The organism is Ruegeria sp. AH12 (assembly GCF_056541465.1).
In genome coordinates, this window is record NZ_JBQFYL010000005.1 from 113,856 (window position 1) to 229,198 (window position 115,343).

At 56.4% G+C, this 115,343-nt stretch carries 92 protein-coding genes, 1 tRNA gene and 1 pseudogene (2 of these 94 cut by a window edge); 44 read left to right on the forward strand and 50 right to left on the reverse strand.

Annotation, left to right across the window (positions count from 1 at the left end; translation table 11 throughout):
- From ACR0EL_RS10755 to ACR0EL_RS10765, 3 genes and pseudogenes are all read right to left on the reverse strand, one after another.
- Positions 1 to 350 carry the start of a glucokinase gene (locus ACR0EL_RS10755; RefSeq protein ID WP_480499969.1) on the reverse strand. It extends 610 nt beyond the left edge of the window, so the window shows 350 of its 960 coding nt (coding positions 1–350); the start codon lies at positions 348 to 350; its stop codon lies beyond the left edge, outside the window.
- Positions 351 to 413: 63 nt separating this feature from the next.
- A pseudogene (locus ACR0EL_RS10760) lies at positions 414 to 1,718 on the reverse strand (GH1 family beta-glucosidase); the annotation flags it as partial.
- 2 nt (positions 1,719 to 1,720) lie between these two features.
- Entirely contained in the window at positions 1,721 to 2,752 is a 1,032-nt protein-coding gene (locus ACR0EL_RS10765; protein ID WP_480499856.1) for a LacI family DNA-binding transcriptional regulator, read from the reverse strand.
- Between the two features lie 290 nt (positions 2,753 to 3,042).
- Here ACR0EL_RS10765 and ACR0EL_RS10770 point away from each other — a divergent pair, with 290 nt between their 5' ends.
- From ACR0EL_RS10770 to ACR0EL_RS10790, 5 genes are all read left to right on the forward strand, one after another.
- A complete protein-coding gene (locus ACR0EL_RS10770; RefSeq protein ID WP_480499857.1) occupies positions 3,043 to 4,401 on the forward strand; it encodes an ABC transporter substrate-binding protein in 1,359 nt (452 codons plus the stop codon).
- Positions 4,402 to 4,467: 66 nt separating this feature from the next.
- Positions 4,468 to 5,475 (forward strand): carbohydrate ABC transporter permease, encoded by a 1,008-nt coding sequence (locus ACR0EL_RS10775; protein WP_480499858.1) that lies wholly within the window; start codon positions 4,468 to 4,470, stop codon positions 5,473 to 5,475.
- Positions 5,476 to 5,487: 12 nt separating this feature from the next.
- Positions 5,488 to 6,636: a carbohydrate ABC transporter permease gene (locus ACR0EL_RS10780; protein ID WP_480499860.1), complete on the forward strand. Its 1,149-nt coding sequence runs from the start codon at positions 5,488 to 5,490 to the stop codon at positions 6,634 to 6,636.
- 9 nt (positions 6,637 to 6,645) lie between these two features.
- The gene (locus ACR0EL_RS10785) at positions 6,646 to 8,301 is read left to right on the forward strand and encodes an alpha-glucosidase (protein ID WP_480499861.1); all 1,656 of its coding nucleotides are present in this window, start codon (positions 6,646 to 6,648) and stop codon (positions 8,299 to 8,301) included.
- Between the two features lie 3 nt (positions 8,302 to 8,304).
- On the forward strand, positions 8,305 to 9,396 hold the full coding sequence (locus ACR0EL_RS10790) for an ABC transporter ATP-binding protein (protein ID WP_480499862.1): 1,092 nt from the start codon (positions 8,305 to 8,307) through the stop codon (positions 9,394 to 9,396).
- Here ACR0EL_RS10790 and ACR0EL_RS10795 read toward each other — a convergent pair.
- Positions 9,388 to 9,732 (reverse strand): hypothetical protein, encoded by a 345-nt coding sequence (locus tag ACR0EL_RS10795; RefSeq protein WP_480499863.1) that lies wholly within the window; start codon positions 9,730 to 9,732, stop codon positions 9,388 to 9,390. The genes ACR0EL_RS10790 and ACR0EL_RS10795 overlap by 9 nt on opposite strands.
- A 221-nt stretch (positions 9,733 to 9,953) precedes the next feature.
- Here ACR0EL_RS10795 and ACR0EL_RS10800 point away from each other — a divergent pair, with 221 nt between their 5' ends.
- From ACR0EL_RS10800 to ACR0EL_RS10815, 4 genes are all read left to right on the forward strand, one after another.
- Positions 9,954 to 11,078 (forward strand): extracellular solute-binding protein, encoded by a 1,125-nt coding sequence (locus ACR0EL_RS10800; RefSeq protein WP_480499864.1) that lies wholly within the window; start codon positions 9,954 to 9,956, stop codon positions 11,076 to 11,078.
- A gap of 116 nt (positions 11,079 to 11,194) precedes the next feature.
- Positions 11,195 to 12,307 (forward strand): ABC transporter ATP-binding protein, encoded by a 1,113-nt coding sequence (locus tag ACR0EL_RS10805; RefSeq protein ID WP_480499866.1) that lies wholly within the window; start codon positions 11,195 to 11,197, stop codon positions 12,305 to 12,307.
- 12 nt (positions 12,308 to 12,319) lie between these two features.
- Positions 12,320 to 13,240, forward strand: a complete 921-nt coding sequence (locus tag ACR0EL_RS10810; protein ID WP_480499867.1) for an ABC transporter permease — start codon at positions 12,320 to 12,322, stop codon at positions 13,238 to 13,240.
- Positions 13,237 to 14,505, forward strand: coding sequence for an ABC transporter permease (locus ACR0EL_RS10815; RefSeq protein WP_480499868.1), 1,269 nt, complete (start codon positions 13,237 to 13,239; stop codon positions 14,503 to 14,505). Before ACR0EL_RS10810 ends, ACR0EL_RS10815 begins: the two co-directional genes overlap by 4 nt.
- A gap of 39 nt (positions 14,506 to 14,544) precedes the next feature.
- On the opposite strand, the gene ACR0EL_RS10820 is transcribed toward ACR0EL_RS10815, so the two are convergent.
- From ACR0EL_RS10820 to ACR0EL_RS10865, 10 genes are all read right to left on the reverse strand, one after another.
- On the reverse strand, positions 14,545 to 16,461 hold the full coding sequence (locus tag ACR0EL_RS10820) for a beta-galactosidase (protein WP_480499869.1): 1,917 nt from the start codon (positions 16,459 to 16,461) through the stop codon (positions 14,545 to 14,547).
- On the reverse strand, positions 16,458 to 17,318 hold the full coding sequence (locus ACR0EL_RS10825) for an SMP-30/gluconolactonase/LRE family protein (protein ID WP_480499870.1): 861 nt from the start codon (positions 17,316 to 17,318) through the stop codon (positions 16,458 to 16,460). The genes ACR0EL_RS10820 and ACR0EL_RS10825 overlap by 4 nt, the downstream gene beginning before the upstream one ends.
- Positions 17,315 to 17,920: a 2-dehydro-3-deoxy-6-phosphogalactonate aldolase gene (locus tag ACR0EL_RS10830; protein ID WP_480499871.1), complete on the reverse strand. Its 606-nt coding sequence runs from the start codon at positions 17,918 to 17,920 to the stop codon at positions 17,315 to 17,317. Before ACR0EL_RS10830 ends, ACR0EL_RS10825 begins: the two co-directional genes overlap by 4 nt.
- On the reverse strand, positions 17,917 to 18,810 hold the full coding sequence (locus ACR0EL_RS10835) for a 2-dehydro-3-deoxygalactonokinase (protein WP_480499872.1): 894 nt from the start codon (positions 18,808 to 18,810) through the stop codon (positions 17,917 to 17,919). Before ACR0EL_RS10835 ends, ACR0EL_RS10830 begins: the two co-directional genes overlap by 4 nt.
- A 4-nt stretch (positions 18,811 to 18,814) precedes the next feature.
- The gene (locus ACR0EL_RS10840) at positions 18,815 to 19,582 is read right to left on the reverse strand and encodes an SDR family NAD(P)-dependent oxidoreductase (RefSeq protein ID WP_480499873.1); all 768 of its coding nucleotides are present in this window, start codon (positions 19,580 to 19,582) and stop codon (positions 18,815 to 18,817) included.
- Positions 19,582 to 21,291 carry an IlvD/Edd family dehydratase gene (locus tag ACR0EL_RS10845; protein ID WP_480499875.1) on the reverse strand — a complete coding sequence of 570 codons (1,710 nt, stop codon included), beginning with the start codon at positions 21,289 to 21,291 and terminating at the stop codon, positions 19,582 to 19,584. Before ACR0EL_RS10845 ends, ACR0EL_RS10840 begins: the two co-directional genes overlap by 1 nt.
- Before the next feature lie 12 nt (positions 21,292 to 21,303).
- Positions 21,304 to 22,644 (reverse strand): alpha-galactosidase, encoded by a 1,341-nt coding sequence (gene melA / locus ACR0EL_RS10850; protein WP_480499876.1) that lies wholly within the window; start codon positions 22,642 to 22,644, stop codon positions 21,304 to 21,306.
- 23 nt (positions 22,645 to 22,667) lie between these two features.
- On the reverse strand, positions 22,668 to 23,516 hold the full coding sequence (locus tag ACR0EL_RS10855; protein ID WP_170534862.1) for a carbohydrate ABC transporter permease: 849 nt from the start codon (positions 23,514 to 23,516) through the stop codon (positions 22,668 to 22,670).
- Between the two features lies 1 nt (position 23,517).
- Complete coding sequence (locus ACR0EL_RS10860; protein ID WP_170534864.1) at positions 23,518 to 24,444, reverse strand: carbohydrate ABC transporter permease; 927 nt, start codon at positions 24,442 to 24,444, stop codon at positions 23,518 to 23,520.
- A gap of 96 nt (positions 24,445 to 24,540) precedes the next feature.
- Positions 24,541 to 25,800, reverse strand: coding sequence for an ABC transporter substrate-binding protein (locus ACR0EL_RS10865; RefSeq protein ID WP_353011232.1), 1,260 nt, complete (start codon positions 25,798 to 25,800; stop codon positions 24,541 to 24,543).
- 140 nt (positions 25,801 to 25,940) lie between these two features.
- Here ACR0EL_RS10865 and ACR0EL_RS10870 point away from each other — a divergent pair, with 140 nt between their 5' ends.
- The 5 genes from ACR0EL_RS10870 (at position 25,941) to ACR0EL_RS10890 (ending at position 32,330) form a co-directional block, all read left to right on the forward strand.
- Positions 25,941 to 26,747, forward strand: a complete 807-nt coding sequence (locus ACR0EL_RS10870) for an IclR family transcriptional regulator (protein WP_480499878.1) — start codon at positions 25,941 to 25,943, stop codon at positions 26,745 to 26,747.
- A complete protein-coding gene (locus tag ACR0EL_RS10875) occupies positions 26,744 to 27,802 on the forward strand; it encodes an ABC transporter ATP-binding protein (RefSeq protein WP_480499879.1) in 1,059 nt (352 codons plus the stop codon). Before ACR0EL_RS10870 ends, ACR0EL_RS10875 begins: the two co-directional genes overlap by 4 nt.
- A gap of 109 nt (positions 27,803 to 27,911) precedes the next feature.
- Positions 27,912 to 29,048 (forward strand): tetratricopeptide repeat protein, encoded by a 1,137-nt coding sequence (locus ACR0EL_RS10880; protein ID WP_480499880.1) that lies wholly within the window; start codon positions 27,912 to 27,914, stop codon positions 29,046 to 29,048.
- A 209-nt stretch (positions 29,049 to 29,257) separates the two neighbouring features.
- A complete protein-coding gene (locus ACR0EL_RS10885; RefSeq protein WP_480499881.1) occupies positions 29,258 to 31,471 on the forward strand; it encodes an NADP-dependent isocitrate dehydrogenase in 2,214 nt (737 codons plus the stop codon).
- A gap of 130 nt (positions 31,472 to 31,601) precedes the next feature.
- Positions 31,602 to 32,330, forward strand: a complete 729-nt coding sequence (locus ACR0EL_RS10890) for a formyltransferase family protein (protein ID WP_480499883.1) — start codon at positions 31,602 to 31,604, stop codon at positions 32,328 to 32,330.
- Here the strand turns inward: ACR0EL_RS10890 and ACR0EL_RS10895 are convergent.
- Together ACR0EL_RS10895 and ACR0EL_RS10900 are read right to left on the reverse strand one after the other, a co-directional pair.
- Complete coding sequence (locus ACR0EL_RS10895) at positions 32,327 to 33,460, reverse strand: hypothetical protein (RefSeq protein WP_480499885.1); 1,134 nt, start codon at positions 33,458 to 33,460, stop codon at positions 32,327 to 32,329. The genes ACR0EL_RS10890 and ACR0EL_RS10895 overlap by 4 nt on opposite strands.
- A 105-nt stretch (positions 33,461 to 33,565) precedes the next feature.
- Entirely contained in the window at positions 33,566 to 33,988 is a 423-nt protein-coding gene (locus ACR0EL_RS10900) for a GtrA family protein (RefSeq protein ID WP_480499887.1), read from the reverse strand.
- A gap of 322 nt (positions 33,989 to 34,310) precedes the next feature.
- On the opposite strand from ACR0EL_RS10900, the gene ACR0EL_RS10905 reads away from it, so the two are divergent.
- Positions 34,311 to 35,663: a pectate lyase family protein gene (locus tag ACR0EL_RS10905; protein ID WP_480499888.1), complete on the forward strand. Its 1,353-nt coding sequence runs from the start codon at positions 34,311 to 34,313 to the stop codon at positions 35,661 to 35,663.
- A 97-nt stretch (positions 35,664 to 35,760) separates the two neighbouring features.
- On the opposite strand, the gene asnB is transcribed toward ACR0EL_RS10905, so the two are convergent.
- Genes asnB through ACR0EL_RS10935 form a run of 6 tightly spaced genes read right to left on the reverse strand, consistent with a single transcriptional unit; the run spans position 35,761 to position 42,252 of the window.
- Positions 35,761 to 37,695 (reverse strand): asparagine synthase (glutamine-hydrolyzing), encoded by a 1,935-nt coding sequence (asnB, locus tag ACR0EL_RS10910; protein WP_480499889.1) that lies wholly within the window; start codon positions 37,693 to 37,695, stop codon positions 35,761 to 35,763.
- 12 nt (positions 37,696 to 37,707) lie between these two features.
- Complete coding sequence (locus ACR0EL_RS10915) at positions 37,708 to 38,829, reverse strand: glycosyltransferase (protein WP_480499890.1); 1,122 nt, start codon at positions 38,827 to 38,829, stop codon at positions 37,708 to 37,710.
- Positions 38,830 to 40,008 (reverse strand): DegT/DnrJ/EryC1/StrS family aminotransferase, encoded by a 1,179-nt coding sequence (locus tag ACR0EL_RS10920; protein WP_480499891.1) that lies wholly within the window; start codon positions 40,006 to 40,008, stop codon positions 38,830 to 38,832.
- 14 nt (positions 40,009 to 40,022) lie between these two features.
- Positions 40,023 to 40,718, reverse strand: a complete 696-nt coding sequence (locus ACR0EL_RS10925) for a PIG-L deacetylase family protein (RefSeq protein ID WP_480499892.1) — start codon at positions 40,716 to 40,718, stop codon at positions 40,023 to 40,025.
- The gene (locus ACR0EL_RS10930; RefSeq protein WP_480499893.1) at positions 40,715 to 41,629 is read right to left on the reverse strand and encodes a methionyl-tRNA formyltransferase; all 915 of its coding nucleotides are present in this window, start codon (positions 41,627 to 41,629) and stop codon (positions 40,715 to 40,717) included. Before ACR0EL_RS10930 ends, ACR0EL_RS10925 begins: the two co-directional genes overlap by 4 nt.
- Positions 41,626 to 42,252 (reverse strand): sugar transferase, encoded by a 627-nt coding sequence (locus ACR0EL_RS10935; protein ID WP_480499894.1) that lies wholly within the window; start codon positions 42,250 to 42,252, stop codon positions 41,626 to 41,628. Before ACR0EL_RS10935 ends, ACR0EL_RS10930 begins: the two co-directional genes overlap by 4 nt.
- 476 nt (positions 42,253 to 42,728) lie before the next feature.
- Here ACR0EL_RS10935 and ACR0EL_RS10940 point away from each other — a divergent pair, with 476 nt between their 5' ends.
- The 13 genes from ACR0EL_RS10940 (at position 42,729) to ACR0EL_RS11000 (ending at position 58,084) form a co-directional block, all read left to right on the forward strand.
- Positions 42,729 to 43,934 carry a polysaccharide biosynthesis/export family protein gene (locus ACR0EL_RS10940; protein WP_480499895.1) on the forward strand — a complete coding sequence of 402 codons (1,206 nt, stop codon included), beginning with the start codon at positions 42,729 to 42,731 and terminating at the stop codon, positions 43,932 to 43,934.
- A gap of 54 nt (positions 43,935 to 43,988) precedes the next feature.
- Positions 43,989 to 44,846, forward strand: a complete 858-nt coding sequence (locus ACR0EL_RS10945; RefSeq protein WP_480499896.1) for a sulfotransferase family protein — start codon at positions 43,989 to 43,991, stop codon at positions 44,844 to 44,846.
- Positions 44,847 to 45,318: 472 nt separating this feature from the next.
- The gene (locus ACR0EL_RS10950; RefSeq protein WP_480499897.1) at positions 45,319 to 47,430 is read left to right on the forward strand and encodes a polysaccharide biosynthesis protein; all 2,112 of its coding nucleotides are present in this window, start codon (positions 45,319 to 45,321) and stop codon (positions 47,428 to 47,430) included.
- An 89-nt stretch (positions 47,431 to 47,519) separates the two neighbouring features.
- Positions 47,520 to 47,942, forward strand: coding sequence for a GtrA family protein (locus tag ACR0EL_RS10955; protein WP_480499898.1), 423 nt, complete (start codon positions 47,520 to 47,522; stop codon positions 47,940 to 47,942).
- Entirely contained in the window at positions 47,939 to 49,570 is a 1,632-nt protein-coding gene (locus tag ACR0EL_RS10960) for a hypothetical protein (protein WP_480499900.1), read from the forward strand. Before ACR0EL_RS10955 ends, ACR0EL_RS10960 begins: the two co-directional genes overlap by 4 nt.
- A gap of 102 nt (positions 49,571 to 49,672) precedes the next feature.
- Complete coding sequence (rfbF, locus tag ACR0EL_RS10965; RefSeq protein WP_170534903.1) at positions 49,673 to 50,479, forward strand: glucose-1-phosphate cytidylyltransferase; 807 nt, start codon at positions 49,673 to 49,675, stop codon at positions 50,477 to 50,479.
- 7 nt (positions 50,480 to 50,486) lie between these two features.
- The gene (rfbG, locus tag ACR0EL_RS10970) at positions 50,487 to 51,614 is read left to right on the forward strand and encodes a CDP-glucose 4,6-dehydratase (protein WP_480499901.1); all 1,128 of its coding nucleotides are present in this window, start codon (positions 50,487 to 50,489) and stop codon (positions 51,612 to 51,614) included.
- A 27-nt stretch (positions 51,615 to 51,641) separates the two neighbouring features.
- On the forward strand, positions 51,642 to 52,856 hold the full coding sequence (locus ACR0EL_RS10975; protein WP_480499902.1) for a DegT/DnrJ/EryC1/StrS family aminotransferase: 1,215 nt from the start codon (positions 51,642 to 51,644) through the stop codon (positions 52,854 to 52,856).
- Positions 52,856 to 53,752 (forward strand): class I SAM-dependent methyltransferase, encoded by an 897-nt coding sequence (locus tag ACR0EL_RS10980; protein WP_480499903.1) that lies wholly within the window; start codon positions 52,856 to 52,858, stop codon positions 53,750 to 53,752. Before ACR0EL_RS10975 ends, ACR0EL_RS10980 begins: the two co-directional genes overlap by 1 nt.
- Positions 53,753 to 53,754: 2 nt before the next feature.
- Complete coding sequence (locus tag ACR0EL_RS10985; RefSeq protein ID WP_480499904.1) at positions 53,755 to 54,711, forward strand: NAD-dependent epimerase/dehydratase family protein; 957 nt, start codon at positions 53,755 to 53,757, stop codon at positions 54,709 to 54,711.
- Positions 54,708 to 55,709: a glycosyltransferase family 2 protein gene (locus tag ACR0EL_RS10990; protein WP_480499905.1), complete on the forward strand. Its 1,002-nt coding sequence runs from the start codon at positions 54,708 to 54,710 to the stop codon at positions 55,707 to 55,709. Before ACR0EL_RS10985 ends, ACR0EL_RS10990 begins: the two co-directional genes overlap by 4 nt.
- A 6-nt stretch (positions 55,710 to 55,715) precedes the next feature.
- Complete coding sequence (locus ACR0EL_RS10995; RefSeq protein WP_480499907.1) at positions 55,716 to 56,774, forward strand: glycosyltransferase family 4 protein; 1,059 nt, start codon at positions 55,716 to 55,718, stop codon at positions 56,772 to 56,774.
- 152 nt (positions 56,775 to 56,926) lie between these two features.
- A complete protein-coding gene (locus ACR0EL_RS11000) occupies positions 56,927 to 58,084 on the forward strand; it encodes a glycosyltransferase family 4 protein (protein ID WP_480499909.1) in 1,158 nt (385 codons plus the stop codon).
- Between the two features lie 251 nt (positions 58,085 to 58,335).
- Here ACR0EL_RS11000 and ACR0EL_RS11005 read toward each other — a convergent pair whose 3' ends face one another.
- Positions 58,336 to 59,286, reverse strand: coding sequence for a sulfotransferase (locus ACR0EL_RS11005; protein WP_480499910.1), 951 nt, complete (start codon positions 59,284 to 59,286; stop codon positions 58,336 to 58,338).
- Positions 59,287 to 59,636: 350 nt separating this feature from the next.
- Here ACR0EL_RS11005 and ACR0EL_RS11010 point away from each other — a divergent pair, with 350 nt between their 5' ends.
- Both ACR0EL_RS11010 and ACR0EL_RS11015 read left to right on the forward strand, forming a co-directional pair.
- Entirely contained in the window at positions 59,637 to 60,944 is a 1,308-nt protein-coding gene (locus ACR0EL_RS11010; protein ID WP_480499912.1) for a lipopolysaccharide biosynthesis protein, read from the forward strand.
- Positions 60,945 to 61,020: 76 nt separating this feature from the next.
- On the forward strand, positions 61,021 to 62,181 hold the full coding sequence (locus ACR0EL_RS11015; RefSeq protein WP_480499914.1) for a glycosyltransferase family 4 protein: 1,161 nt from the start codon (positions 61,021 to 61,023) through the stop codon (positions 62,179 to 62,181).
- A 19-nt stretch (positions 62,182 to 62,200) separates the two neighbouring features.
- Here the strand turns inward: ACR0EL_RS11015 and ACR0EL_RS11020 are convergent, their stop codons facing one another.
- The 3 genes from ACR0EL_RS11020 to ACR0EL_RS11030 all read right to left on the reverse strand — a co-directional run bounded on the left by ACR0EL_RS11020 (position 62,201) and on the right by ACR0EL_RS11030 (position 66,462).
- Entirely contained in the window at positions 62,201 to 63,196 is a 996-nt protein-coding gene (locus tag ACR0EL_RS11020) for a glycosyltransferase family 2 protein (protein WP_480499915.1), read from the reverse strand.
- Positions 63,197 to 63,261: 65 nt separating this feature from the next.
- Positions 63,262 to 64,791: a hypothetical protein gene (locus tag ACR0EL_RS11025; protein ID WP_480499916.1), complete on the reverse strand. Its 1,530-nt coding sequence runs from the start codon at positions 64,789 to 64,791 to the stop codon at positions 63,262 to 63,264.
- Between the two features lie 99 nt (positions 64,792 to 64,890).
- Positions 64,891 to 66,462 (reverse strand): carbamoyltransferase C-terminal domain-containing protein, encoded by a 1,572-nt coding sequence (locus ACR0EL_RS11030; protein ID WP_480499917.1) that lies wholly within the window; start codon positions 66,460 to 66,462, stop codon positions 64,891 to 64,893.
- 535 nt (positions 66,463 to 66,997) lie between these two features.
- Here ACR0EL_RS11030 and ACR0EL_RS11035 point away from each other — a divergent pair.
- Together ACR0EL_RS11035 and ACR0EL_RS11040 are read left to right on the forward strand one after the other, a co-directional pair.
- Positions 66,998 to 68,770 (forward strand): carbamoyltransferase family protein, encoded by a 1,773-nt coding sequence (locus tag ACR0EL_RS11035; RefSeq protein ID WP_480499919.1) that lies wholly within the window; start codon positions 66,998 to 67,000, stop codon positions 68,768 to 68,770.
- 4 nt (positions 68,771 to 68,774) lie between these two features.
- A complete protein-coding gene (locus tag ACR0EL_RS11040; protein WP_480499920.1) occupies positions 68,775 to 69,629 on the forward strand; it encodes a polysaccharide deacetylase family protein in 855 nt (284 codons plus the stop codon).
- A 50-nt stretch (positions 69,630 to 69,679) separates the two neighbouring features.
- Here the strand turns inward: ACR0EL_RS11040 and ACR0EL_RS11045 are convergent, their stop codons facing one another.
- The 12 genes from ACR0EL_RS11045 to ACR0EL_RS11100 form a co-directional block, all read right to left on the reverse strand.
- Positions 69,680 to 70,786: a peptidoglycan-binding protein LysM gene (locus tag ACR0EL_RS11045; protein ID WP_480499921.1), complete on the reverse strand. Its 1,107-nt coding sequence runs from the start codon at positions 70,784 to 70,786 to the stop codon at positions 69,680 to 69,682.
- 45 nt (positions 70,787 to 70,831) lie between these two features.
- The gene (locus ACR0EL_RS11050) at positions 70,832 to 72,094 is read right to left on the reverse strand and encodes a substrate-binding periplasmic protein (RefSeq protein WP_480499922.1); all 1,263 of its coding nucleotides are present in this window, start codon (positions 72,092 to 72,094) and stop codon (positions 70,832 to 70,834) included.
- A 19-nt stretch (positions 72,095 to 72,113) separates the two neighbouring features.
- Complete coding sequence (locus tag ACR0EL_RS11055; protein ID WP_170534935.1) at positions 72,114 to 72,899, reverse strand: PP2C family protein-serine/threonine phosphatase; 786 nt, start codon at positions 72,897 to 72,899, stop codon at positions 72,114 to 72,116.
- Between the two features lie 3 nt (positions 72,900 to 72,902).
- Positions 72,903 to 73,880 carry an FHA domain-containing protein gene (locus ACR0EL_RS11060; protein ID WP_480499923.1) on the reverse strand — a complete coding sequence of 326 codons (978 nt, stop codon included), beginning with the start codon at positions 73,878 to 73,880 and terminating at the stop codon, positions 72,903 to 72,905.
- Between the two features lie 210 nt (positions 73,881 to 74,090).
- Entirely contained in the window at positions 74,091 to 76,268 is a 2,178-nt protein-coding gene (locus ACR0EL_RS11065) for a serine/threonine-protein kinase (protein ID WP_480499924.1), read from the reverse strand.
- A gap of 338 nt (positions 76,269 to 76,606) precedes the next feature.
- Positions 76,607 to 77,893: a dynamin family protein gene (locus tag ACR0EL_RS11070; protein WP_480499925.1), complete on the reverse strand. Its 1,287-nt coding sequence runs from the start codon at positions 77,891 to 77,893 to the stop codon at positions 76,607 to 76,609.
- Positions 77,890 to 79,929, reverse strand: a complete 2,040-nt coding sequence (locus tag ACR0EL_RS11075; protein ID WP_480499926.1) for a dynamin family protein — start codon at positions 79,927 to 79,929, stop codon at positions 77,890 to 77,892. The genes ACR0EL_RS11070 and ACR0EL_RS11075 overlap by 4 nt, the downstream gene beginning before the upstream one ends.
- Positions 79,930 to 79,990: 61 nt before the next feature.
- On the reverse strand, positions 79,991 to 80,863 hold the full coding sequence (locus tag ACR0EL_RS11080; protein WP_480499927.1) for a hypothetical protein: 873 nt from the start codon (positions 80,861 to 80,863) through the stop codon (positions 79,991 to 79,993).
- A 23-nt stretch (positions 80,864 to 80,886) separates the two neighbouring features.
- Positions 80,887 to 81,285 carry an NUDIX hydrolase gene (locus ACR0EL_RS11085; RefSeq protein WP_480499928.1) on the reverse strand — a complete coding sequence of 133 codons (399 nt, stop codon included), beginning with the start codon at positions 81,283 to 81,285 and terminating at the stop codon, positions 80,887 to 80,889.
- A 52-nt stretch (positions 81,286 to 81,337) separates the two neighbouring features.
- Entirely contained in the window at positions 81,338 to 83,083 is a 1,746-nt protein-coding gene (locus tag ACR0EL_RS11090; protein ID WP_480499929.1) for a dynamin family protein, read from the reverse strand.
- Between the two features lie 8 nt (positions 83,084 to 83,091).
- Complete coding sequence (locus ACR0EL_RS11095) at positions 83,092 to 85,104, reverse strand: dynamin family protein (protein ID WP_480499930.1); 2,013 nt, start codon at positions 85,102 to 85,104, stop codon at positions 83,092 to 83,094.
- A 3-nt stretch (positions 85,105 to 85,107) separates the two neighbouring features.
- Entirely contained in the window at positions 85,108 to 85,521 is a 414-nt protein-coding gene (locus ACR0EL_RS11100; protein ID WP_353011318.1) for a hypothetical protein, read from the reverse strand.
- Between the two features lie 748 nt (positions 85,522 to 86,269).
- Here ACR0EL_RS11100 and ACR0EL_RS11105 point away from each other — a divergent pair.
- Positions 86,270 to 86,354, forward strand: a tRNA-Leu gene (locus ACR0EL_RS11105).
- Positions 86,355 to 86,386: 32 nt separating this feature from the next.
- Here the strand turns inward: ACR0EL_RS11105 and ACR0EL_RS11110 are convergent.
- Positions 86,387 to 88,438: a dockerin type I domain-containing protein gene (locus tag ACR0EL_RS11110; protein WP_480499932.1), complete on the reverse strand. Its 2,052-nt coding sequence runs from the start codon at positions 88,436 to 88,438 to the stop codon at positions 86,387 to 86,389.
- Between the two features lie 226 nt (positions 88,439 to 88,664).
- Here ACR0EL_RS11110 and ACR0EL_RS11115 point away from each other — a divergent pair, with 226 nt between their 5' ends.
- The 5 genes from ACR0EL_RS11115 to ACR0EL_RS11135 all read left to right on the forward strand — a co-directional run bounded on the left by ACR0EL_RS11115 (position 88,665) and on the right by ACR0EL_RS11135 (position 98,143).
- Positions 88,665 to 92,501: an Ig-like domain-containing protein gene (locus tag ACR0EL_RS11115; protein WP_480499933.1), complete on the forward strand. Its 3,837-nt coding sequence runs from the start codon at positions 88,665 to 88,667 to the stop codon at positions 92,499 to 92,501.
- 61 nt (positions 92,502 to 92,562) lie between these two features.
- Positions 92,563 to 93,387: a SapC family protein gene (locus ACR0EL_RS11120; protein ID WP_480499934.1), complete on the forward strand. Its 825-nt coding sequence runs from the start codon at positions 92,563 to 92,565 to the stop codon at positions 93,385 to 93,387.
- Positions 93,374 to 94,708 (forward strand): TolC family protein, encoded by a 1,335-nt coding sequence (locus ACR0EL_RS11125; RefSeq protein ID WP_480499935.1) that lies wholly within the window; start codon positions 93,374 to 93,376, stop codon positions 94,706 to 94,708. Before ACR0EL_RS11120 ends, ACR0EL_RS11125 begins: the two co-directional genes overlap by 14 nt.
- Complete coding sequence (locus ACR0EL_RS11130; RefSeq protein WP_480499936.1) at positions 94,705 to 96,849, forward strand: type I secretion system permease/ATPase; 2,145 nt, start codon at positions 94,705 to 94,707, stop codon at positions 96,847 to 96,849. The genes ACR0EL_RS11125 and ACR0EL_RS11130 overlap by 4 nt, the downstream gene beginning before the upstream one ends.
- A complete protein-coding gene (locus tag ACR0EL_RS11135; RefSeq protein ID WP_480499937.1) occupies positions 96,833 to 98,143 on the forward strand; it encodes an HlyD family type I secretion periplasmic adaptor subunit in 1,311 nt (436 codons plus the stop codon). Before ACR0EL_RS11130 ends, ACR0EL_RS11135 begins: the two co-directional genes overlap by 17 nt.
- 34 nt (positions 98,144 to 98,177) lie before the next feature.
- On the opposite strand, the gene ACR0EL_RS11140 is transcribed toward ACR0EL_RS11135, so the two are convergent.
- The 6 genes from ACR0EL_RS11140 to ACR0EL_RS11165 form a co-directional block, all read right to left on the reverse strand.
- A complete protein-coding gene (locus tag ACR0EL_RS11140; protein ID WP_480499938.1) occupies positions 98,178 to 98,879 on the reverse strand; it encodes a response regulator transcription factor in 702 nt (233 codons plus the stop codon).
- Positions 98,879 to 100,774: a hybrid sensor histidine kinase/response regulator gene (locus ACR0EL_RS11145; protein WP_480499939.1), complete on the reverse strand. Its 1,896-nt coding sequence runs from the start codon at positions 100,772 to 100,774 to the stop codon at positions 98,879 to 98,881. The genes ACR0EL_RS11140 and ACR0EL_RS11145 overlap by 1 nt, the downstream gene beginning before the upstream one ends.
- A gap of 56 nt (positions 100,775 to 100,830) precedes the next feature.
- Entirely contained in the window at positions 100,831 to 102,363 is a 1,533-nt protein-coding gene (locus ACR0EL_RS11150) for a sulfatase-like hydrolase/transferase (RefSeq protein ID WP_480499941.1), read from the reverse strand.
- Between the two features lie 72 nt (positions 102,364 to 102,435).
- On the reverse strand, positions 102,436 to 104,271 hold the full coding sequence (locus ACR0EL_RS11155) for a carbamoyltransferase family protein (RefSeq protein ID WP_480499942.1): 1,836 nt from the start codon (positions 104,269 to 104,271) through the stop codon (positions 102,436 to 102,438).
- Between the two features lie 4 nt (positions 104,272 to 104,275).
- Entirely contained in the window at positions 104,276 to 104,425 is a 150-nt protein-coding gene (locus ACR0EL_RS11160; RefSeq protein ID WP_353011336.1) for a DUF5989 family protein, read from the reverse strand.
- 17 nt (positions 104,426 to 104,442) lie between these two features.
- Complete coding sequence (locus tag ACR0EL_RS11165; RefSeq protein WP_353011338.1) at positions 104,443 to 104,847, reverse strand: SxtJ family membrane protein; 405 nt, start codon at positions 104,845 to 104,847, stop codon at positions 104,443 to 104,445.
- A 206-nt stretch (positions 104,848 to 105,053) separates the two neighbouring features.
- Here ACR0EL_RS11165 and ACR0EL_RS11170 point away from each other — a divergent pair, with 206 nt between their 5' ends.
- From ACR0EL_RS11170 to ACR0EL_RS11185, 4 genes are read left to right on the forward strand one after another with little or no spacing between them, the layout of a single operon-like run.
- Positions 105,054 to 106,178 carry an ABC transporter permease gene (locus ACR0EL_RS11170; protein WP_480499944.1) on the forward strand — a complete coding sequence of 375 codons (1,125 nt, stop codon included), beginning with the start codon at positions 105,054 to 105,056 and terminating at the stop codon, positions 106,176 to 106,178.
- Position 106,179: 1 nt separating this feature from the next.
- A complete protein-coding gene (locus tag ACR0EL_RS11175) occupies positions 106,180 to 106,995 on the forward strand; it encodes an ABC transporter ATP-binding protein (protein WP_480499945.1) in 816 nt (271 codons plus the stop codon).
- 5 nt (positions 106,996 to 107,000) lie between these two features.
- Positions 107,001 to 108,317 carry an MlaD family protein gene (locus ACR0EL_RS11180; RefSeq protein ID WP_480499946.1) on the forward strand — a complete coding sequence of 439 codons (1,317 nt, stop codon included), beginning with the start codon at positions 107,001 to 107,003 and terminating at the stop codon, positions 108,315 to 108,317.
- Positions 108,314 to 108,970, forward strand: coding sequence for an ABC-type transport auxiliary lipoprotein family protein (locus ACR0EL_RS11185; protein ID WP_480499948.1), 657 nt, complete (start codon positions 108,314 to 108,316; stop codon positions 108,968 to 108,970). Before ACR0EL_RS11180 ends, ACR0EL_RS11185 begins: the two co-directional genes overlap by 4 nt.
- 5 nt (positions 108,971 to 108,975) lie before the next feature.
- Here the strand turns inward: ACR0EL_RS11185 and ACR0EL_RS11190 are convergent, their stop codons facing one another.
- Positions 108,976 to 110,556, reverse strand: coding sequence for an FMN-binding glutamate synthase family protein (locus tag ACR0EL_RS11190; protein WP_480499949.1), 1,581 nt, complete (start codon positions 110,554 to 110,556; stop codon positions 108,976 to 108,978).
- 235 nt (positions 110,557 to 110,791) lie between these two features.
- Between ACR0EL_RS11190 and ACR0EL_RS11195 the strand changes: the two genes are divergently transcribed.
- A complete protein-coding gene (locus ACR0EL_RS11195; protein ID WP_480499950.1) occupies positions 110,792 to 111,163 on the forward strand; it encodes a fluoride efflux transporter FluC in 372 nt (123 codons plus the stop codon).
- Positions 111,156 to 111,518, forward strand: coding sequence for a fluoride efflux transporter CrcB (gene crcB / locus ACR0EL_RS11200; RefSeq protein ID WP_480499951.1), 363 nt, complete (start codon positions 111,156 to 111,158; stop codon positions 111,516 to 111,518). The genes ACR0EL_RS11195 and crcB overlap by 8 nt, the downstream gene beginning before the upstream one ends.
- 18 nt (positions 111,519 to 111,536) lie before the next feature.
- On the opposite strand, the gene ACR0EL_RS11205 is transcribed toward crcB, so the two are convergent.
- The 4 genes in view from ACR0EL_RS11205 to ACR0EL_RS11220 are tightly spaced (each overlapping or abutting the next) and all read right to left on the reverse strand, a layout consistent with a single transcriptional unit that may run on beyond the window.
- A complete protein-coding gene (locus tag ACR0EL_RS11205; protein ID WP_353011352.1) occupies positions 111,537 to 111,863 on the reverse strand; it encodes a cytochrome o ubiquinol oxidase subunit IV in 327 nt (108 codons plus the stop codon).
- Positions 111,856 to 112,488, reverse strand: a complete 633-nt coding sequence (locus tag ACR0EL_RS11210; protein ID WP_170534986.1) for a cytochrome c oxidase subunit 3 — start codon at positions 112,486 to 112,488, stop codon at positions 111,856 to 111,858. The genes ACR0EL_RS11205 and ACR0EL_RS11210 overlap by 8 nt, the downstream gene beginning before the upstream one ends.
- Entirely contained in the window at positions 112,485 to 114,572 is a 2,088-nt protein-coding gene (locus ACR0EL_RS11215; RefSeq protein WP_480499952.1) for a cbb3-type cytochrome c oxidase subunit I, read from the reverse strand. The genes ACR0EL_RS11210 and ACR0EL_RS11215 overlap by 4 nt, the downstream gene beginning before the upstream one ends.
- Positions 114,569 to 115,343 carry the 3' portion of a cytochrome ubiquinol oxidase subunit II gene (locus ACR0EL_RS11220; protein WP_480499953.1) on the reverse strand. Its footprint extends 188 nt past the window's final position, so the window shows 775 of its 963 coding nt (coding positions 189–963); the start codon falls outside the window, past its right edge — the gene reads right to left on this strand; the stop codon is at positions 114,569 to 114,571. Before ACR0EL_RS11220 ends, ACR0EL_RS11215 begins: the two co-directional genes overlap by 4 nt.

Below are 115,343 nucleotides of genomic sequence, written 5' to 3' on the forward strand. Positions count from 1 at the left end.
GGCGTGGGCGCCCCCTGCAAGACGGTTACATCATTGGACGTAACCTCGGCCACCGACCATGCTGCGGCGGTGAAGTCGTTGATGACATAAGTGTGCCGGGCACCGGTGGCTTCGGCCAGCTCAGCCTCGGACAAGTCCAGATTTGCGTTTGTCAGTTGAATCACGCCAGCCTGAACCGGGCCTGCACCTGCGGCAACAACTGCCTGAGGATCAGTTCCGACGTCATCTCGCAAACTGTGAAATGCGTTAAGTAAGTCGGACAAGGAGCCGGTTGGATGTTTGCGCAATTCAGTCAACGCACAGTTCTCGACAACCCCAAGCCGGGTATTGGTGCCACCGATATCGGCCACCAGGTTCCAATGCTCGTGGACTGCCCCTGCTGGCTGCGCGAGTGGCAGGGCAACAGGGTTCCCTTTGGCCAGCGCGGCTTTTAGGGCGAGATATGAGGCTTTGGGTTTACGCTCCAGCGTCTCGAAGTCCACATCGACCAGACCGAACCGCTTCTCATACCCAAAAGCCCATTCGTAATTGTCGAGAAGAGACCAGACAAAATAGCCTTTGACCGGGACGCCCTGATCCAACGCATCCTGAACGGCCGCAAGGTGCTGGTTTAGGTAATCGATTCGATCATCGTCCTGATCCCGTTTAGGACTGGCCATGCCGTTTTCGGTCACAAATAGGGGAAGGTCGCCAGTGTATTCCTGCGCCGTTCGGGTCAAAAAGCGGGTGAGGGCAGTTGGCTCGATCTCCCAGTCCATTTGGGTTTTGGGCAAAGGTCCGGGAACCTCTTTCAGGCTGGGCCAGGCGGTATCAGACGGGGCAATCAGCTTACGGGTGTAATAGTTCAGCCCGCACCAATCGACAGGTGCGCCGATGGTGTCAAAGTCGTCCTGCCAACCCGTCGGCAAATGAGTCGCGAGCCCCTCCAGAACATTCGCCGGATAAGCCTTCTTGAACGCACCGCCCAGAAAGAACCGGTTATAAATCCCATCATACAGATCCGCGGCCTTGCGGGCCTCGGGGCTGTCATCGGCGGGTTCGGCCCATTCAAGATTGAACACCGCACCGAGATTGGACATTCCAAGCCCGCGCATCGCCTGAATGGCGCGGCCATGGGCCAGCAGCACGTGATGCATGGCGCGCGCAGCAGCTCGGATATCGCGCATGCCGGGGGCATGGTGGCCTTCGAAATGGCTCAGCCAGCTGACGCACCAGGGCTCGTTGATGGGGGCGACGCTATACATGCGGTCCCCGATCCGGCCCATGATGATCTCGGTAAAATCTGCAAACCACCCTGCGATATCGCGGTTGCGCCAGCCGCCAAGATCAGCAAGGGCCGAGGGCAATTCCCAGTGATAAAGCGTGGCACAGGGGCGGATATTGCGCTCTAGCAAGGCATCGGTGAGGCGGTCGTAATAGTCCAGCCCGGATTGGTTCACCGAGCCGCGCCCATCGGGCAGCACCCGAGCCCAGCTGGTGGAAAAGCGGTAGCAATCGAAACCAGCCTCGCGCACCAGATCGAAATCTTCCGGAAACCTGTTCAGATGATCGCAGGCCAGATCACCGTTTTCCTGCCGCACGACATTGCCGGGCGAGGCGGCGAAGGTATCCCAATGGGTCTGACCGGCCCCGCCTTGGGCGTGGCCTTCGATCTGATAAGCAGAGGTTGCCACACCAAAGAGGAAGTCTTTGGGAAAGTCAGAACGAGTATATTTCATTGCTAGTACCTGTTGGGCGCCGGGCCTGTTGATCTGCCTACTACCAGTTCAGCTTCCAGCAATCTAGTTTTGGTCGGCGCATCCGGGGATTTGATGCGTTCGATCAGCATATTGGCCGCTATCTCTCCGGCCTTGCGAACAGAGGAGCGGGTGGCGGTAAAGATCGGAACATCCTGTCCATTCTTGAGATAGGACAGGTCATCGTCATGGGCGATGACGGATACATCGCGCCCCATTTGCAAGCCCGCTTCGTCAATCGCGCGCCGAACGCCGATAGCAGAAATCATCGAAGAAATCAGGATTGCGGTTGGTGGATCGTCAAGGGCAAGCATCGTACGTGTTTCGTGGTGACCATAGACTTCGGTCATTTCGGCGCTGCGCATCAGACTAGGTTCAGGTGCGATCCCTGCCTGCGCCAATGCAGCAAGATAGCCATCACGGCGGCGCTGGGCGAAATCCATGTCTTCAAGGCCGTTGATCAATGCGATGCGCCGATGGCCCAGATCCAGCAGGAATTGGGTCGCCCGCAGGAACGAGCTTTTGTTGTTCACATCAATCCAGTCATAGGGCAGGTCAACACCCGTCGAACGGCCATGCACAATGAACGGAACTGACATCTTGCTGAGTACCGAGATTCGATGCTCGTTCACTTTGGGGCCCTGCAGAACCACGCCATCAACTGCACCGCGCTGGAACAGGCTGCGATAGGCTTCTTCGATCGAGGTGTCATCGGCGTTGGTGAACATCATGTCATAGCCATGCTCGGTATATGTTTTCACGGCACCAGCAACGAAATCCCCAAAGATGGGGTTCACCATCTCGTGCTGGGACGAGCTGGGGATCACATGACCGATGACCATGGATTTGCCTGTCGCCAAGCCCTTGGCGCGGCTGTTTGGACGATAGCCATGTTTGGCAGCTGCTGCCTGAACGCGCGCGCGCGTGGTCTCATTCACTTCCGGATAGCCGTTTAGCGCGCGACTGACGGTGGTCGGCGACAACCCAAGCATATCCGAAAGTTCTTTTAGCGTCATAAGGTGCTCATATACTGCAAGCGCTTTGAATTCTTTGAACTCATCTTTTGCGTTTCGCCATACTCATAAAAAGAGCCATAAAAGTAAAGATTAATGAGTGATAAATCCAAGAGTATTCGGAATCGTTGACTTTGACGCGCAAACGCGCAACTTTACACCTATCCAAAGCGCTTTGGATTGCGGTAGTAAGCTATATTGCCGTGATTCTCGCGTCGGAACGCGTGGCAGGTACGTCGCGGATCGGGTCGGGCCCGAACAACTAAAAGCTTGATAAGCTGTGGGAGGACATCATGAAGAAGTCGTTTTACGCCAGTGCTGCGGCATTGGCGCTGAGTGCGGGGACGGGATTGGCGCAGGCTGATCTGGCATTCACGCCGGGTGAAGGCCCGTTCAATTGGGACAGCTACAATGCCTGGGCGGAAACAGCGCCGGACCTGAGCGGCCAGACCGTTACTGTTGCGGGGCCCTGGCTTACGCCAGAAGATGGCTACTTCAACAACATGACCGCCTATTTCGAGGCGGCCACAGGCGCGGATGTGATCTATACCGGCTCGGACAGTTTCGAGCAGCAAATCGTCATCGATGCCGAGGCTGGTTCGGCCCCCAATGTTGCCGTATTCCCGCAGCCTGGTCTGGCCTCGATCATGGCGTCGAAAGGACAGCTGTCTCCACTGGGCGAAGACATGGCTGCCTGGGTTGGTGACAACTACGCCGCAGGTGATTCCTGGGTTGATCTGGGCACCTACAAAGACGCTGACGGCAACGACCAGATGTACGGCTTCTTCTACAATGTGAACGTCAAGTCTCTGGTTTGGTACAACCCCGAGAACTTCGAGGATGCCGGATATGAAGTGCCGACGACGATGGAAGAGCTCAAGGCTCTGACTGAACAGATCGTCGCCGATGGTGAAACGCCGTGGTGTATCGGCCTTGGGTCGGGTGCCGCAACCGGTTGGCCTGCGACCGACTGGGTCGAGGATATGATGCTGCGCACCCAGCCGCCCGAGGTTTATGACCAGTGGGTCACCAACGAGATTCCGTTCAACGACCCACGTGTCATTGCGGCAATTGACGAATTCGGTTGGTTTGCGCGCGATGATGCCAAAGTCTCCGGCGGTGCAGGTGCAGTTGCCTCTACCGATTTCCGCGACAGCCCCAAGGGCATGTTTGCCTCACCGCCTGAATGCTACATGCATCGTCAAGCGTCCTTCGTTCCGGCCTTCTTCCCGGAAGATGTCGAGTTCGGTCTGGATGCAGATTTCTTCTATATGCCGGCCTTTGCCGATAAGGACTTGGGTAACCCGGTTCTGGGTGGCGGTACATTGATGGCTGTGAGCAATCCCTCCGACGCGACGACGGCGTTCATGGAGTTCCTCAAACAACCTATCGCGCATGAGATCATGATGGCGCAGACCGGCTTCCTGACACCGCATAAAGGCGTCAATACCGAAGCTTATAAGGATGACACGCTGCGCGGTCTCGGCGACATCCTGCTGGGCGCGACCACGTTCCGTTTTGACGGGTCGGACCTTATGCCAGGTGCTGTTGGTGCGGGCACGTTCTGGACCGGCATGGTTGACTACACCGGTGGCAAATCCGCCGAAGAGGTCACGGGTGAGATTCAGTCCTCCTGGGATGCCATCAAGTAATCTGACAACCCTTTGGGCATCCCGCACGCCGGGGTGCCCATGCCTGTCGCCGCGAGGGAGGATAGCATGCATCCGGCAATTCAAGGCCTGCTGACGATCGCCATTGGTGTATCGGGATGTGTGGGCTACTTCTACCTATCCAATCAGGTGCTGGACAAATTTCTGTTTCCAGCGCGTGGCCCAAATGCAGGGCGCAATATCAACCGCGCCAACATGATCCGGCCCTGGCTGTTTCTGTTGCCCGCCTTGCTCGCGCTGGGTGTGTATCTGGCCTATCCGGTCGTCGAGACACTACGTCTGTCGCTGACTGACCGCGTTGCGGGTGGCGGTTATGTGTGGGCCGGATTCGATAACTACGTGCAAATGGTTGCCGAACCCAAATTCTGGGAGGCGATGCGCAACAACATGCTATGGCTGATTGTGGTGCCCGCGATGTCCACTGCCTTTGGCCTGCTGGTTGCGCAGCTGACCGACCGCATCCGCTGGGGCAATGTCGCCAAATCGCTGATCTTCATGCCGATGGCAATTTCATTCGTTGGGGCATCGGTGATCTGGAAACTGGTCTACGATGCGCGGCCCATCGATCAGGATCAGATCGGCGTTCTGAACGCGATCTATATCTTCTTCGGCGGAACCGAGACGCACACTTGGCTGACGCTTCCGTTCTGGAACAACTTCTTCTTGATGGTCGTTCTGGTCTGGATTCAAACCGGCTTTGCCATGGTAATCTTATCGGCCGCCCTGCGCGGTATCCCGGAAGAGACCATCGAGGCCGCCATTTTGGACGGGGCCAACCCGTTCCAGATCTTCTTCAAGATCAAAGTGCCGCAGATCAAAACCACGATTATGGTTGTCTGGACCACCATTACAATCGTGGTTCTCAAGGTCTTTGACATCGTTTTTGCCATGACCAACGGCCAGTGGGAGACGCAGGTTCTGGCCAATTACATGTATGACAAAATGTTCCGCGCCAATGACTGGGGCGTGGGGTCGGCCTCGGCCATGGTGATCATGTTGCTGGTCACTCCGATCCTTGTCTGGAACGTGCGCAATGCGCGCAAAGAAATGCAGTAGGAGGTTGGGGATATGAGCGATATTGCAGGAACCCGGCCAGCCCTTCGCTGGGTTGTACATGCCTCGGTAGTCTTTCTTGTCGTGCTTTGGGTGTTCCCGACGCTTGGCTTGTTGATCTCGTCGTTCCGAACGGGGGATCAGATTTCCAGCAGCGGCTGGTGGCGGGCTTTGTTTCCGTCGGAACAGAACCTGACTCTACGCGCTGCCGGGCCAGACGCGCAGGTCTCAACCGACGGGATGTATGTAATCGAAGGTAATGTCTTTGAGGGTGAAAGCGCCTCGGACATCAGCAGATGGGGGGTCAACTCTCGGGCCATCGATGCCTTTGCCCCTGGCGAAACGGCCGAGCTGCGCCGCGGCGGAACGATCACGGTTCAGGCCAACGGCGACTACCGGATGGAGAACACGGAGGAGTTTTCTGGCAATCGCGGTCCCCGAGTGTTTGTAACCACCACCCTGCCGCCCGAGTTCACGACCGAGAATTACGCCCATGTTCTGTTCAATGCGAACAGTTCCGACAGCATGGCTAAGGCGTTTTTTAACACGTTGACGGTGACGATACCGGCGACGATCATCCCAATCCTGGTCGCGGCCTTTGCGGCTTACGCGCTGGCTTGGATGGATTTCCCGGGGCGGGCATTGTTGATCGCCGCCGTTGTTGGCCTGTTGGTGGTGCCGTTGCAGCTGGCTTTGATCCCGCTGCTGAAACTGCACCTCAATATCGGGATCGGCAAAGGATATCTGGGGGTCTGGATGGCCCATACCGGGTTTGGGATGCCATTGGCGATCTACCTGTTGCGTAACTACATGGCCGGATTGCCACGCGATCTGATCGAAAACGCGCGGGTGGATGGGGCCACGGAGTTCCAGATCTTCACCAAACTCATCCTGCCGCTCAGCTTTCCAGCGCTGGCATCCTTTGCGATCTTCCAGTTCCTCTGGACATGGAACGATCTGCTGGTTGCCAAAGTGTTCCTGATCGACTCATCCGGTCAGACAACGGTGATGACCAACCGCATCGTCGAGCTGCTGGGTACGCGCGGCGGTAACTGGGAAATTCTTGCCACGGCGGCCTTCGTATCGATTGCCGTTCCGCTGGCTGTCTTCTTCGCAATGCAAAAATACCTGGTCCGGGGCCTGTTGGCCGGATCTGTCAAATAGAGGCGTCTGATGAACGTGCAGAACACCACAGAACTTTCCAAAGCAACCAAAGTGTCGTCCGAGTGGTGGCGCGGTGGGGTGATCTATCAGATCTATCCGCGCAGCTTTCAGGATAGCAATGGCGATGGCATTGGCGACCTGAAAGGCATCACGCAACGGCTCGATTACATCGCATCGCTTGGCGTGGATGCGATCTGGATATCGCCGTTCTTCAAATCTCCGATGAAGGATTTTGGCTATGATGTCAGTGACTATCGGGACGTGGACCCGATGTTTGGCACTCTGGCCGATTTTCAGGAGCTTCTGGACAAGGCGCATGCCAAGGGACTGAAGGTCATGATCGATCTGGTCCTGTCGCATACGTCGGATCAGCACCCTTGGTTCAGTGAAAGCCGTGCCAGCCGAGACAATCCTAAATCCGATTGGTTCGTCTGGGCCGACCCCAAGCCCGATGGGACGCCGCCGAACAACTGGCTGTCGATCTTTGGCGGTTCGGCCTGGCAATGGGATTCTCGCCGTCTGCAATATTACCTGCATAATTTCCTGAGTTCGCAGCCCGATCTGAATTTCCATTGCCGTGAGGTGCAGGATGCCCTGCTGGATATGGCGCGGTTCTGGTTGGAACTGGGGGTTGATGGATTCCGTCTGGATACGATCAACTTTTACTTTCACGACAAGGACCTGCGGGACAACCCAGCCCTTTCGATCGAGCAACGCAATGCCTCGATCGCGCCAGCCGTAAACCCCTATAATCACCAAAACCATCTGTATTCCAAAAGCCAGCCGGAAAACATCGCGTTTCTGGAGCGCCTGCGCGCCTTGACGAATGAATACGAGGGCCGTGCCTGTCTGGGTGAGATCGGCGACGCGCAGCGTGGGCTTGAGATTATGGGAGAATACACCACCGGCGATAAGCGGATGCACATGTGCTACGCGTTCGAGTTTCTTGAGAAACGGGTGCTGACGGCAAGCTATGCCAAGCAGGTTTTTGACCAATTATCCGCAAAGGCGCGGGATGCCTGGCCCTGCTGGGCGTTTTCGAACCACGATGTTGCGCGCCATGCGTCGCGCTGGGACCTCAGTGACGCTGCCGCCCGGCAATATGCGGTGCTCATGATGTGTTTGCGCGGTTCGGCCTGCCTGTATCAGGGCGAGGAGTTGGGCCTGCACGAAGCGGATGTTCCGTTCGAGAAGCTGCAAGACCCGTATGGCATCGAATTCTGGCCTGAATACAAAGGGCGTGACGGTTGCCGCACACCCATGGTCTGGGTGTCACAGGATGAGCAATCCGGGTTCAGCGCAGGCGAGCCCTGGTTGCCGGTCAGTGCTGCACAGGCCGAACAGGCTGTCGACCGGTTAGACGCTGATCCGCAATCGATGCTCAACCATTATCGCCGTGCCATTGCTTTGCGCCAAGCGCATCCGGCGCTGGCGACCGGTGAACAGGCACAGATGGAGCAGACCAGAACGGTTCTGACCTTCCTGCGTGAAAATGAGACTGAACAGGTGTTTTGCGCCTTCAATCTGGGATCGGAGGCTGCGGAAATCTCGCTGCCTCAGGGCCACTGGCACGCCATTGGTCAGGATCTGGGTGCGGTTGTAGGAGAAGGCCAGATCACGCTGGATGCCGCGCAATTCTGCCTGATGGTCAGGGGAAAGGGATAAACCATGTCTGAACTCAAACTGACGGATGTTGCCAAATCCTATGGCCCCATTGATGTCCTGAAACATATCGATCTGGATATCGATCAAGGTGAACTGATTGTCTTTGTCGGTCCTTCGGGCTGTGGGAAATCAACGCTGCTGCGGATGATCGCCGGGTTGGAAAAAATCACTGGCGGCACGCTGGAAATTGAAGGGCAGGTCATGAACGATGTTCCGCCTGCCCAGCGCGGCATTGCCATGGTGTTCCAAAGCTACGCGCTTTACCCGCATATGACCGTGCGCGAAAACATGGCTTTTGCCCTGAAGATCGCCAAGATGCCTGCGTCGGAGATTGATGCCTCGGTCGAGCGTGCCGCGCAGATTTTGCAGCTCGAACCATTCCTGGATCGTCTGCCCAAGGCTTTGTCAGGTGGCCAGCGCCAGCGCGTTGCCATTGGCCGCGCGATTGTGCGGGACCCCAAGGTCTATCTGTTTGACGAGCCGCTTTCGAACCTCGATGCCGCTCTGCGCGTAGCCACCCGGATCGAAATCGCACGTCTGAAAGAGGCGATGCCAGACAGCACAATGATCTATGTGACCCATGATCAGGTGGAGGCGATGACATTGGCCAGCCGCATCGTGGTGCTGGCCAACAAAGGCATTGCACAGGTCGGCACGCCCTTGGAATTGTACGAGACACCGGACAACGAGTTCGTTGCGCAATTCATCGGATCGCCCTCGATGAACCTGCTTCCGGGACGGATCACCGGCACCGGGGCCACCACCAACATCGCGCTGGCGTCCGGCGGCACTGCGGTTTCGTCGATCCCGACCGAAGCCAGCGATGAAGGGCGCGAGGTGAATATTGGCGTTCGTCCTGAAGATTTTGTGCTGACCGAGGACTCTCCGATCCTGACCGGAACCGTGGATTTCACCGAAGCCCTGGGCGAGGTGACGTTGCTTTACTTCGAGAAATCCGAGGGGGTTGAGTCGGTCATCGCCAAACTACCCGGTGTCCAGCGCAATTTGCGTGGTCAGTCCGTATCGGTGACTGCGGCACCGGAAAAGGTGCATCTGTTCCACAATGGCGTGTCGATGCGCCGGCATTCAGCCTGATCTTGCAACGCATCCCAGCAGCGCGCTGATTTTGGGTGCCGATGCAGTTTTATAGTGCCAGATCATGCGCATTGGAGTGAGGTGTTGGCACACGCCTTCACTGTCGATTTCAAGCATGTGCCCATTAAAGCTGCCAAGATCTATTGAGTCACCGCACTTGAGCGCTTTTTGCGCTAATTGATTCGAAGAATCGGTGCGGATCGAGGCGTCTGGCCGCTGCACGATCACAATCTGATATTTATTATTTATTTTCAAGGACTTATATTGAGAGATAGCGTGATGGTGGGATGGCCCATGCGAGCGCCAAACCTTTATCAAGGCTGCAATACCCCTCATTTTTCACAACACATAAGTATCTTGTTGGTCCTTTCACAATCACAGCCTAAGGTGAGGCCGTCCGGCGTATTTTCGTACCCGGAAGCAAAAGAAGCAGGACGGGGTTGCAAACTGGACTTATTGAAATTTCCAACTGTCACTTTTGAGCTGACAGCTCTGCCGTGAAGTTCTGGCCTGCAATCAAAACAAAAAAACTAACGACTAACCATGGGAGATACAAAATGGTCGATCGGAAAAATCTTTCCAGACGTACGGTGTTGAAAGGCGCAGGCGCTGCTGCTTTGGCGGCCCCGCTTTACAGCAAAACTGCGCTCGCATCGTCGGGCGAAATCAACATTCTGATGTGGTCGGACTACCTGCCACCCAGCTTCATTCAAGAGTTTGAAACGCTGACCGGAATCAAAGTGAACTATACCGGTATCGGATCGAACGAAGAAATCATCAACAAGATGAAGGCCACCAAAGGTCAGGGCTTTGACATCGTGTCGCCCACTAACAACCGCTCGCTTCAGTGGGAACCGCTGGAACTTCTGCAGCCATTCGACATGAATAAGGTGCCGGTTGATCTGGTGAACCCGGCGATGGCGCAAATTGGTACGGATGCGTGGAACTTTGGCGACAGCGGTGCGCATTGGCTGCCGCATATCTGGGGAACGGAAGGTATCGCTTACCGCACCGACCTGTGGCTGCCAGAAGGTGATGCGCCATCTTACGGCGATGTCTGGTCCGAAGCGAACGCAGGCAAAACCATGGGTCGCGCGCATTCGATGATGCTGGGTGCAGGTCTTTACATGGAGCGCGCAGGCGAGATGGAGCCCGGTTCAGTCTGGGCGGCTTATGGTGACGAAGACACTATGCGCAAGGTCTGGGGCCAGATCACCGACTGGTGTGTTGCCCGCAAAGATCGGATCAAACTGATCTGGAACGACGCCGACACCCAAAAGAACGGTCTGCTGAACGAAGGTGTGGTCGTCGGCCAAACCTGGGATGGTCCGCCGCTGGCGCTGAAATCTGCAGGCGAGCCGGTGCATTATCAGGCACCGATCGAGGGTGCGATGGCTTGGGTTGACGGTATCTCGATGCCGACGGGTGCGCAGAACGTTGAACAGGTTTATGCCTTTATCGACTTTGCCTATCAGGCGAAACCGGCGGGCGTTGCGATTGACAGCCATGGCTACAACTCGCCTGTTTTGGGTGCCGACCAGTATTCGGGTGACACCTACAAGAAGAACTTTGCAGAAGCCTATCCGGGTGACTCGCTGGCCAACCTTAACCCTTGGCCTGCCGAAGCACCCTGGTATGCGGAAACGCGGACCGAGTTCGTCAACAAGTTCAAAAGCGCCTGATCGCGTCACATCTGGTCCCTCGCCAATCGGCGAGGGGCTAACCCCTGAGCGCCATAAAGGCGCGTCAGGCCCTATCAGGGTGCGAGCATCATGCGCGCCAGTCGGAGATATCTAAGATGAGTGCAGGGGTCGGAGTAGATCTGGAAAACCTGTGGATCCGTTTTGGCGATTTTGTCGCCGTACGAGATGCCAATGTGAACATCAACGGGGGCGATTTCTTTTCGTTCCTTGGCCCCTCGGGCTGTGGCAAGACCACGATCCTGCGCGCGGTTTCGGGGTTTTTGGACCCCAGCGAAGGCAAGGTTCTGATCGGTGGCAACGACATGCGCGGCATCGGGCCGAACAAGCGCCCGACCGCTCTGATCTTTCAGAACCTCGCGCTGTTTCCCTTGATGAAAGTCTGGGAGAACATCACCTTTTCGATGGAGATCAAAGGCGCCAGCGCCGCAGAACGCCGCAAGCGCGCGGATGAGCTGCTGGACTTGATTGCTCTGCCGGGGCAGGGCGACAAGCTGCCAAGTGAGCTTTCCGGTGGTCAGCGCCAACGGGTTGCCATCGCGCGCGCGCTTTGCGCGGAACCTGATGTTTTGCTGCTGGACGAACCGCTTTCGGCGCTGGACCTGAAGCTGCGCCAACATATGCGGACGGAGCTGCGCGAAATTCAGCAGCGCGTCGGCATTACCTTTATCTACATCACTCATGACCAAGGCGAAGCGCTGACTATGTCGGACAATATCGCCGTCATGCGCGCAGGAGTGATCGACCAGATCGCAGATGGCAAGACCATTTACAACGATCCCAACACGGCTTTTGCGGCTTCTTTTGTCGGCGAAAACAATGTGTTCCGTGGTAAGATCAAGCAGCTCATGGGCAATGAGGCGATGATCGCGACCAACCGGTCCGGCGATCTGGTTGCGCGCATCTCGACCGCAAATCAGGGCAAGCTGAAAGAGGGGGACGACGCAATGATGTTTGTCCGGCCCGAGGCGTTTGCCATCGCGGCTGAAGGAAGCACCGGCAATCATTTCGTGACCGCGCAGGTGAAGCACGAAGAATTTGAAGGCAATGTCTTCAACATCTTCACCGAAGGCGATGGCGGTAAAGAGATCAAAGTCTCGCTGCCCAACCTAGGTCAGTCCTTCGAAGATCACACCGGCCAGATGATCACGCTGGAATACGAGACCCGCAACGCGGTTCTGGTTCCAGCGGGTGAACTGGCGGCAGAGTAAGGGGTCAGACAGATGCCCCAGTTTCTGAAAGACTTCTTCAACCGCAATGGCACCGGCATGGGGTTGTTGATCCTGGGTCTGGTCCTCTTCTGGACCATCGGCCTGATCATTCTGCCTCAGCTGTCGATGCTGGACTTCTCATTCCGTCCGAACCTGCCCCCGCCCGAGATCGGTGGGCCCAAGGACGTCTATACGCTGGAGAACTATAAATACCTGATCTACGGGCCAGAAGGTGGTAGCCAGGATTACAACGCAGTCGACCTAAGGGTGTTTTTCCGCACGCTGCTGGCGGCGGTCTGCGTGACGATCTTTAACCTGATCATCTGCTATCCGATTGCCTATTATCTGGGTCAATCCAAGGGCAATCACATCCGCATCTTCGCGATCATGCTGATTATTCCCTATTGGATCAACGAGATCCTGCGGGCTTTTGCGCTGCGGATTATCTTCGGTGAAACCGGCGTGCTGAACACTCTGTTCATGGGTCTGGGCATTTGGGATGTGCCGTTTGACTTCATCCGCAATGACATCGCGCTCTATGCGGGCCTTGGCTATGCCTACATCCTGCTGATGATCTTCCCGATGTATAACGTGATTGAGAGCCTCGATGGTAACCAGATCGAGGCTGCGCGCGATCTGGGTGCCCCCTGGTGGCGCATTCACTGGCGCGTTGTCATTCCCTATGCCAAGCCAGGGATCAGTTCCGGCTGTACGATGGTCTTCATGCTGAGCGCCGGTGCGCTGGCCGCGCCGCAGATCTTGGGCGGGCCGTCCAGTCTGTGGTTCACGCAACTGATCTATCAGCAATTCAACGACAACAATGACTGGCCGCAAGGGGCCGCCTACGCCATCGTGCTTCTGGTGACCTGTATCCTGTTCGTGCTGGCTGTGATGCGCCTGTTCAAGGTGAATATGGGGGATATCGGGAAATGAACAATTCCTTCCTCCGCATAAGCATCTGGGTCTATCTGGCAATCTTCTTCCTGTACCTGCTGGGGCCGCTGGTGATCATGTCGGTCACGGCTTTCAACTCTCCCAGCTTTCCAAGGATGAGCCCGTGGGAATGCCTGACCTTCCAGTGGTTCGGAGAGCTGTTTCAGGATCAACGCATTCTGAACGGCATCAAGAACTCGCTGATCATTGGGGCCGGTACGGTAGTGCTGTCGGTTGCGATGGGGCTGGCGGGTGCGTTGATGCTGACGCAGATCTGGCCCAAGCTGCGCGCGACCTATTACACGGTCATCATCGCACCGATCCTGATCCCAGGCGTGGTTCTGGGTATCTCGACGCTGGTGTTTTGGGATCGGATCAACCGCATGCTAGGGCTTGGGGCGGATAGCTTCCTGTCAAACGGCATCTTCCTGACGGTGATCGGCCAATCCACCTTTATCGCCAGCTATTGCATGCTGGTGCTGGTGGCGCGGTTGCAACGCTATGACATCGCGCTGACCGAGGCGGCCCTGGACCTGGGTGCCAGCCATGCGCAAGCGTTTCGTAAGATACTGCTGCCTTTCATGCGCCCGGCGATTGCATCAGCGGCGGTGCTGGCGTTCCTCGCGTCGTTCGAGAACTACAACACCACCACATTCACCTTTGGTGAATACCCGACGCTGACCATTGAGCTGGCCCAGAAGGTACGGTACGGTATTACGCCCTCGATCTCGGCCTTGGCCTTTATCATCGTGGCGCTGACTGTGTTCTTTGCCCTGCTGAACGAAGCCAAGCTGAAACGTCAGGAACTGGTCGCAGCAGCGCGCAAAAACGCCACTGTGGAAGAACTGGCAGGCAAGATCAAATTGCCCGGCTTCTTCTCGGGCAATATGGCTGCGGTTCTGGTTGTGGTGTTTGCGGTGGCGACGATCACTGTAGTTGGCACCGCCACCGCCTATGATCCGGGCCAATGTATCGCGGATGTGCGCGCGCAAAAGCAGTTGGAGGCTGAACAGCGTATCCAGCAGCTGCGTCAGGAACGCGAAGAGCGTCGCAAACAGCGCGAGGCGGAAGAGGCCGAGCAAGGCGGCACCCAAACCGCACCGAAGCCGTCAAACAACAGCGGTTTTGGGAATGTCTTTGCCCCCAACACGCTAGGTGGGGATGATGACGGGAGCGGTGACGAAAGCTCGGACACTGAAAGCCAGCCGTCGAACAACAGTGGGTTTGGAGGGGTTTTTGATCCCAACAGCTTGCAAAACGACTAGGCTGGGGTCCTAAAAAATCATGCGACCGCCCGAATGGATTTACGTCTGTTCGGGCGGTACGCGTTTCAGGATCGCCACATCGCACCCCGCGATCTTGTGCCCGTCCCACTCTACCGTTTTGGCGTTATAGTTGATCAGGAATGTGTGCTCTGAGGTGTCGCGGCGGCGCAGCCCTTCGGGCATTGGCGCAAGGGTCAGGCCGGTTTGTTCTGCGGCCATCGCAATAATACGGTCCCAAAGCTGGGTATCCGGGAACCCGGCCAAATACCACAGTCCGCCTTCGCCTTTCAGCGTGGGGCTGCCATCCTCGAAATTCAGCACATCCGTGGCGTTCCCCGTCAGTCGTTCGATCCAATGCTGCGCGGTGCCGCCTCCAGCCACGGGCCGGTGTATGTTGGGCGGAACTGTCTCGACCAACTCCACATCGCAATCCAAACCTGCCAAGCCGGGCCGTCCGGTTGTGGGGATCTGAAATTCATGGGTAATTGCTCCGCTGCGGGGGCCGAGGATGGCAAGATCGCAAGCATCTGTCAGGCGCTGTTCCAGATCATCCTCCACCGTTGCCAGACCCGGTGCCAGGATCAGTTTGTAGCCCTTTGGAATGTCTTTTGCCGACACAATGTCTACCGAAAGCCCGGCGCGCCGCAGGGCACGGTAGGCCGAGAACACAAGCCGGAAATAGTCAAACCCGGCCCCCTGCGGGTGTGTGGTCCAGGCCCAGTCCGAGGCATAGTCGAACAGAATGGCAACCTGTGCTTGCTGCTGTTCTACCGTGCCTAACGCCGTCAGATTATCGGCTGTCTGGCGCGCTTCGGCCATCGCAGGCGCATCCGCATTGTTTGAAGTCAACAGGCCCGCATGCATCTGTTCCTGCGCAAAGGGGGCCTGACGCCAGCGGAAATAGCTGACCACCTCGGCCCCGTGCGCCACAGCCTCAAGCGACCATAGGCGGACCATTCCTGGCAGGGGGGCCGGGTTGTAAGGGGCCCAATTCACCGGGCCGGGCTGTTGTTCCATCACCCACCAGCGCCCGTGCCCGACTGTGCGATACAGGTCATGGTGAAACGCCTGCATATCGGGATCACCCTGTTGCAGATATCTGGTCTTGTGGTCCAGATCATCCTCCAGCCGATCCGAAAGGAACCCGATCGGATAGCTGTCCCAGGTGGCGATATCCAAATCAGCCCCGACATCAAAATGATCAAACTCCAACACGCGGCCCATGTAATTGTGCAGCAAGGGTGCATCGGTCAGCGGCCTAAGCACATCGACCTGAGCCTTGTTGAATGCCACAACCTGATCCGAGCTGAAACGACGGAAGGCGAGCACATGAGCCGGATTTGGGTCGGTCACTGTCAGGTTGGGCAGATCGATTTGGTCGAAGTGGTTATACTCCATCGACCAGAACACATTGCCCCACGCTTCGTTTAGCGCTTCAATTGTGCCGTACTGATCTGCCAGCCACTGCCGAAACGCACCTAGAGCAGGGGCGCTGTAGCTGAGCGTTGTTTCATGGCAGCCATATTCATTGTCGATCTGCCAGGCCGCGATATGCGGATTTTGCCCGTAGCGTTCACCCATGATCTGGGCAATGCGGGCGCAGTCGTCGATATAGCCCGCATGGCTGAAACAATAATGTCTGCGCGACCCAAATTTACGTGGCTGCCCTTGTACATCGACCGCAAGCATGTCGGGATGTTTGTCCAACATCCAGCGGGGTGGCGTGGCCGTCGGTGTGCCAAGAACCACCTTCAACCCTGCCGCGCCCAGTGTTTCGATTGCGCGGTCCAGCCAGTCGAACTGCATATTGCCGGGCTGCGACTCCATCCGGCTCCAAGCGAATTCACCGATCCGGACCCAGCGCAGGCCGGCCTCAACCATGCGCGCGGCATCTTCGGCCCAAACAGCCTCGGGCCATTGTTCGGGGTAATAGCAAACGCCAAGTTCGGGTTTCATAAAAGGACTCTGTGCTCTGTCTGACCTTGCCCTGCATTCGGGGCAACGAAGGTCATTCCGTTTCTGGGTTGGTCTCGAAGTGTCTCAGCATTTAGCCCTTCGCGGGCCGTTGTGCAGAAAAGCGTGCTCAAATCGTCGCCGCCGAAGGCGGGGCACGAAGTATGAGCGGCGTCAAATGTCACCGCGTGCTGAAACTGCCCCGAAGGATCATAGCACGCAACCCGCGCCGCGCCCCATTGTGCGATCCAGATATGGCCCGCTGCGTCGACAACTGCGCCATCCGGGTTCAATGCCTCTTCGCGGAAATCCAGAAAAACCGAAGCCTCACCCTCAGGCCAACCGGTTTCAGGGTCCAGTCCCCAACGCATGACCTGCTGTGTCGTCGTATCGGTATAGTATGCGCAAGAGCGGTCGGGCGCGAAGCAGATCGCGTTTGAGATCGTGACGTTTGGAACCAGACGGCGCAGCTCACCCTGCCAAAACCGATAGATCGATCCGGCATGTGGTTCGGCCTGTTTGCCCATGGTTCCAATCCAGAACCCGCCCCACGGATCAGCGCGCCCATCATTGGAGCGGGTAATGGGGTTATCCGCTTCCAACGGGCAGACGTGCTTCTTCTCACCGTTGGTTAGCGAAAATCGCCACAGCCCAGTCTCGGATGCGATCAGCAGAGTATCTTTATCTACCCAACCCGCTGCCGACACATGCTCCGCGAAATCCCAGCTGTTTTGTTCGTCTGCCTCGCGGGTCATCAGACGTTTGTTGTTGATATCAAACCAAAAAAGCTGCTGCCTTTCCGGGTGCCATAAAGGCCCTTCCCCCAAATCACAGGGGCGATTGTCAAATACCTGACTCATCCGATGGCCGAGTCATAAGCGCTGACGATCTGTTGCGCGCGGTCGGCAATTTCAGAGAGGCTCATACCCGGCTTGTAGAGTGCCGAGCCGATGCCAAACCCATCCGCACCAGCGGCGATCCAGTCGCCGAAGTTCTCAGGCCCCGCACCGCCGACAGCGTAGACCAGCGTGCCCTTTGGCAAGACCGGGCGCAGCGCGGCCAAGCCCGATGTCCCGGCCATCACGCCGGGGAACAGTTTTAGCCCGGTCGCACCTGCCTTCAGCGCCGCAAAAGCTTCGGTGGGGGTGAAGACGCCCGGCCAGCTTTGCATGTTCAATTCTACGCTGCGCGCAATCACTTTGGCATCGTAGTTTGGTGAAACAATCAGTTTGCCGCCCACACAGGCAACGTCTTCGGCCTGTTCGACAGTCAGGACTGTCCCCGCGCCAACCAGCGCTGTGTCTCCGAAGGTCGAGGCCAATTGGCCGATGCTGTCCAGCGGGTCGGGCGAGTTCAGAGGCACTTCGATCCGGTCGATACCGGCTTCGATGATGACACGCCCAACCGCTTCTGCCTCGGATGGTTGCAAGCCACGTAGAATAGCAATGATCGGGCGACTCATGCGGTTTGCCTCGTCAGGTTGCGGGCCTGCGCCAACCCGGCCAGGGTGACCTCTGTGGCATCGGCGGTTTCGACAAATGCGCCCTGTTGTTGCAGGGCTTGCGCATAGATATTGGCGACCTGATCTGCACCGATGATGGCCAGTTGTTGACCCAGCCAATAGGCTCGCGTGGCGGCTAGTTCGGCGCCAATCAACAGGCCGGACAGCCGCGCCCGCGCGATAGCCCCGTCCTGCCCTTGCAACAGGTCAGCGGCACGCAGACCAAACAGGCGACCTGCCAGGTTTTCGGGCTTTGACAGCGTGTCTGCTAGCGCCTCAGCATAGGCCGTATCGTCCCATCCTTCGCCGACTGAGTGTCTCAGCACCGATTGCCCGCGCAGCAGCTCGAACATCTCTCCGGTCATGAACGTGCGAAAGCTGACCACCTCGCCCGCGCTGAGTTGCACCCATTTGGTGTGCGTGCCGGGCAGGCACAAAACCCCATCCCAATTGGGTCGTGCAGCCAGAAAGCCGGCGATTTGCGTCTCTTCGCCGCGCATGACATCTGGCGGGGTGGTCTGTTTCAGGCCGGGTACAACAAAGGCGCGAATGCGGGGGTCTGTGTTGGGCACCCGAACCGGGACACTCGCCACCGGCTCTGCTGGTACGGCGGCATAAGGGGCCTCGACCCAGCCTTGCCGCGCTCCGACCATGCCGCAGGCGATGACATCAACCGGAGCATCGCCCAGCCATCGGTCGACTATTGATAAGAGCGCGGTCTGGAACCCACCTTTGGCCACGCGCGACATGCCCTGATCGGACTGCGCCCGGTCCACGACACTGTCGCCCTGCATGGCCCAAGCCCGCAGGTGAGAGGTCCCCCAATCGACAGCAATCCACTCCGCCTTCATATCCTCACCCCGATACCACAACGCCACCATCGACGGCCATGCATTGCCCGGTCATGGCACGGCTTGCGTTTGAGGACAAAAAAAGCGTTGGGGCAATCATGTCCTCTGGTGTCAGATGTTCCTTGAGGCATTGGCGGTCCAGATGGGCAGCAAGATCCTCGGGCGTGGCCCACATATCCAGTTGTTTTTGCGTTAGAACCCAACCGGGCGCCAGAGCGTTCACGCGGATGTTTTGCGGGCCCAATTCGCGCGCCAGCGACCGTGTCATGCCGGTGATGCCCGCGTTCGAGGTCGTGTAGATCGGATAGCCCGCGTTGCCCATGATATAGCTGATCGAGCTGAAATTGACGATCGCACCGCCTTTGTCCTGCATCTGGCGTGCTGCCTCCTGGCAGGCAAAATAGTAGGCTTTGAGGTTCACCTCAATCATCCAGTCCCAGAACTCGGTGGTGCACTCTTCAAGCGAATGACGTTTGTCATTGGCCGCATTGTTGATCAATACATCCAGTGGACCATGTGCCTCGGCTGCCTTTTGCATCGTTGCGTGCAGCAGTTCTGTGTCGGTCATATCACCCTGCATAAACAGCGGCGCGCGCCCGTGTTTCTCGCGCATCTCCTCGACAAAGGCGCTGGCGTCTGAGCGGCCGATGAAGGCCACGTTCGCCCCATGCGCGAGGAACCCATCGGTCAGCGCCGCACCAACGCCGGAGCCTCCGCCGGTGATATAGACCGAGGCCCCGTTTAGATCGTGGAATGTAGCGGGTTGGGTCATCAGTGGCTCTCTCTGGTCACAAGGCGAGTGTCTTTGCCGACAAGGAAATCAAGGTCCGCGCCCTGATCGGCTTGCAGCACATGGTCGACATAGAGCTTCGCGTAGCCGCGCGTGTAATGCGGATCGTCCGGTTGCCATGCTGCGCGGCGGGCGTCCAGTTCTGTTTCATCGACCAGCAGTTCCATCTCGCCCTTGCTGGCCGAGATACGGATGCGGTCACCGGTTTTGATCAGCGCCAAGGTGCCACCGGCCTGCGCTTCGGGGCTGACGTGCAGGATGACGGTGCCATAGGCGGTGCCCGACATGCGGGCGTCGGAAATGCGGATCATGTCGCGCACGCCTTCTTTCACCAGCTTTGCCGGGATCGGCATGTTGCCAACCTCAGGCATGCCGGGATAGCCCTTTGGCCCGCAGCCCTTCAGGACCAGAATGGTCTCGGGTGTCACCGGCAGGTCGTCTCGGTCAATATTGGCTTTGAGGTCTTCGATGCTCTCAAACACATAGGCCACGGCCTCGGTTTCGAGCAGTTCGTCTGTGGCCGCCGAAGGCTTTACGATGGCCCCGTTTGGCGCAAGGTTGCCGCGTAGGACACGCAAGCCTGCAGCAGGTTTTACCGGATCGTTGAAGGGGCGGATGACGTCTGTGTTGAAGCATTCAGCCCCTTCATAGTGAGCCGAGATATCCTTGTTCAGAACCGTCTTGGCCGGTCGCAGGAAAGACTTGAGTTCGTTCAGAACCACCGGCACGCCGCCTGCATAGCAGAAATCCTCCATCAGGTACTTGCCCGAAGGCATGCAATTGACCAGAAGTGGGATTTCCGAGCCGATTTCGAAGTCCTTCAACGTCAGGTCCACGCCAACCCGACCCGCCAACGCGAGCAGGTGAACCACCGCGTTGGTGGAACCTCCAACGGCTGCGTTGGCGAGGATGGCATTCTCAAACGCCTCTTTGCTCAGAATGTCGGATGGTTTGAGGTCTTCATCCACCATCTCGACAATCCGCTTGCCGGTCAGATGCGCCAGCGCCATGCGGCGGGCGTCGACGGCGGGCAGGGCGGCGTTGGTGGGCAGGGACATGCCCATCGCCTCGACCAATGAGGCCATGGTGGATGCGGTGCCCATGGTCATGCATACCCCGGCGCTGCGGGACATCCCGGATTCGGCGTTCATGAAGTCCTGCAGGGTCATCTCTCCGGCCCGGACGGCCTCGGAAAACTTCCAGACATCGGTGCCGGAGCCGATGTCCTTACCGCGATATTTGCCGTTCAGCATCGGTCCTGAACTGACGACAATCGAGGGCAGATCGACTGACGCCGCACCCATCAACTGCCCCGGTGTGGTCTTGTCACAGCCGCCCAGCAGGACGACTCCATCGATGCCATAGGCGCGGATCGATTCCTCGACATCCATGGCCAGCAGGTTGCGAAACAGCATGGCGGTGGGCTTCATCTGGGTTTCGCCTAGCGACATGACCGGGAATTCGACCGGGAAGCCTCCGGCCTCCCACACCCCGCGTTTGACGCCCTCAGCCAGATCACGCAGGCCCGAATTGCACGGCGTCAGCTCCGACCAGGTGTTGCAGATGCCAATAACTGGACGCCCGTCAAAGGCGTGATCCGGAAAGCCTTGGTTCTTCATCCACGATCGGTGGATGAAGCCATCCTTGTCGAGTTTTCCGTACCAATGCTGTGAACGGCGTTTCTTCGTCATATGCGGGGCCTTTCAAGCGGCGCGAGCTGGGCGGCACCAATCAGGCAGCCAGTCGGCATGGGCCGTTAGCAGATCGGTGACAAGGCTGCGGATTTGCCGCAAGTCCAGTTCGGCGGCGGTGTGCGGGTCCATCATGGCGGCGTGATAGATGTGTTCGGGTTTTTGCTCAACCAATGCCCGCACCGTCAGTTCTTGTACATTGATCTGTGTCCGCATCAGCGCAATCAGCTGTGGCGGGATATCGGTAACCACCGAAGGCTGCACGCCGTTGCTGTCTACCAAACAGGGGGTTTCGACCGCGGCACCCAAGGGCAATTGTGGGATTTGGCCAGTGTTGGGCAAGTTGCCATAGGCCGCATAGGGCGCGTCGGTGACGATGGCGTTCATCAGGTCGGCGGCGAATTCATGGCTGCGGCAGACTTCGATATCCCGACCATCGGTCAGTGTCTTGGCTTGTTCTTTCCAGCTTGCAACCTGCTCGATGCAGCGGGTGGGGTATTCGTCCAGCGGGATCGAGAACCGCTCGATCAAATCTTCGCGCCCGTCCTTGATGAACCACGGAACGTATTCGGCAAGATGTTCCGAGCTTTCGGTGCAAAAGTAACCAAGATGATCCATTACCTCGTACCGCACCTTGTTCGGGCAGCGCGGCATCAACAGTGGAGTTTTGGGCAAGCGCCCGCTGGCATATCCTTGTCGCAGAGCCGGGTAAAGGTCGCGGCCCTGATGTTCCAGTTTTAGGAAGAACGCGACGTGATTGACGCCCGCGACCTTGTAGCGGAATTCTTCCTTGGGCAGGTCTAGGTCATGGGCCAGTTCCTCGACCGTGTTCTGGACCGAGTGGCAGAGGCCAACATGCTTCAGGGTCGGGAAACGTTCAGCCAGCGCCCAGGTGTTGATCGCCATCGGGTTTACGTATTGCAGTAGCGTCGCGTTGGGGCAGAGTTGCATCATGTCGCGCGCGACGTCCCACAGGACCGGAACCGTACGCAATCCGCGCATGATGCCACCAATACCCAGCGTGTCAGCGATAGTCTGGCGCAAACCGTATTGTTTTGGGATCTCGAAATCGGCGACCGTGCAAGGCGTGTACCCGCCAATCTGGAACGCGGTGATCACAAAATCCGCCCCGTCCAGCGCCACGCGGCGGTCGGTGTGTGTGGAAACGGTCGCGGCCGTGCCGACCGAGCGGATCATAGCGCGGGCCACGGATTCGCTTTCGGCCAGACGTTCGGGATTGATGTCCATCAGCGCGAAATGGCTATCGGCCAGCGCAGGGGTCAGCAGCGCGTCGCCCACGATATTCTGCATGAAGATCGTGGAGCCCGCACCAATGAAGGCGATCTTTGTCATTGAGGCAAACCTTTGGTTTGACGTTATTTTACGGCACCGAGGGTCAAACCCGCGATGAAGTGTTTTTGCATCAGGAAGAACATGGCCACCGGCGGCAGGGCTGCCACGATGGAACCGGCACTCATCAATTGATAGGCAGCGCGGAATTGCGCGTTAAAACTGGTGATACCTGCGGTGACAGGCTGACTTTCCGCGCCTTGGGTCAAAACCACAGCCCAGAAATAGTCGTTCCAGATGAAGGTGAAAATTAGCACGCTGAGCGCGGCAATTGCAGGCTTCATCAGCGGCAGCACAACGTACCAGAAAATGCGCCATTCACTGATGCCTTCAACCCTTGCCGCCTCGATCAACTCAAAGGGCAGTGCGCGGATGAAATTGCGCATGAACAGGGTACAGAACCCGGTCTGGAAGGCGATGTGGAACAGGACAAGACCTGTTTTGGTGTTGTAGAGGCCCAGTTCCAGCGTCAGGTCGCGAACTGGTACCATCAAGATTTGGAACGGTACAAAGTTGCCCGCGACGAACATGAAGAAGATCCAGATGTTCGATTTGAACTTGTAGATACCCAACGCGAACCCGGTCATGGTGCTAAGCGCGACGCAGCCGATCACCGTCGGGATTGTGATCAGGAACGAGTTCATCAGATAGCGTGGCATATCTGAATTGAAGAAGACCTGTCCGTAGTTGAACGCGCCTTCGAAACTGGATGGCATTCCCCAATAGTTGGCATTCGTAAAGTCAGCAGCGGGTTTGACCGAGAACAGGGCAACCGCCAGCAGCGGCCCTAGCCACAATAGCAACGCCAATGGCAGCATGGCCTGATAGGTTATCTGTGCCGCGCGGGGTTGTTTTTCGATGGGTTTGGGAAACATCTCAGTGCCCCTTTTCTTCGCGGTACATCGACCACAGGAAGTAGGCGATGAAGCAGAGCATAATCAGGAACAGGATCACCGCGATGGCAGCGCCGTAGCCCATGCGGAAACCGTACTCCGACAGAGCGACCTCGAACATATAGTAGGCCAGCACGCGGGACGACCCGAACGGCCCGCCCTGGGTCATGATCGAGATCAGGTCGAACGACCGCAGCGCGCCGATGATAGTGACAACAAAGGCGATGAAGGTCGCAGGGCGCAGTTGCGGAAGAATGATATGCCACAGCATCCTGCCGCCCTTTGCGCCGTCCAGCCGTCCGGCTTCGATCTGTTCAGGGTCGACGGCATTCAGGCCGGTCAGGTAGAGGATCATACAATAGGCCGTCTGCGGCCAGAGGCCTGCAAAAATGATGCCATAGGTCACAAACCTCTCATCGCCCAGCACGTTGAGAGGGCCCATGCCAAAGAAGCCTAGAAACTCGTTCAACAAGCCGAATGTCGGGTCATAGAACCATGTGAAAACAAGGCCAACGACAACCTGTGAGATAACGAAAGGAAAGAAAAACAATGACTTGTACAGTCGGATGCCCCAGACTGTCTGGTTCAGAAACAGCGCAATGAACAGGCCCGCCGGTATAGCAGCCAGATAAAGGATCAGCCAGATCAGGTTATTCTTCAGCGAGATGTAAAACGCATCCCGATCAACCCATTCCCAATACAGGTCCTCGTAGTTGCGAAAGCCAACATATTCGGCCGCGCCCAAACCGTCCCATTCATAAAGAGACAGGTTGAAGGACTGAAAGACCGGGATGATCACGTAGACCATAAAAAACAGCAGGCCGGGTGCCAGGAACAACCACGGTGCAATGCGCTGTTGGTTGCGGTGGAACCAGCTTTCCTGCTCTGGGGCGTTTGCGGCGATGGTCATGGCGGGATTCCGGGTTTGGTGGGATGAAGACGGGCCGACGCCCGCCTTGCGATTGTAATTATTTGGTAGGCCGGGCTTCAGCCCGGCCCGATCCGTTTAGTTGTCGTAGATGCGCTGGCGCGCACGTTCCAGCTTGGCCAGAACACGGTCGGCATTGTCCGGCTTGACCATGAACTCCTGGAAACCTTCCATCGACACTTTGGCCATTTCCGCAGGCGCGTCACGATCCCAGAACTGAGCAACGCCGCCTGGGCTGTTCGACGACAGCATGGTGAAGCCCTGCTGCAGGAACTTGTCGTCATCCACCGAGGATTGCGCATTTACAGGCAGCTGACCCAGGTTTGCACCATTGTTGATTTCGGTCTGTTCGTCCGCCGAAACAACGAAGCGCAGGAACTCGCGTGCGGCTTCCTTGTTCGAGGCGTTGGCCGGAATGTGGAAAGTGTCGGTCGGGGCGTCTTCTGCCAATTCGACATCGGGGTTGATGGCAACGAACTGATAGAAGTCCAGTTGATCATCAGTCAGGCCAGCCTCGCGCAGCGGCGCTACGGCAAAGTTGCCCATCAGGTACGCGGTGGCTTCCCCATTGACCATGAAGGGCAGGGCCTCTTGCCAGCTATAGGTCTGGTGATTGTCGATGAAGGCACCCATGTCGATCAACTGCTTCCAGTTGGCGAAGGTCTGCTTAACCCGGTCGTCTTCCCAGCTGATTTCACCATTGGCCAGCTGATTGTGGAAGTCATAGCCATTGGTGCGCATGTTCAGGTAGTCGAACCAACCACCAGCGGTCCACAGAAATTTGGTGCCGATGGTGTAACAGGCACGGCCCGAATCGACGATTTTCTGACAGTTTGCCAGCTCTTCTTCCCAGGTGGTCGGCTCGCTCAGGCCCAGCTCATCAAAGATGTCTTTACGGTAGTAAACACCCCACTGGTAGTAAGTATACGGCACGCCCCACTGCTTACCATCAATGGTCATCGCACCTTTGGTCGAGGCAAGGTTATCAGCAATCTCGGGCTCGGCCCAAAGGTCCGAGACGTCTTCGAACAGACCAGCTTCGACGTAAGGCTTCATGCGGTTGGCCGCGTACCATGTTGCCACATCAGGCGTGTCCGCCGTCAGGAAGTTGCGGATCTGGGTCTTGTAGGCTTCGCGGTCGATCACCGTGGTTTCGATCTCGAGCCCTGGGTGCTCGGCCGCAAACCGCTCGATCATCGCTTCCATGGTCGCACGGGGCGCCGGGTTCGATGTATCGAGGAAAATCCGCAGCTCGCCGGTCAGCTCGGCCGCAACGGGCGCTGCAAGTGCCACACTAGCTGCTAGAGCAGCCGCAGTGCGCTTGAACATGGAATGCATGGTTTCCTCCCTTAAGCTTCCATTTTGGTTTCATATATTGAAACCTAGTTTTATATATTGAAAACTACACATCGACTCGGCTAGTCTTGTCAAGACCCTCGTGAGGATGGAGAGGGTTAAACGGAGGAGATAACGCACCCGTGGCAGGTGACGGAACAATAGGCAAAGCATGTGATGTGCTGGATCAGGTGGCGTCGTTCGAACGCCCGGTTCGGTTTGCGGAACTGCTGGACCGCAGCGATTTTCCCAAGGCGACGCTGTACAGGTTTCTGCAAAGCCTGACCAATCAGGGCATGCTTTCCTACGACCCGGATCGGCAGACCTACACGCCCGGTTTGCGATTGGTTCGTCTGGCCCATGTGGCCTGGACGCAAAGCTCTTTGGCCCCGATCGCGCGGCCATTTCTGGATTCGTTGAGCCGGGAAACAGGCGAGACAGTGCATCTTGCACAGCTCGATTCCAGCCAGGTTTTGTATGTCGACAAACGCAACGCCGCGCAGCCGGTCGAGATGTATTCGCAGGCCGGCAAAGTCGGACCGGCCTATTGCACAGGCGTCGGCAAAGCGATGATGGCCTTTCTGGGAGAAGAAGCGCTGAACAAGGCCGTGTCGCAGCAAAGCTATCACCGTTTCACCGACAAGACGTTGACGTCAGAGCAGGCACTGCGCGCTGATCTGGACCGTATTCGCGCGCGTGGTTTTGCCGTCGATGACGAAGAACATGAGCCCGGCATCATCTGTATCGCTTGCCCGATCCTCACCGCCGGCGGGCGGATGCTGGGTGCGATTTCTGTGACTGGCTCAACCGACCGAATGAATTTCGAACAATTGGAAGCCTGGGTTCCCCGGGTTCGGCGCGTTGCCGAACAGATCGGGGCCGAGGCACAGGCGTGGCGGTTCCCCGAGACCCGCCCGAACACTCTGGAAGACAGGATGCAAGGGACATGACAGGTGTAACTCTGAACCAAGCGATCAAACGGTATGGCCAGACTCAGGTCATTCACGGCATTGATCTGCAGATCGAAGACGGAGAGTTCTGTGTGTTTGTCGGCCCCTCGGGTTGCGGCAAGTCCACGTTGTTGCGGATGATCGCCGGGCTTGAAGAGACTTCGGAAGGCCAAATTCATATCGGCGCACGCGAGGTGACCCATATGGATCCTGCCAAGCGCGGCGTGGCAATGGTGTTTCAGACCTATGCGCTGTACCCGCATATGACCGTGGCTGAGAATATGGGGTTCGGACTGCGCATGAACGGCGTGGCCAAAGGTGAGATCGACAAGAAGGTACAAGAAGCCTCGAACATACTGAAGCTGGATCAGTATCTGAAACGCAAACCCAAGGCCCTGTCCGGGGGGCAGCGTCAGCGCGTAGCGATTGGGCGCGCCATCGTGCGTGGCCCCGAGGTGTTTCTGTTTGACGAACCACTCTCAAACCTTGACGCCGAGTTGCGGGTCGAGATGCGGGTTGAGATTGCCCGCTTGCATCAGGAAATCGGCGCGACCATGATCTACGTGACCCATGATCAGGTCGAAGCGATGACCATGGCCGACAAGATCGTTGTGCTGCGTGATGGCCGGATCGAGCAAGTAGGCGCTCCGATGGACCTGTACCGCGACCCCGACAACCGTTTTGTGGCGGGTTTCATCGGCTCGCCCGCGATGAACTTCCTGGAATGCGACTATGCCGACGGCCATGTCACGCACCCCGCGTTGAGCCAGCCTTTGCCAGTCTCCGCATCGGTTCCCGCTGGCCTGAACAAGGTGACATTGGGTATGCGGCCCGAACATATCCAGATCGACCGTTCAGCCGAAACCTGTACAGTTGATCTGACCGAGGCGCTGGGTGGGGTCTCTTATTCCTATTTGCTGACGCCAAATGGCGACAAACTGATCGTCGAAGAACGCGACGATCAGCGCAGCTCCACCGGTGAGAAGGTTGGCATTACGGTCGATCCCGAACGGGTTATGGTGTTTGATCCTGAGACGGGGCTTCGGTTTAGGTAAGCCACTGTGACCTTTCGGCACCTCTGAGGCGCAATCGGTCGGGCGCGCCTTGTGTGATGGCAGCGAGATACCACTTTAGAGTGTGTATTGCCGTCACATAGGAGTTTGAATGCACATCCGTCTTGCTGCTTTGGTTATTGTTATCGCAACACTTATTTTATCGTTTGGTGGGCCGTCTGCTTCAGAACGCGAGTATTTCAAACAGATAATAGACTGTCACAATGGCACTAAATACAGCAAGGTGATCTCGGCCTGCGGCACGCTTTTGGAGCGTAGCGACGAGCCGCCAGAAGCGCGGCACATATACCACGGCAAACGTGTACAAGCCTTTTATCGAAGTGGTCGGTTTGAAGAGGCAATTGCAGATGCGGATCAGGCGCTCGACTTGAAGGCTGACGACACTACTACGCTTGTTTGGCGTGGATTCTCCAAAAATGAACTAGGAGACGAAGCCGGTGCGCGAAGCGACTTTCGAAGGGCAGTTCAAATCAGCCCTGATGATAAGTATGTCCTTTTTTACCACGCAAAGCAGATGGAAGCTTGGGGTGAAATAGAAGCGGCGAGATCAGCATATGAAAAAGTTCTTGAAATCGATGCGGGTTACCGTGGCGCAGGAACAAGATATTTGCTGCTAGTGGCCAACAACATGTCCGATGAGGAGTTTGTACGATCCTTGTCAAAAGCGGAGCAACGGTGGCCGGATCACACTTGGGTTCATTGGGTGCGCATCTTTTTCGAACTGGAACACAGTTTCGACTTAGATAAGGCCCTGAGGGCGGCAGAAGCCTATGTCAGGCTGAAGCCTGATTGGGAGGACGGTCTGTTTCTATTTGCCCTTATCCACACGAAGATCGGCGATGAGACAAAAGCCATAGAATATGTCGAAGCTTATGCGAAGCAAGGAGACAAGATAAGCTGGGGCGATGATGGGTATTTCCGCAAGATGCGGCACCGCGTTTCCGCCTACATCCTCACAGGCCATAACTCAGAATGGATATATCGAAGCCATGCTTTTGCAGCTTTGGGAAAGGCGGGACTCGCAAAGGCGGAATACCAGAAATATCTAGACAGCGGTGGTCGCTACGCCCCTACACTGCTTCTTGATGTCATTGAGGGTGCTGGAGTGACTGTCGATCCTAAAGCCCGTGCAGGTTCAACTGAGCATATCGACAAAGCAATCGATGATCATATCCGTCATCTGGAGCAGAAGATGGGCTTCTCAGAGCTCGGGCCACAAACCGGTTAATCCGCAATACGCGCATCCAATTCCCTCAACCCGTGGCAAATCGCACGTCCTTGGGTGATTGATTCCCGCCTCAACCTGATTTAAGGGAGGCCCTGTCAAAACAGAGTCACCCAGGGGCGGTAGCATTGATCTGCCCCTCTCGCGCCGCGATGATGTGGCCACAACTCTTGGATCGCACGCCCCGAAAGGCTTAAAAAAGGTAAAAGAATATGGCAGATAAATCGAACTTCGACATATTGTATACCATTGTAGACGAAGCGCCCGAACTGGCCAGCGCGTCGTTTCTGCCCATCATTCGCAAGTTCGCCTCGGCGGCGGGTGTCAGTGTTGGCACCAAGGATATTTCGCTGGCGGGCCGTATTCTCGCGACCTTCCCCGAGAACCTGACAGACGCGCAGCGGATCCCTGATGATCTGGCCGCCTTGGGCGAGCTGGTGAAAACGCCGGATGCGAATGTCATCAAACTGCCCAACATCTCGGCTTCGGTCCCTCAGCTGGTTGCGGCCATCGAAGAGCTGCAATCGCAAGGCTACGACATTCCGAACTACCCCGAAGAACCCTCGACTGACGAAGAAAAGGCGATCCGCGTGCGGTATGATGCGATCAAGGGCTCGGCCGTGAACCCGGTTCTACGCGAAGGCAACAGCGACCGTCGTGCGGCGCGGGCGGTGAAGAACTACGCTCAGAAGAACCCGCATTCGATGGGTGAGTGGTCCTCGGACAGCAAAACCAAAGTATCGTCCATGCCGGGCAATGACTTTTACGCGAACGAGAAATCGGCGACGATCACTGCCGGGCAAGCCGGTGATGCGAAGATCGAATTTGTCGGCAAGGACGGCAGCGTCACCGTTCTGAAAGACGGCTGGCCGCTGGCTGAGGGTACCGTGGCTGACGCAACATTCATGTCGGTCAAGGCTCTGTCCGCGTTCCTGGCGGACGCGATCGAGGACACCAAAAAAGACGGCACCATGTTCTCGCTGCATATGAAGGCCACGATGATGAAGGTCAGCGACCCGATCATCTTTGGCTATGCGGTCAAGGCGTGGCTGGCCCCGGTGTTCGAGAAATTCGGTGCCGAGCTGGACGAACTGGGCGTGAACCCGAACTCAGGCCTTGGTGATCTTCTGGAGCGTGTTCAGGGCAATGTCGACATCATGGCCGCCATTGACGCAATCAAGGGCGACCGCCCGTCCATGTACATGGTCGACTCAGACCGTGGCATCACCAACCTGCACGTACCATCGGATGTAATCATCGACGCCTCAATGCCCGCTGTGATCCGCGCGGGCGGCAAAGGCTGGGACGAGACCGGTGCCAAGGGCGACACCAACTGTGTGATCCCCGACCGTTGCTATGCGCCGGTTTATGATGAATCGATCAAGTTCTTCAAAGCCAACGGTGCGCTGAACCCGGCCACTGCCGGGGCTGTGGCCAATGTTGGCCTGATGGCTCAGAAAGCCGAGGAATATGGCTCGCACCCGACCACGTTCCAGGCCCCTGCCGATGGTACGATCCGCATCGTGCTGGCCAATGGTGAAACGCTACATTCGCACGAGGTCGAACAGGGTGACATCTGGCGCTCTTGCACCGTCAAGAAAGCACCCATCGAGAACTGGATCCAACTGGCGATGGACCGTCAGCGTCTGACCGGATCCGAGGCGATTTTCTGGCTGGACGCCAACCGCGCCCATGACGCCGAGTTGATCAAATACGTCAAACCGGCGCTTGAGGCCGCAGGCGTTGCCGACAAGTTCCAGATCATGGCCCCGCGAGAGGCGACCCGTCAATCTTTGGAGACCATAACCGCTGGCAAAGACTCGATTGCCATCACAGGCAACGTGCTGCGCGACTACCTGACCGACCTGTTCCCGATCCTGGAACTGGGCACTTCGGCCAAGATGTTGTCGATCGTCAAGCTGATGAATGGCGGCGGGCTGTTCGAAACAGGCGCCGGCGGCTCGGCCCCGAAACACGTGCAGCAGTTGGTCGAGGAAAACCACCTGCGCTGGGATTCGATGGGTGAATTCTGCGCCTTGGGTGAATCGCTAAACTTCCTGGCTGATAGTAAAGGCAACGCCAAGGCCGGCGTGTTGGGCGCAGCGGCCGAAGCTGCAACGCAAGGCATTCTGGACAACAACAAATCGCCCAGCCGCAAAGTTGGCCAGCCTGACAACCGCGATAGCCACTATTGGTTCGCGCGCTATTGGGCCGAAGCGCTGGCTGCGCAAGGTGACGATGCCGATCTGGCTGCAGAATTTGCACCGGTTGCCAAAGAACTGGCGGCCAAGGAAGAGCAGATTCTGGCTGAACTGGCAGCGGCCCAAGGTGCTGCGGCTGATCTGGGTGGGTATTATCACACCGACCCGGCAAAGGCGGCAGCTGTAATGCGCCCCAGCGCCACGCTGAACGCTATCATTGACTAACTAAACAGGCCCGCGCCACACCGGTGCGGGCCTTTCCAAACCTGCCCTAGAGCAGGTGATTTTTGTATGTCATAGTCCCGACCAACCAGACCCCAACAATGGCGGGGCGTGATTTGGACGCGTGGACGTGATGACGAACGAAACTATGCAAAAGACCCATCCCAATGGCGCCAAAGTCCTGTTCTTTGGCCGCGAGAATTGTGACGGCACCCAAAAGGCGCTGGAATTTCTGAACTTTGCAGGCTTTGACGTCAGCTATGTTGAATCCAAAGGTTTGGGACATGGCCTGCCTACCTGGGTGCGTGACTGGCGGGGTGAGTATATCTTTTGCTTTCGGAGCTACTTTATTCTGGATCAGGCGATGATCGATGCGGCCTCGGTCGCTGCGATCAACTTCCATCCGGGCCCGCCGGAATACCCCGGCAGTGGTTGCATCAACTTCGCGCTGTATGAAGGAGCGAGTCAATACGGTGTGACGGCCCATCTGATCAACACCAAGGTCGATAACGGTACGATCATAAAAGCTTTGCGGTTTCCGATATTGCCAAAGGATGGGCTGCGATCTGTTCTGGCGCGCACGCATCTGTATCTCTACCACCTGTTGCAAGAGGTGATAGGTGGGATCGCAGCTGGTGGCGAAGCCTTTCTTACGGATCAAATCAAAGCCTCGGGCAACGAAGCCTGGCGCGGTGAGGCGCGCAGGATGAAGGAGCTTTCAGCCATGCAGCAATTGCCGTTGGATATCGACGCCGAGGAGTTCGAGCGCCGCCTGCATTCCATGCATCTGCCGGAATACCCGCTGCATATCGTTTTGCATGGGCGCAAATTTGCGCTGCTGGGTGAAGCGGATGAGGCTTAGGGGCAGGCTACACTGGCTGGATCGACATGCATGCGATCCACAAATTCAGTATCCGGGGTAAAGGCGGCAACGTTGCTGTCCTGAAGGAATCGGGCTACCAGATTTGCCACCGCAAAACTGCCAATTTCCCGCAGATGGTGGTCCGGTGTGCCGTACAATTCTGCTGTAGGTAGTTTAAGATCTTCTGACATCTCAATAAGGCCCGGTTTCAGGTTCAGATAGGCAAAGCCGTTTTGTTCGGCGGCCCTGGCAATTAGGTCACGTACCGCGTCAGAATAGCCAACCGGGTCATCCCGGAAGGTGATCGTATCCTTGCCCAGGAACTCCGAGATATCGGGCAAGGAAAACACAATCAGCTCTGCGCCTTGATCCGCGACGGACTGCGAAAGGTCCGCAAGGGATTGAAGCAAAAGCGCCTCTTCAATCTCGGTCGGGACCGACGGGTACAGGTTCTGATCAAACAGAGCACTTTTGAAACTCAGCACCAGTTTGCCGACGTAAAGCTTTGCAAAAGCCCGTTTCAGTCTCTGTGTAGCCGTCGGATCACGCGAGATCGGCTTTGGGTTTTGCTGCCACCTTTGGAATCGTATGTTGTCGACCAAATCATTGCGATTGAAGATGAACAATAGCACCGTTTCATGCGGGATCTGGTCTTTGAACTCATCATAAGTCAGCGCGTGTTGCAGCGTGCCGTGGCCGCCGGTGCCCAGATTGACAAAATGTGTATCTGCAGACCATTCGGACAACAAGGCAGGGATGGTTTCCGTCTCGTCAGACAAGCTGCCGCGAATGAAGGAATCTCCAAGCACGATCACACGTTTTTTCCCAACACCTGGGTCGAACACACCGCGAAAGCCCTGTTCGTTGATCTTGACGAATGTGGCGATATCGTTGCGGAACTCAAAGTAGGATTGGTTGGGCGTTTCGCGTGAGTACACCACTGGATGTGGGATCAGACGCTTTGGCCCACCCGTGCAGAAATAATTCTCGTCATTGACCAGAGGAACATTTGCCAGATCGCGGCTGCTATGCGGTTGAAAGCCCAGCGGATCGAACAGACGCAATGCCACCTCAAGCACTGCCAGGCTGATCAGCGTACTGAGGCAAATGAGGAAGAGGTTTTTAAGCACGAACGGGGTTTCCCCAACTGATTAATTTAGTTCAACTGACAAACGGCGTATTCAAGTGGATTAAGCGTACTCGCGTGGCAATACCTGAGTTTTATAGCGGTCTGACTATTTCTGCAAAATCTTTCTTGAAATCAGAAAGTTGATCGTCATCCCGGCAAGTGTCGCAATCGCCAGCGCGATGATCGGATAGGTATTCGCAAATTCTGAGATATAGAGCACGACAAAGAACGTGGTGAAGTTGGTGATCAGGCCCAACTGCATACCGCCCAGATAGCTGAGAAATTCGATGAAACTGGGTGAGGTTTGGGTTTTAAACGTAAACGTACGGTTCAGATACCAGGTGAAGGTCACAGACGTCAGGATGGATAGGCAGCGCGACAAAAACGTGCCAGCGCCAAGCGTATTCAAGGCCGTAAACACCCCTGCGTCTACGACGAAGGCCAGGGACCCTACGACCGCGAAGGTCAGCATATGCCGGTAGGTCTCATTCGAAATCACGTGCTGGCTCCGCTCAAAATTCTTGTCCATATCCTGCACCGATACGAGGTGAAAGGGAAAGCCTGGAATCCTCGAACTTGCGTCCCGGTTGGTTTGGAAACGCAATGAAGTTACAGCGAAGGGACGGGAGTTTTTCAATTCGATCAATTCTTTGCCGGAAAGCGCCGATGCGACAGGTTTGGGGTGTCTTACCCGACAAGCTGCGCTAGGGTCTGTTCCGGAGGGTTGAACAATCCCTTGTGTTTCGTATTTCGGTTTCGACATGATTAGGTCCAGCATGCATATTTTCCGCAGTTTTTACTTCGCACTCCTGAGTCTGCTTGTAGTGACGTTGCCAATTGCGACCGGTGCGATGGCAGATGATTCTGACAGGGGACAGATCGCGTTTCCCGGTGCCGTCGGATACGGAAAATACGCCAACGGATGGCGCGGCGGCAGCGTGTACTACGTGACCACTTTGGCCGATTCCGGACGCGGCAGCCTAAGGGAATGCGTGCAGCATCCGGGTGTAGGGCGGGTCTGTGTGTTTGCCGTGTCTGGCACCATCGTTGTCGACAAACAACTTCGTGTTTCGCCCAATACCTATATCGCCGGGCAAACTGCGCCGGGGCAGGGGATACAGCTGCGCTTGGGGAAAGTGCAGTCGTCACCGCTGATGGTGTACGATTCACATAATGTCTTGCTGCGCTTCATGAAATTCCGTCCGGGCCCGAGCAAGAAACCCTCGCCGAGTGTTGATGGGCTGGGCATTGAAAGCAGCACGGATGTTTATGTTGACCATGTCTCGGTCGCGTTTGGCGTTGATGAGAACCTCGGGATCGGCAGCGAACGCTATGCCAGCCATGATATCACCATCGCCAACACCATCCTGGCCTATGGTCTGGACAAATCGAGCCATACAGAGCGGCGCCATTCTAAAGGCGCCTTGATTTGTTCCAAGGATGGGGCTGTCTCGGATTGTGGGCGGATCACCCTTACGGGGAACCTGTTTGCCCATAACCGTGATCGCAATCCGGACGTCTCGTCGACCGCACTGGGCCCCGTCGATATCGTGAACAACGTGTTTTATGATGCGTCCTCGCAATTTGGTGAATTTCGGAACCTCTATGGCGACACATGGATCAACTATGTGGGCAACGTGATCCTGCCCGGGCCGAGTACACGAAACCGCCCGCGCCCCGCCGCGATCGAGGTGTTTCCGGTCGAACCAAACAACAAGCTAGAGGTTTTTGCCGACGATAACCTCTATCTGGACAATCGGCTGGACCTGCTGTGCGACAGGTCGAAACAGGGGCGCGTCGTTGATGTTGCGGCCCGGCCCAATATTGTCTCAAGCCCCGCGTTCCCGCTGTCGGTCACGCCCGAACCTGTCTCGGGTGTTTTGGAGCATGTGTTGAATAATGTCGGGGCGCGTTCCGGGCCGGATAAGGAATTGGACAGTCTGGATCAGTCAATCATCGAAAACGTCAGGGGCTGTGACGGGCGCAGGATCGATCACCCGGATGAGGCCGGAGGCTGGCCTGACTTGCCCGAGATATCAGCTCTGAATGACCGCGATCTGGACGGGTTACCGGATGACTGGGAAGAGGCTCGTGAAGGCCTGGACCCGGATGACCGCAGCGATGGCTGGAAAGACCGCGATAGCGACGGCTGGTCAAACCTTGAGGAATATCTGAGTGTTCTGGCAGGCGACCCGCTGTCTTGAAGCGCTTCCAGTTTATGTGGAATCACCAATGCTCTGCCGCGCTTCGCGCTCTCGGGACATTGGTGATGACGTGATGCTTCAAAAAACTGGAAGTGCCTTAGGCCATCCATTCCTGCTGCCAGAAATGGTACATCAGCACCACCCACAAATGCGGGCCCCAGTTGCGACTGCCAGACAGATGCTCGGACCAGCGTTTGTTCAGCTGCGCCCGGTCGATCGCATCGAAAGTACCATTGTTTGACGTAAAGACATCATTGGCAACGGATTTCAACGGTCCCCGCAACCAATCGTTAAGCGGGATGCCAAAGCCCTGTTTTGGCCGGTCATACAACGCTTTCGGCACACGTCTGTCCAACAGGCGGCGCAGGGCGACTTTGCCTGATTTTCCGTTATATCGGAGCGTATCCGGCGCGCGCCACGCGGCCTCGACCACGCGGTAATCCAGCAACGGTGCGCGGATCTCAAGTCCGACAGACATCGAAGCACGGTCGGCTTTGACCAGAATGCTCTCGGGCAGATAGAGCTCGGAATCCAACAGCATCATCGTATCCACCGGGCCGAGCCCATGCGGCAACGAATGTGATCGGAACAGGCCCTGATCGGATGCAGATGGAGGAGTCCACAGAGTAAACAGCGCATCATAGCGGCTGCGGAAGTCCGGATGGCGGGCAATCGCGGCGACTTTGGACAGGCGATCCGGCGTGATCTGATCCCGCATCGAGGCCGGGGCCAACGGTTTCAGAAGTGTTGCGGCTGCCTGCGTCACAGGCGCAGGAGACGCCGCCAGAACCGAGGCTGCTGGACCGGGCAGTTTCGCACTGATCCGTTCCATCGCCATCATGCGGGCATAGCGTTCATAACCGCCGAACGACTCGTCTCCGCCGTCCCCTGACATCACCACTTTAAGCTTTTCGCTGGCCAGTTGCGATACCAGTAGCGTCGGAAAGGCTGACGGGTCGGCGAAGGGTTCATCATAGACCTGTGGCAGCGTCTGCAGCAGATCAAACGCCATCTCGGGCGTCGCGGTGACCTCGTGATGGTCGGTACCCAGATGTTTTGCGATAGCGGCTGCGTGATCGGCCTCGTTTGTCGCGTCATGGTCGAAACGAACGGTGAAGCTGGTGACTTTGCGCTCGGATTGCTGCTGCATCATCGCAGTGATCAGGCTGGAGTCGATGCCACCGGACAAGAATGTGCCGACGGTCACATCAGCCACCATACGCTCGCCCACTGCCGACATCAGCGCGTCTTCGATGCCTGCCAGTGCTTGCGCCTCATCTGTGTAACGATCAGCCCGAGAACTCTCGACCCGATCCCGCAAGTCCCAGAACCTGTGCAGCCCTGCCACCAGATCCTCGGCCGAGGATGGGGGTGCATCCAGCTGAACCTCGACCATCGTGCCCGCTGGCAGTTTCATCACGTCGCGGTAGATCGTCAGAGGGGCCGGGATAAAGGCATAGCGCGCATATTGTTCCTGCGCGCGGCGGTCGACCTCGGGCGTGCCAAAAGCCGCATGGGCGCGCAGGGCTTTGAGCTCAGAGCCAAACAGCAGATGGCCGCCTTTCACGCCCAGATAGAGCGGTTTCTTACCCAGCCGATCCCGCGCAAAGACAACCCGGTTCTGTTGCCGATCAAACACCGCAAAGGCGAACATACCATGGGCCAGTTCCAGAGTTCTACGTATGCCCCACTGATCCATCGAGGCCAGCAAAACTTCGGTGTCGGAGGTGCCCCGGAACGTCACGCCCAGATCAGTCAGCTTCTGCCGCAGGTCGAGGAACCCATAGATTTCCCCATTGTATACAATGCAGTAGCGACCGCTAGGCGAACTCATGGGTTGCGCGCCGGTCTCAGACAGGTCGACAATGGCCAGACGGCGATGCCCCAGGGCCACGCCCGTTTCAGGGTCTACGAACATGCCATCCGCATCGGGGCCACGATGCGCGATGCTGTCACACATCTGTTTCAGCGCGGCGGTGCCTGCTTCACGACCGATTGGGTTGAATGCAAGATATCCGGCAATGCCGCACATGGCCCTGTTTTCCTATCCGGTATGCGGGGCGGTCGACGTCCCGGGTTTTGGTATGTTGCCAAACAAAACCGCATCATAAGACGCAGCAATCGCGGCAAGTGAATATTGCGAGGCGATGCGCTCTCGGGCTTCCGCACTGCGTTGCGCGTAAGTATCCACGCTCCAGTTCGCGGCATCTGTCAAGGCCTGTCCAAGCCCCTCGGCATCACGGGCTGCTACAACATAGCCGATATCACCAGCGATCTTGGCTGCGTCACCCACATCGGTGGTCACAACCGGACGGCCATAGCTCATCGCCTCGGCAATGACATTGGGAAAGCCTTCGGTGCGCGAGGACAGGACCAGCAGATCAATGCTGTCGTAGAACGCGGTCATGTCGTGCAGATCGCCGCATAGCGTTACGCTACCCTCGGGCACGCCGGCCTCGGCCATCAGGGCGCTTAGGGCTTTGTTCTCGGCTGTCACCCCATCCCCGGCCAACCGGGCCGTCAGATTCGGTATGGTTTGGCGCGCGATTGCGAAGGCGCGGAAAAATGTCTCAAAATCCTTCTGGGGATGAAACCGTGCAGCCAGTCCAACCACTCGCGCTGGGCCAGGTCTGGGGGTTGGCGCGTCAGGCAAAAGAAAACCGTTCGGCACGACCGAGGCATTGCTTTGTGCAAATCCGTATTTGCCGTGTTGTTCCAACGCGCGGGTCGAGTTGTAGATGATCCCATCGCAATACCGCGATAGTTTTTGTGAAAGGCGCACGGCGATCCGGGTGCTGCGGGTAAAGGCCGCCGGATCGTCCAAAGCCTGCCGCACGGTCCAGATCACCGGTACATGGCGTAGCGATAAAACCTGCGCGATCAGGCCAACAACCATGGCGTGATACATCCAGCACAGCACCACATCGGGTTTGTGGGTCCGGATTAAACACGCAATCTGCCAGATGGCGCGGGGAAAAGACAAAGGCGACCGAGCCCGCAGCGAGATATACTCGACCTTTTCATTCCCTGCCATCGCGCGGCACCGATCGGACACTTCAGTCAGCGCCACCACAACTGCGCGTTCGCCGGAATGTGACAACAACCGGGCGAGCATCGCTTGCGCTCCGCCCTGGGTCGAGAAATCAGTGACCACGTGCAGGATCATTTATCCCGCCTTTTGCCCTGCCAGGGCCTGATTGCCTACGTCAACGATGACCTGTGCAAGACGCGCGATGTCTTTTTGCGACCAGCCGGGATCGACCAGAAGCGCCAGACTAGTCTCGCCCAGCTCGCGCGCAACCGGCAGGCGTTCAGCGGGGCCGAGCCCATGTTTGCGGAACGTATCTTCAAGGTAGATTTCAGAGCAACTGCCTGAGAAGGCGGGGAACCCCGCCTGCGAGATCTCGGAAATGATGCGGTCGCGCGACCAGCCCGAGGCCAGGGCCTGCGGGCGCACGAAGGCGTAGAACCGGTAATAGGCATGGGTCACGTTGTCCGGTGGGTTTGGCACCATGAACGCGGGGCAGGTGGTCAAAGCTTCGCCCAGTATCCGGGCATTGGCCGTGCGATGGGCGCGCCAATCATTCAGCCTTTGCAACTGAACGCGGCCCAAAGCCGCCGATGGACCGGTCATACGCAGGTTTGTGCCGGGCCCGGAATCGTGCAGCCAGCGGAACCCCGGCGGATGATCGGTGTTAAACACCGTATCGTAACCCTTGCCATGATCCTTGTAGCTCCAGACCCGCGACCAGAGTTCGTGGTCATTCGTGGTCAGCAAACCACCTTCACCGCCCGTGGTCATGATCTTGTCTTGGCAGAACGAGAACGATCCGAACGTGCCGATGGTGCCCACGTGGCGGTCGCCGATCATCGCACCATGGGCCTGCGCGCAATCTTCGATCACCCATAGATCATGCGCTTGCGCCAAATCCATGATCGCATCCATATCGCAAGGCCAGCCGCCCAGATGTACCGGTATGATCCCGCGCGTGCGCGACGTGATCAGCGGCGCGATGGTTTCGGCGGTGATGTTCTGGGTGACCGGATCGACATCCGCGAAGACCGGTACTCCACCCGCCAGCATCACGGAACTGGCCGAGGCGATAAAACTGCGCGGGGTGACAATCACTTCGTCCCCGGGTTCAAGATCCAGCACGTGCAGGGCCGCGTCCAGCGTCACGGTGCCGTTGGCCATGGCAATGGCGTGGACAGAACCAGTATACGCACGGTATTCGTCTTCGAACGCGCACACATCCGGTCCGGTCCAGGCGTTGACTTTGCCCGACGCTAGAACCCGGCTGACCGCGTCTATCTGTTCCTGATCGTAGATGGGCCAAGATGCCATTTCGAACTCTCCTGTCAGACCACGGTTCGGACCAGAACAAACCCCTCGGCCGCGTGCCGGTGGACGGTTGCACCGCGTAGGGTCGCCAACGCGCGCAAACTGTCGACCGAGCGTTCGTGCGGGGCTTGCTTTGCCTGGCTTTCGAACATCGCAAAGGCTTTCAGCTTGCGTTCCAGCGTGTCCGAGATATCGACAAAGATATTCGGAACAAAGGGCGGCGTCAGATATGGCGCGTTCCAGTTGGTCTCGGACAATGTCTCATAGGCTGCGATAGTCGCCGGGTACTTGTCCTGATGCGGGCGGCTCGCCACAAGGCTGGACAGAAATGTCAGCTGGTGATCCATGTGAATATCGCCCGGATGCGGCGCAAGGATCAGGTCGGCTCCGAGATCACGCACCAGCTTGCCCAACGCGCCATTCAGATCCGAATGCGGTTGTTCTGATAGCTCAGCCGCGGTGAAATCAAACCAGTGCGTCTGTGTCACGCCCAGATAGTCATGAGATTTGCGCGCCTCGGCCCGGGTGATCTCGGTATCCTCATCCCGGAATTTCGGCGGCTTTGCACGCGTCACCACAACCACGTGCACTTCGCGGCCCGCATCTGCAAGCCGGGCGATAGTACCACCTGCGCCCAGCACCTCGTCATCGGGGTGAGGGGCGATGACCAGGGCAGGTCCGGCCCCGGCGCTGATGAGATCGGTGGTTATCATGACGTTTTTCCTAATTTCGAATGTATGGCCGGGGGAATATCCGCCCCGGACCATTCCAGAATATCAAGGCACCGCCCATCCCCGCAGGCGACGGTGAAGTTTTGGCCATCAATGTCCTGCACCTGACCGGGCAGGCCGACATAGTACCCGTCAGGTTCCGAGAATTTGGCCTTTGTAATGACAATCTGCCGACCGTCAGAGCCCTGCGTGAACGCTCCCGGATAGGGCGGGCCCGAGGCACGGATCAGGCATTCGATCTCTTCAGCCGAACGCGTCCAGTCAATCAAGCCATCTTCGGGCCGACGACGCGCGCAAATGCTGATCCCGGTGGTGGGCTGAGGTTCGCGCGGGATATCCCCCAAGACAATCTGCTCAAGCAACGGGGGCAGCAGCCCCGAGATGGCGCGCAAAGAGCGATCATAAAGCTCGCGCGCGGTGACGCTGTTCGGATCAACGGCATAGCGCGCCTGAGCCGCAATGGGCCCATCATCCGCACCTTCGCCGAGCCAGAACAGGGACGATCCGACGTTTCGTTCTCGCAGCAACACGGTCCAGGGTATTACTCCACGTCCGCGCAGCTTAGGCAAGGCCGAGGGGTGAAAACCGATGCACCCCAGCTTGGGGATTGCCCGGAAGGCCGGGCCGCAGATCTGCGACCAACCGATGACCATAATCAGGTCGGGCTTCAGGGCCTCGATCTGCGCGATGGTCTCGGGTGCGTTGGTCTTCTCGATATACTCAACGGGTACGCCATAGCGATTGGCCACGACGCTGAGATCGACAAAATCGGAATGCCGATGCGACAGATGAGGCGGCAATGTCATAACCAGATCGGGCGCATGCCCCGCAGCACAAATTGAGACCAGCGCAGCGTGGGAGGTTTCGACAGCCCCGACAAATACAGTTTTCATGCGGGCGACCCCTGGAACGAAGATTTTTGTGGCGGATGCTGCTGCAACCAATCCGCGGCGGCCTTAATCCGGTCTGTGCGACGATTCTCGCCACGCAACGCGACACCGACGGTTTCCGCCATGATCCGCAGATCAAGTGCCAGAGACCGATGCGCCACATACCACAGATCAAGGCTGAGCTTTTCGGAATTGCTGAGATTTGTGTTTCCACTCACTTGCGCCCAACCAGTCAGCCCGGGCCGAACCGAACAGCGGTACTGCCCTTCGGGCCCAAAGCTTTCGATGGTCTCGGGAAGCAGGGGGCGCGGACCTACCAGAGCCATGTGGCCGCGCAGGATCAGCAGCAATTGCGGAATTTCATCCAAACGCAAGCGACGGATCAGGGCGGTCGCGCGGGTCTGTCTTTGATCATCTGGCAACAACGCGCCGTCCGGGCCACGTGCTTCGGACATCGAGCGGAGTTTGAACAGATTGAACTCGCGCCCGCCCAGACCACAGCGGCGCTGTGAAAACATCAATGGCAACCCGACAGAGGTTGCAACAATCAGACATGCGACAAGAAAGAAGGGCAGAGAGATAAGACCCAACAGGATGCAGAGCAGAATTTCGGGTACTCTATTCACAGTTCAATCCAACTCAGAACACACGCGGCGCGCCGCAACACTTGAAATCAACAAACAAATCACACGCCAGCGGCAATGACTAAATCGCCTGGGCAGAGACCGCCTCAATCTGTTCGAATTGGATGTGTTTTGCAAGAAGTCTGCGGCGCTTTGATCGAATCGTGCCGGTTGTGAAGAATGTTGGGAATTTAACGCCGACATCGCAGCTGGTTTCGTCAACGGTTTGGCTGCTAGCGGAGCATTGTTTCGGATTTGGGGCGAGGAACAGGATAGCCGCGACGATGGGCCGTTTCTCTTGTCACGCAATACAGGAGTGCTTAGCTTGATGACGTGGGCTTGTGCAGGTTTGAACCGGGCCCGGAGATTTTTTGACGTACAGCTAACAAAGCTTGCGTTTCTTGTGTATCGAAGATCACAGAACCACCAGTTTGGTTTGTAGTACAGATCGTAGAGTTAGTGAGTTGGGAGACAGAGGTTTGAAAACCTGTTTCAAAGTGATGTTGGTGATGTTCACTCTGGCGGCGAGCGCCGTTTGGGCCGAGGGATATCGCCTGCTGCCGCAGGATAGGCTGTCTTTGAAGGCGATGCGCTGGGATGCGGAGTCCACAACTTACCTAAGCTGGACCGGTGTAACCGGCGAATACACCATAACCGGTGACGGTGATCTGATGATTCCGCTTGTAGGCCAGGTCGAGGCAGAGGGTCACACCCCGGCTGAGCTGGCAGCGGCGCTAGAGCTGAAATTCCGCCGCCAGATCGGCATGGTCGAACCGCCGCGCATCGCGCTGGAGGTGATTGGCCATCTGCCGGTCTATGTCCTCGGCGACGTGAATTCCCCGGGCGCCTATGATTTCCACGTGGGTATGACCGCGCAACAGATTCTGGCGCTGGCCGGAGGGCCAATCCGCCCGCCGATTCAACTGGCAACCGGCAATGACATTCAGGTGCTGCGCATGGGTGGCGAGATTCGCCTGTTGGCAACGCAGATTGATGAGCTGGAACAGCAGCGCCAGCGGCTGATTGCGGATCTGACCGTTCTAGAAGGCGATGACGAAGGCGCTGATCTGGCAAACGCGCCCGAAGGGCTGGAGGGCGAAATCCTTCAGGCAACATTGGCCGCACGCGAAGGGCAGGGCGAACGGATCAGGGACCTGCAAGCGCTTCTTAAAGAACAGATCGAAAGCCTGACACAGCAGCTTGAATTGCGTGACACGCAGATTGCTAACGTATCGAAAGAACTGGAGAATCTGAACTCTCTTAGGGAAAAAGGGCTGACTGCGTCGAACCGAGTTACCGCGATGACCAACGCGCTGAACGATCTGGAGTCGAAGCGTCTGGATCAGGAGGTTGCGTTGCTGGTCGCGCGGCAGGATCTCAACCGTGCACAGCGAGATGAGTTGCAACTGGATGACACGGCGCGTTCAGATGCATTGGTGAAACTGAATGAGGTTGAAAGCCAACTGGCGTCGCTGAAGACCCGGTTGCAAACCGCGTCGACCCTGCATGGTGAACTGGCTGCCGCCGGGTATCTGAGCGAGGATGACATCGCCAGCGAGACAACCATTGAGTTTATTGTTACCCGTGGGGGTAATACGCAAACGCAGCGTGTAAAGGGAACCGATCCGGTGCAACCGGGGGATACAATCGAGGTTGTCAGGAAAACGGTTATTACGTCGAATTGAGTATAGAAACTAAGTGGGCCTCGGCCCCAGGGAATTTAGTTAACGAGTTTCATCATGACATTGCCCGCTGACAGACCGGTCGATTTTCTGATCATAGGTGCTGCGAAATGTGCGACCACGTGGTTGCAGCATTCGCTGACACAAACGCCGGCCATCTATATGCCAGGACCCGAGCTGCATTTCTTTTCAAGAGAATACGACAAAGGATTGGCTTGGTATCGTGATCAGTTCGATGGATGTGAACAGGCGCTGTTGGTCGGCGAGAAGTCGAACTCTTATCTGACAGTGCCCGAGGCCGCGCAGCGTATTCGGGATGTTGCTCCGAATGCGCGGCTGATCCTGCAAATGCGTGATCCGGTACAGCGCGCATATTCGGATTATTGCATGCTGTTCCGCCGTGGAGAGGTTACGGACCGTATCGAAGACTACCTGAATCCCGCGCATGCGGCGGACCAACGATTCCTGTCCGATGGGCGTTATGCGCATCATTTGGCGCGATTCTATGATCTGTTCCCGGCCGAGCAAATCCTATTGCTGGCCTATGAGGATATTCGCCGCAATCCAACTGGGAACCTGGAAAAGGTTCGTGCACATCTCAGCCTGTCCGGAAAACTGGAAGCGCCGGTTAAGAAAAAGGTTAAAGACAAGAACGCGGCGATGGTGCCATTGCCACTGCGTAAGTTCTTGGGGCCAGTTCGTTCTGTCATTGATCCTGTACGTCACACCTGGCCGGTTCGGTCTTTGCGCAATGTGGTTGCCCGTCAGGTACAGTATCCACCGCTGTCAGAAGATCTGTCGCGCCGCCTTGCCGAGTTCTATAGCGAGGACATGACCAAGATCGCAGAGAGTGAACCCGGAATCACCGAGGCCTGGGACAGTGCCAAACCGCTTGAAATGGCTCGAATCAATTGAGCTTTGTTATGTGTCATAGGTCACATTGCGTTTCCGGTCTGGAAACAAAGACGCCAAATCGTGGGGCGCGTCTTGTTCGTTCAGATGTTTACAAAAAGTTCTCAAACAGACCGAATGCTGTGCGAACATTGGGAAATAGGGCATTTCTTTGGTCAAACGATGCCGGAAACGTGAAAAAAGCATTTTGCTCTGGTGTTGGCTATGTTAGATTTTAATCATATTGAAACCTTAGTGGCCATGTTGGCCGCTGAACATTGTAGTTTGGTTCGTACGAGTGAGAAAGGGTTGTGGCGAAGGGTCTGATGATTTTCAAACCTGAGCCGGTCTAGGGGGACCTTACAAAAATAATCAAACTTGCCGGCAAGTGGTTTCTGCTGGCGTGTGAGTGCGGCTTTGACGGCTGATCGACTGTTTTCGATCTGTCCAGCTAGGTCGGGTAGTAGTGGGCAATTTATACGCCGGAGTACTGAGTATGTATGAGCGTGAGTTGGTTAAGCTCAAGAATGGATCTGTTAAAGATACTGCGATCGAACCCGATCTGAAATTGGGTGATATCGGATCCACATTGAAGCAAAAACTTATTGAGCTGAGCGCAAACCGTCGCTTGGCGATTGGCGATGTTGTCGCCTCGGCTATTTCCGTTGTTATGGCTGTGGTGCTGGCTAACGGGGGCGCATTGCCCGCGGCGGCGTCTGCGGCACTGATCCCATTGGTTCTGATGTCCTGCCTGATCGCGCTGGCGATCCTACCGATGTCGGGCATTTATAAGCGTCACACCCGGTCCACGTCGCTGCGTGATGTGGCGCTGATCGTGCGCGCGTCGTTCTTCTGTGTCGCAACCCTGGCCCTGTTCGGCATGGCGGCTGCAGTTACTTCGCATGTGCCGTTTGCCGTCTATGTCATTCAGTTCTTCCTGATTGTGCCTGCACTGGGCAGCCTGCGCATCATTGCCCGCAGCACCGAGTTCAAGCGCAAGGTTCAGGGCTGCACCGCAAGTGACAATGGCAAAATCCCGGTGATCCTTGTTGGCACCGGTGCCAGCAGCGATCTGTTTGTCCGTTCGCTGCGCAACACGGAATCCAAATATGAACCCGTTGGCATCATCGATGACGCCCGCAACACGCAAGGCCTGTACTTCCACGACGTGAAGATCATCGGCTCGCTGCTGGATGCAGACGCGGTGATCGAGCGGTTGAAGTTTGATGACAACCTGCCTCAGCGTATTCTGCTGACCGAGCCGGTCACCCATTTCGAAAGCGATGGTATCCGCAAACTGACCCGCTGGGCTGAAGCCAACAGCATTACAGTGTCGCGCCTGACCGGTTTGGAAGAGCTGGGCACTGAAAGCAACGGTATCCGGACCGTGAACCCCGAAGACATCTTGGATCGCCCACAAAAGGCGGTTGAGCGTTCGATGCTGCGCGAGATGTTTAAGGATCGTCGTGTCCTGATCACTGGTGCCGGTGGTTCAATCGGTAGCGAACTGACCCGCCAGATCGCCTCGTTCGAGCCGGCGGAAATCGTCATGATCGAAAACACGGAATACAATGCTTATTCGATCGACATGGACCTGAGCCAGAACTTCCCCGAAGTTTCGCGCCGCATCTATGTTGCCGATATTCGCAGCGCTGACCGTGTGAACAAGATCTTCCAACGTCATCGTCCCGAGCTGGTGTTTAATGCGGCTGCGTTGAAGCACGTACCAATGGTCGAGCTGAACCCGTGCGAAGGCGTTTTGACCAACGTGATCGGGACGCGTAACGTCGCCGATGCTGCGCGCAATGTAGGTGCCATTGCGATGGTGCAGGTTTCGACCGACAAGGCCGTGAACAGCACCAGCGTCATGGGTGCAACCAAGCGTGTTGCGGAATTCTACGCTCAGGCGCAGGACCGTGTAACCAACGGCACTGATGAGGCCACACGCTTCTTCTCGGTCCGGTTTGGTAACGTTCTGGGCTCGTCGGGTTCGCTGATCCCGCTGTTCCAGCGCCAGATTTCGGAAGGCGGCCCTCTGACGGTCACTGACCCGAAGATGGAACGCTATTTCATGACCATTCGTGAGGCCGTCCAGTTGACGCTGGTTGCGGCGGCCAAAGGATTGAATCTGGAAAACAGCCACGGCGAAATCTTTGTTCTGGACATGGGTCGCCCGGTGAAAATCGTTGATCTGGCCGAGCGTATGATCCGTCTGGCGGGGCTGGTTCCTTACAAGGACATCGACATCAAGTTCATCGGTATTCGCAAAGGCGAAAAGCTGTATGAGGAGCTGTTTGATGTGACCGAAGAGCATCGCGAAAGCGGCATCCCGGGTGTCGCGTCGGCGATCCCCGAAGGTGTCTCGGTGGCACGTCTGCGTGCTATGATCCTCAAGCTGGAACAGGCTGCACTGGATGGCGACGATCTGGGCGTCAAAAAGCTGCTGAAAGAGCTGGTGCCAGGTTATGGCGTCAACGGGCTGCGTCCGATTGAAACAAAGGATCTGATCAAACCTCGGACCAAGTCGAAGATCACCGCGATCCCGACCGAGAAGATGGTCGGTGCCTTTGCAAACTCCGATGCTTTGGAAACCGTCGGTGGCCGCTAAAGCTATTGTTTGAAGTTATTGTTGTGTCGGCTTTGACCCAAGCCGTGTGTGTTACGAGTAACTAAGGGCTCTTACGAGCGTTTCATAAGATGTCAGAACTGAGTCAATCTGGCGTGATCACTCCCTCCCGGCACGGGTGGGATCGGATCCTGCGGTTTATCGGGGCCGGTGTGATCAACACGCTGTTTGGATATGCCGTATTTTCGATACTGGTCTGGTTCGGCGCTCACCCTCAGGTAGCGCTTGCCATCCAGTTCATAGTCGGGGTTCTTTGGAACTTTCAGGTCCATGGTCGTTTCGTGTTCTACGTACAGGGCTATGGGCGGCTGCCGCATTACGCCGTGTCCTATGTCATTGTCTATGCGTTTAACGCAGCACTGCTGTGGGCTTTGCTACAGCTCGGGTTTGATGCTTATCTGGCGCAGGCCATTGCACTGGGGCCGACTGTTGTTTTGTCATATGTTCTGATCTCACGTGCTTTGCGTCCTAACCCGCAGAAAGGTGAGCAATGACCCATTCCGTTGACCCTGGCCTGAGCGTTGATCCGGAGATCCATGCAACAATGCGCTCTGGTGGTAGCCTATTGATGCGGGTTGTAACGATTGGCGTTTTGGTTGTCCTGTTTGCGGCGCTCTACGGGCGTATCATGGGGTATGGCCTGCGTCGGGACGAACTGATGTTCGTGCCCCCAGCTGAACTTTTGGGCTATTGGAGCCTCTACAGCGATTTCTTCTATAACCATGTTCCCAATTCTGCTTGGTATTACAGGGGGTTCTACTTGCTGTTCGGGGGCGAGGGCCTTCTGGCCTCGGCTCGTTTCGGACAGTTCTTTGCCTGGTTGCTACTAGCCTCGGGCATCGGCTGGGCGACCTGGAGGATTTCCGGCTCACGCCTTCTGGCGGTATTCTTTGTTGTGGCGCTTGTGGTCAACGAAACGCTGCAAGCTCAGGCGGGGATGGCCGCAAGCAACAACTTACTGCCTTTGCCTTTCGCCGTATGGGGGCTTGGCCTGTTCATTGTTCAGACTCTAAAGGATCGTCCGGGATTCCTTTGGTTGGTATTGTCTGGTCTCTGCTTGTCAATTGCGGCGGGCATGAAGGTCAGTGCTGCGATGTTCATCCCACCGGTAGCGATCGCCGCGTTCCTGCTGCCCTGGCATCTGCGGCTAGCAGCTCGTCTGCGCGGGGTCGTTCTACCAGTGCTTATCGGCGGTTTGATTGGGGCCATTCCCTTGTTCTGGTATCTGGCATCTGGCCCTTCGGATTTTCTGGCGCATATACTGAAATTTCACACCGGCCCGCATGTGGCCTATTGGCAGGCGAATGCTTCGTCCGAGCCTGGGCTGGCCATGGGGATCGGTGGCAAGGTCCTGCTGGCCTATGCAACCTGGTTCGGGGGTGCGGCTTTGGTCGGATTGATGGCTGTGTTCTTCGTTGCCGCACTGGCTGGCGCCAGTGTTTTGCGTCTGGGGCATGGAACAGGTCAGATCATACTGGTTCTGGCGCTGCTGGGCATAACGGCACTGTTCAGCTTTGCGCCGACTCCCGGTTTTCCTCAGTATTATATCCAGCCGCTGATTGTTGTTCCCCTTTTGGGGGCTTTGATCTATCGCCTTGTTCCCACTGAAAAACGTACGGCTATTGCACCTCTCTGCGCGGCGGGTTTCGCATTGATGGTGCTGCTGGGAGCACCGAGACTTGCGCCCGGGCTGCTGAATCTTGCGAAGCCAGACAGCTTTACGACCGCCCGCATCGCAAAAGGCGCTCAAGCCTTGCAGGACGTGGTCGCAGACAGTGAGATCCCGGATGGTCCGGTCGCGACGCTGATGCCGCTTTATCCACTCGAAGTCCACCTGCCGGTCTACGCTGAACTGGCCACTGGCCCCTTCGCTTATCGCATCGAGCCCTACACAGACCCGGAACTGGCGCAGCACTATGTTATGGCCGGCGCAGATGATCTGATTGCTCTGTTTGATTCCAATCCGCCCTCCGCTTTCCTTTTGGGATATGATTCCACACTTGAGGCGCCATTGTTGCGATATGCGCAAACAAATGGCTACGCTGCGGTGCCAAAAGACGGGTTAAATAACCGCTATGGAAAAGGTGTGATATACTCCAAGCGCGCGGGAGTGGCAGATTGAACGCATGCACCACCCACCCCGCCCGAGCAACAATGGGCAATCCGCCTTAACCCCGACGTAACATTGAAATTTAGTTAAAGGTATTTTGAGGGAGTAGCAAAGATGAAAACAGTACTTCTGGCAGGAGGATTGGGATCGCGTTTGGCCGAAGAAACGGTCGCGATTCCGAAGCCAATGGTTGAGGTTGGAGGCCGCCCGATTATCGCGCGCGTCATGGATATCTACAGCCATTTCGGCCACCGTGATTTTGTTGTTGCCGCAGGGTACAAAGCCCTTCTGTTGAAACAGTTTTTTGCCAATTACCACCTGATCGCAAACAACATTTCGGTTGCTCTGGATACAGGTGAGCTGAAACTGGTGCCGTCGGCACCGGGTGGTTGGAATGTGTCGGTTGTTGACACCGGCGCGCACACCATGACCAGCGGGCGTATTCGTCGCCTGAAAGAATGGCTGGACCCGGGTGAGACATTCATGTGCACCTATTCGGACGGTCTGGGCAATATCGATATCAACGCGTTGATCGACTTCCACAAATCCCACGGTAAGCTGGCAACTGTCACAGCCGTGCAGCCGCCTGCGCGGTTCGGCAACATCGAACTTAAGGGTGACCGGGTGGATGCGTTCACCGAAAAAGTGCGCCGCCGCGAGACCTGGATCAATGGCGGGTACTTCGTGTTTGAACCGGGTGTTTTGGACTATATGGTCGACGATACCGAGCCGCTGGAACAGTCGCCTCTGTCGCAAATGGCCCGGGACGGAGAGCTTATGGCCTATCGTCATGATGGGTTCTGGCATCCGATGGACACGATCCGTGACCGCAATGCGCTGAACGCGCTAAGCGAAGAGGAAACGCCGCCCTGGATGCAGTTCGGTGATCAATCTTCGGCCGAATACCCGGTTGCAATCTGAGGGTAAAATGACTGCACATCAGCATCAGATGTTCGGCGGCCAGTTCAATGGCCGCCGTGTCCTTGTGACCGGCCATAGCGGGTTCAAGGGCGGCTGGATGTCGTTGTGGCTGCAACGGCTGGGCGCGCAGGTGACGGGATTGTCGCTGCCACCCGAGTCTGGCCCGTGCTTCTATGACAGCTGCGATCTGGCTCAGGCCACCGACAGCCGGTTTGCCGATATCCGCGAGCCTGATGCTCTGGCCGAAACGCTGGACGGGGTCGATGCCGAGGTTCTGTTCCACATGGCGGCCCAACCGCTGGTGCGCAAATCCTACCGGGAACCGGCAGAGACCTTTGCCACCAATGTGCAGGGCACGGCCAATGTGCTGGAACTTGCGCGCAAGATGCCGTCGCTGAAGGCGGTGATCGTGATCACCAGTGACAAATGCTATGACAATCGCGAGTGGGTCTGGGGCTATCGTGAAAACGATCCGCTGGGTGGAAAAGACCCCTATAGCGCATCCAAGGCCGCAACCGAGCTTGTGGCCCAGTCCTATGCGCATTCCTTCTTTTCCGATCCGAGCGGCCCGCAACTTGCAACCGTGCGCGCCGGAAACGTGTTTGGTGGCGGTGATTGGGGCGAGGATCGTCTGGTCCCCGATATCATTCGCGCCTGGGCCAAGGGCGAGCCGGTTGTCATCCGCAACCCCGCCAGCGTGCGCCCGTGGCAGCATGTTCTGGAGCCTGTTTCAGGCTATCTGCGCGTTGCCGAAAAGATGCTGACAGACGGTGCGCCCTATGCCGGGGCGTGGAATTTCGGCCCGGATGTCTCAAGCACCGTAGATGTGCGCCAGTTGGCTGACATGATCCAGCGTGCCTGGGGCGATGGAGCACCTATGTTCAGCTTCCCCGATCAGATCACCGATGCGCCGCACGAGGCCGGTATCCTGCGACTGGACAGCACCATGGCTCAAACGCGCCTGAACTGGCGTCCTCAGTTGACGCTGCAAGGGGCCATCAACCTGACCGCAGATTGGTATAAAGCCCATGCTGCGGGGAAGAACATGGCACAGGTCACCGCGACACAGATCGAATACTTCGAAACCCTGACAACATCTGAAACACATGACGCGACCCCAGTCGCCGCACAGTAAACTGCATATTTTTAAGGAGTGCCTTTTATGAGAGTGAACTACGGGCAAACCGTCCATGGCCAGGAAGAGATCGACGCCGTTGTCGAGGTTCTGAAAACATCGACCCAAATGGGCCCCAAGGTGCGCGAGATGCAGGCTAAGGTTGCCAAGCTTTTTGCCAAGAACCATGGCATCATGACAAACTCAGGCTCGTCCGCAAATTATCTGGCGGTTGAGATTCTGGACCTGCCGGAAGGTAGTGAAGTCATTACGCCTGCGCTGACATTTGCGACGACTGTGGCGCCGTTAGTGCGCAAGGGTCTGATCCCTGCATTCGTGGATGCCGCAGTGGGCACCTATAATATCGATGTGGACCAAATCGAACGGATGATCACACCGAACACGTCGGCCATGATGATCCCATCGCTGATCGGCAACCTACCGGACTGGCGCAAAATCCGCGAGTTGGCGGATGCGCATGGTCTGAAAGTGATCGAAGACAGCGCCGATACGTTGGACGCGCAGATGGATGGCACCAGCACAGGCGTGTATTCCGACGTCTCGACCACCAGCTTCTATGGCAGTCACGTGATCAACGGGGCCGGCAATGGCGGGATGCTATGTGTTGACGATGAAGAACTGGCGCGCAAGGCACTGCTGATGCGGTCCTGGGGGCGCAGCTCGTCCCTGTTTGTTGAATCCGAGGCGATTGAGAACCGGTTCAACGTGCAGCTGGACGGCATCGACTATGATGCCAAGTTCCTGTTCGAAGCTCTGGGCTTCAACCTTGAGCCGTCGGAAATCAGCGCCGCATTTGGCTTGGTGCAGTTGGGTAAATTGGACAACAATATCCGTCTGCGTGAAAAAGCGTTTGCTGCACATCTGGAATTCTTCAAGCAATATGAAGAATGGTTCATCCTGCCCCGTCAGCTGCCAGGGTCGCGTACAGGCTGGCTGTCCTTCCCAGTCACGATCCGCGATGGGGCGCCCTTTACGCGCCGCGAGATGCAGATCTTCTTGGAGACCGCCGATATCCAGACCCGTCCGGTCTTTACCGGAAACATTCTGCGGCAACCGGCCATGAAAGGTGTTGAATACCGTACCGATCCTGCGGGTTACCCGGTCTCGGATGAGGTGATGCGCGGGGGTGTTCTGTTGGCCTGTCACCATGGTTTGACACAAGCGCATATCGACTACATGCATGAAAAGCTGACAGAATTCCTGCAGCCTCATGTTGCCGGGCTCTCGCGGGAGGCGTCCTGATGCCACTGGCCCCGACCGAGGCGATCCGGGATCTGATCCGGGATGATTTCAAACAGGGTACCGGTCCATGCGCTGTCAACGGCGCGGTGCCGGTCTTTGTGAACTATGAAACCTCGGTCATCGAGCCCCCCAAGCCCACGGATATCGAAGTTGAATCGCAGATTCACCGGCGCAGCTATCGCGGGCCGGTGAAGCTGTTGAAACGGCTGGCGTCGCCCATCAAACAGGTGACATTGCGCAATGTGGATCGGTTCTTGTCCGAAATTAAGTCACTGAACCCAAACCCGCGCGTTTTGATCGTGGGGGGTGGCAGTGTCGGGCAGGGGATGGGGAAGCTCTACGAAGATCCCAGCGTTCAGATCTTTGCCTTCGACATCTACCAGTCGCCGAACATCCAGTTCGTTGCCGATGCCCATGACATCCCGATGCAGGATGACGTGTTTGATGGCGTGATCGTTCAGGCTGTTTTGGAACATGTGCTGGACCCCCGCCAGGTCGCGGCCGAGATTCATCGCGTGCTCAAACCCGGCGGCTTGATCTATGCGGAAACCCCGTTTCTGCAGCAGGTCCACGAAGGGGCCTATGACTTTACCCGCTTTACCGAAAGCGGCCACCGCTATCTGTTCCGCGCATTCGATCGGATCGACTCGGGTGCCAGCGCGGGGCCCGGTGTGCAGTTCATGTGGTCGGTCGATTACCTGTTCCGCGGCCTGTTCCGGTCACGCACGGCGGGCAAGATTGCCAAACTTTGTGTCTTTTGGGCGCAATATCTGGATCGCTTGATCCCTGAACCCTATCGTGTTGACGGGGCCAGTGGCGTGTTTTTCCTTGGGCGTAAGTCCGATGCGGTCCTGCAACCGAAAGAGGCGGTCTCGCATTACCGGGGCGCGCAGTAGTCATGATGCGAGTGCTCATCACCGGCGCAAATGGCTTTATCGGTTCGCATCTGGTGCGGGCCTGCGTTGCTCGTGGGGATGAGGTGACCGCATTGGTCCGCCCGGGATCAGGCATTGATCGGTTGGCTGATGTGGCTGCGAATATCCATTTGGCTCGGGTAGCGTTGACCGACACTGCCGCAGTCGCCCCTTTGTTTCACAATGCCCAGCCTGATCTGGTGTTCCACGCGGCCGCAAAAACTCGTATTCCGAATGGTCCGGACCTGAGTGATGCGCCCGCTAGCCTGAGGGAAAATGTCGACAGCATTCTGTCGGTTTTGAGTGCTGCGGCGGAATGTGAAACACCCCCGGGTGCATTTGTGCGTTTGGGCACGATTGCAGAATATGGGGACAACCCGGTTCCCTATCTCGAAACACAGTGTGAAAAGCCGCGCGATAGCTACGGTGCCTCGATGCTGACCGGCACAAAATATCTTGAGATGTTGCAGCCCCGCCTGCCATTCCCGGCAGTGACGGCGCGCTTGTCCTTGACTTATGGCCCAGGTCAAACCGGGCAGCAGCTGGTGCCTTACCTTGTCGAAAGCTTGCTAACCAACAAACCAGCCCAGATCGGCCGCCCCGACGATGCGCGCGATTTGCTCTATATCGATGACGCCGTGCGTGGGTTGTTGATGCTGGGGTCTGACCCGAAGGCCGCCGGCCCGGTCGTCAATATCAGTACCGGAGTCGCGACAAAGGTGCGGGATGTGGCCAAGATGGTGCACCGCCTCTCGAACGCGCCTAAAGATCTGCTGCAGTTTGGCTCTCCCGCCGGGGTGCCGATCGATCTGATCAACCATCCCGGTCTGATGCAATCCAGCTATGACTGGAGACCCGAAACCAATATGCAGGACGGGCTGAAGCAGACGGTCGAATGGGCTTTGCGCGCGCAGGCGACACTGACAGGATCGGTTTCATGACACTCGTTTCTATACTTATCCCGGCCTATAATGAAGAAGACAACGTGCGGACGGCCTATGACCGAGTCATTCAGGTGTTTGACGGGCTCGACGGGTATGAGCCCGAGATCATCTTCACCGACAATCATTCAGAAGACCGCACATTCGAGCTCCTGTCCGAGATCGCCAAAGAGGACCCGCGCGTTCGCGTCATCCGGTTTGCGCGGAACATGGGATATCAGGCGTCGGTCCTGACGGCCTATCGTTCGGCTAACGGGGCCTGTGCGGTGCAGCTGGACTGTGACATGCAGGATCCGCCCGAGTTGATCCCGCAGATGCTGGATCTTTGGCGTCAGGGCAATCACGTGGTTTACGGCATTCGCCGCAGCCTGCCGGATGGCCCATTGGTGGCCTGGGCCCGGCGCGCCTTTTATGCGTTGATCGACATGATCAGCGATGATGATCTGCCGCGCAATGCGGGTGAGTTTCGCCTGACCGACCGCCGCATTCTGGATGAGCTGCGCCGGGTCGATGACCGCTCACCCTATGTTCGGGGTCTGATCAGCGGCATGGGGTTCAATCAGGTCGGATTTGAATATGACCGCGTGGCGCGCACCGCCGGGGAATCCAAATTTCCGTTCCGGGCGATGCTGTCTTTGGCCGTTGATGGGTTGATCAACCACTCGTTGTTGCCCCTGCGGCTGGCGTCGATGATCAGCCTGACGGTCGGTCTTTCGATGTTCCTCCTGATGGTGGGCTATCTGATCGCCAAACTGATCTTTGGTGCCGAATGGCCAGCTGGTTTTGCGACCACCACGATCTTGCTGCTGTTATCGATGACGTTGAACGCCATGTTCCTGGGTATTTTGGGGGAATACATCGGTCGTATCTTCCTGCAATCCAAAGATCTGAATCGCCCTATTGTCGAACATGAACTCAACAGACCGGGACCCAGCGATCAGCCTCTGACACAGCCCCTGCGCGAGACCGAAGAACCGCGCAAGAAGATGTCAGGATAACACCGCGTGAAGATCCTTATCATTCAGGGTGGTTTTGGCGCTGGCGGAGCGGAGAAGATCGTATCGATTTTGGCCGCGCATCGTGCCGAGCGTGGGGATGAGGTTCACGTGGCTGGGTTGACCATGCCACCCGGTGGTTCGTATTTCCCGTTTCCCGACGAGGTTACGCTTCACGTCGCCCAAGCAGGTGGCGGGCAATTGGATCGGTTGCGCCACATCCGATCAGTCATCCAGCAGATTGCCCCAGATGTCATCGTCAGCTTCCTGACCAAGATCAACGTGTTGACCTTGATTGCGACGCTGGATCGAGCCACCCCGGTGATCATATCCGAACGAAACAATCCGCGCGCGCAGACCGCCAATCCGGTCTGGCGGCACGCCCAGAACCTGCTGGCGCGGCGGGCGCGGGCGGTTGTGATGCAGACACAGCGCGCCAGTGAGGATTTGCCGCGCGCGATACAGCGTAAGGCGCGGATTATCGCAAACCCATGCGCCTTGCCCACCGGCGCGCGCGAACATCTGGGCACAGGATTTTCCAACCTTGTGGCGGTAGGTCGGTTGGATCACCAAAAAGGGTTTGATCTGCTGCTTGATGCCATGCCGCAAATCCTGGCGGGCAATCCCGGTGCAAGACTTACCATCTATGGCGAAGGCCCCGCGCGCAAAGCGCTGGAGGCGCAGCGGGATAGGCTGCAGCTTGGGGATGTGGTGTCGATGCCAGGCTCCAGTGCAGCGCCGGGTGAATGGATGGACAATGCCGACATTCTGGTTTTCTCATCGCGTTACGAAGGTTTCCCCAATGTGCTGGCCGAAGCCACCGTCACGGGTTTGCCGCTAGTTTCATTCGATTGTCCCTATGGCCCGCGCGAGTTGATACGGCCCGAGGAGAACGGTTTGCTGGTTCCTCCCGAGGATGTGGATGGTTTGGCGCGGGCCGTTCTGCGCCTGTCCTCATCGCCTGAGCTGTTGCAGAAGATGCGCGATGCGGATTTGGAAAGCAGGGTCTGGTTGGCCCCCGACAACATCCTTGCAGAGTGGGACGAAACAATTGACGATGTGGCCTAAGGCCCATTCTGCGCACTGACACAGCGAAGGTTTCACCGGGTGAGTTATTTCAGCAGCAAATCAACCAGGACCAGCCTGATCTTCACATCTGCGGATCGGAGTGTGACGTGTTGCAAAGTTTGAATACTATGGCAGCGGAACAAGACGCCCCGATGCGCAAGATTGCGGTTGTGGCCAATCTAACCTCGTCGCTGATCAATTTTCGCTATGATCTGTTGCGCGAGTTGTCGATACGCGCCGAAGTGATCGCCTGCGGCCCGGAACGTCACGCGCCCAGTGAAGAAGCGTTGCGCGAGATCGGAGTGAAATTCGTACATTTCCCGTTGGCGCGCACCGGAATGAACCCGATCGCGGATCTGCAAACACTGCGCAGCTTGCGCCAGATCTTTGCCGATTTCGCGCCAGATACCGTTTTTGCCTATACGATGAAGCCTATCATCTATGGCTGTCTGGCCGCGCGCCTGGCTGGGGTTCCGCAGAAATACGCGATGTGCACAGGCTTGGGCTATGTGTTCAATGCGCAGAACACCAGCCTGAAACGTCGTGCCGTCCGTGCCTTGTCTGCCAATATGTACCGACTGTCCTTGCGAGGTGTGGATGAGCTGCTGGTCTATAACACCGTTGACGAGCAGGAGTTCAAAGATCGTCGCATGGTCGGGCACGGCACGCGGCTGAGCGTTGTGCCGGGGTCGGGTGTCAATCTTGATAAATACGCGCCATCTGATCCACCAGACGGCCCGCCGGTCTTTCTGATGATCTCGCGCCTGCTGAAGGAAAAGGGCGTTTTTGACTACGTAGAAGCTGCCAGGCTTTTGAAACACGACTACCCGCAGGCACGGTTCCAGTTGCTGGGCCCTATGGATGCCAATCCGGATTCTGTCGGTCAGAATGAAATCGATCAGTGGGAACGAGAAGGCGTGGTCGAGTATCTGGGCGAAACAGATGACGTCAGACCTTACCTGCGAAAGTGTTCGGTCTTTGTGCTGCCATCTGCCTATCGCGAAGGAATACCACGCACGATCCTCGAGGCGATGTCGACAGGGCGTGCGGTCGTAACAACAAACGCGCCTGGATGCGCCGACCCGGTGATCGAAGCTGAGACCGGTTTTGTGGTTCCGATGCGTGATCCGCAATCGCTGAGCCAAGCCATGGCACGTTTCTTGAAAAGCCCCGAGTTGATTCCGCAGATGGGGCAGGCCTCGCGCAGCCGGGCTGAGGCTGTCTTTGATGTCCGGCGTATCAACACCATTCTGCTGCGCAAAATGGGTCTGCTGCGACCGGATCAACAGCTTTACTCATCTTCCGAGTGAACATCTGACCTGCGCGTAAAGCAATGCGGAATGTAGTAAATAGTTAATTATTTACAGCATGATAATCGGTATTTTTTGGGAAAATCATCAAACCTACGGGATTCCCCTAATATCCGCAGCCTACAAGCTTTGGTAAGTTAGGTTCAACCTGAGATAAATACCGGTGGCGCCTTCGGGCACTATCACTCACTCGAAAAAATGACCAGCATTTGGGGTGCTGGTCATTTGCTTTTTCAGGGACGCGGATAGGGTTAGGTCGACTGGCGATCAGGCATCTGATACCCGTATTGGCCAAGGTCAAGCCCTGTCAGTTCTTGCAAAGCAGCGTTGGACTCGGCGAAGGCCCCATCAAACTGTTCAGCAGCATATTTGGCCGTGCGCCGTTCGATCATAGTATCCAGAGCGGTTGGGAAAATCCGGCTAAGCGGGCCGCTGAGCTTACCGAATCTACGGGATGCATTCGGCAAAGGAACGAATGCTCCGGCGCTGAGCTGGTTTCTGCTGAGCGTCCGATTGACCACCCGCTGAAGCACCTGAAAGCTTTGCGACCGTTTGGTGTTGGTTCGGTCGAACTGCTGTTTCGGGGCTTCAACACCCAACCCACCACAAAGCTGCGCTACAAACGCGTCCGAATCCCGGACGAATTGTTCATATGTCAGCCCGTGTACGCGATCTTCTCCGAACAGCGCTTGATAGTATTTGAACAGGCGATGGTAGTGATAGAATTCCGGGCTGAACATGGGTACGCGGCGCATCATTGGTTCGACCTGAGCGATGTATCGCTTGAACGATTTATGCCCGCCATCGGTGATGTATTGGCTGTACATCGACAGGATGCTGGACAGTTGTTCGCGAAAGACGATCAGCACATGCGCATCCGGGAATGTCTTCTTCAGGCGGTCGGCGATCATCGGGCTGTCGAATCCGCCGGTCGCCGGATAGCCAGAAAATCGTTCGTGCGAGAACACGGCGACTTTTCCTGATCCGTGGGCAGTATCCAGAAATCCAGCGTATTGTTCACGAACGGCGTCCGGATCAAATGTTAAGGGTTGCGGCAATACGAATCTGTTCGACAAGACATATTTTGGCTCACCCGGCGGGGTGGCAAACGGCCCATCAGCTGCCGAGAACAGCTGCTTTTGCAACGCAGATGTCGCGGTCTTGTGGTACCCAATGTGTATGAGAACTTTTGCTTGTTCCATATGGTGTTAATCAATACCCAAACTCAAATCGCAACCAAACGCGTTCGCACCAAAAAGGCAAGTCTTCACGACTTTTCCCCTCTGCATTCACCGGCCCCTATTGTAAGCTCTCTTTGTGGAAAACAGGATTCCAAAAACAGGACTGGATTTCGTTATCAAACTTCGCTTTGGTAAAAGGATACAAGTCCAAAAAACAAAATGATAGAACAAGTAACAGTTTGGAATCGCCAAAATTTGAAATTTAATGAGTGACGAAAGGTATTTGACCTGAGACGAGTGCCAAGGTTGTTTTGCACCATGTTAAGTTCAGGTGCCCGGGGCGACACCCGGAAGGAACATCCATCAAGACCATGATCCGTTTTGACGCCAAATCCCTGATCGGGCGGCTTGCAAAGAACATGTCCTGGCTGTTCTTGTCCCAGATACTCATCGCGGTGTTTGGGCTGCTGACTCTGATCATCACCGCGCGCGCGGTGGGCCCTGCTGCGGTGGGGATACTGGCTTTGGTTGATGCTTATGTGCAGGTGCTGGACCGGCTGTGTCGGCTGGAACCGTGGCAGGCCGTGATTAAGTACGGCAGCGACGCGCTGACCGAGGAGGATACAAACCGCTTTGCACATCTGATCAAACTGTCGGTTGTCATAGATATTCTTGGAGGTCTTCTGGCAGGTGCAGTCGCCATCTTGCTTGCGCCGTTTCTAGCCCCGCTGATCGGCCTGCCCGAAGACCGCGGTTCAACCTATATCGTTCTTGTAGCCTTGGGATTGTTCCTGTCGCTGCGGCCCACCGGTATTGCAGTGTTGCGCGTTCATGACCGGTTTGATCTGCTGGCTGTGTCAGACATGGTGGTCGCCGGTTTGCGGCTTGTGGGCACGATCATTGTGTTCCTGCTGGATCTGGGACTTTGGGCGTTTCTGGCTCTGATGCTGATGCATCAGGTTTTGACTGGCCTTGTTGCCTTCTGCCTTGCGCTGCGCGAACTGAAACGGCGTGGCGTACACAGCTTTATGCGGTTGAGCCTCAGAACTGCGCTAAAGCAGAACCCCCGGTTCCTGCGGTTTTTGTGGAATTCGAACTTCAACGTCGTGCTGCGGCAATCAACCCAACGGCTTGACGTGCTTGTCGTGGGGGCGCTTCTGGATGTTACCTCGGTTGGTTTCTATCAAGTCGGCAAACGTATCATGACGAATATCGTGCGTATCGGCGGCCCGATCCGACAGGTCCTGTACCCTGAGATGACGCGGCTTTGGTCTGCGCAAGAGTTCATCAAGTTCTGGAAACTTGTGCGCTATGTCTCACTGGTGATGTTGAGCGTGTCGCTGGTGATTTCGATCCCGCTGGCGTGGAAAATGTCTGATCTCGCGGTCTTGCTGTTTGGGGCCGAATTTGCGGGCGCTGCTCCGGTTATGACAATTCTGATGTTTGCGGCGGTGATCTATCTGGGCGGGTTGTCGTTAAATCCAACCATGCTGAGCATGGGGCTGGATCGGGCATTGGTGCGTACAACAATGGTGGCGACCGGCATATTCGCGTTGTCGTTCATACCGTTGCTTTATATCTTGGGGATCGAGGGTGTCGCCCTGTCCCATGTGGTTTTCAACATCGTCTGGACGACGGGATGCATCTTTGCCATCCGGTCACATCTGGCGCGGCAGTAGGGGATCGCCAACACATTAAGAAACCACGTTTGAAGACCCCGCATTTACCAGTGATTTAAGATTAACGAGAAGACAAATGACCAAACGAATCTTGTTTCCTTTTGAAGGGGACACCGTCATCGGTGGCAGCCATGTCTCGGCCATGAAGCTGGCCGCAGGCTTGGACCGATCAAAATACGAACCTTATATCATTGTGCACTATCAGGATGGTCTGGCGGGGGAGTACGCCAAATCACTGAGGCTGGACTATGAGGTGCTTGAAAAGCCTGCTCTCATGTCACCAGGGCAGATCAAATATGAAGGGGATTGCGGGCCCGCAAAGTATTTGTTGTCCAGCGTCCCGGGGTTCATCTCGGTTCTGAACCGCATCAAACCGGATATCGTCCATACGAACGAAGGCCGCATGCATTCAAACTGGGCGCTGCCGACGAAACTGTCAGGTCGCAAGCATATCTGGCATCACCGGCAGGACCCGACCGCCTTTGGGATCAATAAGCTGGCACCGGTCCTGTCGGACCATATCATCAGCGTTTCTCATTTTTCGAAACCCAGCAAACCGGTGCGGTCGGTGGATAAGAAGTTCACCGTAATCCGCAGTCCGTTCGACTTTAACCCCAACCCGCCCGATCCCGGGCAAGCACGGCAGGACGTGTTGGACGAACTGAACCTACCGCCAGAGGCGCTGATGCTGGGGTATTTCGGAAATTACGTTCCGCGAAAGCGCCCTGATCATTTTGTCAAAGCGGTCGCTGCAATTCAAAAGGCCATGCCCGATGTGCCGGTGCACGGCCTGCTGTTTGGCAGCGTCGGCGAGCGCGGCGGTGAATTGGAAAAAACCTGTAAAGATCTGGCATCCGAGGCTTGGATGGATGACCAGATTCACTTCATGGGCTTCCGTCAGCCGATCGACGGTTACATGGCCGCGATGGACGCTAATCTGGTCACCGCATTGGATGAACCCTTTGGACGCACATTGATTGAAACCATGTATCTAGGCACCCCTGTGGTGGCCACACGGCACGGCGGCAATGTTGAGGCGATTGTGGAGGGCGAGAACGGATTTCTTGTTGATCCATTCGACGCCGAGGCGTTTGTTGAACCTGTCAAACGGATGCATAATGACAGAGCGTTGAAGGAGCGGATTATCGACGCCGGTCAGCGCTATGCCAGAGAGAATTTCGGGATGGCCATTCACATTGACGGTGTGTGCAAAATTTACGACCAGCTTCTGGGCTGAACCTGCACTGCACCCAAAGTCAGTCTTTGGGTGCGTTTGTCTGAGTGACACCCGGGAACTGCAGATAGGACAGGCGCCGAATCTCGCGCCGTCCGCGCGCCAAGGAATCCAGGATCAAGGCGCAGACAACCGACAACATTGCAGCCACAAACCCTGCAACCGCCACAATCAGAGATGGGAACCTGCTGACGATCCCCGTTTGCAGGAACTCGTTCAAGACCGACAGGAATACAGACAACGACGGAAGAAAGAAGATCAGAGCCAGCGACATGAAGAAGACCATAGGTTTTTCTTCTTTGATCAACAGGCTGATCATCTTGAGAATGCGCCAGCCATCCTTGAAGGTCGAAAGCTTCGAGGTTGATTCCGGCAGGCGCGAGAAATAGCTCGTTTGAACTTCGCCGATGGGCATGCGCATCTGCATGGCATGGACCGTCAGTTCCGTTTCGATCTCAAATCCGTTCGATAGGGCCGGGAAGCTTTTGACAAAGCGACGGCTGAACACGCGATAGCCTGACAGCAAATCGTCGATCTTGTCGCTGAAGAAGAACTTGACCAAGCCAGTAAACAGCGCGTTGCCGAACTTGTGTCCCCGCCGATAGGCCTCGGTCTCTTTGTTCACACGTGCGCCGTTCACCATATCCAGGTTCTGCGACACCAGAAGTTGGACAAGCTGGGGCGCGGCGGCGCTGTCATAGGTCGCATCCCCATCGGCCATCACATAAACATCAGCCTCGACATCCGCGAACATCCGGCGGACGACATTGCCTTTGCCCTGTAGATTTTCGGTGCGAACCACGGCACCTGCCTCGCGCGCGACCTGAGTGGTGTTGTCGGTCGAGTTATTGTCAAAGACATAGATTGTCGCGCCTGGCAGAGCTGCCCGAAACTGCGCGATGGTTTCGCCAATGGCGACCGCCTCGTTATAGCAGGGCAGGATCACCGCAATCTCAAGCCCTTGCGGCCAGAGCGCTTCGTCGGTGCCAACTTCATGTTCGGCTTTCGTCATAAGCATGACGCGCCCCTCAGCTGAGTTAAGTTGAGGAAGTGTAACCGCAGGGCAGGCCCCTCGGCACGTCGTTAATTGCCCAAAGTATTCAAAAGAGTTCCATCTGTTGTACGGATGACCTCGGTCAGGTTCAGTTCTTGCGTCAACTCGTCCTGAGTGGGCAAGTAGAACCGCCATGTCACATCATCGAAATAGGCAACAACAGCTGTTCCATTTGCCAAACCTTCCCGCATTTCACCCAGCGTTTTGGCGTAGGGGCGTTCGGGGATTTCGAACCCGGTGCGTCGGTTGAATTTCATTGGTAACCAGGTGGTTTTGTACCCTGTGACCAGATGAACCACGTCCGGGGCATTGGAATACACAAATGTCTCGGGGTCCAGTTTGCCAATCTCAGCCGCCAACGGCGATTGATACCATTTCGGACCTGCGAAAAAGATGCCCTCTTCCCGGAACTCGGTAATCAGATTTCCGGTTCTGGCTATATTTGAGATCAGAACCAACGCGCCGAGCCCCATCAGGGCCAGCCCAGTCCAGCGCTGCAAGCCGTCGTCCGCCGCAAAACGCGCGCAGTAGTGCGCGCCCATGATGATCAGCAGCACGTAGACCGGCGCAAAATACGAGGGTTTCAAAGGTAGATTTGGTTCGATCAGGATCGACAACAGCAGCAGCGCGAAATGGCCAAAGATATAGACAGTTGCCAGCAGCGGGAATGCCGCACAACGGTTATTCGTCGTATCCGGCGCGCGTGTGACAACGCGAGTCATGGTTTCGTGCCAGACGATCCAGATCAGCAGAGCGATCAGAACCAGGCTGACGGCGATCTTCAGAACATCGGGCACCACATTTGGAAAGAACGACACCCAAATCGAGTTTGCGCCTTGTATCAGAATGGCCCATGTTGCGTTGCCCAGAAACGCAAACTCTCGCCCAAGGCCCGATCCGCCGGCTGCTGATTCGATGTATGACCACATCATCAGCGGCGCGATTACCGCGGCTAGAAAAGCTCCGGCATGCAGCAAGCGGGGTTTTATACCCTGTGGGCCCAGAAACAGGGGTGTCAAAACTCCAACGACCCAGATAGGCGCGCCGTTGAAACGGGTCAGGAACACCAGAACCGATACAAGCCCGGCCAGGATCAGAAAACGCACAGCACCCGAGCCGGCATAGACGCTCAGCAGCGCCAGAGTCAGCAGCATCAGAAAGATGAACATCCCTTCGGACAGAACGGTCACATGCAGTTCAAACACCAAAGGAGATGTTACGATCAAAAGCGCTGCAAAACCGGCGATCAACCGGGATGCTCCCAGCCCGCGCGCCAGCGCAAATGTCATCAATGCATTTAGGCAAAGGAAAGACAGGTTAACCACGGTGGCCGCCGTCAGTGGGCCCATCCCAAGACTTTCGACGATGTCGATTGCCCAGATGTATCCTGGCGAATGCCCCTGAAAATAGAATGGAAACCCAAGGTATGAGGCCGAATCCGGTCGGACCCCGATACCCCACGGAGTTGCGGCAAAGAACAAAACCACCGCAAGCAGCACTATCACTGCGCACCACATGAGATCGGGTTTTTCTACGTGAATAGTATCGGCCGTTCTCATTGCCGGCCTCCCTTGATACGTGCTGAACACAAACTCATTACTCTTCATCACAATACTCGGAATTGAACTGTTTGTCCGGGTGCCCGAACATAGATACCTTCAACCGTCGATAATCTCGTAAAACGTGTTTCCTGCTACAAAACCATCCAGTCCGACCTGCCGCGCATAATGCGCCAGATCGCTTGAGGTGTTGATAAACCCTGAATTTCGAAAGTTCAGTGAAGTATTGCACAGAACTCCGGTGCCCGAGATCGATTTGAACTCGGCCAGCAGGTCATAGAAAAACGCGTTCTGGTCGCGCCGCACGGTTTGTACGCGGGCCGAACCATCCACATGGGTCACCGCTGCCAATTTCGGGTCAGTCACCTGATGAAAGCTGAGCATATAGGGCGAGGGGCCTTTCATCGCGAAATGCAGCGCCGCGTCTTCTTCCAGGCAGGACGGAGCAACGGGGCTGTTTTCTGCTCGTCCCTTGATCCGGTTCAGCCGGGCGCGCGTCTCTGTCTTGAAGGGAGCTGCGAGTATCGACCGATTGCCCAGCGCGCGCGGGCCGATTTCACAATTGCCTCGCGTCCATCCAATGATTTTTCCGTCGTAAAGCGCTTGCGCGACTGTCTTGAGGTTCAGTTCTGAGGCCTTCAGCCCCTCCAACTCAACCTTGTCGTCCGAGAAAGACTGACCAGAATAGACAGACCATTCCAGTTTGGCTTGCCCCGTATAGTGTCGCATTGCATCGACAGCCGTACCAATTGCACAGCCCGAATCCCCTGTGGTGGGCGGCACAAACACTTCTCGAAACAGGCCGCTGTTCTCCCATTGAGCGTTCCAGTTCCCATTCAGGCCGCAGCCGCCGGCGATCAACAGTGGCAAACCCTCTTTCAGGTTCTCTTCTGCGAACTGACGAAAGCGCGAGAATATGGCGTCTGACAGTTTGGTCGCCAGATTCTTGAGCCGCTGGCTGTCGGTGCCGATATTGAAGAAGGGCGAGTTTACGAATGAGCTTTTGCGCAACGGGTTCGACGCAAGATCAACCGACAGTATCTGATCGATAAACGCCTGTTCATCTTCATCTACCGGACCAGCCTCGCCAAAGGCACAGGCGGCCATCAGGCGGCCTGGGTCCGACGGGCGCATCTCACCGCCCGAAATGGGAAACTCGGGATCGGCCAGAGCATAAAGAAACGCGAACCGGCTGCCTGGCGCGGTCATCACCTGACCCCGGTGATGAATGTTCAGATTGCGGTCGATTTCATAGAAATCACCCAAGGCGCCTTCCCACAACAGCACGTAGCAAGGCTCACCCTGTGCAAAGGGTGACAGCGCATAGCTGCACCAGATATGTGCCCGTTCATGGGTGGAGGAATAGTAGTCGACCGTCTTGCCAAAGAAGGTGCGTTTACCCACGCTTTCCGAGCCCTGGCCGATACCGAAATATCCCGCGCCCGAGGTGGTGACATGATCCATTCCGCTGCTGGACCAGCCGCTGAGAGCCAGAACCTCTGGCAGATCTTTGAACCAAAGCCCGGCATCAATGAAAGTATCAGGAGTGACCGGTGTGTAGCGAGGAAAGCTGTTCTTTTCGGCCTCATACGAGAACAAGAGGCTTTTGCTTGTACAATCGATTCCCGCCACGGTGCCGTCATGGCCAGATTTGAACGACAGAATCTTCATTCCTTGCACCTCGTAAATCGGGTCGGTATCTCATTCATCAGGATGCGCCGCCTTTACAGGCAGTTTTCGGGCGATGCCCGTCATAACAGTTTGTTCTTGCTACGCTCTTGCCATGATCCCGCGCAATCGAACGGGCTGGAACATTGGCGAGATGGGAACATACGCAAACCTGAAAATCAAAACCAAACCAAATGCCAAACTCAACGGCTGCAACCTATCAGACCGAACAGGGGTCTTGTAAACACTCTTTTCCGAGGGTGCGGTGTTTGATCCCGGGAGGGTGGAAATTGTAAACGGATTCGTCAAAATCAGAGGATTGTTCGCAGTTCAAAGCCAGTCCAAGCAAAGAGATATTTGCAGCTTATTGCGCAATACTCTAGACAAATGCTTTGATTTTCAGACCGTTCAGCCAGTTTCCGCGGACTTGCGTATTTTCTGCCGGGCTTGTGTGATCTACATCCTTGCACAGCGAACGCGAAGGCCGTTACGGTATGCGCGTTAACGGCAGTTTATTTGGCCAAGGGTGTTTTAGGTTATGTCAGTAATTTTGGGTTTGGCAACGATGAACAACAGCGCAGCGGCGTTGTTTGTAGATGGAAAACTGGTTGCCGCGGTTGAAGAAGAGCGTCTGACTCGGGTCAAGAACGACGGTGCTTTTCCCCATCATGCAATCTCGGAAGTGCTTCGGATCGGCGGTTTGAAATTCGCAGATATCGACGAGGTCGCCGTGTATTGGCAGCCCTGGCGCATGGCCGGGCGTGGTATGGGCACGGTCCGCAAGATTCTACAAAGCCCATCGGCGGCAAAAGGCGTGACAACGCGAATCGGCGCGTTGTTCTCGTCAGGCAGTGGCGGAGAAACGCCGCAGGACAGCGGCTGGATGGACCTATTCAAAATCCGCAAGATTCTGACTTCGGAACATGGGCCTTGCGATTTCAAATTGCATTACATCAATCACCACCTGACCCATCAGCTTTATGCCGAAGCGATGCGCGATTGGGACAGTTTTGTATCGTTGTCTTACGACGGCGGTGGCGAAGAAAGCTCGACCATCGTCACCACGATGCGCAATGGCAAGCGTGAGCAGATTGCCGATCACCGCTGGCCAAATTCTCTGGGTCACTTCTATTCCGCTTTCACCGGCTTTCTGGGCTTTAAGATGCTGGAAGGCGAATACAAGATGATGGGGCTGGCGCCCTATGGCAAACCCATTTACCGCGATGCGATCTTGAAAGAGATCCTGCTGTTAGAAGACAATGGCGGCTACCGGGTGAACACCACGTTGTGCGACTATCACTCGGCCCTGCGCGGTGTCTTTCATCCCCGTTTGGAAGAGCTGTTCGGTAAGGCGCGTGAGCCCGGAACCGTGCCAAATGAGCGCCATATCGACCTGGCCGCGTCGGTTCAGGCCGCATTCGAGGATGCGCTGCACCACGTGCTAGAGCCGGTCCGCAAAGCCAATCCTGACCTGCGTAAACTGGTTATCTCGGGCGGCTGCGCGTTGAACGTGACGGCAAATGGCACATTAATTTCGAATGGGACGTTTGATGAGATCATCATCCCGCCTGCACCGCATGATGCCGGTTGCGCCGTTGGTGCTGCGCTGGCCTGTATTCCGCATGATCAGGTCGACATGGCCTCGGTCCGAAACCCCTATCTGGGTGCAGAATGGGATGAGGCGTCGATCACTATGGCGTTGAACGACTATTGCGCGCAGCCTCAAACCGCGCTGCCGCAAGATGCGCTGATCGAAAAGGTCTCGGACCTGCTGGCCGATGGCAAGATTATCGCCTGGTTCCAGGGGCGGGCCGAGTTTGGCCCGAGGGCACTGGGCACCAGGTCGTTCCTGGCCGATCCCCGGCAGGACAGCATCCGCGATGACATCAACGCCAAGATCAAGAAGCGGGAGCACTTCCGTCCCTTCGCACCCAGCGTTGCAGAAGAGGCTGCGGCGGACTTTTTTGAGATCGACCAAACCAGCCCTTACATGAACATCGTTGCCCGCGTGCGTGACGATCGGGCAAAAGACATCCCGGCCATCACCCATACCGATCAGACAGCGCGCGTGCATTCGGTTTCGCCAACGGCCAACCCGATCTACCACGCCTTGCTGACGAAGTTCGGTGAAAAGACCGGTGTGCCGGTCCTGTTGAACACCTCGTTCAACATTCAGGAACCGATCGTCTATTCGCCGCTCAATGCCTGCGCGACCTTCGCGGCGTCGGGTGTGGATGCGCTGGTCATCGGTGATTTCGTCGTGCTGCGCGAGGCGTTGAAAGAGGAAAGCCCGAGCAAAGCAGTGGCGTGACCGCGTGTATCTGAGCATTGATTTCGAGGATTTCGCCCACGACCTGAAGCGCGATTTAGGTATCTGGGAAACCGGTCCATTGCGCGCAGAGGCTCTGTGGCAGAGCTATGAACTGATTGATGGCTTTTTACAGGAAAACGGTGGCCCGGACGGACGCAAGGCCACCTTTTTCTGCACAGGCGTGGTTGCGGAACGTGCCTCGGACCTGATTGCACATATTGCAGGGCAGGGGCATGAAATCGCCTGCCACTATCACTATCATGACAGTATGAACCAGCAGTCGGCGCAAACCGTCGACGCCATGCTGGCGCGTGCGAAAGATCAATTGCAAACGGCGGCGAATACTCCTGTCAAAGGTTTTCGCGCACCGAAGTTTCATGTGAACCGCGAGACGCCCGAGCAATATCAGTTGATTGAGCGGTATTTCGAATATGACAGTTCGTCTTTCTTTGGGTCGCCGGATCAATGTCGGGAATTTGTACGGATGATGGGGTTGTCAACGCTGCAGGTGTTGCCGCTGTTTTCCGCGCAATACAGGGGCAGGGGGCCTCAGATACGTCTGGGCGGAACCTATCTGAAACTCGCACCAGATAATGTGGCCAAGGATCTGATTGCACAGGCTAAAACCAACGGGTTGGCCCCACATATCTATCTTCATCCGTATGAGATATCAGGCCATCAGGCGTTTCGCGTATCCCGGCAAGAACTGGCCGCCTTGGGGGCAAAAACTGCTGCCTATTGGGGACTTCGGCAAAATCAGTGGCTGCGGTTGGGTGGCAAGCGGTTGTTGCGTAAGATCGCTCGGCTGTTGCCCCCCGAAAGACTATCTGGTCGCCTGGATCAACTGATCCCCCAATAAAAAAGGGCCGATCACAGGATCGGCCCCATAGTGACAGTTGAACCGAGGGATCAGTTCGAACCGGCATTCAGTTTTTCGTTCTGCTCACGCAGTGTGTCCGAGATGATTGCGTACCATTCACCAGACTGGCGCATCTCATTCAGGCCCTTGTTCATCATCGCGATGTATTCACGAGCAAAGGGGTTCGAGCGGTGTGCCAAGAAGCTCATGGATGACAGCGTGGATACATACGGGTTTTCGACAATGTCCTGCGATGTCAGGCCCATGTCTTTCATTGTCGCCGCGAACAGTTCCACCTCGAATGCTGCCACATCGGCTGAACCAGTCAAAACTGCATCCAGACACTCACGCGCAGAATTGGGGTGGATCAGTTCCAGGTTCTTGCTGTTCAGACCAACTTCTTCCAGAACAACCATGCTCCAGCCGGTCATACGGCAGAGGGTCGAACCTTCAAGATCTGCAAAGGTTGTTGCATTGGCGTAGTCGCTTTCTGGAAGCGTGAAAAAGCCGCCGACAACATCATATACCGGAACAGTTCCGACGAACTGCGTGCAGCGCGCCTCTGTTGCCTCGGACCATTCATATGTCCGGTTGGTACAATCTGGCAGTGTCCAGGCAATCGAAATATCGAATGCGCCTAGCGGCAAAAGAGTGTCCAAGTGCGATGTCCAGTCATCCACGAAGCTGACCGAATATTCGCGGCTGTTTCCTGCACGCTGCAGGCTCGTGGTTGCCAGACGGGTCATGATGCCGCCGCCACTCAGGCCCTCAGTCGTAAACGGTTCCCAGCCGTTACCCGCGACCATCTTGATCGGCGGGGCATAGACATTCGAGCGTTTTACGCTGGCAGCACGTTGTTCTTCCGCCGCGATAATTTCCTGAGCAGACTGACCGTTCGGCAGGCTACCGTCCTCGCAAGGCAGCGCCAGAACCAGGCCCGGCTCAAGATCGTTTGGGTTGCTGATGATGTTGCGGTTCGCGTTGAAGATCGGCTGGTAGTTTGACGAGCCATATGCCGCGATCGCGATGGTCGCCATCGTGTCGCCATCCGAAACGGTATAGTTCGTACAGGCTTGCTGCGCGGCGGCCGCACCCGCGCTCAGTGCAGTGACGGCAGTGGCCGACATCACCACTTTCTTAATATTGAGTTCAAACATGTCCACTTCCTCCAGACTTGTAGGTTTCTTAGGCCGTGCCGGGCCTTATCCATTTTCCATTTGATGTCGCAGAGCGGTCGACACGATATCGCGCCACTCTCCGGATTGCTGCATGATTGCCAGTCCCTGATTTAGCGTCTCGAGGATCGCTTCCCCATCAGGGTTATCTTTATGGGTCATGACGTTAAGCGACTTTACCGCCGCTAGGTTGGGGTTCTCGATAATGCGGTGCTGATATCCCAGACGCGAGATTGCCTCGTCCGCCAGATGGGCCTCGATGGCAACGATATCGGCGCGGCCTTCGATCACGGCGTGAAAGCAGTCATCGGGATCGACCGGGCGCAATAGGGTGATAACCGGTTCATACAGGCTGACAGCATCCATATGCGATAGCGACCAGCCTTCGGGGCGACAGATCGTTGTCCCGGCGAAATCCACATAGCTCAGTGTTTGCTCATATCCCGAGCCTTCGCGTGCGAAGAATGAATCCACAACCTCGTAGAACGGGTTCGAGAAGTTGTAGGTTTCGCACCGGTTCCGATCGCTTTCAGACAGGGCTTCTGCCTGTTCGCAATTTGGGCGGGACCACGGGAATGTGCCGTCGAATGCCAGCGTCGGCATCAACAGATCCAGATGCGAGGACCAGTCGTTAACGAACTGGATTTTGTAACCCTGTTCAGGCGCAGCGCGCAGCATCGCTGTTTCCACGAGGTGAGTGTATAGCCCGCGGTTTGGCAGCGATTCATCGGTGAAGGGCATGAAACCACCGCCCGTGATCAGCAGAAGCTGCCGGTCGCGGATCTCGGGCCGTTCACCGGTTTGTGCCTGACGGATCAATGCTGCACCTTCGGCGCGCGCAGCTTCAATCTCATCTTTAGCCGCAGCCTTTGCGGCAATTACTGCATCTTCACTGGCTTTTTGGGCTTCGGCTTCAGCGGCGGCCACCCGTGCCTCGGCTTCTGCAATCGCTTTTGCGGCACGTTCTTCCGCAGCTTTTACAAGCTCGGCCGCCATTTCAGTCGCCAGACGCCCTTCTTCGGTGTCCACAAGGACCGAGGTGCGGCCGATATCTTCAAGGCAGGGCATTGTCAGCACATCACCAACGCGGATGATGTTGGGGTTGGATCCGATTACATCACGGTTGGCATCATAGATGACGCGGAAATCCTCGGTCGAATAGACCTGAATGGACAACTCGCGCAGGCTGTCGCCGCGCTGGATTTCATAGGTTGAACACGCTTCTTGCGCCCAGGCCGCGCCGGTGGCAGCGGCAAGTGCAAGGCTTGATATGATAAGGTGCTTTCTCATGGTCTGGTTGCTTTGCCTGTTATGATTTGTTTGGTTTCGCGACCGCGATTGTCAGGTTGTCCTGATCGGGTTTTGCCTTGGCCAAAACGGCCTGTAGCAAGGCATCGGCGATCTCTTGCGCCAATGCGTTTTGGTGTTCAGCTAGTACATCCTGGATTTCGCTGTCCGTAAGGGTCTGCAACCCATCGCTGCCGAGGACAACGATGTCAGCCGCGGATAGGTTCAGCGGCTCTTCGGGGCAGTCGACCTTTGGGATTGCGCCGCCCATAACGACCGATGTCAGCTGATTTCGATCCGGATGCGCACGGGCCTGTTCTTCAGTCAGAGTCCCTTGCGCAACTTGTGCGTCAATCGCAGGTGCCATCGAATGATCTTCATTCATCTGCGATAGCGCGCCGTCCCGGAACAGATAGAACGGGCTGTCACCGATCGAAATCCAGTAGACGCGATGGCCCAGCAAGAGCACACCCAGAAGCGTTGAGCCCATGTTAAAGCCCAAGCCCTGTTCTTCGTTGTGGCTGGCAATGGATGCATTGGCCTGCATCGCAGCAAGCGGCAGCGCATCAACAAGTGAGCGTTCTGACAGCGTTTCGACATCCAACTCATCATCCAGCGCATCGCGCCAGGCATTGATCACCAGCTCCGAGGCAACCTCACCCGCCTCGTGACCGCCCATACCGTCGGCGACTGCAATATAGCCCGCGTCGACTGCATCGAAGGTCCGCGCGGCGACGGCATCTTCTTGCGAGTCGCGCTGACCCTGATTCAGGATCAGGGCAATGTCATATGCCGGAGTCGCCAACATCAGTTACGAATCCCTCCAGTCAAAGCCGTCATCGCAGAAGGCCATGAACCGGATCGAGGTTTCGCTGATGCGGATCAGATCACCGCTGGTCAGGGCGATGGTGCTGAGCACGGGTTTGCCGTTCAGGCGAACGAGGTTCGCCTTGCCACCATGACCCAGATAGCATTTACGATCTTCCGGATCGTAGGCGATCACGGCGTGATTTTCGCGAGAAATGCCTGTGTCGCCGAAATCAAGCTGGATCGCCTGATCATCATTCCGGCCGATCTGCATCAGCCCTTCGGTCAAGGCTACGCTTGCCCCGCGGCCAGGCCCCGCAGTGACGACCAACCAGCCAACCGGGAAGGTTTCCTGCGCGGTTTCCGTCTTGGTGACGGGCTCGGCAGATTCCATCATGTCCTGAACATGGGTATCGGCGCGCTCGAAACCCAGGAAGGTTGTTTTTACACGCGACCGGCGATCCGCGGCAGGCGCAGTGGCGGGTGTCGGTGCAGGCTCTGCAACCTCTTCCGCTGGCGCTGCGTCTTCGATTGACGCTGGTGGAGCCGGTTCTTCGGCCTCTGCGGTGGGTGCTTCGGGTGTCGCATCGACCACCTCCGCACTGTCCTCGGTGCCAAGGCGTAGCGTTACAACCGGATCGTCTTCGGCAGGGGCTTCTGGTGACAATTCGTCGTTCTGTGTGCCACTCTGATGGTCTTCTTGAAGCGGTTGCTCGACAGGTTCTTCGACCACGTCTTCAGGCGTTTCGACCGCAACCTCTTCGGCGAAGTCCGGCATCTTTTCTTCCGGCATCAACTCATCCGATTCCTCGTAAGTTTCGGATGTCGCGTTGCCGCCAGCCAGAGCTTGGCGCAGTGCGTTGAAATCGGCGATGGGTTCCGCAGTCTCCTCGGCAGGTGCCACGCTTTCGGCAGCGTCTTTTTCGTCTGTTTTGCCCGCGCCTTCTAGAAGCCGGCTCAGAGGGCTTTTGTATTTGAACATGGCGTCGACACCTTCATTTGAACGGCACACAACTTATGCGCCTTGGGACCACAACTTACCTCTGCGCGGTAGGCACATCGGCACTTATCATTTTGGAGAACCACTAGAACTTGTAACTCTCTGCGACGGTCCGGCTCCCGTCAAAATGGCCTTTTCATATGCCATCCTCAGCAAACACAACACTGGCAGATCACTTGGGAACCGGTCTGATCACTCCTGTGCAAGCTGCATCGTTACAGCTGTTTCGACCCCGCCGCGCAATACAGTGAAGCGCGCTATGGGTTTGTTTTCGGACACAAGCGCAGCAAGCGTTTCATCCAAGCTTTCTGCGGTATTCAGATTTGTTGCGGTTTGAGCTTCGCTCAGCAACACATCTCCGTCGCGTAGATCGCCCGCCGCATCTGAGGGCACGTTGGATACAACGGTTTGCCATCCATCCGCTCCATCGCTGCGCACTGTGAATTCATACCCATTCTGCAACCCGAGGGCACGGATCGCGGGCAGAGCCATCAGGCCATTCTGAACACGGGTTTCACCCCGCAGGCGATACCGTGCAGCGACGCGGATGTATCCGTCGGGATCAACACTGAAGCCGTCCAGAACCTGGCCCGCAAAAGATGCGTCGGAGCGGATTTGATCACCGTTCAGTGTGAACATCGTTGCGCCACGCTGGATCCAGTCACCAATAACCGACATGTCCTGTCCCGGATTTACGGCGGTTACAGCAAACGTGTCTCCGGTAGTCGCACGACGGCGCGAAACCGAGAACGGAATGTCAACATCCCAATGCGCGAAGGCAAGCTGATCCTCAGCAAGCACACCCGGAACCGTCGGCTCTGCCGAGGCCGAAACTTCGGCTGAAGCTTCAGGTTCAACGGTCGCCACCTCTGTGTCAGTCGCGTCAGCTGCGGTTGTAACCTCTTCTGCAACGTCGGTATTCGGTTCTGCGGCGGCTGCTTCTGTGGCAGCCGGTTCCGCAGGAACGGAGGTTGCCTGCTCGACAGGCGCCTCTGAAGTCTCTTCCACTGATGGCTCAGCGGTGGTTTCCGGTGCAACAACAGCGGTCTCCTCGACTTGCGTCTCGGGCTCAGCCACCGAGGCTGTTGCCGTCGTTTCGGGCGCCTTGTCGCCACCGGACATTACGAAATATCCACCCGCGGCAATGGCCAGGGTCACAACTGCTACACCTGCAAGCAGTTTGCCGTTGCCGCCCGACCCGCTTTGTACAACGGTATCCACGGCGACCGGAGCGTCTTCCTTTGAGGTAAACTTGGCCAGTTCGTCTTCTTTTTTGTCTTCATTGCCAAGTGCGATATCAGAATTGCCAGCCAGCAGCGCGGTCACGACGGCTTCGGCATTCTCGGTCTCTGCTTTGATCCGCTCTTTTTCTTCTTCTTTGTCCTTGCGATCCATGCCCACGATCACTGAAACCGGGCGATAGGCAAATGTGTCAAACATAACACCTGGACCACGGAACATCCGCAGCCAATCCAGGGCGGTTTGCAAACGATCCGTTGCGTGGACTTCCATCGCCTTATCGATCGCTTCCAAAAAGCCTTCGGGATAACCTTCAAACCGACCGGTCAGTGGTTCATAGGGGTCGTCCTGACCATTGTTGAATGCGCTCAGGCGAGACTGGCCGTCGACCGGGCGTTCTCCGCTAATCGCGTGGTAGAGCGTGGCGGCCAGAACGTAGAGATCACTGCTTGGGTCCTGCTCGGCCCCGCGTACGTAGAATTCATGCGGTGAATACCCGTCTTTGATCACCCGCAGGGTCAACAGGGCTGCGGATTTGTTTGCCGCTTGTTCGCGGGCCGCGCCAAAGTCGATCAGGACGGGATCACCGTTTTCGTCAATCAGGATGTTGTCGGGCGAAATATCCCGGTGCAGCATGCCGCTTTGGTGAATGAACGATACCGCCGACAGCATCTTTTCGGTCACCTGGACGATGAAGTCAGGGCCGCTTTCGGTGTCGGGATTTTCCATATAGTCCAGCAGGTCGCATCCACGGATCAGATCCATTGCGATGTAAGCTGTATCGTTGTCCTCGAAGACCTGATGCACATCGACAATGTTGGGGTGCACAAGGCGGGCATGGTTGCGGGCTTCCTGAATGAACAGGTCAATAATGGCGCGCAGGTCGTCTTTAAGTGCGGGATCGTTTGGTTCAACCAGGTCGCCATTGCGGCGACACAAGGCGCCCGGGAAGCACTCCTTGATCACCACATCCCGTTCAAGGCTATCCCGCGCAAGGTAGGTAATGCCAAACCCACCATTGCTGAGAAAGCGAAGGATTTCGTACTGTCCGCGCAAAAGCTTTGCGCCGGGTTCCAATCCTTCGATATGTGGTTCGTCGTGCGATGCACCGACTGCCTGGTTGTGGCTCATTTCAATCCGCCCGTTCTACACATTTTTGCGGTAAAACAACCGGGCAAACCGCCCGAAACTGACAACCTAAAACAACCGCAGGTCACTTGAGAACGGTTAGACGTTTCAAATTAGACTTTATTGGGGCCGCCCGATGGCTTCACTATGGATCGTTTCGGACGAATATCAACATATTGATTTCTTAGATGTTAAAGATCAACATATTGATTTTTAAGATCGTCAATCCAAAGCTTCTCACCCGGATTGGAGCGTTCTGGGCGACGATTCTGAAACTGTTAAGAATCGGATTTGGGCGACAACGAATCGCTGCGATGCAGCTCAATCTTCGCGGGAGTAGTTTAGGTGCCGGTTTTTGTCTGCGCAGTGACTACAGTGCTACCTGCCCAGGCTAGGTTGTCACTCAACTGAGCCAGAATGCTGATGGCATCTTTCAGCGGTGCGTCGCCACTTTCGAATTGCAGCAACAATAGAAGGTCAGTGGCCTTCTCGAATTCAGCCGGGATCCAGTCGGCCTCGGGGTCGATTTCGCCGCCCTGTTCCAGACGCTCGGCAAAATCCTCGACAATTTCCTGGCAGCTTTGCAGGAACGTCGCTGGTTCCATATCCGCGTTTTCTCGCAGATCCTCATAGATGCTCGCGATTGCGGCAAGCCAGTCTTCTAGGATGGGATTGTTCAACGGGGGTAGAGCCGCGCCCAAGGTCGATTGCATATCCGCGTTTTCTGTTCCGGATGCTTTCGGTTCAGGCTCTTTCAGAGCTTCAAGGAAAGGCAGCAACTCTTGTTCGATATCTTTTCGCGCGGCGTCCAGATCGCTTTGACGACGGCTTGACGCAACTTCCAGCACGTGTTCAGCCAGCGTTTGGCCGCCACAGGTTTCCCACAGAGCAAAGTCCGGTTCGGGCTCTTGCGCCATGGCCCGAACAGCCACGGGCGTGCCTATCGGGACAACAGCATGGAACATCCCGTCTTTTTCTTTTTTCAAACGTGCCAGAACACGGTCGATAGCCTCTTCAACAGGCGGCAAGTCTGCATGGGTCACCGCAAGAAGGCTATTCTGGCGCAGCTCAGCGGGCACTTGCGCCCACAAATGCCGTTCAGTTTCGCGCCAGGCGTTTGTGCCGTTGGTGCACCAGATCGCACAATCCACGAATTTGAGCAGGTCAAGCGTCTGTTTATATGTATCGTCCAGCGCCCCCGATCCAGGCAGATCGAACAGCGAGATTTCTTTGAGCGCTTGGGTATTCAATCCAACCGAGATGAAATCGGGCTCATCAGCGGCTGCCTTTTCCAATGCGATACCCGAGTAGGTCTTGGGCTCTTTGTTCCACCAGCCCACTGTTGTTTCGGGCGTTTCGGCATAAGCAACTATGACCAAAGGTAATTTTAGATGTTGTGGGCCAGTGGGCAGGATGTCTGCACCGGCCAGCATATTGGCAAGGCTGGATTTGCCTGCGCCAAATTCCCCTGCGAAACCGATGTTCACCGCGTTCGACAGACGTTCGGCATGGGCTAAGGCGCGCGCGCGCAGATCCTCCAGCGCGGCGTCCGCCTCCATCTTCTCTGTCGCGGTCAGGAAGCGTTCGAGTTGACGCACTTCCTGCTCGGTCCCTGGAAATTCAATCATTCAGCAGCCTCTGCCAGTCTGTCTTCCTGATGTCCGGTGCCGAAGATTGCCCCTAGATCATCACTGATACGGCGTGCACGGTCGAGCGCGTCCTGTGCTATCGCCTTTGCGTTGGTATCGTCTGTCCCGGCGCGATGCTGCAGATGCCCAGCCAGCAAGGCCAGATAATGATCCAACACGGTGTTCAGCCGCTCCAGCAAATCATCACGCGCAGTGTCGATCAGATCGTCACCCATCAGCTCGAATTCCTGCGTGATCATCCGTTCCGCGCGCGAGACAACGCTGTTGCGCGAGATCAGCCTCGACAACCAGTTTACACGCAGTTCGACCGTGATGCCACGGGTTAGCGCCGTAGTGTCCGGGCGGAACCAGCGCACGGCACTGGTGTTCATGCGATTGTCGACGGGTTCCTGCCAGCCGGGTAGGGCCCGCAACGCCGCGTTGCTTTGCATATCAATTGTGTAAAGTTCGCTCAGAACCCGTTGCCGTACCACTTGTGAGGCACCTTGAACCAGTTCCCGCATGCGATCCCGCAGCGGCGTGAAGTTCAGTTCTGTATCCCCTTTGGCCAGCAAGGGAGACTTTCCTTCAGGACCGCGCACAACAGCCGAGACGGCCTCGGAAACGGTGTCATCCATCACCCCACGCAGATTGGACAAGACCTCGTCCATTTCATGGGTAATAGTCTGTTTCTTCTCGGCAATCAGTGCGCGCAGATCCTCAAGCGTCTTGTCGTTTTTCTCGACGCTGACGGCCGTTTCTTCTGCATCCGCCTCAAGGACGCGCAGATCAGCCTGCGACCGTTCCAGTTCGGCCTGGGCAAAGCTGTTCAGGTGTTGCCAGGCCATGCGCAATTGTTCGTCATGTGGCCCGTCAATCAGGGCTTGCGTTACATGACGGCGCAGGTCAGGCAAGCCTGAGGCGATCATGGCGGCGAACCGCAGCACCGCCTCGCGGCTGATCGGGCCGGGGCCCTGCTTAATTTCTTTCACACCGTCCAGATACTGCCGCATCTGTTCCGGATGCGCCCGCAGCCAGGACAAAACATGGTCGTGATTCACACCTGTTTCATCACCCGTCAGCGCATAATGCGCCCATTGCGCACTGCCCATTAGCACATCGATATTCGAGTTGCCCAGCGCCTGTTCCAACCCATTCAGAACATCGGCGCGCACTTTTGTCGCGTCCTCTGCGCCATCGCTGAGTTCGTCTACGCGGTTGATGAAAACCACGATCTGTCCAAGCTCGAGCGCCTGCATCAGCCGGAACAGTTTCAGGTCAGCACGAGAAAGCGCCTGATGCGCCGACAGAACCACCACAAAGAAATCGGATTCTTTCAGGTACTGACGCGAGATTTCTTCGCGGATCAACAGAGGGTCGTTAACGCCGGGCGTGTCTGTCACTGTCAGTGGGAATGGGAAATGGCCGATGTCAAAATAGACCTCCGCCTTGCGGGTGATGTCGCTATACAGCCCCCGGTCGCTTCCGGGATCCAACGGGCCATCTTCGGTTGGGTCGTCGCCGGCACAGACATAGCGGGCCAGATCGTCCGAATTCAGCTGTTCCAGATCGTGATGCTGCCCCAGCAATTGTTCATAACTGTCGCCCAGACGCCGCTGCGCGCGAGTTTTCATCGCCTCGACCTGCTCTTCGATCATCTCGCGCTTATAGCTGTCCTCGTCATCAGGGAACATATTGCGCAACTCTTCACCTTCGGCGATCAGCGACTGCCATTGGTGGTTGTCGAAGAAATGAAACTCTGCCCCTTCGGTCCGCCCCGAAGGATGCCCGAAATGCATGTCGGTGATCACCGTTGTCCACGGGTTCACATCGGATGGCAGGTATTCTGCCTGACCGGTGAAGCCATTGATAAGGCGGGATTTGCCGGCCTTGATCTGCCCGACAAAGGCAATGGATGGTTTCAGATTTGAAAGATCGCCGACAATGCGCGAGATGAACTGACGGGTTTCGTCATTGCTCGTCTCATTCATGTCCTCGGCTATGCGGATTAACTCACGACGATTGGACTCACTCATACTGGGTATCCTAACAACTCTCTACTCAAACAATTCGGTGGTTTAACAACATAGAAGGCAGTCATTCTTCTGCCTCCTGCAACGTGGTCCACAAGTTGACCACGGCCCCCAGTTTGCGCGCCTCGTGTACAGCGAAGGCGATGTTTTGACCGTCATTTACAACGGCCAGTCCTGCGCCCTTTCCACCGGAAGGGCGCATTACGATCAGTTGGGGCAAGCCCAACCCTGTCTTTGTATCTTTGTCCCAGCCAGCCAGATCGGCTGCAAAGCGAGCCAGCAAATCTTGACTGGGATGCAGTTTGGCATCTGGCGCGCAATCCTCAGCGGCCTGTGCCAAGGTCCCATCCTGTGCAGCAGCCAGAACGCGCCCCTGTGCAAAGCGATCTGCCCCGTCAAAGAACGCTTGTGCCAGCGAAGCATTGGCATCGGTAATTGGCTCGATTTCGGGTGTTTCCGGCGCAGGCTCTTGTGTTTCCGGCACAACTGAAATTGTGGGTTCAGCGGTCAGTTCAATTGCGGCACATGCGGTTCTGATCTCACGCAGGGTGACACCCACGTCATCCGCTTCAAGCACGTTGTCGGGCTTCAGAGATAGCAGTTCTAGCGGGGCAGGGGCCGAGGCGATATCAGAGACAAGCTGTGCCAGATTGTCGATCAATTCCTCGCGCGGGGCAGTTTCGAAATCCGGGACGGGACCGGATACAACGCGAAACACATCCGTCACGCGTGAGCTGTTCACTTCAAGCGCCAGACAATCCCCATTGGCTGCAGTGAATTCCAGTCGACGCGGCAATATCGTATTGCGGATCACACGCAGGACCTCGGTCCGACGTAACTCGGGCGTGTCGCCCGCAATCATCACAACCGGAGACAACCGAGCGACAGATTTGCGCCCGATTTCATCAAGCATCTCGAGTATGTCTGTATCCATCATACCGTGACCCTCATTGCTCTGGTTCAGACCGCAGCCGTAATCGACGTAAGGCTAAGGTGTGATTTAGTGAGGGCAAGACCCACATTCGCGCTGTTGCGGCAGACATAGCAGACCACGTGATCGGGAAATTCACGCGTGCGCAGAAAGATGTTCAATCGGTCGTTTGAAAACACCGCGATCTCGCCGAACCCATCAGCGTCAGAGTCTGCATCCGCTTCGCGCAACAACGCTTCGAAGGCGGAAACGCCGCGCCCCTGGAATAGGTTGGCCACTGCGATGGCCAGTTCATCCAGATCAGCCGCGTCGTCTGACTCTTTGATGCAGGTTCCCAGCAACATCCCCGTTTCCATGTCGATATACCCGGCTGCAAGGCAGTCGGGTATTGTTTCAATAGCGGCGTTCAACGCATCATGTATCGACATGTAACTAACTGTTTTATTTTGCTAATAACCGGTTATCCGGATCTGGTTTCGATTACAAGACATGCCATTCCATCCCGCTGTTTTCGTTGGACTTTGGGATCGAACGCAACCCTTCGTTGGTCTGTTTTTCACTATGCTCGGAAGATATCTGATCGAATTCCTTGAGGAATGCATGGAACACTCTCATCAACTCGCGCGGGTCATCAGGCAGAACTTCGTTTTTGGTGACTTCAGTCCACATCGCCAAAGCGCTTAGCGAAGTGCCGGGACGATCTTCTGAAAGCGCTTCCAGCTCAACAACTTGCGGCTCGGCGGTTTCTTGAGGGACAGTCGCAGAAGACAGTTCGACCAACCCGTGTGTTTCGGGCTCGGGTTCATACTCATCTGACGCTACCTCGTGTTGCTCAGCCATCAATGCTGCGATGGAAGAGGTCGTTGCCTCGCTTACGTCACCGTCGGCTTCCGGCAGTTCAACTTCAGCATCCTCAGATGTTTCTTGCGTCTCATGGAGTGCAGTGCTCAGTGATGTAAGCACATCGTCAGAATGAGGTTCGTCTATTGAATCTGACGATCCAACCTCAGCATCCGAGACGATAAGGATGTTTTCGACCTCATCATCAGTGTCTTCATCCTCTAGAAGGTCGTATTCATTGATCTCAGATGTCTGATCCGAAACCGCATCAAATTCCATGGGATTTTTGGCGGTATCCCGGAAATACGCGCGCAGTTCGTCCTCTTTTGTTTCTGAATCCTGAGAGAGGGCTTCAGATTCGGGTGCCATCTCGGCCCGCAAACGATCTGCTTCGGCAGAGTCGATACGGGGGCGCTCGTCCTCATCAGCACGTCTTTCAACGCGCGCTGGACGGACCGGGAAACTGGTGACCACAGAGGCGTCGCCGTCCGATTCTTCTACGGGATTTACCAGTTTGAGCGGTGCCGGTGTCTCGGCATCTGGTCGGGTCGCAGTGGGGGACTCGGTGTTTCTTGAAGGCCGCAACGGCTGAACCTTAGGCCCGTCTGAAAGACCTTTGTCGATCTGATACCGAGCAAGTTGATCTGCTCGCCTATCCATGATGTTTTCGGTGATTTCCAGGAAGCTATCTATCATCTTACCGCCACCGCTGCGCGACCACATCTCGGCATCACCGGTCTTGTCGCGGGCCTCAATCGCATCGCGGGCCGAAAACAAGATCGAGCGATTAAACAGATGACCGGCTTCGCGGTTCACGCGACGCAGCACCTTTTGCCGGTCTTTCTGACCCAGCGCATCAGCTCGGGTGACCAGCAGCAAAGAGTTGTGTTGCAGCCGTTCCGGCAAAGAGACCCAGGTTGCACGCTCGGTTTCACGCCAGGCTTGCGTCGCATGGGTACACCACAAAACGCCATTGGCCTGACCAACTGCGCGTTGCCAGACATCGGTCGATATTTTCGGATCGGAAATACCCGGTGTATCGATGAGATCGACCGCTTCTAGAATATCCGCTTCCAGAAAAATGCGAATGAACTGAGCATCATTCACACCTACTGTTTCAAGCTGGTCCAAATCAATTAGATCTTTGCTGCCATCATGGCGCTTCACATAGGCTGACTGATTGCCCCAGCTGAACCAGACGGGCGGCAATTGCGTGGCTGTAACCTGCGTTGGCAGCGTGTGGGTGCGCAACAGAAAGTTCATCAGGGTGGATTTTCCGGCGCTGAATTCACCCATAAGGGCAAAAACGGGCTTCCGGCGTGACCATTGCTCGATACGCTCCCATGCCTTGGGGGAAACGAAACGGTTCTGTGTGTCTTTTGCCATTTTTCTTCTCACGCCGCTTCGTTGCTAAGGTTTTTCAGGATGTCGCCCAGAATCTCGTCGCGCGACTTCTGCAACTGCAGGTTCGCCGCCAAAGCGGGGGCCTGTTTGTTGCCATTCTCCGCTGAGGCTGAAATATTCAGCAGCGTCTCTTTCTGCTCGCGCATGAAATCGGTCAGCCCGGCTCGGACGTTTTCCAGAACCGCTGCGATCTGATTTTCTTCGATATCCTTGGTGATCGAATTCGCTTCGGATGCGATCAATCTTGTGTAGTCAGCCGCATAGGCTTCGAAGCCTTTGCGTTTTTGCCACCACCTGCGCCACCAAGTGCTTTGTAGGTCCAGCGCAATGGTGCGTCCGATCCCCAAAGGCGGCGGGACACGAGGAACAATGGGAGCTTCGATGCTGAATTCGCCGAGATGGTTGCCCAACAGCTTATGATAGAGTGCTTCCACATCCGCTGCAGCAGTAGCATAGAGTGCACCCGCCTCTTTCTTCATCGACCGGGCAAAACTGAAATAGGCTGCCTTTTGGAGGGTTCGCAAACCCGCCGGATCATAGTGCCAAGTGCCCTCTTCGCCGTTCTCTTCGAGATGAGCAATCAACGAGTCGGTGGCGCGTTTGACAAAGTTTGCCTCGGCTGAATTCAAACGCTCGATCACTTTGTCGCGCAGCGCAGCCGTCAGTTCGGCGGCCTTCTTCTCGTATTCGTCTGAAACAGTCGAAATCGCTTCTTCCGGCGATGCGCCGCCCAGATCGCGGACAACACCTTCGTTGCCAGATAGGGTTTTGGCAACGGCCGTTGCACGAATCTGGCTTGCAATATTGCGGGCACGGTGGCGGACGCGGTCTATTAAGCGCGCCCCTGCGCCATCTGCGATCCGTTCGTTCATCGCCAGCAGCAAATCAGGAAGCCCGGACAGCGCCCAGATTTTATCTAAAGATGCCGCCTGATCGCCAAAGCCAGCGGCCAGATAGAAGGTGTTCAGCACCTTGCGGGATTCATCGGTCAGGATGTCTGGATTGCCAGTCAATGCGGCCTCGGCCCACAGGGCACTGCCAAACACGATGCTGGTATTTGCATCGATATTGTTCTGCTTCAGGGTTTCCTGGATGCGGTCGCGTATTTCTGGGACCTGATTGACCGGATCAGCCAGTTCATCAATCCGGTTCACGAATAAAACGATCTGCCGGTTTTCGAACTGCGCGATGATCCGCATCAGCGCCATATCCATCGTGGTCAGCGCCTGGCTTGCCGCCAGAACAACGACACAGACCTCGGAGCCCCGCAGACTGCGCAGGGTGATCTGCTCACGCACCATGAAGGTATCGTTCACACCAGGTGTGTCACACAGCTTAAGCGAGATCGGATATTGCGGAATATCCATGTACAGTTCCGCGGATTTCGTTACATCCGCAAAACGGCCGGTCTTGGGATCGATATCCGGATCGTCTTCGTCGCCCAGACAGACATAGCGCTGAATCAGCTCTTCATCGAAATAGTCATATTGGTGGCTTTGTCCCAGGATCAGATCGAAATGCTTACCTAACCGTTCTTCTGATTTGGCTTTCATTTCAGCGACCTGACGGCGGATGTCTTCCATCTCATCATCTGCGCCGGCGCGATTGGCCAATTCACCAAGGCGTCCACCGCCAACCATCAGGTTGTCCCATTCTTCTTGCTCGAAGAAGGTGAACTTGGACCGCGTATCGCCGGGTGTCCGGGTGTTGATGTTCAGCGTGGTCACAACCGAGGTCCACGGGTTCACATCCGAGGGCAACAGGGCAGGGCGAGCGGCCAGGATATTCACCAGCGAGGATTTACCCGCTTTGACCTGTCCAACCATGGTGATGCTTGCAGAAAAGTTCTCGATCCGCGTTTTCAGCGTCGCAAGCCGGGCCGTTGACCGCGCATCGGCCACTTCTGTCAATTGGTCGATCTGAGTCGTTAATGACGACATTGCCGACGTCATCGGGGCAAGCGCCTCGTTTCCGACAGACAAAAGGTGGTCGTTACGCGCCATGTGTTAGCCTCCGGTGCCAGTCGCAGCGATTTGCTGGGCCGGCGAAACGCAGCCTGCGGGCATGTTGGTCAGGGTGTCGATACGGGCGATCAGATCCAGAGCATTACCCAGAATTTCTGCCTCGTCCCGAGGTGAGATGGTTTCATATGCGTGGGAATCAGCCAGCACCTCAATTGCGCTGAAGCGATCACCATTTTCGAGGCAGGCCAAACGCCGGCCAGTTGGAAACCCGTCCGATTTCGCTGCGGGCAGGGGCATACGTGCGTTTGCCAGCAGGTAATGTTCACCCGAGTGGGTGCGAAGAGAGATACCAAAGCCTGTATCAGGATAATCCCGGTTCAAAGACTTCAGCTCACCTATGAAGCTTTCGCGAGCGAAGAAGACGGCCTCTTGCTCGGCAGCGGCGGAGTTGTTCATGCTGGTCACATCAAAGACCCTTGTTACTGGAGTTGAGCGGAAGACTCGTACAGGTGCCAAAACGGCGAAAAAGGACTCATTAACTCCTTGGACCAAGAAGCCCGGCCAAGGCGGTGTTATTTTGACGCGAATAAGATATTTTGGTGCTTGAATTGTGGCGTAAATATGAAGTGGCGCGCATAGGAATGCCTCAACCTTGAGGTGTATGGTTAACAGGTGCGCAGTGTTTTTGGATTTGAAGATAGAGCGAGTGCCGCATTGAACGCTTTTGACAGACAGTTCGTTGCGGTTTTTGAGATCGCGTTAACGCTTTGTATTTGTAGCGCTAGTTCCGGTACGGCTGGTGCTGTTCTGTGAGCGATCTGGATTTTTGCCAATGGCGCAATTGCAGAAAGGGTCGAACTGACAAAGCCAGCTCGACACGTTTTGAACTTCGCAGTCTAACCGATACAACGTAAGCGCGTTTTTCTTGGCGACTGAGAAATCTCTGTCTGATCGAGCGAGTTGGTACCCAAGATCCGGGTTTCGGATCGTGTAAGCCTAAGTCCGACAAATCAGCCTTCCTGAACCCATATGATGTGAGCCGCGACATCCCAAGGCTGGTGTTTTTCTGACGATTCTGCCCAAGGGTATGGAAATCGCGCGGGACCTCTAGATTAAATTCTTGGGTCGGGGTGAATTTTACCTCTCGCGTCCCGGATAAAGCTTTGTTATGGAGCGCTCCAGTCCGGCACATAGGTGCTCGGTTGCGGGTGTGGCGAAATTGGTAGACGCACCAGATTTAGGTTCTGGCGCCGCAAGGCGTGGGGGTTCAAGTCCCTCCACCCGCACCACTGATATTTAACATAATCATCATTATGAGTATTTATACGGCCTCGAGGTTGCCCAGCAGAATGGATGTCATGTCCGCTTCGATCACGCCGTCGATTGCGACAACATCTATTCCCGTATCATAATCAACATTGGACGCGGTGACCCCTGACAAATCTGCGTTAGCGTCGAGAAAAACCCATTTGGCTTCATGCGTGGGCGTCTGCCCAACCGCTACTTGCAAGATCGCCAGTGCGTCCAGTGCGTTGATTGTACCGTCTTGAGTGATGTCCGCAGCGATGAGGTTTTCCGGTGCAGCGGGCCCGAAAGTCGGGTCCAACCCAACCGCGATCCGCAACACTTGCAGTGCGTCAAGTGCAGTGATCTCGGCACTTGCCGTCGAATAGGATTTGGTGACGTCTAGATGTCCGGAGTAAGTCCCCGAGGGCAGGCCGAGATCGAAATTTCCGTCTTCGTCTGCGGTTGTGGTAATCGGGCTGTTTCCGTCAGGTGTGAATTGAATTTCAGCATCCCCTAGGCCCGGATTTCCGGTCTCGGAGCTGATCGAGATATCGCCTTGAATCCCACCTGAGCTGGGTGGTTCGGACACACCAAGATCACTGAAATCAACGGGGATATGGTCGGGTCCGCCAAAGCCTGCGCCAAAGATTTCGGTGTTGGTCAGCGGCCCTCCGGTCGCAGAGGTGATGTGGATGACTTCGCCTCGATAGGTGATATCCGCACCGTCTGCCGTGCTGGTAACGGTCAGCTGGGTCGGCGATCGCAGCAGCAGGTAGTCAAACAGATCAAGCCGGTCTGTTCCCGCCTCAAAATCTGTGATGGTTGTAACCCCGCTGCCAGATTGCATAACGAATATATCCGCCCCTGCCCCACCCGTCATCGTGGTGGCTCCTGCCCCCGCAATCAGGATGTCATCCCCTGCCCCGCCCAGCAGGTTTGAGTTCAACACGCCGCCGCTGAGCATGTCATCCAAAACAGTGCCTGTGACGGTGCCGAAGCCTTCCCGGACATCCCCCAAATCTGCAAGGTCGACGGTCAGAAGGTTCACCCCTGTATCAATCTGGCTGGTCGCCAAAATCTGCAGCTCATCCCCGATTTGGGCCACGCTCAGGTTTTCGACATTTTGCAACCCGCTCAGCACCGTGTCCGCGAAACTGTCCATATGGATAAGTTGTCCGTTTGGGCTCATGGTAAAAAGCGTGATGCCATCATCGCCACCGCCGGCGACCACAAAGACCCGCCCATCGACTTCGATTACCGCGATATCCTGCACGTCTTGGAACCGGGTGTCCAACGTATCCAGCAGGTGATCGGACGGCGAAAGTGTACCATCACTGTTCACCCGCATAACGCTGAGCGAGTTGCTGCCCGATCCGGCCACCACGATCCAGGATTCGCCATACGCCTCGACAGTTTCAACCGCAGTTGGTGTCGAAATGCCAAGGGTTGCGATGGCGTCGCTATTGTCGACCGCGCTGAGCGTCCCGTTCGCCGGATCGATGCGATACACGGTGATGCCATTGCTTATTGCATCTGTTCCAACAATAAACTGCCCGGCATCAGCCTGAATTGCCTGCATCGAATCGGCTGTTCCGGTGATGAGCCCGGCTGGCGACAAGCTGCCGTCACCGTTGACGATGTAGGTTCCGATTTGGCCGGTATCTTCATGCGCAAGCGCCAGATAGTTGGTCGATGCGACAGAAAACTGGGTCACGGCAGACAGATCGCCACCGCCGCTCAACGTTCCGGTTTCCTGCAAATCTCCGACCGTGCCGTCGGTGTTCAGATCATAACTGACAAGTCCAGTGGCCGTATCGATATCAAGTACCAGATGATCTGTGCCCGCCAGCGAAACAGGCGTTCCCGTGCCGCCCACCTGAAACATGATCGACCCGCTGTAATACTGGGTATCCACCAGTTGCGGGATTGCGCCGTCAACCAGCCTCCATACCGCAATGCCCCCGGTCGGGCCGGTCAATGTGTAGAGATACGTGTCCCCGTTAAACGTTTTTAAAGCCGTATCGCCGATACCTGAATCGAGCGCCGTGCTTCCCGTTGCAACCAATGTTTCGAATTGCAGCATCATAGTCATCACCCCGCCGCCACCCCTGGCGTTGAGAACAAAGATGATCCGATGCCCAGACCGAAACCTTAGCAAGAATGTGTTGAAAACGAGGAGTTCGGTTTGAGTTTAGTTCAATTTTTTCGGGTCCGATCGCCGACGCAGTCAAAGGGTAAGACAGATGAGCAAAAGCCTAAACGGGGCGGATTGTCCCCCTTCCAAGATCGCCGGCAATACATGTGAGGGTAAGATGACCAAAGCACCTGAGACCAATACGCATCCAGCAGCGGATCAATCGGAAACGGACCGCTCGCGCCGGATTCGCCAGTGGATAGATCGCAAAATGGGCCGCTGGGCCGAGCGTGGTTTGGCAGGTGGGCTGGGGTCATCTCTGTTGGCGCTGCCCGCGTTTGCTCAGGCCACGATTGAAGAGCTGTATGCCTATCAGTTCGCTGAAACCATTCCCGGTGTGCAATCGGCCAAGCTGCTGAAAAATGGAGATGTTCTTCTCAAGATGACCGACGGGCGCAGCATGATTGTTGCCGCAGAGAATATTCAGGTTCTGGACAGCGGCGCCATCATGATCGCCGAAGCGACGGTTGCCGAGATCGCACAGTTCAGCCTGGCTGAAGCGGGCGCTGCTGCTGCAGGCGGTGTCAGTGGGGCCGGTGCGGCCTTGGGCGGTTTGGGTCTGGCGGGGGCTGCCGCTGCTGCTGGTGGCGGTGGTGGGGGCGATGATGCCAGCCCTGCGCCTGCGCCAACACCAGTGCCTCCGCCTGCTTCAAGCCATCCAAGCCTGAACTTGGCTCAGTTGCAGGGAACAACGCTCAGCAATTCGACCATCAATTCCGTCACCCCAGCCGGCACCGACAGTGTCGAGATCACCATTGGATCAGTAGTCAAAACCGTGACCCCGGACTCAGATGGGAATTGGAGTGTCTCTTTGACCCCGTCAGAGGCCAGCGGCGTGCCTCAGGGCGTGACGGACATCACCATTCGACATCTCGATGACATGGGGGATGAGCTGTCGGTTGAAACTGTTACATTCGACGTCGATACAGTACCCCCGACCCTGGCTATCACCAGCTTCTCGGATGGGGCGGTGATGAATACTGCCGAACAAGCAACAGACTTGATCGTCACCGGAACAACCGATGCCGAAGACGGGCAAACCGTCACCGTATCGCTCAATGGTCAGACCTATACAGGCACTGTCTCGGGCGGCAATTGGAGCGTGACTGTCCCGGCTGCTGATCTTGCCTCATTGCCGGATGGCACAACAATATCGGTTACTGCCGACGTTTCGGATGAGGCCGGCAACCCTGCCCCTCAAACAAGTAGCAGTTTCGATACCGATTTCAGCGCTCCGACCATTTCATTGGACCCGGTCGCTGGCGGGTCGATCGAACTGATTGATGTCAGCGGCGATTTGATCCTGACCGGCAACACCAGTGCCGAAGATGGGCAGACCGTTACGGTTACGATGGATGGCCAAACCTTTACCGGCACCGCCTCGGGTGGCAGCTGGAGCGTGACAGTCCCAAACGCTGATCTTTCGGGTCTGACAACCGGGACGCCTGCGGTGATCAGTGTCACCGTTGACGATGCGGCTGGAAACCCGGCGGTCGCTGCGACGGCTTCGGTACCTGTCGATCTGACAGGCCCTTCTATCAGCATCGCACCTCTTACAATAGGTTCGGTACTGAACGCGGCCGAGGCCGGGTCGGATTTGACCATTTCCGGCACAACTGGAAATGTGCAGGACGGTCAAACTGTCACCGTCACGCTCGATGGGCAAACCTACACCGGCACCGTCTCGGGCGGTAGTTGGAGCGTCACTGTTCCAGCCGGTGATCTTGCGGCCCTTGCCGATGGAGGCAGCTTCTCTATCACAGCGGACGTTTCGGATGTTGATGGGCTTGCTGCTCCTCAGGCAGATACGCCCGTTACTAAAGATGCCAGCGCACCCACACTCAGCATCGATAGCTTCTCGGATGGCGCTGTCATGAACGCTGCCGAGCAAGCGACTGATCTGACGATTGCCGGGGCAACGTCGGCTGAGGATGGGCAGGTTGTTACGGTCGAGCTGAATGGTCAAACCTATACCGGAACTGCCAGCGGCGGCGCCTGGAGCGTCACTGTCCCCTCTGGCGATCTGGCAGCATTGTCAGATGCGTCCACCATATCGGTGACAGCTGACGTGTCAGACGCTGCAGGCAACCCGGCCATTCAGGCAACGAACAGCTTCGATACTGATTTCACCGCACCCAGTGTCGCTATTACCAATCTATCGGATGGTGCGGTGATGAATGCGGTTGAACAGGGTACGGATCTGACCATTTCAGGCACTTCAGATGCACCAAACGGGACGGTTGTAACGGTCGAGATTGCGCGGCCCGATGGAACGGTGGATGTCACTGGAACTGCAACCGTCTCCGGTGGCAACTGGACCCTTACCGCACCATCGTCTGATCTAAGCGGGCTACAGCATGACGTCACATATGATGTCACTGCATCCGTAGCTGACAGCGCAGGCAATAGCGGTCAAACAAATACCAGCTTTGACACCGACTTCTCCGCACCATCCATCACAATTGATGCCTTGCCTGTAGGGGCGGTTCTTGACGTAACCGAACGTGACAGCGACCTTGCAATCTCTGGAACCACAACCGCCGGGGATGGGCAAACCGTATCCGTCACATTCGGCGGGCAGACCTATGTCGCCACTGCCTCAGGTGGAACTTGGACAGCCACGGTCCCGACGTCTGATCTGGCCGCATTGTCAGACATGACCAGCTATCCAATCTCGGCTACGGTTCCGGACAGCGCTGGAAACATTTCACCTGCGGCAACCACTTCGGTCACGACCGATTTCCGGCCCACGCTGAGCATGCGCGCAATTGGAACGAATGAAGCGATAGCCCTAAGCGATGCGCAAAGCTCTGGCGTGGTTGTCAGTGGCAGCTCAGCGGGTCTTAGTACAGGCCAAGCCGTTGATGTTCTGTTGAACGGCAATTCGGTCGGTACTGCAACTGTTGGCCCGGATGGAACATGGTCGTTGACAGTTTCGGCGTCTGAATTTGCGGGTACCGAAGCGGGTGATGATCTCGACTTCACGGCGCAAGCCAACGTCTCGGGTGGGCCAGATCCGTTGCCTGTCACAACAGAAACAGCAGCTTATGTGCCTGCAGCCTATGTGATTTCCGAGATTGCGCAATCTGGCTCGACCATAACCTTCGCAATCCATGCCGATTCTGATCGGGACATCTCATCTGGTTTGGCCATGACAGCTGAGCTGGAATACGACTCCTCCGTGGTCACGTTCGATGTAAATTCTGACACAGAAAATGGTGAATTCGATCTCTTCTTAGCCAACACCGGACCTGGCGATGTCGTCAGTTTTGCAGGTGCGGCGACTACCTTCACAGACCTGTCCCAACCTTTGGTCACATTCACGATGACTGTACAGGATCCCAACCAGCCCATTGTTTTGACGATCAGGACTCCGGATGGAGGGCCAATGGTGCTGCACTTGGGCACTGATGGTGATGATACGATGGCGGCGTCTGATGTCGATACGCTGATGCGTGGCGGCGAAGGGGATGACACGATTGACCTGAATACAGCCGGGCGCGATGTTGTTGTCTTCGAAGCTGACCCGACAACAAACGGCGTTGATACGATCTCCGGGTTTACACTTGGTCCGGCAACAGACGTGACGGATGCGCTGATGTTCAGCGGGTTGGATGTCAGCACATTGCGAGGCGACGGAACCGGATTTGAAACCCTGGCGGTTGGTGATGCGTTGGGTCTCGATACGGGCTTTGTCGGGTTGACGACGGTGCTGACCGATCTCACGGCAGCGTCGCTTGAAACGGCCGTCGAAAGCCTCACAGGTGCACAATCTGGCGATGCGCTCTATGTACTGGCGACTGACGGTACAGACAGTGCGTTGATCAGGGTGGATTATTCAGGATCGAGTGACGCGAGTGTTGAAACCGTGGCCATCTTTGACGGGCTCGATGATCTAAGCGCGCTGTCCACCGACAACATCCTGCATACCGATCCAACGGGCGCGACGGCGTAACCCGCCTCGCAGTCATGCATTTGGATTCGACTTCGTAATCAGACAGCGTGAGGGGAACGCTATGCTACAGAACGGCCTGACTCCGGTCACTTTCGAACGGTATGGACATCGCTTTTGGCGGCGGTTCACATCTTACGAGTTTGCTCGACATCTGACGGAGTGCACTGTTGTAGAAGCGGAAATCCTGCAGGTTGCCGCCATGTTTCCGATCGCTTTCCGAATGACCCCGGTGGGTTGCCAACCCGTTGCTCTGTTGTCGATGCAGGTCGATTCCACTACTCCTTTTGTCGCCGCAAATGGCACTTGGTTGGCGCGATATTTGCCAACTGCGCTACGCTGCCCACCCTTTGGTGCGGGCCCCGCCTCTGCAACCTCAGGGCAACAGTTTCATTTGCTTGTTGATGAAACCATGGGGCTGGTCACCGATAGCCCCGATGATGTTCGTTTCTTTGATGACGCAAAGAGGCTGAACTGCGATCTCATCAAAGTAAAATCGTTTCTCTTTCAGCGCGCAGCAGCTGAGCATGAAACGTTGGGGCTGTGTCGCCTGATCCGAGACTTGAATCTACTCTCGCCGCTGAGTGAAGTTTTGAAGGCTGATGGCCCGCATGATCTTTTTGGCATTCATCTTCAGGCGATACATGGTCTGCGGTCCTCCCACCGGGTGCTTTTGACCAATAGCCGAGCCATGCGCCTGATTCATGCGCATCAGGTTTCACTGTCGCACGTGCAGTGGTTGACGCAAATACAGGATCAACTGACCGATAGATCGCAGCTCCAAACCTCCTCCGAGGTCTCTGGGTTTCTGGATGCTGTCGTGAACGCGCAGCTCGAAGAGTTACCGTTCAACTATGATAAGCAGGAGGGCGCTCATGCATATGCTTAAGGCTTTCGCATGCATGTTGGTGTTCGCGTCCCTGGTTTCAGGGTGTCAGCAACCGCCCGGGTTGTCCGGCATTCAGGTTTCATTTTCCAGTGGAACAGCTGGTGCGGGCGCAACGCCGCCCGCTCAAACGCTGACCCAAAGTGCATTCGGCCGCAAGATCCGTCAGGCTGTTGAAACAAGTCCGAACCTCGCTCAGAGTGAAACAAGACTGGAGGCTGCAGCGGCAGACCAGGATGCTGCCAAAGGCGCTTTTCTGCCACAGGTCTCCCTGGGCATCAACGCCCGGTCTGAGCGCGTAGACTCCGATGTCTCAGATGTGTCGCCCTACCTTCGCGTTTCGCAACTGGTCTATGATGGCGGTGCGGCATCAGGTGAGCTGGCTGCCGCCCAAGCCCGTGTTTACGAAAGCCGCGGGGATCAATTGCAGGCTGCGGCTGCAACGGCTTTGTCCGCGATCGAAGCTTATGTGGTTGTGTTGGACAGACGCAAGATCCAAGGGATCAACGCACAAAACGTAGCAGCGCATGAAAAGCTGGTACGGCAGATATCGGATCGAACTGCCAGCGGGGCAGGCTCTAATGCCGATCTGCTGACTGCACGCTCACGCATGGCGGATGCCCAAACCCGTTATGCCGATGCGCTTGCGCAGGTCGATCGCGCCGAAGCGCGCTATCGCGAAGTGTTTGATTCCGCACCAGACGCCCTCCCGCAACCAATCCCTGCTCCGAACCTGACCCGAAGTGATACCCAAATCGTCATGAGCAGCCCTCAGGTGCGGCGCGCTGATGCAAGCCTGGTGGCTGCAAAGGCTGAATGGAGCGCAGCTCAGGCCCGCAGGCAGCCTGATATCCGAGTGGCGGCTTTCGCCAATCAAGATACTGATCGAGATGCCAATTTTGGCGTGGACTTGTCGTTTAACTACGAACTTGACAGTACCGGCCAAAAACGCGCGGCAATTGCCGCCGCGCACGCGCGGGTGAAGGACGCTCAATTCTCCCGCGAGGCGCTGATCCGCGAAATAACTCGAGAGCTTGGGTTTATCCGTTCTGATCAAAAAGCTGGGGCTGAAAGACTGCGGGCCGCAAAATTGGCGGTGCAGGCCAACGCTGAAAGTGTCGAAGCCGCTCGTGCACAGTTTACGATCGGGCGGCGCAGCCTGATTGAAATTCTGGACGCTCAACGGGACTTTGTGAACGCGCAGGAGAGGTTAATCTTGGCTGAACAGAGCTTCTTTCTGACCAACTATGCCGCATTGAGCCTGACAGGTGATATCCTTGATCTGCTTGGCTTGTCGGTCGGTACCTGGAGCGCCCAGAAATGACGGCAGGTTCCCCATCTTCCGATATTCAAATCTCGGCCTATGAAGCCTGTTTTTTGAACATCGCCGGTAGCCTTGAACGACCAGTTACGCTCGCCGCTTTGCAGGCTGCTCAGTCGGGTGTGGATGGAGATTTGACCGTTCGGGACATTCTTGCGTTGGCGCAACACACGGGGTTGCAGGCCGGATATGGCGCACGGCCGTTGAAAGATTTTGACGATGCTCTGGTTCCCGCGATGCTTTTGCTGGATGGTAATAAGGCCGTCACCTATCACGGCCGGGCGCTCAATGGGGAGATGTTGATCTTTGATCCCGAGATCGGGAGTGGCCTCTGCGAGATATCTGAATCCGAACTCAGCGACGTCTATGCGGGCTTTGCGATCCTGTTTCGCCGAGATCATAAGGCCGAAGTGACCAATGATGGGCAAGTTCGAAGTGGCCACTGGTTTTGGTCTGCGCTATCTGCCAACCGCTGGGCCTATGTACAAGTGGCCCTGGCCGCGGCGCTTGCCAACCTGCTGGGGCTTTCGACATCCGTATTCATCATGGTGGTTTATGACCGTGTCCTTCCGAACGAAGCAACCGAGTCGCTGATCGCCCTGACCTTTGGCGTGGGTATCGCGCTTATCTTCGACTTCGTACTCAAGCTTCTGAGGGCTGGCTTTATCGATCGCGCGGGCCAAAACGCTGATATGTTCATGGGGCGCAGAGTCTTCGATCAGTTGCTGAATATTCAGATGAAATCGCGCACCGGCTCGACCGGGGCGATGACCAGCACGGTGCGTGAATTTGAAACCCTCCGAGAGTTCTTTACCTCGGCAACATTGGTTGCTGTCGTCGATTTACCCTTTATCGCGCTGTTCATCTTCGTGATTTATCTGGTCGGCGGCGATTTGGCCCTGGTCCCGGCCCTTGCTGTACCGGTTGTTTTGCTGGCTGGTCTTGTGGTTCAGCCGATCCTGTCGCGTATGGCCGAGAAAATCCTGGCGGATGGTCAATCCAAGCAATCGGTGTTGGTGGAGGCGGTTTCGGGCCTTGAGACGATCAAAACAACCTCTGCCGGTCGACAAATGCGCAATCGGTGGGAGCAGGCGATCGAACGACAATCCGCCCATGGCGCGCGCAGTCGCGCCGTGACCCAGTTTGCCTTGAATTTGACGGGCTTTACGCAGCAGGCGGCGCAGGTTCTGATTGTATTCTATGGCGTGTTTCTGATCACCGAAGGTCAGGCCAGCATGGGTGCGCTTGTGGCTTCGGTCATGCTGACGGGGCGTGCTTTGGCCCCGTTGGGACAGCTGGCCCAAACCCTGACCCGCGTCAATCAGGCACGTAGCGCCTATCGCAATTTGGATGCCTTGATGCAGGCTGAAAGTGAGCGTCCTGAAGGCCGAAGCTGGATCACGAGGGCGGGTTTCAAGGGGGCCATTTCGTTCAGCAACGTGCACTTCGCCTATCCAGATCAGAGAGAAGACACTCTGAACGGTGTTTCCTTCACAATTAAGCCCGGTGAAAAAGTGGCCATTCTGGGTCAAATCGGTTCGGGAAAAAGTACAATCGCGCGGCTGTTGTTGGGGCTCTATTCGCCGCGGGTCGGGTCGGTCATGCTGGATGGGCTGGATATTCGTCAGATTGATCCGGGCGACCTGCGGCGCAACATCGGCTCAGTCCTGCAGGATATCTGGCTGTTTTCGGGGTCTGTTCGGGATAATATTGTCAGCGGTGCGATAAGAGCACGCGACGAAGATCTGATTGAGGCTGGGCGCGCCGCAGGCGTAGAAGATTTTGTCGCCCGACATCCCAGTGGCTATGATCAACAATTGGCTGAACGGGGCGAAGGGCTTTCGGGTGGTCAGAAACAGGCGATTGCGTTGGCGCGGGCCCTAATTGGTCGGCCTCCGGTTTTGTTGCTGGATGAGCCAACAAGCGCGATGGATGTCAAAACCGAAGCGCAGGTGATCCGGCGTTTGAAAGAGGCAACAACAGACACCACGGTCGTGGTGGTGACCCACAGAACCAGCCTGCTGGAACTGGTTGACCGTGTCATTGTGATCGAAGGCGGGAAGATTGGTGCGGATGGTCCCAAAAGCCTGTTGACCCAACACGCACGCAGATCGGGGAGGCATCTGAATGTCGCGGCATCCTGATCTGAGTCAGCTTGCGCGTGAGATGCAGGGGCGGGCACCGCTGCAAGGTTCGCTGTTGTTATTCGCTATTTTGGCCTGTTTGTTGAGCGCAGGTGCTTGGGCCTATCTTACGGAACTGGATGATGTTACCCGCGTGGATGGCCGGATTGTGCCGTCGGGCGATGTGCAAGTGATTGAAGCGACGGAACCTGGAGTTTTGCAGGTGTTGCATGTGCGCGAGGGTGAGTTGGTTGACCAAGGTGCTGTGTTGATGGAGCTGGATACCACCCAGATTGACAGCCAATTAAGCCAGGAACAACAACGTGCCTATGGCCTTATGGCGCGGGTTCAGCGCTTGCAGGCTGAAATTGATGGAACGGAGCTGAGCTTTGACACAACTCTGATCAAAGGCGCGCCAAATGTCGTGCGTTCGGAAACGGCGCTCTATCAAGGGCGACAGGCTGAACTCAGTGCCGAGATTGCCATTCTGGAGCGGCAGAGACAGCAACGGCATCGTGAATACGAAGAGGGGTTGGTTGATCAGGTTACGGCTGATGAAACTCTGAAAGTGCTCGCTGAAGAGCGGGCCATTATGGCCCCGCTGGTTGAACAGCGCATGGAACCCGCGACCACACTGTTGGCCTTGCGCCGTAGCGAGGCTGAGTGGCAAGGCCACAAGGTGCGTGCCGAGGCCGTGACCAACCGTTTGAAAGCCGGCCTTGAGGAAATCGATGACCGCATAAAGGCCACTCGCAGCCGATTTAGGACTGCCGCATTGACGGATTTGGCCCTTGCGACCGCCGAGCTTGCGGCACTTGAGCCTACCCTGCCCGCTTTGCGCGACCGCGCCCTGCGCGCGCAGGTGAAATCGCCGGTCCGGGGAATAGTGAATCGGATACATCGAACAACAATTGGTGGGCTAGCCCGAAGTGGCGAAGACCTGATTGAGATTGTGCCATTAGACGACAGCTTGCTGGTCGAAGCCTATGTCAAGCCCGAGGATATCGCCTTCTTGCGCGCGGGCCAGCCGGTAAAGGTGAAGATCACAGCCTATGACTTTGCTCGCTATGGTGGGTTGGACGGTGAAATCCTGCGCATCGGCGCAGATACCATCACGCGGTCCGAAAGAAATGATGAAGAGGTGTTTGTGGTTGAGATTCGCACCAGCAACACCATGCTCGACGGGCAAGGAATTGCCGTTGAAATCATTCCAGGTATGATCGCAGAGGTGGATATTTTATCCGGCAAGAAGTCGGTACTGGACTATATCCTACAGCCCGTTGTGAAGATCAAGGACCAGGCCCTACGAGAGTAGCGGGGGCTACCCGATCGGCGAACCCATACGCAGCCTATTTCCAAGCAACATCGCCGAGAAAGATGTAGCCCGCCCCGTATATCGTCTTGATCAAGCGCGGGTTCTTGGGGTCTTCACCAAGCTTGGTTCGTAGCCTTGAGATGCGCACATCCATGGCGCGGTCGAAGCTATCCCCGGCTGCGCCACCCAGAGAATCCTGCATTTGTGCACGGCTGATCAGGCGTTTGGGGCTTTCCAGAAATAGGCGCAAAACCTCACCTTCGGCGTGGCTGAACGGTGTTTCGGCCCCGGATTTGTCCTTCAGGAGATACCGATCAAAATATGCTGTCCACCCGTTGAACTCGGCGATATTGGTGTTCGAGGTTTGACCGCGCGGCGCGCGTAGTCGCGCGCGAATACGCGCCACAACCTCTGTTGGATCAAAGGGTTTGGTGATGTAGTCATCCGCTCCCAATTCCAGCCCGGTCACGCGATCCTGAACTTGCGCGCGGCCTGACACAATGATCACGGCTGCGCCTTGTTCCAGCGCCAATCGGTGTACCAAGGCCAGGCCATCCGTATCCGGCAGGGATAAATCCACTAAGCAGACGTCTGGTGTGATCTGATTCAGTGCGGCCTCGAACTCGCGGGCCCGGGAATAGCTTTGCGTGCGAAAGCCAGCCTCTTCCAGAGCATCTGTCAGGATATGCCGAATCTCAGGTTCATCATCCAATATGGTTACCAACGGCTGATTCATCAGGCAGCCTCGGTTCGGACAAGGGCGGACAACTGTGCCTTGGAAAAGGGTTTGCTCAGCACGGGCGCCATGGCCAATGCCTGTCGGTGCAGAGGATCGGTATAGGGTAATGATGTCATGAGTATACAGGGCAAGCGAGATCTGAGTTGCGATAACAGATCAAGCCCCGTCGCCGCGCCCTCAAGTCGAATGTCGGACAGCACCATGGCAATTCCTTCCACGGTCTCGGTCAGAGCCAGCGCCTCATCTGCCGAGGTCGCCTCGATCACCGAAAAGCCAAGGTCGATCAGCATGTCCCTGAATTGGCCGCGTAGATCGTCGCTGTCTTCCACCAATAGCACAAGCCCCTCTTGCGCGGGGGGCGCGGGGCGATAGGGCAGGCGTAAAATCACGGATGCGCCTGAGGGTGTATTGCGCAGGTTCAGGTCACCGCCCGCCAGCTTTACGGTGTCATAAACCATGGGCAAACCAAGGCCCGATCCATCACTGCCTTTCGTTGTGAAAAAGGGGTTCAAAGCCTTCTCCAGTGCCTCAGACGAAAAGCCGGAACCGGTATCGGAAACTGTGATTTCGATCCAGATATCGCCGATTGCATGTGCACTGATCGTCACCTGCCCGGTTGTGCCACAAGCATCACGCGCGTTCAGAACAAGGTTCAAAAGCGCATCCTGAAGCATCCCGGGATCGAGCATAAGCGCCTGATCTGGCAAAGTATTCACAACAGACAGCCCAACGCCACGAGGTAAGGACGGGGTGGCCACTATCCGTAAATCCTCGAGCAAGCGGCGCAGATCGGTGGCTTTCGGCTGAGGTGTGCGATGGCCGGTCATATCCGCAATCCGGTTCAACAACTGACCACCACGCCGCGCTGTTTTTTGGGTCGCCGCGATCAGCGCATGTGCGTCTTCTGGCAACGCCATCTTGTCGAGCTGGGATTGCATACCCAGGATGATTGTCAGCAAGTTGGAAAAATCATGCGCCAGGCCATTTGTCATCTGTGCAGCCATTTCGCGGCGGCGGGTTTGTTGCAGGGCTACACGGGCTTGGGTTTCTTCGGTGATATCTACCGACATCACATAAACGCCCCCTGCCCCGTCAGGTGTGAAAGACACGCGGATGCGGCGCGAGTCTTGATCTTCGGTGAACTCGAACACCGATGTTTTGCCGTTATAGGCATTTTGCAGGTGAGCACTGACCCGGGCAAAGGCGTTTGCCCCCAGCGCTTCAGATATGTGAAGGCCCAAAATCTCGGATGGTCGCCCCGGCATGACAGAACTGAGCCGCCGGTTCGAGTAATCATATCGCCCCTCGCTGTTCAGATGCGCGATATGGGCCGGCATCATCTCGGTCGTCAGACGAGTCCGGGCTTCGATCTCGGTCAGCTCGCGTTTGGCCTCTTCCAGCGCGGTGATGGTTGCTGCCAGTTTCCGGTTGGTGGCCGAAAGCTCTTCGGCATGGGTAAGCAGCTGGCCTGACAATTCCTCGGACCGCGCGCGCAGCAGGTTTTCGGCGCGTTTTGCGTTGGTTATGTCTGTATAGACCGCCACCCAACCACCCTGAGGCAGCGGTGCGCCTTCGATCGAGATCACCTGACCATTTGCGCGCTCGCGCTCCATGTAATGTGGCTCGAACGCCAGCGCCTGTTCGACACGCACTTCGACCATGTCATCGACACTTCCCTCGTCACCGTACTCTCCACGGCTTGCCAGAAAGTGGATCGTGTCCCGAAACAACGCGCCGGGTTGCACCAGCGCATCGGGAAGGTCAAACATTTCTTGAAACCGCCGGTTGCTAAGGACCAGGCGCAACTGGCTATCATAGATGGAAAGCGCCTGGCCGATCAGGTTCAGCCCGGCGGTTGTCATCGCCTTGATCCGTTGTTCGGTGATGCGCAAATTCACCCTCCCCTATTCTACCCGTAGCACCTGACGACCAGCAGGTGTAGAGGGGATCAATGCCGCATGCGCATCTTGGGCCCATCAGGGGTATTGGAATGCAATGACAGTGTGTGGTCCATGTTCCGCATCCGATGGCGCAACATCTGCCTGCACAAGCGTGCAAGGTCAGCCGCATAGGCGGGGTCTTCGGCGACATTCTCGAACTCGCCCTTCCCGTCATGATCGAACAAAAGTGGCGGCAGAGCGGCTGCAAATTCAACCAGGGTAAAGCGGTCATCGCGCAGGATACCCAGACAGGATTCGCTGTTTCCGGTGCCAAGACGTCGTTGCCATAGGGTCGGGTTTTCCGGCTCAGCAAAATCAAGCTCGCTGAATGAGTAACCCCTCCAATCTTTGGGCACTTCGCCCTGCAAGAGAGAGATCAGAGACCGCCCATCCATCTCATTTGGGATCGATTGCCCAGCCCAATCCAGGATCGTCGGGGTGATGTCGATGGATTCCGTCGGCACGGTGATTTCGGCCCCAGCCTGCGCCTGATTGCCGGGCATCCGGATCATCAGCGGCGTATGATAAGCCGCATCATAGACAGTCATCTTGCCCCAGCTGTGATGGTCGCCCAGCATTTCGCCGTGATCGGCGGTGATAACGATCAGAGTGTCGTCATACTGCCCGCTGTCTTTCAGATACTGAACGACGCGGCCGATGTGATGGTCGACCTCGGTCGCCAACCCAAAATAAATCGAGCGCAGGATCTGAATGTTCTCATCTGTCGACTCGACCTCATCGAAACCGTGAACAAAATCAGCTGCTTTGTAGAGGTCGAGATTTGGATCAAAAAACGGGTGCTGCGCTTTTTCGGCCTCGGATGTCCCCAATCGCCGTGGCAAAGGCAAAGTGACGGGGTCATACATCCGATTGTAGGGTGCCGGGGCAACAAGCGGTGGATGCGGGCGGATATAGGTTAGATGCGCAAACCAGTTCTGATCTTGGTAGGGCGCAATGCCATCCAGAAACGCGTCGGTCAAAAAGGCGGTGTCGCTGTCTTCGGCCCGATAGAGCGCTGGATCATTCAGCTTTGGCGCCTCACCGGTGGGCGAGACCGGTTTGTAGACATCCATATAGGTGTCGAACGCATAGCCTTGTTTCATCAGATGCGCCCGCCAGGGATAGGATTCCTCTAGCCGCATCTCAACGACCTCAAGAAATCCATCCATTGATTGCTCATAGGATTTTAGCACCGGGTCATTCACATCATGAACACGCGGGTCTGCCGAGGTGTCGGTGTAGCCAAACAGCATTGGCATAAAACCTGCTTTGCGCATCTCGGTGGCGATGTTGGGAATGTCATGGCGCAACGGCGTGCCATTGCGGACAGATCGGTGGTTCATCGCGTACTGACCAGTCAGCAATGAAGCGCGCGAGGGGCCACAGGGATTTGTCACCGAGTAGTGGCGTTTGAACGTCACAGATTCGTCCATGAACGCGCGCAGATGCGGTAGATCAACATGATCTGCCAACGCGCCGAACAAGCAATCTGCCCGCAGCTGATCGATGATAACGAATAGAACTTTTCCGGCCTGGCCCATGTCGCGCACTCCGAATCCGCACCCGAGTTTCAGGTGCGGACTGTGTCGCGGAATGGCTACCCTCGCAAGAGTTTAGTCCAGCTCGTACTTGGTCTCGTAGTTTTCCTTGAGCGCGGGGTCCTGATCTTCTTTGCGCAACAGGCAGTTGCCGATCGACAAGACCTCGATATCGGTGCCCATGAAACAGCGGAACGCATCCGTGGGCGTACAGACAATTGGCTCACCCCGCACGTTGAACGAGGTGTTCACCACCAGCGAACATCCGGTCAGATCTTTGAACTTCGAGATCAGCGCGTGATACGCTGGGTTCGTGTCTTCATGTACCGTTTGGATGCGGGCAGAATAGTCCACGTGCGTCACAGCCGGAATATCCGACCGTTTGACGTTCAGCTTGTCGATGCCAAACAGGGCATTTTCCTCATCCGTCATCTTACGGCGGATTTTGTCCTGAACATCGGCCACGATCAGCATATAGGGGCTGTCGCCTTCCAGCTCGAACCAGTCGGCTACGTCTTCGCGCAGAACAGATGGCGCAAATGGGCGGAAGCTTTCGCGGTATTTGACCTTCAGGTTCAAGGTTTTCTGCATCGACTCGGATCGTGGATCGCCAAGGATTGAGCGCGCGCCCAAGGCGCGTGGTCCAAACTCCATCCGGCCTTGGAACCAACCAACAGCCTTGCCATCCGCCAATGCCTGCGCGGTTTGGTTGACCAACTCACCGTTTTCATAAGTAGTGAATTTGGCCCCGACACGCGTCAGTTCTGAGGCGATTGCGTCATCTTCGTAACGCGGGCCAAGATATGACCCCTGCATTTGATCGCCCGAGGCGACCTGACGCGGATTTCCCAGTTCCTGGTGCCAGGCCGCATAGGCCGCCCCCAGTGCCCCGCCTGCATCACCGGCAGCAGGCTGCACCCAGACATTGTCAAATGCGCCATCGCGCAGGATTTTGCCATTGGCCACGCAGTTCAAGGCCACGCCGCCTGCCATACACAGATTGCGGATACCGTGTTCCTGCGCCAGATTGCGGGTGATGCGCAGCATGATTTCTTCGGTCACGGCCTGCACGGATGCAGCGATGTCCATATGGAACTGCGTAAGCTGATCGGTTTCAGGTTTGCGCACGGGATGGCCGAACAGGTCCTCCAGCGCTTTGTTGGTCATGGTCAGACCGGCCGTATAGTTGAAATATTTCTGATTGAGGCGGAACGAGCCGTCCTCTTTCAGGTCAACCAGATGTTCAAGGATCAGGTCCTTGTATTGCGGCGCGCCGTAAGGGGCCAAACCCATAACCTTGTATTCACCGGAATTGACCTTGAAGCCGGTATAATAGGTGAAAGCGGAATAAAGCAGCCCCAGCGAGTGCGGGAAATGCAGCTCTTTCACCATGGTCAGCTCGTTGCCGCGCCCAATCCCGACGGTTGTGGTGGCCCATTCGCCAACACCGTCCACGGTAAGAACAATCGCCTCGTCGAAGGGCGACGGATAATAAGCGCTAGCGGCATGGCTGACGTGGTGTTCCGAAAACAAGATCTTGTCGACGGTGAAATCGGGATCGATCCTGCGAAGCTGTTTATTCAGCAAATCCTTGAGAAACAGCTTTTCCCGCAGCCAGACCGGCATCGCCATTCGGAACGAGTTGAAACCGCGTGGGGCGACGGCGATGTAGGTTTCGATCAGGCGTTCGAACTTTAGAAACGGTTTGTCGTAGAAAACAACATTGTCCACGTCCGCCAGGGTGATCCCTGATTCGGCCAATACGTATTCAATCGCCTTTTCCGGGAATCCAGGGTCGTGTTTCTTGCGGGTAAAGCGTTCTTCCTGCGCGGCGGCAATGATCTTGCCGTCGCACAGCAGTGCTGCTGCGCTGTCATGATACAGCGCGGAAATGCCCAAAATGTAAGTCATGTGATCAGAACAGCGTATAGATGAACGGCGCGATTGCCGAACCTTGGCTGAGAACGATCAGGCCACCGAAGATGCCCAACACCACAAGGATGGGCAGCAGCCAGAACTTTTTTCTGACCCTCATAAATGACCAGAGCTCGGAAACGAATGTCACGTCTGGTACTCCCTTCTTTAAAACTGTTGTTTCATGCTGCCGGGCTGATCCTTGCGAACAACCCAATAGCTTTCTGCGGAACTGTCTAATTTCTCAGACAAAAGGTCTTTTCCCAACAGGCGCGCCACCAGTCCGAAGGGCACGAATGTCGTAATGAAAACCAGAAACATGACGATGGGTGCCACGATGGCCCCCAGCAACATTCCAAACTTGAACCAAAGCCGATTGGGCTTGGTCAGAACCTGCGGCGCAAGGAAAGTTACCGCAAGAATGGCCCCCGCGATTGCAAGGGGTATCCACCGCACAGAACCACCGCCCCAAAGGGGCCAGAGTGCGATGATTAGAAAGACTGCCGTGAAGACAAAACCGAACCCTCGTTCAGAACCGATTTCGACATCAACATTGGCTTGATGGTCAGACATGAAACACAACCGAATAACAACAAACAATTACGTCCATAAAGATACCATTACCTTTGGTTGAAACAAGTGAATTAGGTCACTCACCTTCGGGAAATTCGCCCAATGGCGCTAACCAGTGTCACACGGGTGCCATTCCGACCGGTCAAATCAGGGCGCAAATACACAAACCCGTTGCAGCCGATCTGCTTTTTCCGTCACATGCAGGCATGACTCCGCCTCAGATATCGTCTTCGCAAGAAAGCGACCGCACGGTTGTGCATATCTCAGGTGCATTACTCACGCAGTCGGTGGAACACGTTGAGCGCGGCTTTAGCGCCATTCAGCCTGTTGGCGGCGATGTGACATTCGACCTGACCCAGATGGAAGCGCTGGACACCAGTGGCGCGTGGCTCGTGGCTGATCTGTCACAGCGGTTCACCGCTCAGGGCGCGCAGCTTCAGTTTCTGGGCCTCAAACCTGCGCATGCCGCCTTGATTGATACGGTTTCGCATAGCATCCCCGAACAGCCCGGTCGGCTGGACCCGCCCAGAACCTTTACAGATTGGGTTGAAAGCGTGGGTCGTGGGACATTCGGGGCGTGGCAGGACACATTGTCGATCCTTGGCTTCCTGGGGCTGACACTGCACCGTCTGGCTCGAACCGTCGTTATGCCCTGGAGGCTGCGCCGCGCTGCGCTTGTAACGCATATGGAGGAAACCGGCTTCAAGGCCTTGCCGATTGTGGCGTTAATGGGGTTCCTAATCGGCGTTGTGCTGGCTTTTCAGGGTGCCACGCAGTTGAAACAGTTCGGGGCCGAGATTTTTGTGGTCGAGCTGATCTCGATCTCAATCCTGCGCGAACTGGGCATTCTGCTGACGGCGATCATCGTTGCGGGCCGGTCCGGATCGGCCTTTACCGCCTCGATCGGTTCGATGAAGGTTCAGGAAGAGATCGATGCCATGCGCACCCTTGGCCTGGACCCGATTGAAGTTCTGGTGATCCCGCGCGTTTTGGCCCTTTTGATTATGCTCCCAATATTGGGCTTTGTGGCCGATATGGCCGGCTTATTCGGTGGCGCGCTGATGAGTTGGATTGATCTGGGGATCAGCCCGGGCATGTTCCTGACCCGCCTGAACGAAAGCACAGGGGTCTGGCAACTGGCCATTGGCCTGATCAAAGCGCCGTTCTTTGCTCTGGTCATTGGCGTGATTGCCTGTTGGCAGGCAATGCAGGTCAAAGGATCAGCCCAGAGCGTTGGGCAGCGCACGACTGCGTCGGTGGTGCAATCGATCTTCATGGTAATCGCCATCGACGCCCTGTTCTCGATCTTCTTCTCGCAGATGGGGATCTGAGATGGACGGTACGGTGCAGCATCAATCAATCCCGACGGATACACAACGAGAGGCTGTGATCCGAGTGCGCGGATTGCGCAATCAGTTTGGCCCCCAGATGGTTCATGATGATCTAAACCTTGACGTCTGGCGCGGCGAGGTTCTGGGCATTGTTGGCGGCTCGGGCACGGGTAAATCTGTATTGTTGCGGACTATTGTGGGTCTGAACAAACCCGCTGCTGGCAGTATCGAGGTTCTGGGCGTTGATGTTCTGAACGGTCCCGAAGAAGACCGACGCCGCATTGAGCGGCATTGGGGCGTAGCGTTTCAGGATGGAGCGCTGTTCTCGTCTCTGACCGTCTTGCAGAACGTGATGGCCCCGTTGCGCGAGCATACGGGGATCAGCGAAAAACTGATGGAGTCGCTGGGCGGCCTCAAGATCAGCCTTGTGGGGTTGCCGCAGCTGAGTTGCGGTAAGTTTCCATCGGAATTGTCAGGCGGTATGCGCAAACGGGCAGCGTTGGCGCGGGCTTTGGCATTGGATCCTGAGATTGTGTTTCTAGACGAACCCACAGCTGGGTTGGACCCGATCGGGGCCGCCGCCTATGATGATCTGATCCGCGAATTGCAGCAGGCGCTGGGATTGACCGTTTTCATGGTGACGCATGATTTGGATAGTCTTTATGCGATTTGCGACCGGATCGCCGTGCTTGCAGAAAAGCGCGTGCTGGTTGAAGGTCCGATAGAAGAGATGACCAAGGTCGATCATCCTTGGGTGCAGGAGTATTTCACAGGCCCCCGTGCCCGCGCGGCGCAAGACAAAGGGCAGGACAGGTAGAGGCGATGGAAACCCGAGCGAATTACATTCTGATCGGCGCATTCACTCTTGCGGGGATATTGGGTGCTTTTGGCTTTTTCCTGTGGCTCGCGAAATTCGAAGTGACCCGCCAGTACGCATATTATGACGTGTTGTTCGAAAATGTGTCGGGCCTGTCTGCGGCGGGTGGCGTAAGCTACAATGGCCTTCCGGTCGGGCAAGTGATCTCGTTGAATCTTGATGAAGATGATCCGTCGAAAGTCCGGGTTCGGATCGAGGTTGATGCCGACATCCCCGTCACAAAGGAAACCATCGCGCAACTGCAATCGCTGGGTGTGACCGGCGTTGGCTATGTGGAATTGACTGGCGGGTCCAGCACGGCCGAGCGGTTGCCCAATAACAGTGTCATAAAAAGCAAGCGCAGCACTATTCAATCGCTGTTCGAAGGCGCACCCAAGGTTCTGGACGAGGCAGTCAGCCTTTTGAAGGAATTGAATGCCGTTGTAGACGAAAAGAACCAGAAAGCGGTTTCCGACATTCTGGCTAACCTCGCGTCGGCCACTGGCCGATTGGACAAGACTCTGTCGGATTTTGAATCCGTCTCAGGTAATATCGGAGAGGCCGCCAAGCAAATCGGCGAGTTTACCACGAAGCTGGACCCGTTGATCAGCGCTGCGGAATCCACGTTGCAGACGGGTAGCGAGACATTGAAATCCGTCAAATCAGCGTCCGACACCGCCAAAGAAGCACTAGAAGAGGCGAAGGTTACACTGGCAACCTCGAACCGGACCATCGAAGAAGATGTGCGCCCGTTTATACAGCGCGGGTCGAACCTTGCGGATCATCTGACGCGGTTGTCGGAAGAAGCGAGCGTGTCACTGGGCGTAATTACGGAAACGGTTGTGAACGCCAATACGACGTTGGGTTCGATCACCGCTGCGATGGATTCGACCAAAGGGGTTTTGGCCTCGGCCGAGCGCGCCTTTGACTCGGCCAACCGTATCATTGAAACGCAAGTCGGCCCGGTTGCCCAGGATATCAGCCGCGCCGCCAATCAGGTGACAGAAACGGTCTCGCGCATCACCGTCAAGATCGACCAGATTTCGGATGATGTGCTCAGCGCGTCGAACTCTGCGAAAGAACTGCTTGGAACCATCGACGGCATCGTCCGGGACAATCGTCGCCAGCTTTCGGATTTCCTGCGGGTCGGGTTGCCGCAATTCGTACGCTTTGTTGAAGAATCACAGCGCCTGGTCATTAGCCTAGACCGCCTTGTCGACAAGGTTGAGCGCGACCCAGCACGCTTTTTGTTGGGCACCCAAGCATCGGAGTTCCGTCAATGATCAGGCCTTTATTTCTTACTCTGATCGCAGTGGCCCTTGGTGGCTGCGCGGGTTTGGGCACGTTGCAGCAAGCCTCCAAACCCAATGACCTGTATCTTTTGACCCCCAAAAGCACGTTTGCGTCCTCGCTGCCGCGTATCCAGATGCAGATCGTAGTAGAAGAACCCACAGCAACTGCTGCAGTGAACACCGACCAGATCGCGGTTCAGCCGACGCCTCTGCAGGTTCAGTATCTGCCTCGCGCCAGGTGGGTGGATCGCGCGCCGCTGATTGTGCAGGCTCTGTTGGTCGAAAGCTATGAGAATTCAGGCAAGGTGGCCGCAGTCGGGCGGTCGACCGTAGGCCTGCGCGCAGACTATATCATTGTGCCGGATTTGCGTGAGTTTCAGGGCATCGTAACAGCTGAGACTGAGAACTCAAAAACCGTGCGCGTTGACGTTCGGATGAACATCAAGATTGTCGATGCGTTTGAGGACAAGATCATCGCCTCTAGCTCGTTCCAGGAAACCGTGGTTTCAGCCAGCGATCAGACACCGGATCTCGTCAATGCGTTTGACCTAGCCCTAGGTCGAGCAATGCGGGATTCAGTGGAATGGAGCGTGCGCCGGATCAATACGCACGCCAATAGTCAGCCCAGATCGACGATCAACTGACGCCACTAGAAATGCGTCGCCGACGCGCGGTTCCAATCCGCTGTGTAGTTGTCCGGTGCCGTGCCAGCCAAAAGCGCGCCTTCTTCGACGAAAGTGTAGATTTCGGCATAAGAACGCTCGGTCTCATCTGCCATGCGACGGCGGATATCGCCGGGGTGCAGGTCCGCGACTGTGGCTTTGCCCATTGCGCCCAGCAGTTCCCGGAAGCTTTCGAGTGTTGCATCGTGATACCGGTGCACCCGCTGGCGTTTTTGCGGCACGTTGACCGCCCTGCCCCGGATCGGGTCCTGGGTGGCGACGCCTGACGGGCATCGGTTGGTGTTGCAATGCAGGGCCTGAATACAGCCAACCGCAAACATCATCGCACGGGCCGCGTTGCACATATCGGCACCAAGGGCGAACTTTTCGATCATGTCGTAGCCTGTGGCCACTTTGCCTGCGCAGATGATCCGTATTTTGTCACGCAGCCCAACCCCCAGAAGGCAGTTATTCACAAAGACCACTGCCTCATTTACGGGTAAGCCCAGGCGGTTGGTGAACTCGACCGGGGCGGCGCCAGTCCCTCCTTCGGCCCCATCGATGGTAATGAAGTCGGGCAGAATGCCGGTTTCCAGCATTGCTTTGCAGATCGCCATGAATTCGGATGGGTGGCCGATGCACAGTTTGAAACCAATGGGCTTGCCACCCGACATTTCGCGCAAGTGCTGCACAAACTCCATCAACCCGGTTGGACCGTCGAAAGCCGAATGAATGGGTGGTGAGATCACATCCTGATGCTCGGGCACGCCACGGATTTCGGCGATCTCTTTGTCAACCTTTGCGGCGGGCAAAACGCCGCCATGCGAGGGCTTCGCGCCCTGAGACAGCTTAATCTCTATTGCTTTGACAACATCCTTCTTGGCCTTCTCGGCGAACAGGTCTTTGTCAAAGCCTCCGTCGGGTGTACGACAGCCGAAATAGCCGGTACCGATCTGCCAGATAACATCTCCACCCTCGGCGAGGTGATGCGGCGACAATCCACCCTCACCCGTGTTATGCGCAAAACCGCCGTCCTTGGCACCGCCGTTCAACGCCCGGATCGCATTGGCGCTGAGCGCACCAAAGCTCATGGCCGAAACATTCAAGCGCGATGCGTTATAGGGCTTTTCGCATTGCGGGCCGCCCAGCATCACCCTTTCTTCGCTCTTGTCCACTTCTTTTGGGGCCAGAGAGTGGTTGGAGCGATGATAACCTACGGTCGTGATGTCGTATTGAGTGCCAAACGCCTGTGTGTCGACCTGGCCCTTGGCACGTGAATAGACAAGGCTGCGAATGATCCGATTATACGGCCGCCCGCTTTCGTTGGTTTCGACGAAATACTGGCGGATTTCGGGGCTGACAAATTCCAGCATATAGCGGAAATGCCCCAGCACGGGGTAGTTGTTCAGCACGTTGTGCTTGGTGGTTAGCATGTCATACATCCCAACCACGGCGTAAGGGATCAGCAGAACCAGAAGCCAATGCGCGGGAGACCAAAAAAAGCCCCAGACGGCCACCAAGGGCAGACAGACGAAACTCAGAAAGTAATAAAGCCTGCGTACAACCATTTCTGATCTCCGTGGGTGAAGTATGTACCAAAGGTGTTGAAGCCAAAGTGAAACAGCTTGGCTTTTGATTGCAAGCCCTTCGGCCCATTGAAATCAAACCGGACGCGAATGTGAAACCTTGTTAAGGCGTTGATTGATCCCGCGTTTCACAGGCGGTATTCGGATCATACCACAGCAAAAGGCAGCTAACTTGGCGAGACCAGACACCAAACGCGGACTACACGAACAAGCCCTGATGTTTTTTTCTGTGTTTGTTGGGGGTGCTCTGGGGTCTTTACTGCGTGAGGCGTTTGCATTCGAGATCCCTGGCGCGACTGTGCTGACCGCAACCTTTGGCATCAATGTGTTTGCATGTTTCGTGTTGGGCTGGCTCTACGCGATCCGCCATCGGGTTCATGCCCATGTTCTACATCTGGGCGCGGTTGGGTTTTGTGGCGGCCTTTCAACCTTTTCTTCTTTTGTGGCTGAACTTGAGCGTTTGGCCGAAGCCGCATTTTGGACTGCACCGGCCGCTGCAGGGCTGGAGATTGTGTTTGGTGTGGCCGCAGCCTTGGCAGGCGAAGTGCTCGGTCGACGGTTTCATGCAGGAAGGCGCAGCAATGACTGATCTCTACCTGCACGCCATGTTTGGTCTGGGTGGTGGGCTTGGCGCAGTGTTGCGCCATTGGCTTGCGTTGCGGGTTACGCACGCGCTGCCCCTGTCGACCCTGATCGTGAATGTAATCGGCAGCCTGCTGCTGGGCCTCTGGATCGGCTATTTGGGCGGTCCCGTTGAGATGGGGGAAGAACAGAAGCGCCTGGTTTTTGGCTTTTGCGGTGGGTTCACAACATTCTCAAGCTTTGCTTATCAAACGCTGCAATTGCGCCGCGAACGCACCCTTGCGATGGCCGCTGGCAATGTTATGGTCAGTCTTGTTCTGTGCTGGGGTGCCTTGTGGCTGGGGTTGGAGCTGACCCGATAGCCGAACGGGCCACCTTTCCTACATCGGATGCATGTGCATGCGCACCGCCAGATTGCCCAAAATCCAGACCGTCCCAAGGATGATGATCAACAAAACAAGAGTTGAGAACAGGATCAGGTCCAAATCCTCTCGGCTGCTGCGGCGGCGGTCGATATGCAAGAAATAGACCAGTTGAAAGATCAGCTGAGCGAGACCAAGCAGGCCAATGGTCAGATAAACTCCGGTCGTTTCAATCCCCCAGCGATAGGCCACGCCGAACATCGCGAAAGTCAGCAGTAACGAGCCGCCATAGCCGATCACGTAACGCCGCCGCTCGCGCCGGTGCATTTCAGAGCGTTTATCCATAGGTTAGCCCTCCGAAATAGACGATTGTGATGATGCCGATCCAGATCAGGTCAAGGAAGTGCCAGAACAGCGCCAGCCTGACCACACGTGATTTGACGACATCGGTCATACCCATAACCCGCAGTTGGATACCCAGCACAATCAACCATACGCACCCCGCAGCAACATGCAGACCATGTAGCGGCACAAGGCCGTAGAAGGCCGAGAGGAACCCACTGCGCTGCGGGATGCCGCCCTTTTCGGCCATGGCCATGAAGTCACGAATCTCCAATACAAGGAAACTGATCCCCAGCAAAAGAGTCACCCCAAACCACAGGATGATCCGTGGTCGCGGCAGATTGTACTTCAGGGCCAGCATCGCCAATCCAACTGTCAGGCTGCTGGTCAGCAGGATCATGGTTTGCGCGAAGATGCTGGTCAGGTCGAACAGTTCATGGGGCCCAGGCCCGCCAGCCTGAGCGTCAATCATGGTGATATAGATGGCGAACATCAGGCCGAAATAGACCAAATCGCTCATCAAAAAGACCCAGAAGCCGAAAGTTACGACCTCAGAAGCCTTATGGGCGCTGGCATGGCGGTCACCGAGATTGATGCCCGGATAGCTGTGGGTTGGAGCACGTTTCATGTCACCGCCTCCATGTCTGGGCGGGCGAGGCCTCGGTTCTCCGGGGCCGTCTCATGGTCGCGATCCACCGCGATTTCGCTATGGACCAATGCCAGCCAAGCCTCATGTTCGCGCTGGACTTCTTCTGCTGGGATGGTGATTTCGGTGCTGGTGTCGAAGGTCCAAAGGATGAAGGCCAGGATCATAACAACCGTCATCAGCGCCGCCAGCCACCAGATCCACCAGACCAAGGCAAACATCCAGATGCCGCTGGCCACACATAAGATAAATCCGATGCCGGTGTTGCGCGGCATTTCGATATCCTCATAGGCATCAGGGGCTGGATAGGCCGCGTCGCGCTCCTTGGCGGCAGCAAAGTTGTCGCGGTCTGTTACCTGCGGGATGATGGCGAAGTTGTAAGGTGGCGGTGGTGCTGGGATAGACCATTCCAGCGTACGCGCGTCCCATGGGTCACCAACGGGAACGCGGGTTTTGTCGCGGTTGCGGATGCTGACCCATAGCTGCACCAGAACTGAAAACAGCGCTGCCGTGATAACCAACGCTCCGATGACGGCGACGATCATGTAAGGGTGAAAACTCGGGTCTTCCCAGCTGTAGGACCGGCGGGGCATACCCATCAGGCCGACAAAGTAAAGCGGCATGAAAGTCAGCATAAAACCACTTGTCCAGAGCGCGACTGTCACCCTGCCCCAGCCTTCATGCAAGCGGAACCCGAAGGCTTTGGGGAACCAGTAGTTATAGGCGGCCAGCAAGCCGAACAGAACGCCCGGTAACAGCACGTTGTGGAAATGCGCCACCAGAAACAGAGTGTTATGCACTTGGTAGTCAATGGTTGGATTGGCCAGGATCACGCCGCTTAGGCCACCGATGACAAACAGCATAAGGAAGGCGAGCCCATACAGCATGGGCACCGAAAACCGGATGCGCCCCCGCCACAGGGTCGCCATCCAATCGTAGACCTTCACCCCCGTTGGGATCGCAATCAGCATCGTCGCGATGCCAAACACCGTATTGATCAGCGCACTCTGGCCCATGGTGAAGAAGTGATGCAGCCAGACAGTGAAGGACAGCACCGCAATCGACATGGTTGCGATGACCAATGAGGTATAGCCGTAAAGCCGTTTGGCCGAGAAGGTCGCGAAGATTTCGGAATAGATGCCATACGCGGGTAGAACCAGCAGATAGACCTCGGGGTGGCCGAAAAGCCAGAACAGGTTGGCGTAGTTCATCATATTGCCGCCAAGGTCATTGGTGAAGAAGTGGAAGTCGAGATAGCGGTCAGCGGCCAGCAACAGTGCCGCGACGCCCAAGGGCGGCATGGCGAAGACGATCAGGATGGAACTGCAGATGATCGTCCAGCAATACATCGGCAGCCGCATGAACGTCATACCCGGCGCGCGCAGCTTGTAGATCGTTACGGCGAAGTTAATCCCCGTTAGCGTTGTTCCGATCCCTGAGACAACGATGGCCCAAATCCAGTAATCTGGCCCAACACCGGGGTTGAACGCAGCTCCGGTGTAGGGCGGATAGGCCGTCCAGCCCCCAGTCGAAAACTCTCCGACCACCAGCGAGACCATCAGCATCATACCGGAAGATACTGTCAGGCCGAGGCTGATCTGGTTCATCACCGGAAAGGCCACATCCCGCGCGCCGATCATCAGCGGAATAACATAGTTGGCGATGCCAAAGACAAAGGGCACTGCCACGAAGAAAATCATGATCGTGCCGTGCGTGCTGAACAATTCGGCAAAATGCTCGGCTTCCAAAAAACCCTCACCGGGCCCCGCAGCTTGTTGGGCGCGCATAACAACGCCCTCCAGAACGCCCCGCGCGAGCATGACGATAGCGAAGACGATGTACATGATGCCGATTTTCTTGTGGTCAGCGCTTGTCAGCCAATCGCGCCACAAGGGCCCCCAAAGTCGAAACCAGGTCAGCAGACCAACCACGGCGACCGCCCCTACGATGACAATACCTGCGGCGGCATTGGCTACAATCTCGTTCGCGTTGGGGTCCTGAATCAGGCCGGTGATCGGCAATGCATCCCAGCTCAGGCGACCAAAAAAACCGCTTTCCGATGTCATTGGTCGACCTCCTGCCCATATACAACTGTTCCGGGTTGCTGATCCAAGCTTAGCGCTTTGCCGCCATGGTATCGGTGAAGAATGGTATGGAACAGATCCCCGTCATCCAGTTTGAAATACAAGGCACGGTCTGGCATCTCGGGCGTGCCAAGCGCTGCCTGAACCTCATCCCGGTCGGTGCGCATGGCAAGAGTCCTATACGTTTCCGCGTCAAGCACGATACCGCCCTGACGGACCTTGTTGACCCAGGCCTCGAAATCCTCAGGGTCCATCGCAAGCGTTTCGAACTTCTGCTTGGTAAACCCGCGCCCGTTATACTGGGTGTTTTCGCCTTGCATTACCTCGGGTTGGTCCGCAACCAGATGCAGCTTGGTTGTCATGCCCGGCATCGCATAAATCTGTCCCGCCAAAGCCGGGATCATGAAGGATTGCATCACCGTATCGGTGGTTAGTGTCATGGCGATTTGTTGTTTGGTGGGAATCCCAAGCTCTCCGACCGTGGCGATGCCAAGATCGGGATAGATGAACAACCATTTCCAGTCGAGGCCAACAACCTGCACTTGCACGGCAGGCTCGTCACCGAACGGGGCTGAATAGGGGTCGAGCCGATACGTGGTTTTCCACAGATAGAAAGACAGGATTGCAACAATTACCACCGGAACGCCCCACATCAGCATCTCAAGCCGGGCGGAGAAATCCCAATCGGGTCTGTATGCTGCGTTCCCTCCTTTTCGACGTCTATAGCGCAGTGCGATCAATGGAACCAAAACC

Excerpts from the sequence above, each read along its gene's own strand:
- ACR0EL_RS10765 (WP_480499856.1), bottom strand. The coding sequence starts at position 2,752 with ATGACGCTAAAAGAACTTTCGGATATGCTTGGGTTGTCGCCGACCACC.
- ACR0EL_RS10770 (WP_480499857.1), top strand. The coding sequence starts at position 3,043 with ATGAAGAAGTCGTTTTACGCCAGTGCTGCGGCATTGGCGCTGAGTGCG.
- ACR0EL_RS10775 (WP_480499858.1), top strand. The coding sequence starts at position 4,468 with ATGCATCCGGCAATTCAAGGCCTGCTGACGATCGCCATTGGTGTATCG.
- ACR0EL_RS10780 (WP_480499860.1), top strand. The coding sequence starts at position 5,488 with ATGAGCGATATTGCAGGAACCCGGCCAGCCCTTCGCTGGGTTGTACAT.
- ACR0EL_RS10785 (WP_480499861.1), top strand. The coding sequence starts at position 6,646 with ATGAACGTGCAGAACACCACAGAACTTTCCAAAGCAACCAAAGTGTCG.
- ACR0EL_RS10790 (WP_480499862.1), top strand. The coding sequence starts at position 8,305 with ATGTCTGAACTCAAACTGACGGATGTTGCCAAATCCTATGGCCCCATT.
- ACR0EL_RS10795 (WP_480499863.1), bottom strand. The coding sequence starts at position 9,732 with ATGAGGGGTATTGCAGCCTTGATAAAGGTTTGGCGCTCGCATGGGCCA.
- ACR0EL_RS10800 (WP_480499864.1), top strand. The coding sequence starts at position 9,954 with ATGGTCGATCGGAAAAATCTTTCCAGACGTACGGTGTTGAAAGGCGCA.
- ACR0EL_RS10805 (WP_480499866.1), top strand. The coding sequence starts at position 11,195 with ATGAGTGCAGGGGTCGGAGTAGATCTGGAAAACCTGTGGATCCGTTTT.
- ACR0EL_RS10810 (WP_480499867.1), top strand. The coding sequence starts at position 12,320 with ATGCCCCAGTTTCTGAAAGACTTCTTCAACCGCAATGGCACCGGCATG.
- ACR0EL_RS10815 (WP_480499868.1), top strand. The coding sequence starts at position 13,237 with ATGAACAATTCCTTCCTCCGCATAAGCATCTGGGTCTATCTGGCAATC.
- ACR0EL_RS10820 (WP_480499869.1), bottom strand. The coding sequence starts at position 16,461 with ATGAAACCCGAACTTGGCGTTTGCTATTACCCCGAACAATGGCCCGAG.
- ACR0EL_RS10825 (WP_480499870.1), bottom strand. The coding sequence starts at position 17,318 with ATGAGTCAGGTATTTGACAATCGCCCCTGTGATTTGGGGGAAGGGCCT.
- ACR0EL_RS10830 (WP_480499871.1), bottom strand. The coding sequence starts at position 17,920 with ATGAGTCGCCCGATCATTGCTATTCTACGTGGCTTGCAACCATCCGAG.
- ACR0EL_RS10835 (WP_480499872.1), bottom strand. The coding sequence starts at position 18,810 with ATGAAGGCGGAGTGGATTGCTGTCGATTGGGGGACCTCTCACCTGCGG.
- ACR0EL_RS10840 (WP_480499873.1), bottom strand. The coding sequence starts at position 19,582 with ATGACCCAACCCGCTACATTCCACGATCTAAACGGGGCCTCGGTCTAT.
- ACR0EL_RS10845 (WP_480499875.1), bottom strand. The coding sequence starts at position 21,291 with ATGACGAAGAAACGCCGTTCACAGCATTGGTACGGAAAACTCGACAAG.
- melA (WP_480499876.1), bottom strand. The coding sequence starts at position 22,644 with ATGACAAAGATCGCCTTCATTGGTGCGGGCTCCACGATCTTCATGCAG.
- ACR0EL_RS10855 (WP_170534862.1), bottom strand. The coding sequence starts at position 23,516 with ATGTTTCCCAAACCCATCGAAAAACAACCCCGCGCGGCACAGATAACC.
- ACR0EL_RS10860 (WP_170534864.1), bottom strand. The coding sequence starts at position 24,444 with ATGACCATCGCCGCAAACGCCCCAGAGCAGGAAAGCTGGTTCCACCGC.
- ACR0EL_RS10865 (WP_353011232.1), bottom strand. The coding sequence starts at position 25,800 with ATGCATTCCATGTTCAAGCGCACTGCGGCTGCTCTAGCAGCTAGTGTG.
- ACR0EL_RS10875 (WP_480499879.1), top strand. The coding sequence starts at position 26,744 with ATGACAGGTGTAACTCTGAACCAAGCGATCAAACGGTATGGCCAGACT.
- ACR0EL_RS10880 (WP_480499880.1), top strand. The coding sequence starts at position 27,912 with ATGCACATCCGTCTTGCTGCTTTGGTTATTGTTATCGCAACACTTATT.
- ACR0EL_RS10885 (WP_480499881.1), top strand. The coding sequence starts at position 29,258 with ATGGCAGATAAATCGAACTTCGACATATTGTATACCATTGTAGACGAA.
- ACR0EL_RS10890 (WP_480499883.1), top strand. The coding sequence starts at position 31,602 with ATGACGAACGAAACTATGCAAAAGACCCATCCCAATGGCGCCAAAGTC.
- ACR0EL_RS10900 (WP_480499887.1), bottom strand. The coding sequence starts at position 33,988 with ATGGACAAGAATTTTGAGCGGAGCCAGCACGTGATTTCGAATGAGACC.
- ACR0EL_RS10905 (WP_480499888.1), top strand. The coding sequence starts at position 34,311 with ATGGCAGATGATTCTGACAGGGGACAGATCGCGTTTCCCGGTGCCGTC.
- asnB (WP_480499889.1), bottom strand. The coding sequence starts at position 37,695 with ATGTGCGGCATTGCCGGATATCTTGCATTCAACCCAATCGGTCGTGAA.
- ACR0EL_RS10915 (WP_480499890.1), bottom strand. The coding sequence starts at position 38,829 with ATGATCCTGCACGTGGTCACTGATTTCTCGACCCAGGGCGGAGCGCAA.
- ACR0EL_RS10920 (WP_480499891.1), bottom strand. The coding sequence starts at position 40,008 with ATGGCATCTTGGCCCATCTACGATCAGGAACAGATAGACGCGGTCAGC.
- ACR0EL_RS10925 (WP_480499892.1), bottom strand. The coding sequence starts at position 40,718 with ATGATAACCACCGATCTCATCAGCGCCGGGGCCGGACCTGCCCTGGTC.
- ACR0EL_RS10930 (WP_480499893.1), bottom strand. The coding sequence starts at position 41,629 with ATGAAAACTGTATTTGTCGGGGCTGTCGAAACCTCCCACGCTGCGCTG.
- ACR0EL_RS10945 (WP_480499896.1), top strand. The coding sequence starts at position 43,989 with ATGACATTGCCCGCTGACAGACCGGTCGATTTTCTGATCATAGGTGCT.
- ACR0EL_RS10950 (WP_480499897.1), top strand. The coding sequence starts at position 45,319 with ATGTATGAGCGTGAGTTGGTTAAGCTCAAGAATGGATCTGTTAAAGAT.
- ACR0EL_RS10955 (WP_480499898.1), top strand. The coding sequence starts at position 47,520 with ATGTCAGAACTGAGTCAATCTGGCGTGATCACTCCCTCCCGGCACGGG.
- ACR0EL_RS10960 (WP_480499900.1), top strand. The coding sequence starts at position 47,939 with ATGACCCATTCCGTTGACCCTGGCCTGAGCGTTGATCCGGAGATCCAT.
- rfbF (WP_170534903.1), top strand. The coding sequence starts at position 49,673 with ATGAAAACAGTACTTCTGGCAGGAGGATTGGGATCGCGTTTGGCCGAA.
- rfbG (WP_480499901.1), top strand. The coding sequence starts at position 50,487 with ATGACTGCACATCAGCATCAGATGTTCGGCGGCCAGTTCAATGGCCGC.
- ACR0EL_RS10975 (WP_480499902.1), top strand. The coding sequence starts at position 51,642 with ATGAGAGTGAACTACGGGCAAACCGTCCATGGCCAGGAAGAGATCGAC.
- ACR0EL_RS10980 (WP_480499903.1), top strand. The coding sequence starts at position 52,856 with ATGCCACTGGCCCCGACCGAGGCGATCCGGGATCTGATCCGGGATGAT.
- ACR0EL_RS10985 (WP_480499904.1), top strand. The coding sequence starts at position 53,755 with ATGATGCGAGTGCTCATCACCGGCGCAAATGGCTTTATCGGTTCGCAT.
- ACR0EL_RS10990 (WP_480499905.1), top strand. The coding sequence starts at position 54,708 with ATGACACTCGTTTCTATACTTATCCCGGCCTATAATGAAGAAGACAAC.
- ACR0EL_RS11000 (WP_480499909.1), top strand. The coding sequence starts at position 56,927 with ATGCGCAAGATTGCGGTTGTGGCCAATCTAACCTCGTCGCTGATCAAT.
- ACR0EL_RS11005 (WP_480499910.1), bottom strand. The coding sequence starts at position 59,286 with ATGGAACAAGCAAAAGTTCTCATACACATTGGGTACCACAAGACCGCG.
- ACR0EL_RS11010 (WP_480499912.1), top strand. The coding sequence starts at position 59,637 with ATGATCCGTTTTGACGCCAAATCCCTGATCGGGCGGCTTGCAAAGAAC.
- ACR0EL_RS11015 (WP_480499914.1), top strand. The coding sequence starts at position 61,021 with ATGACCAAACGAATCTTGTTTCCTTTTGAAGGGGACACCGTCATCGGT.
- ACR0EL_RS11020 (WP_480499915.1), bottom strand. The coding sequence starts at position 63,196 with ATGCTTATGACGAAAGCCGAACATGAAGTTGGCACCGACGAAGCGCTC.
- ACR0EL_RS11025 (WP_480499916.1), bottom strand. The coding sequence starts at position 64,791 with ATGAGAACGGCCGATACTATTCACGTAGAAAAACCCGATCTCATGTGG.
- ACR0EL_RS11030 (WP_480499917.1), bottom strand. The coding sequence starts at position 66,462 with ATGAAGATTCTGTCGTTCAAATCTGGCCATGACGGCACCGTGGCGGGA.
- ACR0EL_RS11035 (WP_480499919.1), top strand. The coding sequence starts at position 66,998 with ATGTCAGTAATTTTGGGTTTGGCAACGATGAACAACAGCGCAGCGGCG.
- ACR0EL_RS11045 (WP_480499921.1), bottom strand. The coding sequence starts at position 70,786 with ATGTTTGAACTCAATATTAAGAAAGTGGTGATGTCGGCCACTGCCGTC.
- ACR0EL_RS11050 (WP_480499922.1), bottom strand. The coding sequence starts at position 72,094 with ATGAGAAAGCACCTTATCATATCAAGCCTTGCACTTGCCGCTGCCACC.
- ACR0EL_RS11055 (WP_170534935.1), bottom strand. The coding sequence starts at position 72,899 with ATGTTGGCGACTCCGGCATATGACATTGCCCTGATCCTGAATCAGGGT.
- ACR0EL_RS11060 (WP_480499923.1), bottom strand. The coding sequence starts at position 73,880 with ATGTTCAAATACAAAAGCCCTCTGAGCCGGCTTCTAGAAGGCGCGGGC.
- ACR0EL_RS11065 (WP_480499924.1), bottom strand. The coding sequence starts at position 76,268 with ATGAGCCACAACCAGGCAGTCGGTGCATCGCACGACGAACCACATATC.
- ACR0EL_RS11070 (WP_480499925.1), bottom strand. The coding sequence starts at position 77,893 with ATGATTGAATTTCCAGGGACCGAGCAGGAAGTGCGTCAACTCGAACGC.
- ACR0EL_RS11075 (WP_480499926.1), bottom strand. The coding sequence starts at position 79,929 with ATGAGTGAGTCCAATCGTCGTGAGTTAATCCGCATAGCCGAGGACATG.
- ACR0EL_RS11080 (WP_480499927.1), bottom strand. The coding sequence starts at position 80,863 with ATGATGGATACAGACATACTCGAGATGCTTGATGAAATCGGGCGCAAA.
- ACR0EL_RS11085 (WP_480499928.1), bottom strand. The coding sequence starts at position 81,285 with ATGTCGATACATGATGCGTTGAACGCCGCTATTGAAACAATACCCGAC.
- ACR0EL_RS11090 (WP_480499929.1), bottom strand. The coding sequence starts at position 83,083 with ATGGCAAAAGACACACAGAACCGTTTCGTTTCCCCCAAGGCATGGGAG.
- ACR0EL_RS11095 (WP_480499930.1), bottom strand. The coding sequence starts at position 85,104 with ATGGCGCGTAACGACCACCTTTTGTCTGTCGGAAACGAGGCGCTTGCC.
- ACR0EL_RS11100 (WP_353011318.1), bottom strand. The coding sequence starts at position 85,521 with ATGAACAACTCCGCCGCTGCCGAGCAAGAGGCCGTCTTCTTCGCTCGC.
- ACR0EL_RS11110 (WP_480499932.1), bottom strand. The coding sequence starts at position 88,438 with ATGATGCTGCAATTCGAAACATTGGTTGCAACGGGAAGCACGGCGCTC.
- ACR0EL_RS11115 (WP_480499933.1), top strand. The coding sequence starts at position 88,665 with ATGACCAAAGCACCTGAGACCAATACGCATCCAGCAGCGGATCAATCG.
- ACR0EL_RS11120 (WP_480499934.1), top strand. The coding sequence starts at position 92,563 with ATGCTACAGAACGGCCTGACTCCGGTCACTTTCGAACGGTATGGACAT.
- ACR0EL_RS11125 (WP_480499935.1), top strand. The coding sequence starts at position 93,374 with ATGCATATGCTTAAGGCTTTCGCATGCATGTTGGTGTTCGCGTCCCTG.
- ACR0EL_RS11130 (WP_480499936.1), top strand. The coding sequence starts at position 94,705 with ATGACGGCAGGTTCCCCATCTTCCGATATTCAAATCTCGGCCTATGAA.
- ACR0EL_RS11135 (WP_480499937.1), top strand. The coding sequence starts at position 96,833 with ATGTCGCGGCATCCTGATCTGAGTCAGCTTGCGCGTGAGATGCAGGGG.
- ACR0EL_RS11140 (WP_480499938.1), bottom strand. The coding sequence starts at position 98,879 with ATGAATCAGCCGTTGGTAACCATATTGGATGATGAACCTGAGATTCGG.
- ACR0EL_RS11150 (WP_480499941.1), bottom strand. The coding sequence starts at position 102,363 with ATGGGCCAGGCCGGAAAAGTTCTATTCGTTATCATCGATCAGCTGCGG.
- ACR0EL_RS11155 (WP_480499942.1), bottom strand. The coding sequence starts at position 104,271 with ATGACTTACATTTTGGGCATTTCCGCGCTGTATCATGACAGCGCAGCA.
- ACR0EL_RS11165 (WP_353011338.1), bottom strand. The coding sequence starts at position 104,847 with ATGTCTGACCATCAAGCCAATGTTGATGTCGAAATCGGTTCTGAACGA.
- ACR0EL_RS11170 (WP_480499944.1), top strand. The coding sequence starts at position 105,054 with ATGACTCCGCCTCAGATATCGTCTTCGCAAGAAAGCGACCGCACGGTT.
- ACR0EL_RS11175 (WP_480499945.1), top strand. The coding sequence starts at position 106,180 with ATGGACGGTACGGTGCAGCATCAATCAATCCCGACGGATACACAACGA.
- ACR0EL_RS11180 (WP_480499946.1), top strand. The coding sequence starts at position 107,001 with ATGGAAACCCGAGCGAATTACATTCTGATCGGCGCATTCACTCTTGCG.
- ACR0EL_RS11185 (WP_480499948.1), top strand. The coding sequence starts at position 108,314 with ATGATCAGGCCTTTATTTCTTACTCTGATCGCAGTGGCCCTTGGTGGC.
- ACR0EL_RS11190 (WP_480499949.1), bottom strand. The coding sequence starts at position 110,556 with ATGGTTGTACGCAGGCTTTATTACTTTCTGAGTTTCGTCTGTCTGCCC.
- ACR0EL_RS11195 (WP_480499950.1), top strand. The coding sequence starts at position 110,792 with ATGTTTTTTTCTGTGTTTGTTGGGGGTGCTCTGGGGTCTTTACTGCGT.
- crcB (WP_480499951.1), top strand. The coding sequence starts at position 111,156 with ATGACTGATCTCTACCTGCACGCCATGTTTGGTCTGGGTGGTGGGCTT.
- ACR0EL_RS11205 (WP_353011352.1), bottom strand. The coding sequence starts at position 111,863 with ATGGATAAACGCTCTGAAATGCACCGGCGCGAGCGGCGGCGTTACGTG.
- ACR0EL_RS11210 (WP_170534986.1), bottom strand. The coding sequence starts at position 112,488 with ATGAAACGTGCTCCAACCCACAGCTATCCGGGCATCAATCTCGGTGAC.
- ACR0EL_RS11215 (WP_480499952.1), bottom strand. The coding sequence starts at position 114,572 with ATGACATCGGAAAGCGGTTTTTTTGGTCGCCTGAGCTGGGATGCATTG.